The following is a 115,343-nucleotide window of genomic DNA, read 5'->3' on the forward strand; positions in this document are numbered from 1 at the left end:
CCTGAAACTTTAGAAATAAAAATTTGTGATAATGGACTAGGCTTTGATGATTTCAGATACAAAAAATTCTCAAACCTTTTTGATGTTGAAGAAAGTTCACATAAGGGACTAGGAAGACTTGTCTATCTTTGCTACTTTGATGAAATTCAAGTAAATAGCATCTATACACCAAATAAAGAAAGAGTTTTCACATTTTCCCAGCAATTTGAAGAAGAGAAATTCTCGATTAATAGTATTGACAAGGATTCAACAGGAACGACTTTATTAATGAAATCCTATACTCTCCAGAAAATTGCAAAATCTGAGTACTTACAACCTAAAGAGATTAAGAATAAAATACTTGAAGAGTTCTATTCTCGCCTTTTCCAATATAAACAACAAAATAAATTAGTCACTGTAAATATTAAATCAAAAATTGGTACTAGAGAATTTAAAGAAACATTATCTAATTCTGAAATTCCTAATTTATTATTCACTGAATTAGATAGTACACTAAATCTTTATGATAGCTTACATTTATATTACTCTATTGAACCTGTAGATGTTAATGATACTTCCTTAATTTCTGCTATTTCAGTGGATAATAGAACTTTTAAAGTGGAATTAATTGCCGATGAAAATATACCAACCGGCTATAAAATGATATTCCTGTTAATCTCTGATTATTTTACAGGAAAAGTTGATGCAGCAAGACAAAATTTGACATTAACAAAAACTGAATTAAGAGAAGTCCAGAAAATCTTCAGAAAAAAAGTCACATCACTAATTGAAGAGAAAATTCCAAAAATAAAAAATAACAATACTAAGATAAAAGAAGGATTAATTAATAGATACCCTCATCTTAATGGTTATTTTGATACAGACCATATTGGCTATCTTAAGAGGAATGATATTTTAAAAAATGCACAAGAAGAATTCTTTAAAGCCCAAAAGGAATTATTAGATGCTAATCATTTAACTAATGAACAGTTTGAAAAATCATTGGAAATATCTGCGAGGGCACTAACTGAATATATTCTATTTCGCCAACTTACTATAAAAACACTAAAAGAGTCAACATCTGAAAATTCGGAAGCAGAATTACATTCACTAATTGCAACAAAAGGAAAAGAAGGAAAATTTGAAAAATCTAACCTCATAAATGATATTTATAAAAATAACTCTTGGTTGCTTGATGATAAATTCATGACCTATGAGGTAACATTAAGTGATAGAGAAATGACTGAATTAGTTGAACACTTAGTTGAAGGAGAAGATATTGAAAAAGATATTGATAGACCTGATTTTGCATTTATTTTCTCTAATAATCCTAATGAAGAAAAACCTTTTGATGTTGTCATAGTAGAATTAAAGAAAAGAGGAGTCAATTTATATGAAAACTTAAAAACCGTAAATCAGCTCGAAACAAGAGCAAGGAATTTAATGAAATATTACAATAATAAGGTACAGAGAATATGGTATTATGGTATTATTGAATTTAATGACGAAGTTGAACTTGCTCTATCAAGTGATTTTACAGAATTATATTCCACAGGTAAGCTTTATTATAATGAAAAAGATGTTGCTATTTCGATAAAGCCCAAAAGAACTGTACCTGTAGGAATGTTTATCTGGGATATAGATGCTATTGTAGAAGATGCTAATGCCAGAAATAGTACATTTTTAAATTTTATCAAAAGTAAATTTTCAAGTCAATAAAAGCATTCAAATTTGAATGCTTTTTTTCATAAAGCTTGTAGCAAAATGTTACGAACTTTTTCATTTCTATCTTCTTTTGAATACCAGATTTTTATTACTCTATAATTACCTAAACTTAGCTTTAAGAAAGCAAATGCTTTTACAGCATCTTCATCTAAATCAGTATAATAATCATTATAATCTAGTATATCACCAATATCTAAATCTATATCATCAGATACTAAATGATTAAAATCAGAATCAACGGATTTACTTGTACATAACCACAATCTTGTTTTCATAGTTTTTATGATTGAATTTATTTTTTGAGATGAATTTATGAAAAGTAGCAATTAGTTATTAAATAATTTTCTCATTTTTGCAAAGTATAACTATTTAAACGGTTTAATTATTGATATAGAAAATTTATCTAAAATGCCATCGTGGTATTTTAGAAGACATCAACGATAAAAGTGAAAACTTTTTTTGCTAACGCTCAAGTAAACGGCTAATTTATTGAAAAGCACAGAAAGCAAAAACAAGTGAGCATCTTGCTATATGGCAGGTTGCTCCCTGTTTTTTGTGCTTAGGTTTTAGCCGACCTTCTTGACGAGAGCAGTGGAGTTTACCTGCTTTTTTTGTTGCCCAAAACCAAATAAAATTTATAAAAATATGAGCAACACAAATGACGGCGGATGCCTACCTGTATTAGCATTTATTCTTTATGCAGTCGTAATTATCGGTTCAGGAGTCCTTTCATGGAATTGGACTAAGCCAGAATCTTTTCTCGGAGCAATCGGATTTATGATTGTATGGGGAATTTTATCCTACATTGGTCACTTCATTCTGCTTGGAATCATAGCAGTAGTATCTGAAAAATAAGTACTATGAAAAAGGTCTACTTATTAATGATTTTTTGCACAATAGTTTGCTGTAAAAAAAGAGATACTTGGGATGATGTCTATACAAATACTGACTCCATTAATTTTGGCAACTCCTATCAAGACGTTATAAGCGATTATAATGATTCTACAAACAACATTCAGAATATTCCAGTAATCGAACCAATAAAGCCAAAATATGCTATTATCTGGGCTATTATAGCTCCTAATAGTGACTCTGTACTCACCAAAGAGAACATGTCTCGCTATCAAAGTATTGGAAGTGATGTTATTGAAATGACAGACATAAGCGAAGATGCTAAGTACAAAAAAATGGATGAGTTTGAGAATACACTTTACAAAGATGGAGCTATTCCTCCAGGAATGAATATCAGAAAAAGGAACATACTTGTTTTTGACAGCTATGTAGAAGCTTCTAAACAAAGGGAAGAATTTATTAAATAAAATATATCAATTATCATGAAACAACTAATTTTTACACTCGCTTTGGCATTGCCAACACTTTATTTTGCACAAGAAACACAGAAAGACAAAAAATGTGATCTTCCAGCAAATTACCAAGAGCCTACACCAGACAAGAAAATTCAATCTTTTTTGAAGAAGGTAGATGCAACTATAAATGATCTTAGAAAGCATATTGCTATTGATAATGATTGTGAAGAAAAAGACATTGTTTTCTTACGTATTTCTGAACAAAAAGGAAATGGGATTTACGACGTATGCGTGAAAGGTAAGTCTATGAAGTACAAACGCATGGGTTCAGTCTTTATGAAAAACTCAGAAAACCCTTTTGATACAGCAAAATGATTCTGCTAACGTCTAATAATTATTTCTGCGGAAATTATTTTTTTCCATTGAAAAAAGCTAACAATTGGGACTATGTTTTCATGGTCTCAATTGCTATTTTATATGTAGTTGGTGTATACTTCTCACTATACATATTGAAAATTATTACTGATAGAGTGAAACAATATTTCAGTAAAAGCAAAAATCTAAAGCGTTATCAATCTAATTGATTATCAGCCTATCGTAGTTCTACTACAATTTTTAAAATTTTATCCAAAATTCTACCTTTGGCATTATTTTTTATCTAACTTTAGTGATTTAATATCAGAAAACACACAAATCATCATGAAAAAAAATACATCAAATTCTGAGAAGATTTCTGAGAACCATATAGCAGGTATTAACCGTGTAGTAAAGCTCGATATTGTGATTGATGGAAAACCTCTCAGCCACTTTAAACACTTTCGCCTACAACAAAGCGCTAAAACACATCATTACTTTGAACTTACCTTAGCTCACGATTCATTAGGTAAAGCACAAAACCATAACTTAGAACAGGCAAAACAGTTTTTTGGGAAAAGATTGACCGTAACTTTCGGGTATAAAGATCCAGAAAACGAAAGTCCAGAACGGACATTTGTAGGAGTTATTATGAAGGTGGCATTTAGTCAGGAAAAGATGAGTCTGGGAAATATTGTTCTGAAAGGAAACAGCCCAACAATACTGATGGATTCAGCCCCGCATACTCAAAGTTTTGGAGGTAGCCAGCCAGCCAACACATCAATTATTGCCGATAGAATAATTAAAGAGTCATTGGGAACTAATGACTTTGATTTTAGAATAGATACCCAAAATAAGGGGTATATTAATTATAGCTCACAATACTGCGAAACCCATTATAATTACCTTACCAGAATTGCAGAAGCTTATGGAGAACAATTTTATTATGATGGTGAAGTGCTTCACTTCGGAAAGTTACCACCTCATGAAAAATCCATAAAGCTTATTGATGGCAGTAATGTCAGTGATGTGCAGATAGAGTTAAATGCCATTCATATCAAGCCTGAATATTTTGGCTACAATAGTAGTAATCATGCAAAGATGATCGGAGTTGATAATAAGATCAAACATCTTGGTGAACTATCATCGGAAACATACGAACTTAACAACAATATATTTAAAACCCGCTCACTGACTCCTGCTCCCGTTAATCCTAATATGTTTCTTGATATAGACGATTCTCAGAAAAGTGCAAGAGGTAGTAAGGCAGTGGATGTTTTTACTGTTTCAGGAAAAACAACTGTACCATTCTTATATACGGGCTGTGTCGCTGACTTAGCCATGAGAAAACCAGATAGTAATCAAACTGTACACTTCACTACATTGATGATGACTGAAGTAAATCATGAGGTTGATGCAAGAGGATATTACAGAGGAAGTTTCCAAGCAATAGCTGAAGGTACAGGCTTCATGCCTAAGCCTGATTTTATAATGCCAAAAGCTGAGCCACAAGTTGCAACTGTCATATCCAATGTTGACCCTTTGAATCAAGGAAGAATACAAGTGCAGTTTGATTGGCAACTGAATGACACAACCCATTTTATCAGAATGATGAGCCCTGATGCAGGTGGAACAGATATAATAAGCCAAAACAGAGGATTTGTTGCAGTTCCTGAAATCGGAGATCAGGTAATGGTAGGTTTTGAATATCACAACCCAGATTTTCCTTTTGCTATGGGGGGTATGTTTCATGGTGGCGTAGGTCTAGGAGGTGGAATGGACAACCGTGTAAAATCTTTACAGACTCGAAGTGGTCATAGATTAGTGTTCACAGAAGATGAGAGCATTTTACTAACAGATAAAAGTGGTAATGAGCTTAGATTTGACACAGAAGGAAGTAACATCAACATTACTGCACCTGAAACAATCACTATAAAATCTAAAAACCTGAAGTTTGATATTGAAGAGAACATCGAGACCAAGGCAGGAAAAAATATGGACACCAATGTTGGACAGAATATCAAAATTATTGCTAGACAGGAGATCAGCCAAGATAGTGGTAAGAAAACCATTATCAATGCTGGGACTAATACTGAAATATCAGCAAAAGCCCACCTAGACCTTTATGGTAAAGAGAAATTCATTGGGTATACAGATGGACAAACAGAATTCGGAGCCAAAGATAGAATGCATGTATATGGAGCAAACTCATTATTGACTGCTAAAGATAAGATTGAGTATAAAGCTCCACAAATGAATAAAGTTCCTCAAAATGGAGAATTTGATTACACCAAAGAAAAGCAAATAGCATCAATGTATTGGGCTTATGAGGAAGAAAACACCTCTTTAATGAATGATTCTAAGTTTTTTGTTGATATGAATCTCATTGTTCAGACAAGAAACTATGAGGAGGGAGAAAATATTGATGTTACTATAAAGTCAGATGATGGTGAACCACTAGCGGATGGGCTTAATGAGTTAACTTTATCAGGAACTGTTGATAAAGATGGAATGGTAATTTTTAAAGAGCCATTGAAAGCTTACACTCTTGAGCTTATGACGGAAGAAACAGAAAACACATAAATACACTATTATGAAAATTAATAATTTTATACCAACATTACTTGAACAACGAAGGGGTATCGTTGCAACAAGTGGAAATCAACAAACAAGACCAGTTCAGGTTTTAAGACCAAGTTGGAGAGATATGATTAAAAACTATCCTAATAGCTCCGTGGACGTAATTACATTGTATAATGAGATTGGGAATGGCTTGATTGGATATTATAATAAATCAGCAACTGATTGGGAGAATACTTGTGCTTTTAGAATGAGTAAAGGATTAAACTACAGTGGTTTCAAATTACCTTACGATAATTCTAAATATAAAGCAAAAGGAGCAAAAGGAGGAGTTCATAAAGGTGATGATAAGTTAAATTACTGGTACAGAGTTAAGGAATTGGGTAAATATTTGGAAGACCACTTAGGCAAACCTGAATTTGACGAGACATTAAAAAAAGCAGGATTAGGACAAGTAAAAGAGGGTTTGTCTAAAGAAAATTGGGATAAACTTCGTAAAATGAAAGGGATTATTATGTTTAAAGTATCTGGTTGGGGGAATGCCTCTGGGCATTTTACACTTTGGGATGGAAGTAATTTAATATATCCTGGAGATCCTCAGCATAACAATCCTAATAGTGAATATTATTACTTTAAAATGAAATATGAGCGATATGACTCTTCTAAAAGGACGAATATTGTTATACAAACAGACGAAATAAAGTTATGGGAATTAAAATAAAGAATTTTAAATACGCATTTGTGTTTTTAACTCTGTCTACTATTGAAGTTTTAGGACAGGATAAACTAACAGAAGTGAAAAAATATGCATTTGATAAATGCCTGAGTTATAATTATCAAAAAATAGATTCAAATTTTTATAATACATATAAAGATGCTTCAGGGGTTCAATTTTCCATAAATGGAAATTTTTTGGAGAATGATGAACTGAAAAACAAAATAATAGATTATACTATTAATGAAACGGGTCAATATTATTTAATAAAAAACAATCTACATTTTGAAACAGGAGATAAGAATATAATATTTTACAATTGTTTTGACTTCTATGAATCTAAGAAATTAGATAGTTATATAAGAAAGCTTATTGGACTGATACCAAAAAAGAAAACCTCAAAAAAAGGATAATATGCCCCAACATATTATAGATACAACCCAGTTAAAATGTGATAAAGGAACTTCACCAGCTCCTCTCACTGTAACAAGTCAATCATTTATGAGCATTGATGGAAAACTACAGGCTACGGAAGACGATAAACAACCTAATATTAATATTAAATCTTTTGGAATATGCAGTGTTTTAAGATCTTTCTGTACACCTTCTCCTGTTAAATGGGATAATACCTCTGATTTTGAAATTGAGGGTAAAAAAGAACTGTTAGATACCTCTACTTGCCAATGTTCTGTTGGCGGGAAAATATCTATTGTACAGTCTGCTCAAAATTTTGTGAAAGAATAAAATACTAATAATCATGGGTTACTATTTAATAAACAGAGATGATCCTGATAAACCATTCTCACAGTATGTAGAAAAAATTGAAGATTTAATCTATCATATCAAAGGTGATATAAATGATGCTATAATTGTATCTGGGAAAAAGAAATCTCAACCTTTTTTTCTGAGAGACTCCGAAGAATATAAAAATCTATGTAGCGAAAAACTACGGAATGGTATTTTAGCCCAAGAGATATTCAAAAAAGAAGCTATAAAAAGAAGCTTTATGATAGAAGATATACCTCAGGATCAAACAAGTTTTATAAACTATAATATCATAGATTCCTTTACAGTAAAAAGAGCTGACTTTGTTATTAAAAATTGTAAAGACATTGAAGTTGACGTTAAATGTCTTTCTACTTATACAACGAATAGTATACAGTATTTTTATATCAGATACCATGAAATAAAAAAGCTTGAACGCATGAATAGTCTGATTGATAAAAAAACTGTTTTAGCTATTTTCAAACAGCATTCAATTCAAGCTGACGAAGATTCTTTAAAAATGATAGAATTATCCACCATTCATAAGGAAAACAACAGATCAGTCATCTACGATAAGAATACTAAATGCTTTAAAATTCCTTTAGACTTAACAACACCTGGCTTTAAGTTATTAGAAGAACACAGGATCAATAGTGACCTATATTTTGGTAAAAATAAACTAAAATAGCTTAGTAAGACATACTCAACACCTTCTTAAAAGTCATAGATAAGGATTATCGAAAACTCATACAATAAAATTTTCAATCACACAACAATAACGCAAAAAAAACTAACATTAATAGGTAATTACTAACATATTGTTGTTTACTACCTTTTTTTTATTCTATCTTTGTGAGAGAAGGTTATGTGAGATGATAAAACGGTTTAATTTATCACACAGGCGGAAACGCTAAGCATGTAAACAAAACAACTCAGGGGGCAACCTGAGCTGTTTGGTCATTCTGTTTAACTTCAAAAATCCTGACTAATGGAAATTTTTGAAAAAGACGGTAAAACTTATAAAAAAGTATTTACCAGATCTATCAGAAAGAATGGTAAAGTGATCTACCATCCAAAAGGAGGCGTATTTGTTTTCATTATTGAAATAAAATAGCCAACTTTTTATCTAAGCTCCTTGTACAAACAAGGAGTTTTTTTATACAATATGTACATTTCTAAAAACCTGCTTGCAAATATGCGTGCTTTTATTTGCGTAAATGTACGAACATTTGTTCAAATTTGAACAAATTTTATGTGTAAAAAGTTTGCTATTCGCAAACTAATTATTTATACAACACGTACACAGAATACTGTTAATCATACATATATGATTAAGGATATGTACATATAAAGATATTTATATATTAATATATTTACTTACGGAAAGCCATAATCTTATTTACTTATTTTAAAGAAAGTACAAATTACTCTATAATCTTATATAGTTCTATTCAATCCTTGAAATTTTCTACGATTGTTTTAAATATCCAATTACATTAGTAAAATTGAAGTAGTACACAAAGAGCATAGTTGAAAAAATAGTATGAAGAAACATTTGGTAATAGTTCTGTAACTGACATAAATAATGCAATAACAGAGTTAAAAAAGATAAAAGCCGACGAAGATAACAATATTCAAAATAATGAAAATCAATAACTTGAATACTTAAATAAGCAAAACCTCAACCACTTAATTCATGTTGTATAATTGTAAATAATTTAAAATCAATTAAAATGAAATTACAAGTTAATTACAATGGAGCGATTTATGAAGCTCAAATAACAAAAGAAAAGTATTCTTACATTTTCAGATTGCAAAGGTGTGATGGGATTATTGATTATTATGAGCCTTATGGTTTTAGTAAATTTTCATGCTCATTGCAATGTAGGTTAAGGCATTACAAAGATTTTAAAGAGCGAATTTTCAACACTAACTTTACTCCAAGAATTTTTAAAGCAATTGTATAGAACAACTATGAAAATAAGACAAGAAACAGGCTCAAAATAAGCCTGTTTTTTATTTGAGATGAATATCCTTGAATATCCTAAAAAGTTACCTTAAAACCCGTTATAAGTGTACCATTCGGGATATAATTCTAATCGTTTTTTATAATCAATCTGAAAATCATGCTTTTTCCATTTTTCCTCTTCTATTTTAGCTATTAAGCCAGTGTATTCATATATGTATTGAGGTATTAAAGCCTTTAAAATCTCTGCGTAATTCTCTGTGGTAGAGATTGAGTCATGAATGGTAAATAATGGCATTTCTGGATACTCTTTTGCAATCTTTCTGGTCACGTAATCAATAATACACTCCGATTCAATATTCTGAAGGATTCTTGAAAAGTCAGCGTTATTTTTCATTTTAAATATATCCATGACCGCTACCAAATTTGGAAAAGCTTTTTTGAAAGTGTGATAATGCTTATCTTTTGTTTTTATCCCACAAAACAAAAGTGTGAAAAACACCCCTTTCATTGTATTTCGTGAACTATCATGTATTTCTCTAACTTTATACTTTAACCTTTCATTATATTTGTAGGTATAAAAGCTCCCTAAATGTTGATCGGGCGTAATTATCCCTGTCATATTCTCATAAATTCTACCATCAAGAACCCAGTTTTTAAAAACTGCATATTCTTCTCTGAAATCCTCTGTACAAAGGCGTTCCCAGAGTTTCTGCAACATAAAGGATTTAATTTCTTTTTTATTATATATTCTATCTAATATATTATTAATTATATCATTATTACTTATAATAGAATCTATTAAAAATATCAAGAAAAACGGTTGTGAATTTTTTAAATCATAACCTATGAGTTTCTGACCATTATAAGTAACAAAAGGTTTAAATATTTTCTTCAAGCTCGTTAAAACGGTATGTAAACGAAAATCACTTTCCTTGTTTCGGGTTGCATGAAAAACTTTATTGTGTAAAGCCGATATTTGATGCTTCCAATGAACTTTTCTATGAGTGAAATCAAAATACCCATTTTCATAAAATACCAAGTCCTGAATATAGTTTTTAGCACCTTCAAAATCTATTACCAATTTATCGTCAAACCATTTTAAAAGATGCTCATTTTCCTTATATACGGGTGATTGCTGAATGGATTTTGAAACGATGACAGTGTCGGATGCTAATGCTTCCATTTCTACTATTTCAGGGCTTGAATCGTCTTTTAGGGATGATAAAATAAAGTCTGAAAAGCAATATTTATTTGAAGAGTGTCCAGGCTCGTAATTTTCAGCCTTGAAAATAACTTCTTGTTCAATAAGCCAATCAATATATTCATTATAGTCTGACTTTATACCTTTTAAAATCGTTGCATTAAGTGCTACGGGAATATTCTCTAACGTTTTATTTTCGTAGGTATTTTGGCGTCTTATTATGGTTGTAATGATATAGTAGAAAAACTCAACTTTTAGTTTGTATTTGAAGGTCGGGCGATAAACTTTAACGAGCGTATCTATATAATTTTTGATTACGGAAGGGATTAACACCAGATTTGCAATTGTAATTCTATGTTTTTCGTTTTTGGTTAGTTTTCTTGCTGTTTTAGTTTTAGATAATATTTTTTGTGCCATGATATTACATTTTTTTAAAACAATGGAAGTTTTACACAAGTAAAAATAAACTTCCATTGCTGGTTAATATTTTATTGATGATCTTTCCATTGTTCAGAGTCATTACTTAGGCATGACTCACTGATTTCAAGCTTATCAAATTGTTCTCTAGTCCACTCATTGAATAAGAAATCACGGAGCTTCTTTTCAACTTTCTTAAATGTAACATTAGAATAAGGATTAATATTTATTGTAACATTAATTCTGTTTTCCCATTCTCCTTCATTATAAACATCGGCTACAATTTTAGAATCCTTATAAACCCATATTTGTTCTTCGCTGTCAGTTTCAAAATATAAGCCTTTAGCTTCGCTCCTTAGTCTTTTTTCTAATTCAAGCTGATAAGTGATTTCAGCAAGTATTAGCTCTCGCTTGAATTCCGCTTTACTAATTATTTTCATGTTTTCCTTGTTAATTTTTTTGTTTTTAATTTGGATGCTTTTGCTAAAATTCTTCATGATATATGTATTTTGTTTGTTAAAGTTTGGACATGACAATTCCTTCCGTAATATTTATTACAGATATGGTTGCATATTGAATTTTGTTATTTTTAAATTATACTAAGTTGAAATTTTATAAGTTTCCCGAGATTTTATTTATAAAACTTTATCTGATAAATATTATCATTTTTTTACACCTTGCTTACATGCTAAAACTTCTTCTTTGGCATAATAAACCCTGTGTCCGAATTTTCTAGGAACTAAAATCTTTTTCTTATTCCAGTTAAAAAGTGTGGAGTAGGTAACATCTAGCAGTTCCATCACTTCTTTTCTGGTGTAAAGTTCCTTTTCTTTTTCAGGTTGCCCACCGACTTTAAGGGCTTCCAATACTTTAATAACTACTTTTTCAATTTCTGTAATTAGTTCGTCTTTAGGTACATGTACCAGTTGCAATGTGCTCATATTTTTATTTTTTAATTAATATTATTTTATGTATAATAAATTTCTGGGTATAAAAAAAAGACCCCTTTCTTTAAAAGGTCTTTGATCTATCTTCAAATTTATATGTCTATTCTTTTTTCTGTTATTTAGTTTATTTTTAATTACAGGACATAATCCTCCTGTTAGACAGCAAAATTTCTTTTACTGCCTTTAAAGCAAAAAACCTATCAATGCTGATGTAACATTAATAGGTTTCTAAAATCTTGACTTGATAGCCAAAATTATTATCGAAAGCTTTTATATAAAATATTTTAACCTTCGTTAGTTAGTATATAACAAAAATCATGCCAAAATGGCATAAATAATTAATACCCCAAATTTTTAAAAAATTTTGCTGTAGATTTTGCCCTTTCAACATCTGTTTTATTAATATACCCTAGCAACTGCTTTTCCGTGGTGTGACCCGTAAAGTTCAATAAAAGTGCTGTAGGAATTATTTCATAAAAATTAGAAGCAAAACTCTTTCGTCCAATGTGAGATGTAACCAACTTATGTTTAGGAAATTTTGCAAAGACTTTTCTTGTAATATTCTTTTTACCTTCTCTTTTTATTACTTCAGTCCTTCCATTATATACAATCTCATTAATCCCAGCAATCTCACAAACTTGCTTTATATAGAGGTTAAGATTTACCTCTGATATTTTACGAGGAAACTCTCCCCCTCTCTTATTTAGAATCTCCAAAACCTTTTTCAATAAAGGAATTTTCATTTTAGCATTAGTTTTTCTCTGTGTAAATTCAATATACTTCTGACCTTCTGTATCTTCTACAATCATTGACGAGGCGAACCTCAAATAATCGCTAACACGTTGTGCCGTATAACAAGCTATCAAAAGCCAATCTCTTGCATTATCCAGATAGTCATGTGGCATTTTTGCACACTCAATCTTTTCAAGCTCTTCAAACGTCAAATAAATGGATTTAGGAATATGTTTTGTAGCCTTCTCTACTTCAAACCTCCAATTCATGACATGTTTATGAACAGCAATATCAAATGATTCTGCTACTTTGCAGACAGTCTTTAAAAATTTCAAATCCCTATAAGTAGTAGAAATACTGTATAATTCTTTTTTACAATAACTTTCAAAATCAGTTCTGAAATGATTATCTAAGTCTTTAAACTTTAAATTTGCAAACGTCTTTTTCTTCGCCTGTTTATACTCAATATACCTACTGAGCAAATTTTTCACAACATTAGTCTTCTTAATTGTGGAAAGAGAGGCGTTTTCATTTTTCTTTAAATCTATATACACCTCAAAGAAAGAAAGCACTTCATCAGAATATTTAGTTTCTTCATCAATTTTCATCTTTTGTGGCTCAATAACCGATTCCAACCATTCTTTAATATCAACCTCTGGATTATCTACCTTATACTTTGAAATAATATCTGCCTCCAATTTTGATAAACGTACATTAATTGTATCAACATCATTTTCAGTAACTTTTTTAGAAGCCATCTTACACTTTCCATCTTTCCAATCTTTAGGCTTACATGACAAATAAGGTATGGGAGCTTTTAAATCAATATCCTTATCTCTAAATCGTAGCCAAATTGTACATTCTTTGTCTAAAACTTTACTTCTCAAATAGTAACTAACTGATGCCATAATATATTGTTTATTTTAAAACTGTATCCGAAATTGTATCCGAAATTTTTAAATATCATTTAATCAAATTAAATCAAATTTTGATTAAATCACCTATAATAAAGGTTTTACAAAGAATACAAAAGTAAAGCCAAAACAAATTACATTCAAAAAAGTAGTCCCTCCAACTCCACTAAATGACTAGTCGTAAATAATCGTTACAGATTAATAAGATAAAAATACTAATATTTATGATATAGTTGTAGGGCTATCCTTACAACTATATTTGTTTTTATAGGTTCTTATTTTTACACTATTCTGTTTGTGCATTTGTTCAGGTGTTTTCATATAACACGACCAATGTGGTCTTTTAGTATTATAAATTGTGATGGCATCTTCTACTAATAGCTTCATTGTTTGTATATTAACATGATAGTCTTCCAATAGAAACTCTTGTTTAAGTATCCCATTTACCCTTTCTGCAATTGCATTTGCATAAGGATCGTAACTCTCGGTCATTGAAGGACTAATGTTTTTCTTTTTCAGTATTTTCTGATAATCCATACTACAATACTGAAAACCCCTGTCAGAATGATGAATTAAGCTTTCCTTATACATTCTCTGCTTTATAGCCATATTCAATGCACTAAGAGCCCCCTGAGCTGCCAGACTATTAGAAACATCATATCCCATTATCTTTTTAGAATAAGCATCAGTGACCAAAGACAGATAACAATTACGGTCTCTACCCCCAATATAAGTGATATCCGAAACCCATACCTGTTCAGGGTGTTCCAGCAGCATGTCTTCTATCAGATTTTTATGTTTTCTGAATCGATGATGGGAATCAGTGGTTATCCGGTAGTTTCTTTTAGGCTTTATAAGCATATCATTAGCTTTCAATATACGGAAAAGCTTATCTCTGCCTACATGTAAGGACTGTAACGAGGGTTCCAGCATATGATAGAGCTTTCTTGTGCCCAGACGAGGCATCATCACCCGTAAGCTATTGACAAGCTGAATCACCTGATCAGCTTTGGCTCTTTTGCTTTCTGTAATCCAGAAGCTTCGATAATAGCGCTGTCGGCTAATCCCGACCAATCCGCAAAGATAGCTTATCGCTTTTTTGTTTTCTTTGCTGATATATTGGATTGATCGGGAGAGAAGTTTTTTCTTACCTGAATCAGGTATTCTTCTTCGGCTAAATCAATCAGCTTATCCAGAATAGAAGCTTTATCTTCAGATTTTACTAAGCGGTTCTCTAAGAATCGATTCTGGTGCTCCAAACGTTTTAGCTTCTCTTCAAGTTCTCTGATTTTTTGTTCCGGGGTTTGCATAGCTTTACTTTGTGAACGGTTATCCAGATCAAAGTTACCATATTTTCTACGCCATTCGGTAATAGTACCATGTCCCTGGATACCATATTTGCGCATTGCTGCCCGATTTCCAATCGAACCACTTTCTACTTCACCCACTACGGCTAGTTTAAAGGATAAACTGTAATCTTTTTGACTACGCTTTACATACTGATTATTAAATTGTTCCATAACATTACTTTTTTAGTTGTAACGATATGTTAGGACGAGTCATTATGATAAAATATAAATATTAAAACTGAATTTTTAAAATTTCATCATCCAGTTATTGAGATCTTCATGTGAGGGAATATCCAATTGTTTCCTCAACCTGTTTTTCTTGGTTTCAATTCCCCGAATAGTCAGGTGATTATAATGAGCAATTTCTTTAGTAGAAAAATTAAGCCGGAGCAATGCACAAAATTTAAGCTGTCCTGAAGTGAGAAAAGGATACGTTTCTGAGAGTTTTTTATAAAATTCCGGATAAATCTCTTTAAATCTTAAAAGAAAAGCAGGATTATCTGATTTTGCTAATTGAACCATCTCTTCGAAAGCATCATTCATTTTATTTTCTAAATCAGAAATTACCACTTCCTTTTGTTTCTTCTCATTTCTTTCTTTTCGGTATCTTTTAAAATATCTTACTGCATAATATATCATGATCAATAAGACGCTTAAAGTAAAGCCTAAAATAAGATAAAATCTACCAGATTGCTTTTTGCTTTTTTCATTATCCCGTATTGACTCTTTATTTACAGCTATTTTTTCAACATTACGTAAACTGTCATCAAGTTTTTTATATTTATTTCTGTAAAACAAGGAATTTTTATAATCTTTTTGTTTTTCATAAACAAGAGCAAGGTTATCATAAACATCCTTCAATTGATAAGGTCTTGCACTGCGTTTTGTAATAGATAAAGCTTGTTTTAAATAATAAAAAGCACTATCCTGATCATTACTCTTATAATAAAAAGAACCTATATAACTGGAAATAATACCTAAATTCATTGTATCTCTTCTCAAAACAGAAAGCCTTAATGCCTTTCGGCTGTAATAAAATGCAGAATCAAGTTGATTTATTTCAGAAAAATACAGACCTATATTAGAATACATTGGAATTAAGGATATTTCTTTTTTATCTTTATTTTGCATTTTGTTGTACCATTTCAAACTCTCCTTAAGATAAACCAATGTACTATCATCACAAGACAGTCCCATTTCACTTCTGAGAATCACTAAATCACTAAACAATGACCCTTTTCCCGCATACATTTTATCCCCCTTTAGATTTGATGCTTTTTCAAGTGCTCCCTTAAACAAGCTTTCCGATTTATTATAGACTCCTAACTTCATATATGCCATTGCTCTCATACGAATGGCAACCATTTCGTAAAACGGATCGCCAACCTTATGAGCATAATCTTCAACCCTTACAGAATATTCTATCAGTTTTTCATATTCTCCCAGATCAAAATAAACAATTGTAGCATGATACATTGCAGAAATTTCTTCTTTCTCATATCCATTTTTAGCAGCAATGTCAACATATTTAAGAAGCAGTTTTAAAGCTTCCTTTTTATTTGCCATACTAAAAGTCGCTATTTTATCAAGACTATCTATTTCTTTTGAGGTATACTTTTGTCCTAAAAAATCTACAAAAATAAAAACTGTCAAAAGCATAAAAAGTATTTTTTTTAGCATAGTATTAACTCATTTTTTTTTATGATTTAGGTAAATTTAAAAAAAGTAAGTGAATAAAAAGGATAACCTATAAATATAACTACATTTGCCAATATATCTGCTGATTCTGAAATAACCGTTAGTTCCTTATCATTTATTCATTTTTTTAGTTAACCAGAAGATTATCCAGAAACAACAATATTGAATCATTGTTAGAGCTTTTCAGAGATTTATTTATTATGCTACCATTTTGCTAGCTTTACTATTAATTAAAATCAAAAGCCTTTTAGCCAAGTTCATTTTTTTGCAGTATGAATTTATGAAGAGATTTCTATCTGCATCTCAAACATTAACAGAAATCCTATATTCAAACTGAATCCACATTTGATATGGAGTTTATGCAAAATAAATATAATGAATGTTACTTATATAAAGAAGTAATAAAATATTGATAAAATAAAAATTCCTACAATGATCATCTTTTATTAGTTATTCTGAATCATATTCTTGTTTAGAATTTAAAATAGTGGCTGCAATAACAGCCACTACCCAAATACACATATGTAAAAAATGAAAAAAATTCAGAATTAGTGTACAACTTTTATGAAATCACCTGTTCTGTACAAAGCTCCCACTGGTAGGCCATATGCAACTGCTGCATTATTATCTGCCAAATCAGGACACCCTACGATAATTGCTGGTGTAAGATCAGCTGCTTGCTTTACAACATGTAACTGAGCAGCAGGAACATTCGTTCCGGCACCGATTCTTCCTTGAAAATAATTCTTTGTATCAGCACCTTGAGAATATAGATTATAAGCATTACTGGCAACATCACCTGTAAAACGATAACGACTTATAAAAAGACCGTATGAATTACTAATAGTTCTGCTTCCACTTCCAGACTCCGCTGCATCAACAAATACACCATATAGTTTGTTCACTGTATAAGTTCCTGTTGAGCCAAACCCTGTATAAGATCTTAATGCAGCAAAAGCATTAGAAATATTTAGGCTACCTCCTGCCATTGTAGTATTAAGTGATGCATTAACTCCATAAGCAGACGTAAGGTTTGATGAGCCACTTCCCTGCAGGCTTACTTCCATTTGTCCTCCGATTACCATGGGTGATGTAAATGCATGCCCACTTACCGTGTATGGTCTTGCAGATCCTTCGTATGCGCGTAGATTATTTACGCTAATATCTCCATTATTATAAACACTGGAAGCAGTATCTCCACCAGCATAAGATAAGTTACCAAAAACATTTCCGGATGTAAGAGTACCTGTTGAATATAGAAAAGCAGTATTGCTTGCACCTGTAATTGTTGTTGATGGATTGCTCTTTGAACCAATTAAATAATAAGCAAAAGACCCACTACTTCCACCTGACATAGTCATTGATTTGTCATTTACAGTACTTAATACACCGAGATTTACACTGGTACCGGATGTAGCAGTATCTTCAAGAAGGCCAAATATTGCACTTTTTGCCCCGGCCCATTACTATATTCTATACTTCCAAGGCCTGAAGAGTTTCCTGTAGTTCCATCTGTAATCCTATTCGTAATAGCAAATTTAACAGCAGAATTACCAATATCTTCTCCTATGGCCGCACTTCCAGCTCTCCAAATATTATCGGTGGTTGTTTTTGCAATAGTATTGGTAGTTCCTTTTTTATTCCAGACACCATTAGATGTAGTATTTAAAATCTGCCATATCGTACCATCAAAATAGTAATAACCAACAGAAGTGACATTGGCTGTCTTTGTTGTTGTATCAACAGGAAGTAATGCTTGGGTAACATAAATAATAGTTCCGATTTGTGGAACATCATACTTGCTATCTTTTGCTTTCAGTTCAGCTCCTGTTAATCTTGGAGCGATAAAACCATCAGTTTTTGTAGGATCTAAAGGTGAGGATACAACATCTAATGTTGCTTTAGGGATTGCAGTATTGATTCCGACCTGTCCATACGCAATAGATGAAACAGCAATAGTTGCTGCTAATAATAATTTCTTCGTCATAGTGTTTTAAATTAAAAGTTATTAACTAATTTTTTTGTTGAATAATTTTTCGCAAAGTAAATTTCAAATCCGGACAACATGCAAAAAAAGCACTACTTCAAATCTACGCCATATTTATAAACAACTGAAATTCAAATACATTAAACATCACACACTACACAACAACATTATTCAAAATGACAAAATTTTCTTTTTATTTTTAAAATTCAACTTTAAAAATCTAGAATATAAGTTTATTTTAGAAGCATATATTTTCATTAAAATGAATTGATCAAATTAAAAAACAAATTTAAAATACAGAGTAAGAAACAATAGGCCATTTTGAACAGTATATAGATTTTATGACAAACAATACAGTTTTTGTAATTGCAGAAATAATTTCAATTCGATAAAATGATAATAAACAAGGAAAATAAAAGCCTTGGAAATAGATGGCAATGTTTCAATCAATGACTTTTCAATTTCTTGCCAACAGACATTCTAGCATAACCTCCTGAAAACTAAAAGACTAAAATTAAGGGATCTAAAATAAAAGCTTCTGGTCGACAAAAAAGACTAAAAAAATGTTTTATCGTAAAGAATTTTATATATTTGCACCATCTAACAATTAAAAAAATAATTTACTATGTCAGACATTGCATCAAGAGTAAAAGCTATCATCGCTGATAAGCTTGACGTTGAAGAAACAGAAGTAACTCCTGAAGCTAGCTTCACTAACGATTTAGGAGCTGATTCACTAGATACAGTTGAGTTAATCATGGAATTTGAAAAAGAATTTAACATTCAGATCCCGGATGACCAAGCTGAAAAAATTACTACTGTAGGACACGCTATCGCTTACATCGAAGAAGTAGTAAATAAATAATATTCTTCAACAAAAAAGAAATTAAACAAAGTTTATGGAATTAAAAAGAGTAGTTGTAACCGGGTTTGGAGCAATAACACCAATAGGAAATAATGCAAAAGAATACTGGGAAAATCTTATTAAAGGTGAGAGCGGTGCCGCTCCGATTACTCTTTTTGATGCCACAAACTTTAAAACGAAGTTCGCTTGCGAAGTGAAAAATTTCGATCCTTTACAGCATTTCGATAAGAAAGAAGCTAAAAAAATGGACCGAAATACTCAATTGGGGCTTGTTGCTGCTAGAGAAGCAGTAGCACATTCTGGAATTATTGAAGACAATGTAGATAAAAACAGAGTTGGAGTAATCTGGGGTTCCGGAATCGGAGGATTAGAGACTTTTGAAACTGAAGTGTTAGGATGGGCCAATACGGAAATTCCGAGATTCAACCCGTTCTTTATTCCGAAAATGATTGCGGATATCACTCCAGGACATATCTCTATTGAGTATGGTTTCCACGGGCCTAATTACACTACCGTATCTGCATGTGCATCTTCAGCAAATGCTATAATTGATTCCAAAATGCTGATCCAGTTGGGAAAAGCAGACGTTATTGTGTGCGGAGGCTCTGAAGCAGCCGTTACAGCAAGTGGTGTCGGTGGATTTAATGCAATGATGGCACTTTCTACAAGAAATGATGACCCTAAAACAGCCTCAAGACCTTTTGACAAAGACAGAGATGGATTTGTATTAGGTGAAGGTGCGGGAACTATTATTCTTGAAGAATATGAGCACGCTGTAAAACGTGGCGCCACAATTTATGCAGAATTATTAGGAGGAGGTTTAAGTGCTGATGCACATCACATGACCGCTCCACACCCTGAAGGCCTTGGTGCTTATCTGGTAATGAAGAGTTGTCTGGAAGACGCTGGTTTAACTGCTGATGAAGTAGATCATATCAATATGCATGGTACTTCTACTCCATTAGGAGACATCGCAGAATCCAATGCCATCTCAAGATTATTAGGCGAGCACGCTTATGACATTCAGATTAATTCTACAAAATCAATGACTGGTCACCTTTTAGGAGCTGCTGGTGTCATTGAAGCTATTGCTGCATTAGGAACTATTATTCATGGTACTGTTCCTCCTACCATCAACCATTTTACTGATGATGAAAATATTGACAGCAGACTAAACTTTACGTTTAATACAGCTGTGAAGAAAGATGTAAAAGTAGCCATGAGCAATACTTTTGGATTTGGCGGGCATAACGCTTGCGTTCTATTTAAGAAAATCTAAATTCAATGAATGGAGTTACAGAAATACTTTTCTAAATTCCTTCTCAAAAAAAGAAAAAGACAACTAACGGAAAGAGAGTATTTCCTCAGTACCGAGCTTAAAAAAGTTTTGGGTACAGAGGTACAGAATATCGCTCTTTACCGCGAAGCTTTTTCTTTAAAAAACTCTTCTAAAAATCAAGACAGCAACTACGAAAGACTTGAATTTTTGGGAGATTCTGTTTTGGGTACAATTATTTCTTGTCATTTGTTCCAGACCTACCCTCAGGCCAATGAGGGATATCTGACACAAATGAAATCTAAGATTGTTAATAGGAAAAATCTCAATAAATTAGGAGAAGACCTCAAGCTTACAAGCCTTTTGCAAAAGCAAAACAGTTCTTCAGCTTTGGGTGAGAATATCTCCGGAAATTTATTCGAAGCCTTAATTGGTGCCGTTTATTTGGACTTCCATTATGATGCTTGCAAAAGGATTATTTTGGAAAAATTGCTGACCCCTTCCGAAATTAATAAGCTTGAAAATAAAATTGTAAGCTATAAAGGTCTCCTTCTCGAATGGAGCCAAAAGAAGAAAGTCAATATAAAATACGAAACCTGCGAGGAAATACAAGCCAATAAATCTGTAGTATTCAGGTGCCATGTATGGCTGGGAGATGAAAAAATTGCCAATGCAACAGAAACTTCCAAGAAGAAAGCAGAGGAAAAAGCAGCACAGAGGGCGTTTTATATTTTAAACAAAAAAGAAAATATACTTGGAAATCCAAAAACTTTATGATCTTGATGATATAGAATTTGAAGATATTGCCATAGGATTGGTAAGATTAGCCAAAGATATACCCGCTCATGAGTTTTTCTACAAAATAAATCAAACCAACAACCTAAGTTTTTCAAGAAAAAAAGATCTTGTCTTCCATGGGGGTATTATGATTATTTTTTCCCAAGATATGAGGCCTACCACAAGTTTACAAAGACTTGTTTTACCTTTATTTCCAATAAATCTTCTGAAAGTAAGCAAAAAAAAATTCAGACAGAACTCTTTACAGAAGAAGAAAACATTAAATTTTTATTAAATAATCAGGTAGATGTGGAATATATTCTGCATAGTTCGGAACAGTTTCCTGATTTTTCCGTAATTTTGCTCCCTGAAAATCTTGTGTTTCCAATTCAAGATTATACACTGAGTTCTGAAGAGGAACTTTATCAAATTATCCAGTATTATGAATAAGTATTTAAAGAAGACAAAAATTATCGCAACACTAGGGCCTGCTTCATCGTCGAAGGAGGTAATGTTAGATTTAATGAAAGCGGGTGTTGATATTTTCAGAATAAATTTTTCCCACGCAGATTACGACTTGGTTCGAAAAAATATTGAAATAATTAGAGAGCTCAACAGCGAGTATGGTTATTCAGTAGGAATCCTGGGTGATCTTCAAGGGCCTAAGCTGAGAGTGGGAGTTGTAAAGGAGGGGTCTTACCTGAACCCAGGTGATATTCTTACTTTCACCAATGAAAAGATGGAGGGAGATTCCACTAAGGTGTACATGACTTACCAACAGTTTCCACAAGACGTAAAAGTAGGAGAAAGAATCCTTATTGACGATGGGAAGCTCATGTTGGAGGTTATCGAAACTAATGAAAAAGATACTGTAAAAGCGAAAACCATTCAAGGAGGTCCGTTAAGTTCTAAAAAAGGAGTTAACCTGCCTAATACGAACGTTTCTCTTCCTGCATTGACGGAAAAAGATGTTCAGGATGCTAATTTCATGCTTGATATGGAAGTTGACTGGATTGCTCTTTCTTTCGTACGTCACGCACAGGACATCATTGACCTGAAAGAATTAATTGCAAACCATCCGAACGGTAAATTCAAGACTCCGATTATTGCGAAGATTGAAAAGCCTGAGGGCGTTAAAAATATCGAAGAAATTCTTCTTGAATGTGATGGATTAATGGTAGCCCGTGGAGACCTTGGAGTAGAAGTTCCAATGGAAGAAGTTCCTGCTATCCAGAAAAACCTGGTAGAGAAAGCAAGATTCTATTCCAAGCCGGTAATCATTGCTACTCAGATGATGGAAACGATGATCAACAGCTTAACACCAACAAGAGCGGAAGTAAATGACGTTGCTAACTCTGTATTGGACGGAGCTGATGCCGTAATGCTTTCCGGAGAAACTTCTGTAGGTAGATATCCGGTACAGGTTGTGGAAAACATGGCTAAAATTGTAAAGAATATTGAAACAACTCATTTTTACCAACACAAAAATGAGCCTATCGAGAAAGATTACAATTGTATTGACGAGAGATTCATTACGAACAGGGTGTGTCTTGCCGCAGTAAGGATTGCTAAAACAACCAACGTTTCTGCTATTGTAACTCTTACTCATTCTGGTTATACAGCTTTCCAGCTTGCAGCACACAGACCAAACTCTCACATCATTGTATACAGTGGTAACAGAAGAGTAATCGCTATGCTAAACCTTCTTTGGGGTGTTCACGCATATTATTATGATATGAAGAAATCTACTGATGAAACGATCATCCAGGTAAACATGTTAACGCATAACTACGGTTATATCGAATCAGGAGATTTTGTAATCAATATCAATGCTACTCCATCTTATGAAGGTGGAAAAACGAATACACTAAGATTGACTACAGTATAGCAATAAGCAATAAGCAATAAGCAATAAGCAATAAGCAATAAGCAAAATTACTTTTTGTCAAATCATAAAAAAACTCCCGGAAATGAATTTTCCGGGAGTTTTTATTTATAGCGTAAAGTTTACTGTTAACTTATAAACGTAATTTGTCATTCTGAACGAAACGGAGTGAAGTGAAGAATCCCTGAGATTCCTCGGTTCCTCGGAATGACATCCATACACCTATTTAATTACCAACAATGGTTTTAGCCGTCACAAATTCTTTTAAAGCTAATAAAGACAACTCTGTTCCATATCCAGAAGCCTTTGAGCCTCCGAATGGAAAACGTGGATCCGAGCTCGTCATACGGTTGATATTAACTGTCCCCGACTCAAGATTTTCGATGAAGAATAACTGGCGTTCTTTATTTTTAGTCCATACAGAATTAGAAAGTCCAAAAGGAATATCATTAGCCATCTGTAGAGCTTCTTCGTCATTTTTAGCAATCATAATCATACCAAGAGGACCGAAAAGCTCTTCTTTTAAAATCGGATTTCCTTCCTGAACCCTGATTAAACCTGGTTTAAATTCATTTTCAGAAACTCTTTCCAAAGGAATAATGATTTCCGCGCCACTTTCCAATGCTCTATTGAATTGTGCTTCCAGTTCATCAGCAAGATCCGGTCTTGCCATCCCTGCCAGTTTGGTTTCTTTATCTAAAGGATCTCCTATCTCATATTTTTTATATTCTTCAATAAATATAGGTAAAAACTGATCTTCAATTTTTTCATCAATGATAAATCTTTTTGCCGCTGTACAGGTTTGTCCGCAGTTTTGAAGTCTGGATTTCGCTCCGGCTTTTGCTGCCTCCTCAAGGTTTGCATCTTCGAAAATGATAAAAGCATCGCTTCCACCTAATTCAAGCAAAGATTTTTTGATATTTAAACCAGCAATTGAAGCTACTTCACCTCCAGCTTTTCCACTTCCTGTAAGGCTTACTCCTTTCACAGCATCATGCTCAAGGATTTCTTTTACAGCCTTATGCCCTACTTCAAGATTCTGAAAAACACCTTCCGGGAAACCTGCTTCCAAAAGAACCTGTTCAATGGCATTTCCACTTCCGAAACAAATTGAAGCATGTTTTAAAACGATTGTATTTCCAGCTAAAATTGCAGGAGTTGCAAATCTCAGCACCTGCCAAAAAGGAAAGTTCCAGGGCATTACACCTAAGATTACTCCTTTCGGAGCATAATGAACTTCAGAATAAGCAAATTCCGATTCTACTTTTTCGGGTTTTAAAATATTTTCAGCAGCGGCATAATAATTCATCATTAAAGCACACTTTTCCACTTCAGCAATAGATTCCGAAATGGGTTTATTCATCTCTGTTGTAATTATTTTTCCAAATTTCTCTGAATTATTCTTTAAAATTTCCGCTGCCTTTGCAATTAACTTCTGCCTTTCCTCAAACGGCACTTTTCTCCACACTGAAAACGCTTTATCTGCTTTAATAAGCTTGCTTTCAATTAATTGTTCCATAATATAAATTTCTGTTTTAAATTCAGCTAATGAATTTATGAGCGCTTTTATTTTAAAAGCACGGTGAAATCAGCAAATTCCATTCCTTAAGGGTTAATAAAATAATGATTTTCTCTATCGGAAGAATATAAATTTCTCTTACATCATTAGCCATTCATTTACAAGACATGCTGCCAGTCTTGCGGTTCTGTCCTGAATATCGAAAGAAGGGTTAACTTCCGCTACATCCAGCGCCACCAATTTTTTATTTTTTAAGATATGCCTGTAAAAATGCATAAACGCAGCATCTGCAAAGATACCATTATAAGCAGCAGCCGAAACTCCGGGAGCTATTGATGCATTAAAGACGTCCATACAAATGGTTAGATAGGCATAATCTACATTGTCAAGCAATTCATCAATACGCTGATAGATAGAGGTGAGATTTTCAAAAAATAATTCGTCTGCCAGGATATATTTCATCCCATACTGATGAGCTGTATCAAAAAGCTTCAACGTATTGGAGTTTCTCTGAATTCCGATATGCAAAGAATTAATGGGACCCTCCTGGGCAATCTGCCAGAATCCGGTTCCTGAGCTTGGCCCTACTCCTTTTTCCGGCTGTCGGTTATCAAAATGGGCATCAATATTAATAATTCCTATTTTTTGCTCCGGAAACGCTGTTTTAACGCCTAAATAATGAGCATAGGTAACTTCATGTCCTCCGCCCAAAACAAGAGATTTCCCTCCTTTTAAAAGGACTTTTGAGACATTTTTGGCAAGATTATTCTGAGTGTTTTCCAGGTTGCCGTCTTCACAGGTAACATTCCCAAAATCCAGCATTGAAAAATCCGGAAGAATCACCGGGAAATTAGACATGTTTTTCCTGATCACATCCGGGGCATCTTTTGCTCCCTGACGACCTTTATTTCTTCTTACGCCCTCATCCACAGCAAAACCATGCAACGCAAAATCTCCTGTAGAAATAGTGTCGTAATTATGTTCTTCTTTTACTCTTTGAAATAATCTGTGATAGAGAAGTTCTTCTCCGTCTAATCTGCCTTGCCAAATCATAATCTAAATTATTCTCTAAACCTTCCTCTGATGGTAGGTATAAATGTTCTGAAAAATAAAACAATAAACAGTAATAAAGCACCACCGAATTTAAATTGCATGCTTCTATTTTCTTTGCTAAAATAAAAAGTCACAACGCCTAAACCAACAATAGCGATTAAATAAAAGGTAGAATAAAGATATCCTCCTCTATTTTCATACTTAAATTCTCCTCCATTTGCAGCAAACATTTCATCCAGCATATTATTGGCTGTAGCTTTATCCACTTTTCTAATATCTGAAGTCAAATTCTTCATGATAAAGTCTTTTTTCGTGCCTGCTTTTACAGCATTTAATGCATAATCAACATTTTTTTCTGCAATACCAAGAGAGACATATTTATCTTTAATCTCTTCTAATTTAATTTTCATAGTTATGTTTTGTATTACTTTTTATTTCCGTCAATATAAATAGATTCCGCACTTAGGCTTCCCTGATTATACAGTACATTCTGGAAATTATTAGTTTTGAAAGTGACAAAATCTGCTTTTTTTCCGGCTTCCAATTGCCCTCTATCTTCAAAATTCAATGCATAAGCTGCACGGAAGGTCATTCCTGCCAATACCTCGGCTGTAGTAAGCTTCTGGAAAGTGGCTAAAATAGATGCCTGGGTAATTAAATTTCCCATGGGTGCAGAACCGGGATTCCAGTCACTTGCAATGGCTACAATAGCGCCTGCATCTAATAATTTTCTTGCCGGAGTAAATTTCTCACCCAATCCTAAACTTGCTCCCGGAAGTGCTGTTGCCACCGTATCGGATTCTGCCAGAAACTGAATATCCTCATCTATTGTCGCTTCCAAATGATCTGCAGACTTCGCTCCCACTTCCACTGCAATTCTTGAGCTTCCAGGCGTAAACTGATCTGCATGAACTGTGATCTCAAAACCTAAATCTTTCGCTTTAAGCAAAAATTCCTTACTTTCTTCAGGCTGAAATGCGGATTTTTCAATAAAAATATCTACTCTATTGGCCAATTCTTCTTCTTTTACTTTCGGTAAAATTTCTGTGATAATATATTCCAGATATTCGGGATTGCTTCCTTCAAAATCTCTTGGTTTTAAATGGGCTGAAAGACAGGTAGGAACTAAAGTTGCCTTAGTTTCGTTCTGTGCCTTTTTTATAATTCTAAGCATTTTCAGTTCATTTTCTACATCCAGACCGTAACCGCTTTTTACTTCAATGGTGGTAATTCCCAAATCAACCAAAAAGTTGATTCTTTCAACAAGAGTTTTCAATAACTCTTCTTCAGAAGCATTTCTTGTATGTTGTACGGAACTCCAGATTCCACCGCCGCTTTCTGCAATTTCCAGATAGGTTTTCCCCGCATTACGCATGGCAAAATCATTGGCACGGTTTCCTCCGAAGCAGATATGGGTATGTGAATCTATAAAAGCAGGAAGAACAATCTGTTCTCCTTCAATCTGTTCAATTTCTATGCTGGGATTTTCTGTTCTTAATGTTTCAAAATGTCCAACTTTCTGAATGGTATTCTGATCTACTACAATTCCTCCGTCTACAATAATTTCCAGTTGTTCATCGGAAAGTTTTCCTCTTAATGGTAAGTTAGCAAGCGTTACCACTTGCTTAAATGGTCCTATTAATTTCATTTATTTAAAGTTAGTCGTAATATTTAGATTCATGCTGATTGATTCTTCTTTCAACACTTGTTTTCTAAACATTCAAAATTTTATTAATTTTTATTAATAATTTCTCCTCTCAAAAATACTTAAAATATCCCAATTATTTAAATCTTAGCTGTTCTCATTTTCAACCTTGCCTTAAACCTCTGTATCAATCTTAACGTTTTCTCAATCTGCCCTTCAACCTTACTCGAAATTTGCTATCTTTGAAGTAAATGAAATGAATTAATGCCAGATTTTTTACATCCAGATAAGGAAAACTACTCACGAGAGGAGCTGATGCAGGAAGAACAGATCCGTCCCCAGAGCTTTAAAGATTTTGCGGGACAGAGAAAGACGCTGGAGAACCTTGAGGTTTTTGTTACCGCTGCTAAAAGACGTGGCGGAGCGCTAGATCATGTTTTATTACATGGTCCTCCGGGATTGGGTAAAACAACGTTAGCCAATATTATCGCGAATGAGCTTGGAGTAAACTGTAAGATTACTTCAGGTCCTGTACTGGACAAACCTGGAAGTTTAGCTGGTTTATTGACTAATCTGGAAGAAAATGACGTTCTTTTCATTGATGAAATTCACCGTCTTTCTCCTGTAGTAGAGGAATATCTGTATTCAGCGATGGAAGATTATAAGATTGATATTATGCTGGAGACAGGTCCCAATGCCAGAAGTGTACAAATTGGACTGAATCCTTTTACATTGGTAGGTGCTACTACAAGAAGTGGTATGCTTACAAAGCCAATGCTTGCACGATTTGGGATTCAAAGCAGGCTGGAATACTACTCTATTGAGCTTTTGTCAACAATTATTCAGAGAAGTGCAAGGGTTTTAGGAGTGGTTATTTATGAAGATGCTGCCATTGAAATTGCAAGAAGAAGCCGTGGAACGCCTAGGATTGCGAATGCATTATTAAGAAGAGTACGTGATTTCGCGGAGATCAAAGGGAATGGTGAAATTGAGATCAATATTACCAAATACGCATTAAATTCTCTGAATGTAGATGAATTCGGGCTGGATGAAATGGACAATAAGATCATGCGTGTCATGATTGAAAATTTTAAAGGAAAGCCGGTAGGTATTTCTGCTTTGGCAACTTCCATTGCCGAAAATCCGGAAACTCTGGAAGAAGTTTATGAACCCTTTTTGATCCAGGAAGGATTTATTATCAGAACTCCGAGAGGAAGAGAAGTTACCGACAAGGCTTACAAACATTTAAATATTACAAGACCTAAAAATCCGGGAGAGCTATTTTAATTCAAAGTTTTGAATTCTAGGTTTAAGGTTAATAAGAATTTATTTTAGTTTATATGTTTATACCGAAATTATACAGAAGTGAAGATTTTGATGTGATGAGAAATATCATCAAGGAAAATTCTTTTGCATTACTGATCTCTTCTGTTGATAAGATAAGAGCCACTCATTCTATGATGATGCTCAATGAAGATGATCCTGAAAATATTTATGTTGAAACTCATATTTCAAGGGCCAATCCGCAGGCTAAAACCTTAAAAAACGGTGATGAAGTTCTTTGTGATTTTTTAGGTGCTCATACTTATATATCCAGCAGCTGGTATGATCATATTAATGTTTCCACCTGGAATTATGAAGCGGTACAAATCCATGGAAAAGTTGAATTAATGAACCACGATGAACTGTATGCCCATTTGGATAAATTAACATCCAAATACGAAAGTTTTCAGCAATGCCCGATGATGGTAAAAGATATGGGAAAGGAATTTGTAGAAAAGGAAATGAAGGGAGCTTTTGGGATTAAAATCATTCCAACTGAAATATTCATCAAACAAAAACTTTCTCAGAACAGAAAAGAGCATGATTTCAACAATATCATTACTCAGCTTGAACAAGCTGATGATAACGCAAGAAAAATTGCAGAGAAAATGAAAGCAATAAAAAAATAATCAAAATAGACATATGAAGTTATATCCAATACAATGTGGAAAATTTAAACTGGACGGCGGTGCTATGTTCGGAGTCGTCCCAAAGAGTCTGTGGGAAAAAACGAACCCTGCAGACGAAAAAAACCTGATCGAGCTGGGAACCCGTTCCCTGCTTATTGAAGACGGAAAAAAACTGATCCTGGTAGACTGCGGTCTTGGTAACAAACAGGATGATAAATTTTTCGGACACTATTCTCTTTGGGGAGATGATACTCTTGATAAAAATCTTAAAAAATACGGTTTTATAAAGGAAGATATTACGGATGTATTCCTTACTCATCTTCACTTTGATCACTGTGGGGGTGCTATTGAATGGAATGACGACAGAACGGGGTACAGACCTGCCTTCAAAAATGCCAGCTTCTGGACTAATGAAAACCACTGGCAATGGGCAACAGAACCTAATGCAAGAGAAAAAGCAAGCTTCCTGAAGGAAAATATTATGCCGATGCAGGAAAGTGGCCAGCTTAACTTTTTACCTCTTCCGACAACCGGAAACTACGGTTTTGCTCCGGATCTGAAAATGGATGTGATCTTTGTAGACGGCCACACAGAAAAGCAGATGCTTCCGGTAATCCAATACCAGGAAAAAACTATTGTTTTTGCTGCGGATCTTATTCCTACGGCAGGACACATCAACCCGGTATATGTAATGGGATATGATACCAGACCTCTTTTAACAATGGAAGAGAAAGGAAAGTTCCTGAAGCAGTGTGTAGACAATGAATATTTACTGTTCTTTGAACATGATGCTCACAATGAACTGGCAAGTCTTAAAATGACCGAAAAAGGAGTAAGACTTGATGAGACGTTTAGCTTTAATGATGTTTTTGGATATTAATTTTAAATCATGGAAGAATTATATTCAGAAACACAACAGGCGGAACCGGAACCAGCACCCAAGATTATAGGCTTAACAGGCGGAATAGGCTCAGGAAAAACTACAGTAGCCCGTTTTATAGAGGAATTCGGTTTTCCGGTTTATTATTCCGATGACAGAGCTAAAGCAATCGTTAATGAAAGCGAAGAGCTGAAAATAAAAATCAAAGAACTTCTGGGTGAAGATTCTTATGATGAAAACGGATTGTATGACAGAAAATTTGTTGCCGATAAAGTTTTTAATAACAGAGATTTGCTTCAGCATTTAAATGAAATCATACATCCTGCGGTAAAGATTGATTTTGAAAATTGGGTAAAGAAACAAAGCAAATATTTAGTTTTTAAAGAAACAGCTTTATTGTTTGAACTCAAACTCAACAGACAATGTTATAAATCTCTTTTGGTGACAGCTGAGGACAATATCAGAATTAAAAGAGTAATGGACAGAGATAACAAAACCTACCGCGAGGTAGAGACTGTCATGGAAAAGCAAATGCCTGAAAGGGACAAAATTAAAATGGCAGACTGCATCATCTATAACAATACCAATCTGGAAGAATTAAAAGAACAGACTGAAAAAGTAATTTTCAGTATTGAATAAATAAAAACTCGTTAGAAACTTTTCTAACGAGTTTTTTTCGGCTAAAAAATAATTTCTGAGGATTATCTTTCCAAGGTATTATAAAAAAATAAGCCTCCAATGATGGAGGCTTATTCTATTTTGAAATTTAAACGTATCTATTCTTTGATAAATTTCTTCTGAACAGTGTTACCGTTATCTTCAATATCGATCACATAAATACCGTTGATCAATTTGCTTACATTGATCTGGTTGTTCAGTAAGATACCATTGGCGATTACCTGTCCTGCTGCATTGTAGATCGTATATTTAGCTCTCTTGCTGATATTCTTCACAAACAATACTGAACTTACAGGGTTAGGATAAATCATGATACTTGTCTGGTCAATCGGGTTAGCAGTGATTGGTTTAGAGATTCTTACCGTGTAATCCTCTACTTCTCCATTCTTGAAGTCAGCACAGTTTACAGGGATACCATCTCTTGACATTGCTACTCTCATTACTACATACTTATAGTCTGTCATACTTACAAAGGCATCTGCCGGTACATTGAACTTTCCTGATACAGGACTGTTTGAATTTGGTGAAGAAGTAAATACTCTTTCGTTGATATCAAATTCCCCGTTTCTGTTGAAGTCAATCCAAACAGCAATTCCTTCGTTGTAAGTAGTTCCTGTCCATTTCTTCTCAATGATAATCTCATTGTCTGTTGAACCCTGGATCATTTCGATGAATGTTTTAGGGACTCCTGTATAATCTGTATACGTAGAAGCGCCCGATTCATTCTCCATTGTTTTCTTACCAGTTGGCTTCACCGTAACTTTAGAAATATGCTCGCCTGTAGAATTTTCACCTTTCATCTTACAGTAGATTACTGTCGGTGTTGTGAAGTAATATGGAGGCGTATAATTTCCTGGGGTACCGTTACAGATATTTACTACCTGCATTTCATATTTTGTTAATTCAGTAAGACCTGTCAATACTAAGTTATTTACGATTGATGGTACTTCTGTCCAGCTTGGAATACCTACTTTTCTATATCTGAGAACGTAAGTTGCTCCCGGGAACGGATCCCACTGGATAGCCGCTGATGTAGGAAGCAATTGAGTAATTGTTAATCCCGGAGGCGGAATTTCGCATATTCTTTCTGTGGTAAATACTTTAGGGTTAGAATATGGATTCAATGTTGTTTCACCATTACACTGGTTAGCAATCTGAACTTCATACGTTGTATATGGCTCTAAAGCTGTTACACTTCCTAATACATAAGTGTTGGCAGGCGCTGCCGGTAAACTTATGATATTCCATGTGGTAGTTCCTACTTTTCTCCATCTCATTGTGTACGTAGAGCTTGCTGCAAGCGGTGCCCATGTAATCAGTGCGGTTGTTGGAGTAATATTACTTACCATCACATTTGGAGGGGTAGGATCACATCTTGTTGTGAATGTTTTAATTGGTGTTGCCGTTCCTACAATGTCACCACAAATAGCTGCTACTTCTACTTCATAAGTGGTAGCCGGGGTCAATCCATTAATTACCAATGGAAGGTTTCCTAGTAACGTAGAAGCATATACTTCCGTCCAAGCTGTTGTACCCTGAACTCTGTATCTCACCACATAGCTTACGCCTGCCCCTGTAATGGTTACAGTAGCTGATGTATGGGTAGTAGTAAATGTAGGGGCATTTGGTGTTGCATTACTACAAGGTCTTATTTTTACTCTGTAGTCTTCCACTTCTCCATCTACCGCATTCTGACACATAATCGGAGCACTTGTACGCTTCACTACAACTCTCATGGTAGTGGTTAATGGTCCTGTGTAAGCAGTTGAAGGAACAGCAAAAGTAGCAGTAACAGGAGTTGTGGTGTTCGCAGGAGAAATTAAAATTCTCTCAGCATCCGTAAACTGTCCGTTTCTGTCAAAGTCAATCCAGGCTGTTACAGCATCATTTCCTGTGGCTCCAGTCCAGCCTTTTGATACGGAGATTTTATTATTTTGAGAATTGACATCTAAAGTAATAAGTGTCTCAGGCGTAGTATAACTGATATAGTTAGTCTGTACTGAAGTATTATTCATTACCGGAACTCCAAGGTTCGAAGAGGTAACTGTCACATTCGAAATATGGTCATTGGTTCCGGAACCAGTCATTTGGCAGTAAGCCAATGGCGGTGTAGTAAATGCTACTGATGCTGAGTAAGCTCCCGTAGAACCTCCACATGTTGTAGAAACCTGAACTTCATAATTCGTCTGCTCTGTAAGACCTGTAATTCCATAGAAGTTCTGGCCTGCAGGAATTGTAGCAGTCTGCCAAGCTCCACTTGGTGCCACTCTCCATCTTACAGTATAAGTGGCTCCAACAGTAGAAATCCATGATACAGTTGCATTAGTTGCAGAGATATTATTTACGGTAATACCTGTTGGAGGAGCTGTAGAACAAGGCTGAGAATCTACAAATCTTACCGGATAATCTTCCACTTCACCTTGTGTAAATGTTCCACAAGGAGTATTTGTACTACTTGTACTCATTACCACACGCATACGTGTTGGCTGAGTTCCTGTATATACATTTCCACTTGCAATGGTAGGAACAGGGAAAGTAGCTGTTACAGGAGTAGTTGTACTCGCGGTAGTATTCAGAACTCTCTCACTGGTTTCAAATGTTCCGTTTCTGTTAAAGTCAATCCAAGCTGAGATTCCGTAAGAGCTGCTGGAACCTGGCCAGTATTTGTTTACAGAAATTTTATTGGTATTTCCTGAACCTCTTTCCAGGATAATCATTTTCGTAGGATCTGTTGTATAATCCTTGTAACCATCCGATCCCGAATTGTTAAACATGATAGGCGCATTCGTAGGAGTAACAGTTACATTATTAATATATCCGCTTGTTCCAGTATTCCCTGTAGGGTTAGCTGTACAGTAAGTTAATGGCGGAGTTGTAAATGTTACACTTGGTGAAAACGCTCCTGTAGTGCCTCCACAAATAGTAGCCATCTGAACTTCATAAGCTGTCTGATCTACTAAATTACTTAATAACTGGCTGCTTGTAAGCGGAGTTGTAATATTAATGGTAGTCCATGTAGCATCAGTTACTTTTTTGTATCTCAAAATATATGTTGCTCCTATTGCAGGAATCCATGATACAAGCGCTGTACTTGCTGTAAGGTTTGAAACCGCAATATTACTTGGCGGTGCAGCAGAACATGGCTGTAAAGCAATAACACTTAATGTAAAGTCCACATAGTTACCATAAGCAGCAGGCCCACATGGAGTAATGCTTCCTAACCAGGATGTTCCCATTCTTACTCTGTAATTACCAGGAGCCTGTCCTGCCGCGATTGGGATTGTTCCGGTAGCTGTTGCCGCATAAGTGGTGGTAGCAAGGATAGTTTCTCCAGGCCCGGTGAAACTCATATCATTATTCCAGTCAACCCAAATATAATGATAGTAAGTACTAGTTCCTGACGTAGCCAGATTAACAGTAACAGAAGTACTAGGAATTGCAGAAAACACAGTAGCTGAGTTATTTACATATGCCGCATAGCTGTTTGCTGTATAATTCAAGTTGGAAATACCTCCTGTTGTTGTAATATTATTCAGGTAATATGAAGTACTTGAAGTACCTCCTGTAGGTATACAATATCCTGTATAGAAAGAAAGAGGTCCTTTCCATGCACTTTGATCTGTTGCGCTACATCTTGCTCTTACCCATGCATAATATGTTGTGTTAGGAGTAAGTGGAGAAAGTGTTGCAGTAGTTCCGGATGGAACGTTTTGTGACGGTACAGTCGCTCCTGTTGGAGCTGTGTTACTTGTACTGTAATAAATATCATACCCTCCTGCAGGTACGTATCCAAAAGCCGTCCAGTTTAAGACTGCACTGGTAGGTGTTATTGTTCCTGTGGATAAAGTTCCCGTTGTAGGCATTGGCGGACAGGTTGGAGGTGTAGTAATAGTTACGGGTCCAGACCATGTACTTTGGTCTGTAGCACTACATTTTGCTCTCACCCACGCATAGTACGTAGTGTTAGGCACTAACGGTGAAAGAGTTGCTGTAGTTCCGGAAGGAACGTTTTGTGACGGTACCGTTGCTGCTGTTGGAGCAGTGTTTGTGGTACTGTAATAAATATCATATCCACCCGCAGGCACAGATGAATACGCTGTCCAGTTCAATACTGCACTCGTAGGTGTTATTGTTCCTGTGGATAAAGTTCCGCCTGGAGGCATTGGTAAACATGTAGGTGCTGTACCAAAAGTTAATCGAACATTAGGTCTGTTCGCACTTATTGTTCCATTCCCTGTAGGAGCAGTTGTGTCTGCTTCAAAATACATGTGACCTGCTGTTGCAGTACTATATTTAAAGCCTGCGCCAGCAGTTCCGGAACCTCCTCCGGATCCTCCATAATTGGTTTCAACTAAAACCATTAGGTTATCCGTTCCATTGTAGGTGTATGGAAGCTGTAATTGAAGTGTATTCCACCCTACTGCAAGGCTGGTTACATTCGCGCTATATACTAAAGTGGCTCCAGTAGTTACCGTATTCCAGCTTTGAGCCGTAATGGCTGTAGTAGTGGATGGCACGGATTTTAAATAAACTTTTACCGGGAAGGTAATATTCATGGTTGCGGTAGCCTCCCATCCTACGGATAAGATACTGCCTCCACCAGGAGTGTTTATTTCTGCAGCAGTATATAGCGATGCAGATCTCTGAAACCCATAATAGGGTGTCAAAGGATATCGCTGCGTACTGGTTCCTGTTCCAATGGTTACGACCTGGGCATGTAATGAGAGCCCAAAGATCAAACCGAGAAACAGAATTAAAGAAGTAAAGAGTTTCTTCATAATGTTTTGGTTAGATATATATGTTAATCTTTACAAAATTAATCATATTTTTATCAATAACCAATTAGATTAAGTAAATCATTATCATAAATGAATAAAAGAATAACTCAAATAAATTATCTCCATTTTAAAACCCCAATTTTATGGAATTTCTCAAAAAAAATCGGGTATTTTTACAAAAAATAAGCCTCCATTTCTGGAGGCTTATTCTATTTTGAAATTTAAACGTATCTATTCTTTGATAAATTTCTTCTGAACAGTGTTACCGTTATCTTCAATATCGATCACATAAATACCGTTGATCAATTTGCTTACATTGATCTGGTTGTTCAGTAAGATACCATTGGCGATTACCTGTCCTGCTGCATTGTAGATCGTATATTTAGCTCTCTTGCTGATATTCTTCACAAACAATACTGAACTTACAGGGTTAGGATAAATCATGATACTTGTCTGGTCAATCGGGTTAGCAGTGATTGGTTTAGAGATTCTTACCGTGTAATCCTCTACTTCTCCGTTCTTGAAGTCGGCACAGTTTACTGGAATTCCGTCTCTTGACATTGCTACTCTCATTACTACATACTTATAGTCTGTCATACTTACAAAGGCATCTGCCGGTACATTGAACTTTCCTGATACAGGACTGTTTGAATTTGGTGAAGAAGTAAATACTCTTTCGTTGATATCAAATTCCCCGTTTCTGTTGAAGTCAATCCAAACAGCAATTCCTTCGTTGTAAGTAGTTCCTGTCCATTTCTTCTCAATGATAATCTCATTGTCTGTTGAACCCTGGATCATTTCGATGAATGTTTTAGGGACTCCTGTATAATCTGTATACGTAGAAGCGCCCGATTCATTCTCCATTGTTTTCTTACCAGTTGGCTTCACCGTAACTTTAGAAATATGCTCGCCTGTAGAATTTTCACCTTTCATCTTACAGTAGATTACTGTCGGTGTTGTGAAGTAATATGGAGGCGTATAATTTCCTGGGGTACCGTTACAGATATTTACTACCTGCATTTCATATTTTGTTAATTCAGTAAGACCTGTCAATACTAAGTTATTTACGATTGATGGTACTTCTGTCCAGCTTGGAATACCTACTTTTCTATATCTGAGAACGTAAGTTGCTCCCGGGAACGGATCCCACTGGATAGCCGCTGATGTAGGAAGCAATTGAGTAATTGTTAATCCCGGAGGCGGAATTTCGCATATTCTTTCTGTGGTAAATACTTTAGGGTTAGAATATGGATTCAATGTTGTTTCACCATTACACTGGTTAGCAATCTGAACTTCATACGTTGTATATGGCTCTAAAGCTGTTACACTTCCTAATACATAAGTGTTGGCAGGCGCTGCCGGTAAACTTATGATATTCCATGTGGTAGTTCCTACTTTTCTCCATCTCATTGTGTACGTAGAGCTTGCTGCAAGCGGTGCCCATGTAATCAGTGCGGTTGTTGGAGTAATATTACTTACCATCACATTTGGAGGGGTAGGATCACATCTTGTTGTGAATGTTTTAATTGGTGTTGCCGTTCCTACAATGTCACCACAAATAGCTGCTACTTCTACTTCATAAGTGGTAGCCGGGGTCAATCCATTAATTACCAATGGAAGGTTTCCTAGTAACGTAGAAGCATATACTTCCGTCCAAGCTGTTGTACCCTGAACTCTGTATCTCACCACATAGCTTACGCCTGCCCCTGTAATGGTTACAGTAGCTGATGTATGGGTAGTAGTAAATGTAGGGGCATTTGGTGTTGCATTACTACAAGGTCTTATTTTTACTCTGTAGTCTTCTACCTCTCCGTCAATTGCATTCTGACAAATAACAGGAGCACTTGTACGCTTCACTACAACTCTCATGGTAGTGGTTAATGGTCCTGTGTAAGCAGTTGAAGGAACTGCAAAAGTAGCAGTAACTGGAGTTGTGGTGTTGGCAGGAGAAATTAAAATTCTCTCAGCATCCGTAAACTGTCCGTTTCTGTCAAAGTCAATCCAGGCTGTTACAGCATCATTTCCTGTGGCTCCAGTCCAGCCTTTTGATACGGAGATTTTATTATTTTGAGAATTGACATCTAAAGTAATAAGTGTCTCAGGCGTAGTATAACTGATATAGTTAGTCTGTACTGAAGTATTATTCATTACCGGAACTCCAAGGTTCGAAGAGGTAACTGTCACATTTGAAATATGGTCATTGGTTCCGGTACCTGTCATTGGACAATAAGACAATGGCGGTGTAGTAAATGCTACTGATGCTGAGTAAGCTCCCGTAGAACCTCCACATGTTGTAGAAACCTGAACTTCATAATTCGTCTGTTCTGTAAGACCTGTAATTCCATAGAAGTTCTGGCCTGCAGGAACTGTAGCAGTCTGCCAGGCTCCACTTGGTGCCACTCTCCATCTTACGGTATAAGTAGCTCCAACAGTAGAAACCCATGATACAGTAGCTGTAGTTGCAGCAACGTTGTTCACCACAATATTTGTTGGAGGAGCTGTAGAACAAGGCTGAGAATCTACAAATTTAACTGCATAATCCTCTACTTCTCCCTGTGTAAATGTTCCACACGCATTAGCATTGTCGTAATATCTCATTACTACACGCATACGTGTTGGAAGAGTTCCTGTATAAACATTTCCACTTGCCACTGTAGGTACAGCAAAAGTAGCTGTTACAGGAGTGGTTGTGCTATATGTGCTATTAAGAATTTTCTCGCTGGTTTCAAATGTTCCGTTTCTGTTAAAATCTACCCATGCCGAAACTCCATAAGATACAGGAGTACCTGACCAGTATTTGTTCACAGAAATTTTATTATTTGCAGAACCTCTTTCAAAGATAACTACTCTTGTAGGGTCTGGTGTATAATCTTTATAATTGTCTGACCCGGAATTACTCAACATAATAGGAGTATTTGTAGGCGTAACAGTTACATTATTAATATATCCGCTGGTAGCCGTATTGCTTGATGGACCTGCCGTACAATACGTAAGAGGCGGAGTTGAAAAGTTCACACTTGGTGAGAACGCTCCTGTAGTACCTCCGCAGACAGTAGCTACCTGAACCTCATAAGCAGTCTGTTCTAATAACCCTGTAAGTAATTGATTACTTACCAAAGGTGTATTTACAGTAATCTGCTGCCAGGTACCAGAAGGTGAAACTCTATATCTTACAATATAAGTAGCTCCTGTAGTTGACGTCCAAGTAACGTTAGCTGAAGAAGGAGTTACATTATTTACAGTAATGTTAGAAGGTGGAGCTGTAGTACATGCTGATAAATCTATAAGTTTTACCGCATAATCTTCAGTCTCTCCGTAAGAATAAGTACCACAAGCATTAATTGGGCTATACTCATTCATTACCACACGCATTTTGGTAGTCAGGTTTCCTGTATATACGTTTCCACTTGCTGTAGTAGGTACAGTAAATGTTGCTGTAACCGGAGTTGTTGTATTACTTGGTGACGTTAATACTCTTTCGGAAGCCTCGAAAACACCATTACGGTTATAATCAATCCAAACTCCTGTTAAGAAGCTATACTGATAATCCGGCCATACTTTTGATACAGAAACAGTAGCTGAACCACCTCTTACCAAAGTAACCAATCTTGTAGGATCTGTACTATAGTCTGTATAACCACTTTGACCAGAGTTACTCATCATGGAAGGCGCTCCCTGTGCATTCACTGCAACCTGGCCAATATATCCATCAATATAAGTACTTGTAGCGGCAGAAGCACAATAGCTTAATGCCGGAGTTGTAAAGTTCACACTCGGAGAGAAGGTTCCTGTAGAGCCTCCACAAACAGTAGCTACCTGAACTTCGTATGCCGTCTGCTCCGTTAATCCGTTAATAATCTGGTTTCCGACTAAAGGAGTTGTGACATTAATTGTTGTCCACGGTCCTCCGGATAAAAGTCTGTATCTTACAACATACGTAGCACCTGCAGACAGATACCAGCCTACATTAGCTGAAGTTGTTGTAAGGTTTGAAACTGTAATGTTAGTAGGAGGTGCTGCTGAACAAGCCGGCAGTGCATGACTTTCAAACTGTACACGAGGGATATCTGCAAGTCTGTCCTTTGCTGTTGGTGGTGCAGCCGGATCCGGATTTGTAGTATCTTCGTAATAAATCATACCTCTATTTGCTCCTGCATTATAAGATCCCCAAGCCGTACCTGGTGAAGATGCGTAGCCTGGAGTTTTTTCATTTACAGCAACCACAAGATTGTCTGTTCCATTCCATAAAAATGGCGTAGCCAATTGAAGAGTAACCCAGTTTCCATTGGTTAAAGTAGGCAAAGTCCCGGCATACACCTGAGTTAATGCACTTAATGGAATCCAGTTTGTAAGGGAGGCAAAGTTATTCTGGGTGGTGTTTCCCATGTATACTACCCAATCCTTATACACATCCTGAGAGGTTGCAACGGTGGTAGAATAAAACCTTATTGCCGTGATATAGGTCGACGTACCAATAGCCGTCGAAACTTCCGATGCAGTATAAATCTGCTGGGAATAACTATACCCATAATAGGAACGTATAGGGAGATACACTGAGGTACCCGTTCCGGTCCCGATCTGACCTGCCTGAGCCGAGACTTTGGATACAAAGCCTGTACAAATCAAACAGAGAAACAGAATTAAAGAGGTAAAGAGTTTCTTCATAATGTTTTTCATTATAATATTAATCAGACAAATCTAATCATTTTTTATTATTAATTTATAGGTACATTTAGGTTTTTTTTGAAAAAAAATGATATTTTATTCACTTATGCTTTAAATAAATAAATCCCCGGGGGCTTCCCGGGGATCTAATTATATTCAAAGGTTATCTTTATTTCTTGATGAATTTAGATTTGAATTGCTCAATTCCTTTATCATCTATTGTAATAACATAAGCTCCTTTAACTAATGATGAAACATTTATTTTTCCATCATTAATATTTCCTCTATCTACTAATTGTCCAGCAGCACTATAGATTTTATAAGTTGCTTTATTTGAAACTTTAGTAATATTCAGAACTTCAGTTGCAGGATTTGGGTAAATCTGAATTCCGTCATTTTTAACAGAAGTTTCAGAAGTAGCAAGGTTACTTGTAATAACTACGTTATAATCTTCAACCTCTCCATAGTAGAAATTGGTTCCACAAGCAAATGAAGCCGGGATCGGGAATCCTTCATTGTCTTCTCCTGCATAGAATACAAGAACTCTCATTCTTAATGGCTGATTTTCTACTGCACTTGTAGGAACTGTAAATGATCCATTATGAACAGCTGTTGATACAGATGTAGTTGGAACATTCAATACCACTTCACTGCTTTCAAAAACTCCATTTTTGTTAAAGTCGATATATACAGCAGCTACATCATAAGCATCTGGTTTTCCTACTGTAACAGATATAGGGTATGTAGAACCTTTAACAAGGTTAACCTGAAGAGCTGAGTTTGTAGTATAGTTTGTATACGTTGATGCTGCAGAAGTGTTGTTAATATTATTAAGAGTAACATTTGAGATATACTCTTCAGTCGTCAACAATGTTGATGCTGCACAATAAGTAATAGCAAGCGTAGTAAAGTTAACAGATGCAGAATAAGTACCTACTGTTGTACCACACACCAAAGCAACCTGTACTTCGAAGTTTGTACCTTCAGCTAAACCAGTTAAATTAACAGAAGGAACTGCAGAATCAACTTCACTCCATGTAGTTGTACCTACTTTTCTGTAACGTACTTTATATGTTGCTCCTGTATAAGCCATCCATGAAACGTTAGCCGAAGTATTACCGATATTGCTTACTACCACATTGGTAGGTGCAGCAGAGCTACAAGCAGAAAGTGGTCCTATTGTAACAGGTCCTACTGCATAGAAAACGTTTCCTATTGCAGAGACTCTTACTTTAATCATCTGTCCGTTTAAAGAAGAAGGGAATGTAAAGTTTTCAGTTCCATCATTTGGAGTTGAAGCTGCCAATACAGTCCAAGTTGTTCCATTATCTGTAGTATAATCAATCTTAACGTTTGTTACATTATATGGAGCAGCATTTGTACCAGCAACAAGCCATTGAATAGGTGTAGGCGTATTCACATCAGCATATTGGTTTGCTAATTTGAATGGCCCTGTATCTCCTACTACAATTGTTTGAGTTGCAAAATTAGTCTGCTGCTGTGCAACGTTTGGGTTGTTATCTCTTACGGTAACTGCAAAATTTGTAGTTCTTGCGAATGCAGAAACTGATTCCCAGGTATTACTTGCATTATTTAATACACCATTCATTACAGATGTAAAGCTTGGGAAATATCTTGTTGGGCTTGTTCCTGTAGACTTCGATCTGAATGTTGCACCAGTAGTTGTATTACCTATATTATTCTTATTAATAACAACAGAAGCATTATCAATTTCTTCCCATACATAAGTAAGCGGATCATTTTCCGCATCTGTAGCAGAAGCTGTAAGTACAAAGGCTGTACCTTTAGGAATATTATATGTTGGTAACGCTGTAATAACTGGTGGGTTATTAGCAATCGGAGTTTCGATATCACAAGTTTTCTCAATCAGGTTATCCTGAACCTGATCAATACTTGCAATATGGAAGTAAGGATCTGAATGCGGCTGTACATCATAATTAGCTCCTGTAATACCAGCATATCCCATAATTGTAGATCCTGAACCCGGTTCCATGTTTACTCCGGATCCTTCAAGGCTATGAGAGAATGTATGGTTTGCTCCCAGCTGGTGTCCCATTTCATGAGCCACATAGTCGATATCAAAATTATCTCCGGATGGTGGATATGTTGCAGATGGATTCACACTTCCTGTAGCAGGAGAGGTAATTCCCGATCCTTTTCCTTCTGGCTCATCAGTAGTAGGGCTTATACAAACGCAACCAATACAACCTGCATTTCCACCACCACCTGAAGCACCAAATAAGTGACCAATATCATAATTTGTCTCACCAACAACTGTTGTCAATTGGTTTTGTAATTCAGTATTCCATGTACCTGGAGGCGCTGTTGCGCTGGTAACAGTAGCATATGGGTCTGTAGCAGGATTATCAAAGATAAGAGCTGGATAATTTAGTACATTTAAGTGTAATGCAAAATCTTTTTCAAATACTCCGTTTACTCTTGACATGGTGTTGTTTACCTGTGCCCATGCACCAGCAACACCTCCAAAAAACTGAGTATATTCACCTGTAACAGACATTGCCAATCTCATTGTTCTGTATTTCTTATCAGAATTCTTAGCAAAGCTTGTTGGTTGGTTAGCAATAGATTTTCCTTTTTTTAATAAAGCATCTATTTGTTTTTTTGAAGTTGGGCTTTCTTCAGTAGAGCATATAAATCCGTTTGGATTTTTCATCGTTTTAGGATGTACCGCATATACGCTCTTATCTGTAGCTAAAGGTTCAATGAACTCATATTTGTCTCCATCTATAATCATAGACTGAAGTTCGTTTGGAGAAACACTGAATCTTAAATATTTACTTGGGTCTTCAACACTTGTCCCCACATAAGAACCTAGCTCATACTTATCAGCAATTTCTTTTGCCAGAACAGGAAAGCTAAATACTTTGAATCTTTCTATCCTCCCATCTACAGTGGGAAGAGAAATAATAACCGGAGCTGCGTTTGGCCCCATCTCCTGAGCATTCTTCAATTGAGATCTCAGCGAAGCCAAGTCTAATTTATAATACCCATTCTCTCTTACGTTAGATTTCTCTACTGTAAAAGCTCCTCTTTTTTTGGTGTCTACTTTATTAAATGAAGTGGGAGTCCATTGTCCGAACACCGTTCCACCTATTAAAGTACATACCAAGGCAGTAAATACTCTTTTCATAAATTAAATAACAATTATAATTTCCGCCAAATATAACTATTTTACAACTCACACAAGTAAAATAAATTAATATTTTTTAATATTATACACCAAATACAACTATTCATTAAAAAAAACACAAACTTTATAGAAATATAAAGTTTGTGTTTTGTATATTGTAAAAGTAAATAATCCTTATTTCTAAAACTTATAGGCAATATTCCATGCAAATCCCATATTGAATTTTGAAGAACTTCTTCCAAATCCAGGAACGATCATTGGAGAGATATCATCCTGTTTAGAAGTGTATACCATATATCTTGGCTGAAGATTCACATCAATATAAAAGTTGGAGCTGAATAACTGTACTCTGCCACCAATGGTTCCTTCCAGCCAAAAAGAAGACTGTGAGGATGAAGGAAAAGCCTCAGAAGAGTTACTCCCACCAAATCCACGTACCGGGACAGCCATATACTCCTGGTTATAGAATGATCCGGCAACTTTTCCTCCGGCATAAAATCCGTTAAATTCATTTTCGGAATCCTTTGCCAGCATATAGAATGCTCCTAACTTAACGAAAGGACCACTTGCCTTGGCATCATAACCATTTTTCTGATATACGTTCTTCTCAAAACCGGCTTCCGCAATAGCATGAACGTTTCCTCTTAGCTTAGAAGAAATAAATCCCTGATAGAGTTTTCTGTCTGAAAAGAAACCTGCTCCGGTATTCAATACATCAAGGCCAACCATAAAATTGGATACATATTTTTCATGAACCTTCTTTTCTGCTTCCTTTTTCTTGTCCTGTGCCCAGCTTATTACTCCGAATAAACTAAAAAGAAAGGTAAAGATTAGTCTTGTCTTCATTCTCTATTTGATTTTGTCCGGCATCCACTTTCTGAACAGGATTCGGAGTTACTAATTCTGAATTTAAATTCTCATAATATTTTTTGATTCCACATCCGGGAGATACATAGGTTGACTTGGTACTATAATTGACCCTTACCTTAGATTCTGCTCCTTTATCAGATAATCTGAAATAAATATCTGTGTAAGGTGATGTATCTACTCGTAAAGGAATTAATCTTGAATCAATGTTCGTAAGTTTTCCCAGCTGCACTTTTCCCGCACCATAATCTACTGCTACATACAGTGAATCCAATGTAATTTCTTTTCCGTTTGACAAGGATCTGAAAGCTACCTTCATTCTGGGAGTTCCTTCTCCACTTTCGCAAATATCATCATCCCCGCCGCAGGAAAAAAGCATTCCTAAAAAGCAGATTGCTATGAGAAATTTAAAATACTTCATCTGTACATTTTATTTTATTGAGTCAGATGGAACTGACACTTCCTATTACAATTTGAAATTCAAATTTAAATAAATTTATTTTTTAATCAACAACGCAATGTTCTCAACATGATGGGTCTGCGGGAACATATCTACCGGTAAGATCTTCACTAAAGTATAATGTTCTTTCATCAAAGCAAGGTCTCTAGCCTGAGTAGCAGAATTACAGCTTACATAAACTACTTTCTCCGGTGAAAGCTTTAAGATCTGTTCTACCACCTTTTGGTGCATTCCGTCTCTTGGCGGATCTGTGATTAAAACATCAGCTTTAGGATGATTTGCCATGAACTCATCATTGAAAATATCTTTCATATCTCCACAGTAGAATGTTGTGTTTGTAAGCCCATTCAATGCTGCATGTTCTATAGCCGCATCAATTGCTTCCTGCACAGATTCTATCCCGATAACTTGTTTTGCATTTCTTGCTACGTACTGAGCGATAGTTCCTGTTCCTGTATAAAGGTCATACACCACTTCATCTCCTTTAAGATCTGCAAACTCAAGGGTTTTTCTGTATAACTCCAATGCCTGTTTGTAGTTGGTCTGAAAGAAAGATTTTGGTCCGATCTTAAATTTCAGTCCGTCCATTTCTTCCATCAGATAACCTTCTCCGAAATATATATTAATATTCAAATCATAGATAGAGTCATTCTGCTTGGGATTAATAGCATATACTAATGTTTTAATCTGCGGGAATTTTTCTAACAGGAATTCAAAAAGCTTTTCTCTGTTTTCTTTTTCTTCTCTATAAAGCTGGAAAAGAACCATCCATTCTCCTTTTGAGTTTTGTCTCATCATTAAGGTTCTTAAAAAACCTTCCTGGTTTCTTACATCAAAGAAGTCCAGACCCGTATTGACACCATACTCTTTTACAGCAAGTCTGATTGCATTAGAAGGATCTTCCTGAAGGAAGCACTCTTTCAAATCAAGGATTTTGCTCCACATTCCAGGAATATGAAAACCTAGAGCATCTTTACTTCCGAAATTTTCTTCAGAACTGATTTCATATTGGGTAAGCCATCTCGCATTAGAGAAAGAAAACTCCATTTTATTTCTGTAAAAATACTGTTCTTCAGCTCCCAGAATGGAAACGGTCTCGAAGTTATCAATTCCTCCGATTCTTTTGATGTTATTATATACTTCTTCCTGTTTAAAATCAAGCTGTTTTTCATAGCTCATATTCTGCCATTTGCAGCCGCCGCAGGTTCCGAAGTGGATACATTTAGGTTCTACTCTGTAAGGTGATTTTTCAAGCACTTCTACGGCTTCGCCTTCATAATATTTAGACTTGGCTTTTTTTACTCTTACATTTACTATATCACCAGGAATAGCGCCTGTTACCATTACCGCTTTTCCTTCTTCTGTCTTTCCTATTGCTACGCCTTTTGCTCCAGCGGTCAACAGCTTTATATTTTCAAGAACTAAATCTCTTTTTTTCTTCCTACTCATTCTAAAATTTTCTATTTTCCTAATTGAAACTTTTACGCTTCAGTTTGCAAAAATACAATAAAAAAAACCTTATCCGAAGATAAGGTTTCTATACTGTGTTAAAGTTTATTATTTTGTAGGAGCCGGCTGAGGATTTGCCGGTTGTGGAGCTTGCTGCATTGCAGATGGATCAAGCTGTAACTGTGGCTGCATTTGAGCATTCGGCTCTACTTTTGGAGCTGAAAGACCTGTCTGCTTGTCAAGAATTGTTACTAATTCCTGTTCACCAAGGTTTACGAATGATCTGCTGGCAATTTTACCATCTTTATCAATGATTACAAAGCAAGGTAACTTGAATCCGTATACACCATATTTCTTAGCGATATCAGAGTTAAGACCTCCCTCACCGTAAACATTCACTCCCTGAATTCCTTTTAGAAGAGAATTACTTGTTTTAATGAACTGATCTTTTGTATCATCTACGTTCACAAATACAAAATTCATTTTAGATTTATAGAAGTTTACCACTTCTTTCAATACAGGTACTGTAGCTTCGCTGATGTAAGGATTCCATGAAGCGTAAAAGAATAACATATAAGGTTTTCCTTTGTTTTCAGAAAGGTTATAAGATTTTCCGTCCTGTTTTGCTAAAGCTGCTTCAGGAGCGGTATCTCCGATTTTAAGTCCTGTAATTGCTACCTGCATTTTTAAAAGATCACTTTTAATAGTAGCATCCTTAATATCTGAATCAATAATTTTTTTGATTTTATCAATATTTGCAGGTGTTGTTGTAGGATGAATATCAGCCTGGGCCATTACGAAAGCTAAAAGATAATCTTTTGCTGTCTGAGATAAATCTTTCTTTGTTTTCAGGTACTGAGCAAACATCTCAGAAGTTGTAATTCCTGTTTTTCCTTTGCTGTTTGCTTCTGCATACTTCTGGAAATCCGGAGTCATTTTTACCAAAAGATATTGTCTGTAAAGAGGGATTGTTTTCACCATCGCATCTTTATCTGTCTCTAATTGGGTTTCATAATCTTTGAAAGCTTTAGATGCTTTGTAAGATGGGTTCCCAGACATTGGTCCGTGAGACATTTCATAGTTTGCAAGCAAGTTAAGAATGGTCACTTTGATGTCGTTTTTCTTCCATTCAAGAAGTCCTTTGCTTGGGTTGTTTTTCTTTGCTAAGTCGTCTACATTTTTATTAATATCAGCTTCTACTTTATGCATTCCTTTCAAAAATGCAGCTTCGTCTCCGCCCATTAATCCTGCCAAGTTAACTTTGCTGCCGTAGTCTGCCAGGAACTTCATACTTGCCGTAAGGAAGTCGTTATTCTTTTTAGCATCTCCGGTAATTATATATTCATTAGGGAAAGTAGTTCCGTTTCCTGAAATATTTACTTTTTGTCCTCCTTCAAGATAAATCAGGTTTTGTCTTCCTGCGTAGTTGATCACGTACATTCCGTCTTTAGGTGCGTCAAAGCTACCTGAAAAATTTCCGTCTTTATCTAAACCAATATTAATCAAAGGCAGGGTTCCTACTCCTGAAGCTTCTACAAATTCAATTCTTTCTAATGATGAGCTTCCAGTAATTTTTCCTTTTACTTCTACTTTTTTTGAACAAGACATCACAAAGAATGTGATGATAAACAATAAAAGATATTTTTTCATTTCAATTTTTAATATTACACAAAAATACGCTTTTTAGGGCTTGCTAATTCACACTAATTATTTTTTTTGAAAATTTTATTATTGCCTTTCAAGAGGGACATTTGAATTATTTTAATAGTCTCTTTTCGAAGGGCATGCTGTATTTGAGAGTTTTGAAAAAACAATTCAACTACCCTTCAAATATATACTTATTAAATAAAGAATACCTAAAACCCATTAATAAGTTAACAAACTTTAACAGGGCTTTACATTTCATAAAAAAATCGCCTCCAGAAATGAAGGCGATTTTTTATGTATTTGAATCAATTCTATCCTTGATCTACTAGAGCAGCCATGTATTCTCTGTTCATTCTTGCAATGTTTTCAAGAGAAATACCTTTTGGACATTCTACTTCACATGCTCCGGTGTTTGAACAGTTTCCAAATCCTTCTTCATCCATAGCTTTCACCATGTTCAGAACTCTTCTCTTAGCTTCTACTCTACCTTGTGGAAGTAATGCATACTGAGAAACTTTCGCTCCAACGAACAGCATTGCAGATCCGTTTTTACAGGTAGCCACACAAGCTCCACATCCGATACAAGCTGCTGCATCCATTGCTTTGTCTGCATCTTCTTTCGGAACCGGAATTGCGTTAGCATCCAATGTATTACCTGATGTATTCACAGAAATGAAACCTCCTGCTGCCATTACTCTGTCGAAAGCACTTCTGTCTACCATCAAATCTTTGATAACAGGGAAAGCGGCACTTCTCCAAGGTTCAATAACGATAGTCTCTCCATCTTTGAACATTCTCATGTGAAGCTGGCAGGTAGTAATTCCTGTATCCGGCCCATGAGCTCTACCATTGATGTAAAGTGAACACATCCCGCAGATTCCTTCACGACAGTCGTGGTCGAAAGCGATAGGTTCTTTACCTTCGTTAATTAAGTTTTCGTTCAGAATATCCAGCATCTCCAGGAATGAAGAGTCTGTAGATACATCTGATATTTTATAGGTCTCAAACTGACCTTTAGTTTTACTATTTTTTTGTCTCCAAATTTTCAGCGTAAGATGTAAGCCTTTTTTTGCACTCATAATGTTATATTTTAGGTTGGAGATTATTTATAACTTCTAGTTTTAACCTCGATGTTGTCATATATCAGTTCTTCTTTATGCAACACTTCCGCGTTGATATTATCACCCTGATATTCCCAAGCTCCGACGTATTTGTAGTTTACGTCATCTCTTTCCGCTTCACCATCCGGAGTGGAGTGGTCTTCACGGAAATGTCCACCACAAGATTCGTTTCTGTGTAGTGCATCGATAGCCATTAATTGTCCAAGCTCAAGGAAGTCTGCTACTCTGAATGCTTTTTCAAGCTCAGTGTTCATTCCTTCACCTTCTCCCGGTACTTTTACGTTTTTCCAGAAATCGTTTCTTACTTCTTCAATTTCTTTAATTGCTTCTCTTAATCCTTCAGGAGTTCTTCCCATTCCTACTTTATTCCACATAATGTTTCCTAATTGCTTGTGGAAGTAGTCTACAGAATGAGTTCCTTTATTATTTAAGAAGAAATCAATTTTCTCTTTAATTCCTTTTTCAGCTTCGTCAAACGCTGCTGAATTCGTAGGAATTGTTCCTGTTCTGATATCTGCAGAAAGATAATCTGCAATGGTGTAAGGAAGTACGAAATATCCGTCAGCAAGACCCTGCATTAATGCTGAAGCACCAAGTCTGTTAGCTCCGTGGTCAGAGAAGTTAGCTTCACCAATTACGAAACATCCAGGGATTGTAGACTGAAGGTTATAATCTACCCATACACCACCCATTGTATAGTGAACGGCAGGATAGATCTTCATTGGAGTTTTGTAAGGATCATCTGCTGTAATTTTTTCGTACATTACGAATAAGTTACCGTATTTCTCCTCTACCCAGCTCTTACCTAAATCATAGATCTGCTGATCTGTTGGATTATGAATATGTTTTTCGATAGCGGATTCTTTACCTTTTTTCATGATCTCTGTAGAGAAATCAAGGTAAACTCCTTCCTGAGTATCATTATTTTCGATTCCGAATCCAGCGTCACATCTTTCCTTAGCTGCTCTTGAAGCAACGTCTCTAGGTACAAGGTTACCAAATGCAGGATATCTTCTTTCTAAATAGTAATCTCTATCTTCTTCTTTAATATTTTCCGGTCTTAATTTACCTTCTCTGATAGCTACTGAATCTTCAATCTTTTTAGGAACCCAGATTCTTCCTGAGTTTCTTAATGATTCAGACATCAAAGTCAGTTTAGACTGCTGTGTTCCGTGAACAGGAATACAAGTCGGGTGAATCTGCACATAGCAAGGGTTTGCAAAGTAGGCTCCTTTCTTGTGAATTTTCCATGCTGCAGAAACATTTGATCCCATAGCGTTGGTAGAAAGGAAATATACGTTTCCGTATCCTCCTGAAGCAATGACTACAGCGTGAGCAGAATGTCTTTCGATCTCACCTGTAACAAGGTTTCTAGCAATGATTCCTCTTGCTTTTCCGTCTACAATTACAAGGTCAAGCATTTCATGACGGTTGTACATCTTGATTCTTCCTTTACCAATCTGACGGCTCATTGAAGAATATGCTCCCAATAATAACTGCTGTCCTGTTTGCCCTTTTGCGTAGAAAGTTCTTTTTACCTGAACCCCACCAAATGAACGGTTATCCAGCTGACCGCCGTAATCTCTACCGAAAGGAACCCCTTGGGAAACACACTGGTCAATAATATTCGCAGAAACTTCAGCTAATCTGTAAACGTTGGCCTCTCTCGCTCTATAGTCACCACCTTTAATGGTATCATAGAATAATCTGTAAGTAGAGTCACCGTCTCCCTGATAGTTTTTAGCTGCGTTGATCCCCCCTTGAGCTGCAATAGAGTGCGCTCTTCTTGGTGAATCCTGGTAACAGAATGCTTTTACATTATATCCCTGCTCAGCTAATGTAGCTGCTGCAGAACCTCCTGCCAAACCTGTACCTACAACAATAATATCAATCTTATCTCTGTTGTTTGGTGCAACAAGGTTCATATGGTCTTTATGATTTTTCCACTTGTCTTTAAGAGGACCCGCTGGAATTCTTGAATCTAATTTACTCATACTAGTATATTGATATTATTGAGTTATAAAATGGAAAACTGCTACGATGATGAATCCTGCAGGAATAAGGATTGAATACCATGTTCCGAAAGCTTTGATCACCGGCGTATATTTTGGATGTCTTGCTCCGATAGACTGGAATGAAGACTGGAATCCGTGTGCTAAGTGTAATCCTAGTAGAACGAAAGAGATTACATACAAAGCCACTCTCCAAAGATCAGCAAACTTCTCATGAAGTTCCGGCCAGAAACGTTCTGCATCAGGAGTTAACCTTTCCACATACTTGTAATTAATTTCATGCAACCAGAAATCATATAAGTGAAGTGCCAAGAAAGCTAAAATAACAGCTCCGGAAATAATCATATTTCTGGACATCCATGAAGAATTCACAGACGCGTTGTTAGCTGCATACTTTACCGGACGCGCTTTATTATTCTTGATCTCAAGCACAAATCCCATAATGAAATGGAAAATTACTGCAAAACCAAGAATAGGCTGCATTAAGAACTGCACAAAAGGATTATAGCCCATGAAGTCTGATGCGGTGTTGAATGCATCCTTGTTCAGAACTGATAACAAATTGGTCGTCAAATGCAGTATAAGAAAAATCAGCAAAAATAGAGCTGATAATGCCATAGCATATTTTCTACCTATCGTAGAACTCGTTAAACCTGCCATATAAGTTTAAATTTGAATTTCTACAAAATTAAGAAAGTTTAACAATATCGAAAAGTGAGAAATCTCACAATTAGGCAGTTTGTAATGTTTCTAAATAAGAATTTTATACATTATAAATACAGGAAAACACATAAATTATAAATCCCTATTTGAGATTATAAATCTGGTCTCTGAAAACCACTTTTTGGATAGATGAAGGAAAGGTTTTTATTTCAAAATGATCTACTCTTCTTGCAGCGCAATAGGGATTCACAACATACTTTAAAATTTTAGTTTTACTTTCCCTGTCCGAAACCCAAAAACGGACATTCCCACCACTTTTTACAGAAAAAACGCGGCCTTTACCAAAGTCATGAACCAGAATCTCTTCTTTCTGATTTTCAAAGACATTGCTTCCGGTTCTTATCATCAAAAATACAACGAAAGCCATCGTTAACCTCATCGAATTTTTAAAATCAAATTTTAAAATAACAGGTCTTAATAAATAGACAGCCGCAGAAATAGAAAGCACTTCCAATCCGTTCATGGGAATATTTTCAAAGAATAAAAAATCTACCTCCGCAAACCAATGAATTATTTTTAATAGAATCTGAATGACAAAATCATACACTTTATTCATCAGATCAAAATCAATTTCAAATGCAATAAAGCCTGTCATGATAAATGAGAATACGATAATTATTTCGGAAAAAGGGACAATAACAAAATTGGCAATGATAGAAATGAATGAAAACTGATGAAAATAATACAACACCAAAGGAAGTGTAGCCAGCTGTGCTGATAAAGAAATCGTGATGGTATTAAACAATAATTTTTTAAAATAATGATCCTGTTTTGGGAAATATTTCAACAACGGCTGATTCAGCCAATAGATTCCTAAAACGGCTAAAAAACTAAGCTGGAATCCTACATCAAAAATCTGCTGGGTATCTCCAATCAAAATAATAAAAGCGGACAAAGCCAATGAATGAAGCAAATCCGGTTTTCGCTGAAGCAGCACAAAAATAAAATAGACACTCAGCATGATACATGACCGCAGAACAGAGTTTCCAAACCCAATAAAAGCAGCAAACAACCAGATAAAAAACAAACTTAGTACAATTGCATATTTTCTAAATTGTAAGGGAATAAACCGAATCAGAAAAAAGTAAAACATACCAAAAATAACCACAATATGAGTTCCGGAAATCGCTAAAAAATGAACCAGCCCTGACTTATTGAAATCCTGAACCGTTCCTGCATCAATCTCTGTTCGGTCGGCCAGAATAATTCCTTTTAGAAATTCTTTTGTTTTTCCTGAAATTTTTATCTGATCAATTTTCTGAAGAACCGAATATCTGTACTGCCGTAACTGATCTGCCAGCTTCACGTCGTTCCGTTCTGCAGATGTTATTTCTTTTGAAATATAAATCTGGTAATTAATGTATTTTCTCTGCAAATATTGAACATAGTTAAACTGAAAATCATATTGAGGAAGTTTAGGTTTTATCACATACGCCTCAGCTTTGTAATAATGAATAAAATCCAACTCCTTATTGTCTCTTGGAACATACAAAATAGAATTGAAATTTGCCTTTCCTATCTGTACTTCTCCTTCATATTTTTTATATTTTTCGGTAGAGTTTAATTTCTGAGAGATTTTAAATGTAACAGTTTCTTTTTTATTGGGAAATGAATAAATATTGTCTACAGAAGTATTATAATGATGGAGAATAATCCCGGCTCCAAAGAATAAAAGCGCCAGCAGAATAACTTTTATTTTATGCAAAAAATATGAATGAAAACAAATTGCAGTAAGTAAGGCCAAACACAATACAATTACTGAATAAAATACAGTTCCAGCCAAATCCATCTTATCCTGAAAAAGAATTCCAAGAATAAAAAATATTACCAGAATAAGAAGTGGCTGCTTTTGCAATTTCAATTAATTATCAAAGAAAAATAAGTAATTAATCAATAAAGTACACCCTCTCAAATAACTAAAAAAATACCCCGGTATGCATCAAAGACATCAACGGGGCACTTAATTTTTTTATGGTAAATTGAGGATTGAAAGTATACTATTTCTTTTTCAGAAATTTATCCGTCAAACGCTTCGTTTCCTTGATATAAAATAAAGGATCTTTCCCATAATCTTCATATTTGAAATCATCTGCTTTTTTAGGGATGGCGGGTTCTATCTGTGTTCCTTCATGCCATTCATTGAATGATGTGATTCCGATAAAATCCGGATTTACTTTAATAGCGGCGTCAAACATCTTTTCGTAATACTTTCCATTTTCTCTGCTTTTGAAATTAGCTTCGTTCCATGGGCGTATTCTTGTATCAGAATAGCCTGGTCCTACGCAAGGAATAAAAATCAGATTGTGATCTTTAGCATAGTTGGCCATAAAATCCCAATTAGCAGTTGTACTTCCGTATACAAAACCTTCGCTTGCAAAATAGGTATAAAAACCATCAAAACCTGCTGTATCAAAAAACTTAGCATCATCTTTTTCAACCCAAAGGCCAATATAAAGAGCATCTAAATCTGTATTTCTTACTGTTTTTTCTCCACTTTTGGACAACATTTTTGTCCATTCTTCTTTAGGAATTTTATAGCTGTCATACACATAAAATAACGGTTTTCCGTCTTTTTTGTAGAATGCATGATGATGGGAATACGTTTTTATTAGATAAGAGAGCTGCTCCTTTAATTCTGTGGTATTTTTATAGAACGGTTCAATGTGGAATGCAATTTTTAAATCAAAACGCTCTGCAATATCCAGATATCTGGTGAGACTTTTATCCGTGAATGAATCCTTTCCGAGCCAGCTTACCACCACTACTCCTACTCCGGAGTCTTTGATCATTTTCATATGCTGTTCAATGATCTTTAGGTCATTGGAGCTGTAGTTTCCAAGTGCAGGATAAAAATTAGCCCCAATATCGTCTCCTCCTTGGTGATGCCCCAGATTATTCCATTTCGGATTACTCCAATGCGGAAGGATTTCATGGTTCCAATGCTGATAACTTCCGTCTGTTGCTGGATTTGCGTACCAACCGTAATAAAATATCTGAACTTTATCTCTTGAATTGCCCTGTTGAGCAGAACAGTTTGAAAAAAACAACGTAAATGTCAGTAATAACAAAAAACGGATATAGTAATTCATAGTTAAAAAATAGATTAAATTCTTAAAAGCACCGGTAAAAATTATACTTTCAATATTACCTCAGCAGCATGGTCACTGGCTCCTTTTCCGCCAAGCTTTTCTCTCAGAAGTTCGTAATCATTCAGAACCTGTACTCTTTTTTCACCTGATAAAATTTTATTGAGCTCTTCCACCAGATTTTTAGTGTTCAGATCATTCTGAATAAGCTCTTTTACCACTTCCCTGTCCATGATCAGGTTAACCAGAGAAATATAATTGATATTTTTCACTAATCTTTTAGCAATAGCATAAGAAATTTTGCTTCCTCGGTAACAAACCACTTCAGGGACATTCAGCAAAGCGGTTTCCAGTGTAGCTGTTCCGGAGGTTACTAAAGCTGCTTTGGAACATCTTAATAAATCATACGTTCTGTTGGATACAAAATGAACATTATCATCCACATATTTCTGATAAAATTCTTTAGGAAGGCTTGGTGCTCCGGCAATCACAAACTGATAATTTTTAAAATGCGGTCTTACGGAAAGCATTATTTCAAGCATCTTTTCAACTTCCTGCTCTCTGGAACCCGGCAGCAATGCAATAATCTCTTTTTCGTTCAAACCATTTTCAGATTTGAAATTTTCAATGCTGATTTCCTGAAGATCCGAAATAGCATCCAGCAAAGGATGTCCTACAAAATGAGAATGAACCCCGTGTTTTCTATAAAAATCTTCTTCGAAAGGAAGGATGACCATCATTTCATCCACATATTTTTTAATGATCTCTACACGTCCCTCTTTCCAGGCCCAAAGCTGCGGAGAAATATAATAAACAACTTTTATCCCCAGTTCTTTCGCGAATCTGGCAATTCTCAGGTTAAAGCCCGGATAATCTACTAAAATCAATACATCTGGTCTGTTCTTCTGAATATCTTCTTTGCAGAATTTAATATTATTCAGAATGGTTCTGAGATTCATTACCACCTCCAGAAAACCCATAAAAGCCAGATCACGATAATGTTTTACCAATGTTCCGCCCTGAGCTTTCATCAGATCACCGCCCCAAAATCTGAACTCTGCATTAGGATCTTTTTGCTTCAAGGCTTTCATCAGGTTACTTCCGTGCAAATCACCTGAAGCTTCTCCTGCAATAATGTAATACTTCATTTCTATAGTAAGGATAGAGAACAAATTAAAATAGATATGATCTTAATTCGTAAATTTGTTCAAAGATAATGATAAAAAATGTCAGAAGAATTTGAAATCCGGAATAAAGTTGCCGAAAGCGGCCTTATCAATTTTGACCTTGCCACTTTACTGCCAAAAGGAGAAAGAAAAGGGATTGACCTGAAAGATTTTCTTTTCCAGGAAATGATCCTGAAAGAGAAAGATTTTCGTGAAAAGGTAGAAGCCATTGATGCGGAAGAATATAGAGACTCATATATATATATCTATAATTCTGTAGATACAATTATTCCTCTTTGGGCCTATTTCGTATTGACGGCGAAACTTACAGATGCTGCCAAAAAAATTGTCTTCGGGAACCGTGAGGATCTTGAGGTTATTTTGATGCACAATGCTATCCAAACGCATGATTTTGAGGAAATGAGAGGAAAGAGAGTTCTTGTAAAAGGCTGTTCCGACAAAGAAATTCCGGAGAACGCCTATATAGAACTTGTAGAACAGTTAAAACCCATTGTAAAATCTCTGATGTTTGGAGAGGCATGCTCTAATGTGCCTATCATAAAGAACTAATATGAACAGATATTTATCAGCCTTATTTTTGTTCATTATTTTTCTTGCGGTTTACTATTTCGGAAGTTTTTCAAAAATTCCATTTGCTGATTGTGTAGGATTTGTGCTGAGTGCAGAAACAGGAGTATGGGAAACCACTGCTACAGCAACCAGTCATTTTTTATATATCAACACGGTTATTTCTATTAAAAACCTTTTGGATATTAATGCCATTGAAGCCAGCAGGTTTTTGGTTGTCTTTTCCGGCGCAGCAACGGTTTCCGCTGTTTATCTTACGGTAAAAAGTATTTCAAAAACGGAATGGGCTTCTCTTACAGCGGCTTTTGTTTTCGGCTTCAGTTTTTCATTTTGGAGAAATGCTGAAATAGTGGAAGTATATACTTATAATTCCCTATGGATAAGCCTTTTCTTCTTTTCGGTTATCAAAAGTTTTACTGAAAAGAAAAGAATGTATATCCTGTTGAGCAGTCTGTTTTTGGGAATCAGTTTATGGGTTCACATTCAAAACATTTTGCTTATACCCGCTTTATTGGTTTTCTTATTTTATTTCAGAAACGAAAAAAAATATGCAGCGGCTTCACTATTGATTTTTGCTGTATTATTCTGTTCTTTATTTATTCTGAATATTTCTCAGGGGCTTCCTTTTAAATCTCCTTATAGTTCTGATCAGGGAACATGGGTAGAGGATTCTTTGAAAAAAAGTGCTATTCAGTATGTGAAAGATTTTTTCCAGTCTTTTGCCTATCTGATCTATAACTTCAACATCTTTACCTATTTCGGAATCGCTGGAATTCTCTTGTTGTATAAAGCCAATAGAAAAATGTTTTTTGTTTTTGCAACAGGTGCGGTATGTGTATACGGATTTGCGACCTTTTATGCAGTATCAGACAATTATGTTTTCTTTTTACCTTTCAATATCATTTTTGCGTTGTCTATCGGATATGGACTTTCTGCAGCAAAGTATGCACGCCTGAGAAAATTTTCATGGGTCTGCTTATTGATTCCTGTGGGATACTTTGTCCTTTATAAAGCTATATTCCTAACAGAAAAAGGAAAAGAATTTCATGCATTTAAAGAGTACAAAGGCGGTCTAGATTATTATGTACTGCCATGGATGAATAACAATGCAGGAATTCTGGAATTCACTATTGATAAAAAACAAGCTCCTGAACCTATTGAATGGATGACCATCAGTGCAATAGAATATATAAAACTTTTAAAGAGCAAAGGGTATACTGAAGAACAGATCAGAAAACTTTAACAATAATTATGAAAGCCTGTCATTTTGTGAGGCATATTTTTTATAACTTTGGCTTACTTAATACTTAACAAACACAAAAAATGAGTTTAATTGACCTACTTACAGGGAACACCGGCAACCAGGTTGCTGAACAGGCTGAAAACAAATTCGGGATCAGCAAAAACCAGGTAATCGCTTTATTAGCTGTTGCTACACCTCTTATTATTTCTTATCTTAGAAATAAATCTCAGGACTCCAAAGAAGCAGAAGCTTTAAACAATGCTTTAGATAAAGACCACAACGGAAGTATTTTAAATGATGCTTCTCAGATTGAATCAAGACAAGCTGAAGGCGGATCTATTCTTGGTCATATTTTCGGTGATCAGAAAAGCAATGTTGAAAACCAGTTATCACAGAATACAGGAATTTCAATAGACAAAATAGGACCTGTTCTTGCTATGCTTGCACCCGTTGTAATGGGTTACATTGGACAGCAGAAACAGCAGAGCAATGTAGGAGCTGGTGGTTTAGGAGATCTTTTAGGAGGAATTCTTGGGAATGCTTCTAATCAAGCACAAGCTCAGCAGTCCAGTCCTTTAAATGACATCCTTGGAAGTGTTTTAGGAGGAGGCGGACAGTCTCAATCATCAGGAAACCCTCTGAACGATATACTTGGAAGTGTATTGGGCGGTGGTGGAAACCAACAACAAAGCGGCGGCGGTTTAGGCAGCATCCTTGGGAATATTCTTGGAGGTAAATAATTAATTTAATTTCATAAAAAAAGACCGGAGATATGATCTTCGGTCTTTTTTATTTGGATTACTTTTTAGATTTTTCTTCAGAAGCGGCAAAAGATTTCGAGGCTTTTTTAGGTCTTCTTTTTCCATAACTTCCGGAATTAATCTTTCCTCTTCTTGATTTTTTGTCTCCTTTTCCCATAGTATTATGTATTTGTTGTTATCACGAAATTAAAAAATGTAAGCTTAAAATCCAATCGATGAAGCTGTTAAAATTTTATAAATTAAAGATGGAGGATGGAAGTTACCAGCAGGTTACTATTTTAAATTATCTGTCTCAAGCTCAGAAACACTGTTTATAACGACTATTTTAGATATATCAGACCGGCATTACTTCCCTCTTCAAGCTTCCATCACCCATCCCTTCTACACTTTAATCGTTTTCCATTTTCCTTTTTTGAATAAGATAAAAGCAACAATGGTAATCAAAGTTTCAGCAGCAGGAATTGAAATAAAAACTCCTTTTGGACCCATGTCAAGATATTTTGACAGAAAATACGCCAGAGGAATCTGAAACAGCCAGAATCCAAAAAGATTAACCCAGGTAGGAGTCCAGGTATCTCCTGCCCCATTGAATGCATTGATCATCACCATCCCGATTCCATAAAAAATAAATCCTACACTCATAATCTGAAGGGCATTTTTCGCAAAATCTTTAATGGCGGTTTCCTGAGTGAAAAAGCTTACTAAAAAGTTCCCCATAAAAAGGAAGATCAAGCTTACAATCAACATAAAGATGACATTATATTTCACTGTTTTCATCACCGACTGTTCTGCTCTCAGCATTTCATTGGCTCCCATGTTCTGTCCTACAAGCGTAGACGCGGCATTACTCAGTCCCCAAGCCGGAAGCATAAAGAACATCATGAGCCTTAATGCTGTTTGATAACCTGCTGATGCATTTTCACCTCCTGTTGTGGCCACCAACTCCGCAAGGAAAATCCAGCTGCATGAAGCTATCACAAACTGAAAAATTCCGGGTGTTGCAATTTTTATAATGGATTTGATTAACTCGTAACCCGGTTTAAAATAAGAAAGTTTAATCCTTATTTGAGTATCAGCTACTAAAAGATGATACAACTGATAAATCACCCCGATACTACGTCCTATGGTTGTAGCAAGAGCTGCACCCGTTAATCCCAAAGCTGGAACAGGTCCTAATCCTTTTATCAGAATCGGGCAGAGAATAATATTGGCAATATTGGCTATCCATAAACTTTTCATGGCAATCATCGCATTTCCTGCCCCTCTAAAAATTCCGTTGATTAAGAACAAAAGCATGATAATGGTACTGCTCCCCATCATAATTCTGGTAAAATCCTTTCCATAGGTGGCGGCTTCAGGCTTTGAACCCATTAAAATCAGAATTTCTTCAGCAAAAATTACTCCCAATAAACTTAAAACAAAAGTAATGGCAAAAGAAACAAGCAATACCTGTGCAGCACTTCTGGAAGCCTGTTCAGGATTTTTCTCACCAATTCTTCTCGCTACCAATGCTGTGGCCGCCATACTCATTCCAATCGCGATAGAGTACATTATCGAAAGAACTGATTCGGTAAGCCCTACGGTCTGAATAGCAAAACCACTTTCTTTCAGATGACCGACAAAATAGAGGTCAACAAGGGCAAATACAGACTCCATAGCCATTTCCAGCATCATAGGAATCGCTAAAAGCAGTACGGCGCTTCTGATATTTACTTTGGTAAAATCAGTCTCCTCACCGCTGAATGCTTTTTTCAAAAACTCAACATATTTTGTCATTTTGTAATCAATAATTTAGATAATCCCAAAAATACAAATCCAATTATTAGAAAAACTTAGCAATTGGTAATAAAATTTAATTTAGATTTGTATATTCTTAAAAATTATCCTTATGAAAAAAATAATCTCTACTACTTTTCTATTTGGAATGTTACTGTCTGGCAGTATATTATCTGCCCAGAAGATGAGTCAGGAAAAGATGAAAGCCATTTATTCTGATGATATAGCCACTTTTAAAAAACAGTTTACACCGGGAGATTACAACAAATGTTTCCTTGTGGGAGATATCCTTTACTCACCCCTTGGTTTCAGTGTAATGTCTGACAGAAGGAATATTATCAACTTTCTTTTAGACAGCAAGGCGAGTGTGAATAAAAAATGTCAGAATAAAACACCTCTTGAAGTAGCTGATGAAACAAAAGGCAGCGAAGAAGTGAAGAGAATTCTGATCGCAAAAGGCGGTAATAGAGATTAAAAAACCTAAAAACAATATATGAAACTTCCGAAAGGAAGTTTTTTTTTATTTATAAAACCTGCAAAAATCTTATCTTTGCCAACGAAAAATTCAGGGTTCGGAATTGAACCTTAAACATTGAACTTTAAACAAATAATTATGTTTCGATCACACACCAACGGAGAACTATCTCTGAAAAATCTGAATGAAGAAGTTACACTATCAGGATGGGTACAGACTATCCGTGATAAAGGATTTATGGTTTGGGTAGATCTTCGAGATCGTTACGGAATTACCCAGCTGGTTTTTGATCAAGACCGCTCTTCTACTCAATTGATGGAAGAAGCTAAAAAACTGGGCCGTGAATTTGTGATTCAGGCTACCGGAAGAGTGATTGAAAGAGTAAGCAAAAATCCTAATATTCCAACAGGAGAAATTGAAATTCTGGTAGAAAAACTGACTATCCTGAACGATTCTCAGCTTCCGCCTTTTACTATTGAGGATGAAACAGACGGTGGTGAAGAATTGAGAATGAAATATCGCTACCTGGATATCAGAAGAAATCCGGTAAAAGATAAACTGATCTTCCGTCACAAGATGGCGCAAAAAGTAAGAAATTATTTATCTGAGGAAGGTTTCATTGAAGTGGAAACTCCTGTTTTAATCAAATCTACTCCAGAAGGCGCAAGAGACTTTGTGGTACCGAGCAGAATGAATCCGGGACAGTTTTATGCATTGCCACAGTCTCCACAGACTTTCAAACAGCTTTTGATGGTAGGTGGAATGGATAAATATTTCCAGATTGTAAAATGTTTCCGTGATGAGGATTTAAGAGCAGACAGACAGCCGGAATTTACACAAATCGACTGTGAGATGGCTTTTGTAGAGCAGGAAGATGTTATGAACGTATTCGAAGGAATGACCAAAACTCTGATAAAAGATATTACAGGTCAGGAATTCGGAGATTTCCCAAGAATGACGTTTGCAGATGCAATGAAAACATACGGGAATGACAAACCGGATATCCGTTTCGGAATGAAGTTCGTAGAACTGAATGAACTGGTAAAAGGAAAAGACTTTAAGATATTTGATGAAGCAGAATTAGTAGTCGGAATCAATGTAGAAGGATGTGCGGAATATACGAGAAAACAAATCGACGAGCTTGTTGACTGGGTAAAACGCCCTCAGATTGGAGCTTCAGGAATGGTTTGGGCGAAATTCCAGAATGATGGAGTAAAAACCTCATCTGTAAACAAATTCTACAACGAAGAAGATTTAGCGAAAATCATTGAAAAATTCGGTGCAAAAGAAGGAGACTTAATGTTGATTCTTTCCGGAAACGAAAATAAAGTAAGAGCTCAGCTTTCAGCCTTGAGAATGGAACTTGGAAACCGTTTAGGATTAAGAAAAGGAAACGAATTTGCACCCCTTTGGGTAGTTGATTTCCCTCTATTGGAGTTTGACGAAGAAAGTGGACGTTATCATGCGATGCACCACCCTTTCACCTCTCCAAAGCCGGAAGATATCCACTTACTGGAAACAGATCCTGGAAAAGCGAGAGCCAATGCTTATGATATGGTTCTGAACGGAAACGAAATCGGAGGAGGATCGATCAGAATTTTTGACAGAGATCTTCAGTCTAAAATGTTTGATTTATTAGGATTTACCAGAGAAGAGGCAGAAGCTCAGTTTGGATTCCTGATGAATGCATTTAAATATGGTGCTCCGCCACACGGAGGTCTGGCATTCGGGTTTGACCGTTTGGTAGCTATTCTTGACGGAAACGAAGTAATCAGAGATTATATCGCTTTCCCTAAGAACAATTCAGGACGAGATGTAATGATTGACGCACCTGCTTCCATTGCCGATGCACAGCTCGACGAATTAGAATTACAATTGAATTTAAAAGCATAAATTTAGCGGGGTATTTGCCCCGCTTTTTTTATATTCAAATTTCAGCAACCTTTAAATACCAACACTTTATAATGGCAATATTGTTTAGAAACAATATTCATAAAACAATATCGTTTAAAGCTCGCACCATTATAAATATCAGCATTTTTTATTAATTCATCAACAAAAAAAAAGACTTTAATACAATATAATGTACAATTCTATTTACTATATCAAATATTCGTGAAATAATTAAATTTGAAATTTAATAGTAAAAAATAAAACATAATAAATTAATTAACGAAATCAATACAAAAATCAAGAAAAACGACAATAAAATACTCATTATATTATGTTGTATTTAAATGTAATTTATTATCAATATATTTACATTACACGGCTGAGTTATAATGATGACTTAATCAAAATTAAGAATTAACTTATTTTGTAATCTTTTGCGTAGGATAATACGATAGCTGTTCATATTTACAACCTGATCACCAAACCAAAATTAAATAATATGAAAAGTAAACTATTACTATTATCAGGATGCCTTGTTCTGGCACTGAATTCATGCAGCTCGGATCTTGAAAATACACAGACCGAATCAATAGAGCCCGCCACAGAGAGCTTAGCCAATGTAAAGATTCACAAATTATTAATTGACGGAAAATACACCTATGTCAATGAAATCAATGGAGAATATTTTTATGCAGAAGATATTACCATTAGCCCGGAACAGTTCGAAGTATTACAAAAGCAGGCCAATCCTGAAACATCTACAGCCGGAAAAAGCACCATTGTAAGCTCTTTTATTAAGACATGGCCAAATGCAACAGTTTATTATACATTACCAAGCCAGGGAAGCCTGAGTACTCAGAACTACAATACGTTCCTCACCAATATCAACAAAGCGTTCGATATGATCTCTTCTCAAACCAGTATGCAGTTTATTGAACGTACCAACCAAACAGAATATATCACTTTTACGTATACTACAACCAACAGTTCTCCTCTTGGATGGCAAAAAAATAGGGTTAACGGTATTAAAATTTATAACACCACGTATCCTGCAATTATTGCTCACGAAATCATGCACTCTATGGGAATTATGCATGAGCAATGCCGCCCAGATAGAGATCAGTATATTATTGTAGATGTAAACAAAGCTGTAGAAGGAAGCCGTCATAACTTCAATCTTTACAATGATTATGCAGGACATGGCGCTTTTGATTTCGGGTCTGTGATGATGTATCAGTCTACAGACTTTGCTATCAATGCAAGCCAGCCTGTAATGACTAAGCTGGACGGATCTACTTTTACCAAGCAACGAACAGGATTGTCTGCCGGTGATTATGCCGGGATAAATCATTTATACGGACCGGTTAATTCCTCTTCTGCAATCAACGGAACTTATACTATGACCACCGCTTTAGCGAGTGATAAAAATTTAGATATTTCCGGAAGTTCTACTACTGATGGTACCAGCATCATCCTGTACTCAGCTTCTACAGGGAATAACCAGAGATTCACATTTACAAAATCAGATCATGGTTATTATACCATCAAATCTATATTGGATCCTACAAAGGTATTAACCGTAAAAAGTAATGGAACAACGAACGGAACAGCTGTTGAATTAAGAACCAACTCTAATACAGATGCTCAGAAATGGCTATTATTCAATTTAGGAAATAACGGATTTGGATTTGCTCCTAAGAATGCACCAGCCCTGAGACTGGAGGTAAAAAATGGTACTACAACCAATCTTACTCCTATTGTAATTGGTACTACGGATCAAACTGTTCAACCTTCTACAAAGCAACGTTTTATACTTACAAAAGTTAACTAAACTTTTTTTATACAAAAAGAGGTTAGGAAGTTTATTTCCTAACCTCTTTCTATTTTGTACTTATTTACCAATTAGTTTCAACATTTCATTTCTTCCCGGTCCTGTTGAAAGATAAGCTACCGGAATTCCTAATTCAGCTTCTAAGAATGACAGAAAGTCAATGACTTCTTTTGGGAGTTCTGAAGGGCTTTTCATACTAGAAAAATCAGCATTCCATCCATTCATCCATTTTAGGATTGGCTTTCCGTTTTCCGGAAGTAATCCTGAAACATTTACTATCTCACCATTTTCCAGCTCATAATGGGTACAGACTGCTACGGATTTCAAGCCGCTTAACACATCTGCTTTCGTCAAAACCAGCTGAGTCACTCCATTGATCATTACAGCATATTTCAAAGCAGGCAAATCAAGCCAGCCTGTTCTTCTGGGACGTCCGGTATTGGAACCAAACTCATTTCCTTTTGTTCTGATTTCCTCACCTATTTCATCAAACAGTTCTGTTGGGAAAACTCCGTTTCCTACTCTTGTACAGTATGCTTTAGCAATCCCAAATATTTCACCGATCTTTTTCGGTGAAACTCCTAATCCACTGCTAGCTCCTGAGGCTGTGGTTGAAGAAGAAGTCACATAAGGATACGTTCCGTGGTCAATATCAAGCATGGCAGCCTGAGATCCTTCTGCCAATATTGTCTTTCCTTCGGCCAAAGCACTATTCAGATAGATTTCCGTCTCTGTACATTTGAATCTCTTCAGAAAATCAACAGCTTCAAAAAATTCAATGCTGATTTCATCCAGAGAAGGTAATTCCATATTTCCTTCCGCAAGCATTTTGTAATCTCTTTCTAAAATATGCTGTACTCTGCTTTTGAAGTCCGAAGCAAACATATCTCCTATTCTTACATTCTGCCTTAGAATCTTATTGGAATAAGCTTGCGCAATCCCGTTTTTGGTAGTTCCGATGGTGGTATAATCAAAACTTTCTTCCATAAAAACATCCAAAAGTTTATGAGTAGGCAGTACAAAGTGAGCTTTCAGCGAAATAATAATATTATTTTCCGGCTGAACCGTTTCATCGAATGTCTGAAGATTCAAAATTTCTTTTTTAAAACTTACAGGATCCAGAACTGTTCCTGTACCAATCACATTCTGCACACCTTTCATAAAGATTCCCGAAGGAATCATTTTAAGTGTAATTCTGCGCCCGTTTATCTCTATGCTATGTCCAGCGTTAGATCCGCCATTAAAACGTGCTGTAATGTCATAATTTTCACTGATCAGATCAATGAACTTTCCTTTTCCTTCATCACCCCATTGCAATCCTAATACAATATCCATATTCGTACTTTAAATTTTATGGAGCAAAGCTATGACAGTCAGGGAGAAAGACCATTGCCATTTGGCAAAAAGAAAACTCAATTGTAAAATGTATAATGTAAAAATTAGTAATGACTAGAAGCTATCATTGATCGATTATCAATTATCATTTATAATTCTAGACTATACTTCTTCTGATCCTACTCAATGAAGAAGGCGTAACTCCAAGATAAGACGCCAACATAGACTGTGGAACCCTGTTGGCAAGTCCAGGATAGTGATTTAAAAAATGAATATAACGGGATTTCGCATCCTGATTCAGCATGATACTGGCGACCTTCAGTTTATTTTCAACCACAAAGGCATGAATTCTGGCAAATAAAACCGGCCAGACTGCAATTTTCTCTTCCAGAACTTTAAAATACTTAAGATCTATCACCAGCAATACCGCATCAGTAATAGCTTCAATATCTTCATGGGCAGGCAACTGATCAGTAAAGCCCTGAAAATCCCCTATAAATCTGCCTTCATAGATAAAATAGCGGGTAAAATCATCTCCTTGTTTATTATAATACAAAGACCGGAAAACTCCTTCTTTCACAAAAGCAATTCTTTGGCTCACCTTTCCAGCCTCTACAAAAGGTTCTCCTTTTTTTACAGTGATTTCCTGAATGCCTTCAGCAATCAGAAGTTCATCCTGAGGATTCAGTGTCCCGAATTTTTTGATATAAGTAAAAAGCTCTTCCATATTTCTTCTGTAACCACGGATTGCGGAAATATAAAGATATAAAAGTCAAGACTAAAAACAATTGCCATTTGGCAATAAACAAGATTAAAGATACCACACAGGCTTGCGGCGGCATGTTAATTGCTTGATTTTTAAAAACGTAAGACAATGAAAGCAATTTGGAACGGCGCCATTGGATTCGGTTTAGTAAACATTCCCGTAAAAATTTACTCGGCAACAGAAACCACAAAACTGGATCTTGACATGCTTGATAAATCTGATTTTTCAAACATCAAATTTAAGAGGGTAAACGAAAATACGGGAAAAGAAGTAAAATGGGAAAATATCGTTAAAGGTTATCTCATGGATGACAAATATATCGTTCTGGATGAGGAAGATTACGAAGCTGCAAGCCCTGAAAAAACAAAAATACTCTCTATAGACCAGTTTGTAAAAGAAGCGGAAGTAGACAGTGTATATTTTGAAACGCCTTATTATCTGGAGCCCCAGAAAAATGGGGAAAATGCCTACAGGCTTCTACTGAAAGCGCTTGAAAAAACATCTATGGTAGGCATTGGAACTTTTGTGCTTCGTGATAATGAAGCTATCGGAATGATCCGTCCGTATAATGATGAAATTCTGGTTCTGAACCGGCTGAGGTTTGATGAAGAGATCAGAGATTATAAAGATCTTAAAATCCCGGCTCAAAAAGCTCCGAAACCAGCAGAACTTAAAATGGCCGTCAGCCTTATAGAACAGCTTTCCCAGGAATTCGATCCTGAAATGTATAAAGACAGCTACTCTGATGAACTGATGAAGATCATTAAACAGAAAGCTAAAGGTAAAAATGTAAAAGCTCAAAAAGCACAGCCTGCAAAAGAAGGTAAAGTGATTGACCTAATGGCCCAATTAAAGGCCAGTTTAAACAGTTCTAAATCCAAATCCGCATCATAATGGCTTTAAAAGATTATCAGCAAAAAAGAAAGTTCGATGAAACCAGCGAGCCGAAAGGGAAAACAAAAAAGAGTAAAAATCAACTGATTTTTGTAATCCAGAGACATGCAGCAAGCAGGCTTCATTATGATTTCAGGCTTGAAATGGAAGGAGTGCTGAAAAGCTGGGCCGTTCCGAAAGGACCGTCATTAGATCCCAAAGACAAACGTCTTGCGATGATGGTAGAAGATCATCCTTACGATTACAAAGACTTCGAAGGAAATATCCCGGAAGGAAATTATGGTGCCGGACAAGTGGAAGTATGGGACAGCGGCACTTATGAACCATTGGAAAAAAACACTAAACTTTCTGACGAAAAAGAGCTTCTGAAGGAATTGCATGCGGGTTCTTTAAAATTCATTCTACATGGCCAAAAACTGAAAGGTGAATTTGCTTTAGTTAAAATGAAAAACAGTGAAGACAACGCATGGCTGCTCATTAAACATAAAGATGAATTTGCAGAAAGTCCTTATGATGCTGAAGAAAATACCTCAGCAAAATCTCTTGTTACAAAATTCTTAGAGGAAAAAAAAAGCCTAAAAACAAAGGAAAAAAAGAAGTCATAACTTCTGAAAAATCATTCAGAAATTTCAATTCTTTAACGAATGAAAGAAAACTAAAATCTTTTATCAAACCTATGCTGGCCAAACTTTCCGAAGAAGCTTTCAATGATAAAGACTGGCTTTTTGAAATAAAATGGGATGGCTACAGGGCAATAGCTGATCTCCGAAAAGATTCCCCGCTCTTCTACTCCCGCAACGGAATTTCTTTTTTATCTAAATTCGACAAAATTGCTCAGGATTTCGGGCAGCAGAAACATCATATGATCCTGGACGGAGAAGTTATAGCTTATGATGAACAGGGTAAGCCCAATTTCCAGCTTTTACAACAAATCGGGGATAATCCCAGTGCAGCAATTGCTTATCAGGTTTTTGACCTTCTCTGGCTAAATAGACATTCTACAGAAGATCTTCCTCTTATCCAGCGAAAGGAACTTTTAAAAGATGCGCTGACAGAGACCGACCAAATAAGGTACTGTGATCATATTCCTGAGAAGGGTATTGAGTTTTTTAATCAAATGAAAAAAATGAAGCTGGAGGGGATGATTGCAAAACGCGCGGACAGTTTATATATTGAAAACAGCAGGAGCAGTGACTGGCTTAAAATCAAATTTTCTAAAACAGAGGAAGTAATTATTTGTGGTTTTACAGAACCCAGAGGATCAAGGGAAAACTTTGGTGCATTGATTTTAGGAAAATATCATAACGGAAAGCTTATCTACTGTGGCCATACAGGTACGGGATTTAATACGGTTTCTTTAAAAAAAGTATACCGGCAACTTCAAAAATTAATTGTAAAATCATCCCCGTTCGAAACAGCTCCCAAAACCAATATGCCTGTAACCTGGGTAAAACCTGAACTGGTATGCGAAATCAAATATTCTGAAATAACAAAGGATGGGATCTTCAGACATCCTGTTTTTATAACCATCAGAGAAGACAAAAGTCCGGAAGACCTCAAAAATCCATCCTTCACCGAAAAACCTAAAGAAATGAATTTGAAAGCAACATCAAAAAAAACTGAAGCTTCTGAGAAAGAAAAAGAAATTACTCTGGACAAACATTTTGTAAAGCTTACGAACCAGGATAAAATCTATTTTCCCAAAGACGGTATCACCAAAGGAGATGTTATTAACTATTATCAATCAGTTGCCAGATATATTCTGCCTTACTTGAAAAACCGGCCGCTTTCTCTCAATCGTTTTCCCAATGGAATTGAGGAACAGGGTTTTTATCAGAAAGATGCCGGAGACCACATTCCGGACTGGATAAAAACTACTCAGGTATTTTCTGAATCCAATGATAAAAACATCGATTATATTTACTGTAATGATAAAGCAACATTAGCTTATCTGAATAATCTGGGGTGTATTGACCTCAACCCCTGGAACAGTTCTTTGCCGGATCTTGAACATCCTGATTACCTTGTTTTAGATCTTGATCCTTCTTCAAAGAACACCTTTGATGATGTGATTGAAACTGCACTTCAGGTAAATGAAGTTTTAAAAGCCATTAAAATAAAAGGGTACTGCAAGACCTCAGGAAGTACGGGAATCCATATTTATATTCCGATGGGAGCCCAATATGATGTCGACCAGGTAAAAGATTTTGCCCATATTCTTATGAAAAAGGTAAATGAAAAACTGCCTAAGCTTACCACTTTAGAAAGAAGCCTTCAAAAAAGAGATCACAAAAAAATCTATCTTGACTATCTGCAAAACAGAACTGGGCAAACATTGGCCAGTGTCTACAGCTTAAGACCCAAACAGGGCGCTTCGGTTTCTATGCCCCTGGAATGGGATGAATTAAAACCCGGATTGAAACCAAGTGATTTTACGATCAATAATGCTCTGGACAGAATCAAAGAAAAAGGTGATTTGTTCAAACCGGTTCTGGGTAAAGGAATTGATATGATGAAGGCTCTGGAGCTGCTACAGAATATGGATTAAATTAAAAACTCCCACATTATTATAATGCAGGAGTTTCTTAAAAAATTAAATATAATTATTGATTATAAACATGAATATCTCTTTGCGGAAAAGGAATTCCAATTCCCGCTTTATCGAGAGCTTCTTTACAACCGATGATTAATTCTTCATTCATAGTCCAGAAGTTTTCTGTAGCAGTACTTACTCTTACTGATACATTCACGGCACTTTCACCCAACTCCGTCACTACTACCTGTGGAGCAGGCGTAGCAAGAGCATATTGATTACTTCTGATAACACTCATCAAAATATCTTTTGTCCGCCTAAGATCTGCATCATAAGCAATTCCAATATCCAATGCTGTTCTTCTTGTTCCCAATTGGGTAAAATTCGTAATACTATTATTTGAAACCACTCCGTTCGGAATAACGATCAATTGGTTTTGTGGAGTGATCAATTTCGTATGAAAGATATCTATAGCATCTACAGTTCCTGAAACTCCGGAATTAGTGGAAATAAAATCGCCTATTTTAAAAGGTTTTAATAATAAGATTAATATTCCTCCTGCAAAATTGGTCAACGATCCCTGTAATGCTAAACCTACAGCCAAACCCGCAGCACCAATCATGGCTACAAAAGCCGAAGTTTGTACTCCCAGCTGCGTTACAACAACGATAAACAACAGAATATTAAGTCCCCAATTGATTATATTTAAAAGAAAATGCTGAAGGGAAGCTTCCATATTACGTTTTTTGAACGCTTTTGCCACCAGCTTTTTGATCATTCTTATCATCCAAGATCCAATCAGATAAATTAATAATGCGGAAATAATTGCAGTAAAAATTCTTGGTGCCCATGAAATTACTGAAGAAATTAATGTGTCCCAGTGCTGTTGAATCTTGTTCAGTTCTAAATCGTTCATTTTGTCGTGTATTTTATAGTTAATATCAATGGAGTATTGACATCTTCTGCAAGATTTTAAAAAGGAAAATAACCCTTCCCTACTTGAGCAAAGGCAATTCATATTTATCCTTAAAACAGATTGACAGCAGAACAGAATGGTTCAGCTTACTCAATAATCATTCAGAAATCGAATCTTACAGGAAGAAATAATTTTTCGGTCATAGAATTACAAAAACGGTACCGAAATCTATAATTCAAAAATTAATTTTATGTAAACTTTTATTGAGTAACGAAATACCAAACGGGTTAAGGTAATTTTGCGGCCAGGCTTTCCGGAAGCATCTTTAAAATAAAGTAAATGATCTTCCATTTGTAATTCGGAACAATAGTGAAGGAGTTTCCTGCATTCACAATACATCTTGCCACATAATCCGGCTCCATGATCAATGACTCATTCAATTCCAACCCTTCATTGATTTTTGTTCTGATATAACCAATGACTAAAGCATTCACAATGATTTTACGGGAAGCAAGCTCCTGTCTTAATCCGGCAAGAAACTGGGTAAATGCCGCTTTGGTACTTCCGTAGACAAAATTGCTTTTTCTCCCTCTTACCCCAGACAGGGAGGATAGACCGATGATTCTTTCAAGATTTTTGTTGCTTTTATCCATCGCAATAATGCTCAGTATAGAAACACCACCCATATAATTGACCTCCATCATTTGTTTAGCACCTTTGAAATCTGCCAAAGCATTTTGATTGTCGACTAAAAATCCTGCCGCATATACCACGATATGAGGTTTTGTGGAAAGATCAGAATAGAATTTCTGATGAGAATCAAAATCCGCTGCATCAAAAGACAAAACAGAAACTTTTGAGCGGTCAAGATGATTGAAATGAATAAAATCTTCCAAAGATGCGGTATTTCTGGAAGCTGCAATTACCACAAATCCTTTTTCTACATATTGCTTAATGCATTGCTTTGCCACATCTGAATTGGCGCCCAGAATAAGAACTGTTTTGTTTGTGTTTTGATTCATGGGGCAAAGATAATTTTTTATTAAATATTAATTTTACAAATGAGCACAAAGGCTCTTAATCTATGATATAAAAAAGCTACGGCGGGTGAACTTCGTTCACCCGCCGCAGCTAAATATTTTCAGACTGAATTATTTCTTTTCTTCAGTTACTGTATCTTTTTTGTCATCTGCTTTATCCGCAGATTTTGCTTTATCTCCAAAACGGGATTCTGTCATTTCTCTGGAAACCGCTGCTTTTTCAAACTTGAGTTTTCCTGATAATGTTTCAATCACAAAACCGTCATCCTGAACCTGAGCAATTCTTCCGTGAAGCCCTGATGTAAGTACTACTCTAGTCCCTACTTTAAGGTTTTCCTGAAAATTTTTCTCCTGTTTTTGTTTTTTCATCTGAGGTCTGATCATCAGGAAATAAAATCCTACAAACATTACCCCCATCATGATCAGCATCATAGGAGAAGAACCTCCTGCTGCCTGTAAAAATAGTGTCAACATATTCTAAATATTATGGTTGAATGTTCGCAGTGAACGTTAATCTGATTGGAGCTTTCTCTACGTTTGCAAAAACATCTGCATACTTCTGAACGTTTCCGTCAAAGCTTGAAGAGTCAAAATGCAAAGTAATTTTTCCTTTTTTACCAGGCATGATTGGTTCTTTTGTAAAGTCAGGAGCAGTACATCCGCATCCAGGCTTCACTTCAGAAATGATCAATGGATTTTTCCCGGTATTGGTAATTTCGTATACGTGCTCTACTTTATCTCCTTTTTTGATTTTTCCAAAATCGAAGCTGTTTTCAGATAAAGCAACAGAAGTAGATGGTTCGTTAGAAACCGGAGCAGGTGTTTCACCAGTTCCAGGTACTGCAGTAGAACCAGTAGTTACCGGAGCCGCAACAGCTGTAGAATCAGTAGTTGCAGTTTCAGTACTTTGAGTTTCTTTGTTTTCTTTTTTACATGAAACTAACCCAAAGCCTATAATAGACAAGGCGATAATTGATAACGTCTTTTTCATTTTATATTCTATTTTGATCTTTACAATATTTATCTAAAATACCATTGATGAAGATATTGGAACGGTCTGTAGCAAATACTTTTGCAATTTCAATATATTCGTTAATAATCACTCTTGAAGGCGTGAAAGCAAAGTTATCCAGCTCTGCAATTGCTGTAGACAAAATGACTTTGTCCATTAGAGAAACTCTTTCCAGATCCCAGTTTTCCAGTCTTTCTTCAAGTTTCTTTTCGTTGTTTTCCCAGTTGTTCAGGGTATCTCTCAACAATTTTGCAGCGAATGTTTTATCTTCTTCATCTTTAATCATTTTGATCAAAGTTCTGCTTTCTTCATCTTCTCTCAGGAAACCGATTGTTTTTTGTACCATTGAATTGGCAATATGGATATCATCATACCATGAAAGTTCCTTATCTCCTAAGTAATCGTGAAAATCTTCATTTTCAGCAATATATCTTAAGAATAATTTACCGATAAATTTTTGATCATCTTCAAAAGAGTATCCTTCTTCTTTCATGAAATCCTGATAACGTTTTCCAGCCGTAATTCTCTGGAAAGTCTTCACCAATAAGTCATCATGCATGTCCCATTTCAATTGCTTGTGCTGACCTGTAAAGAATAATCTTTCAGGATTTTCTTCCAGCTTAAGCAATACCTGGTTGTTGATGAATTTTTGGTTAGGATTAATATCAGCATCAGTTTTAAGATATTTATTCTTACCAATTTCGATCTGATTCTCTGCCAAATCTTTCAGACCCACCAAAAAGTTGAGCTGATAGATGTATAGATAATAGATTTTCTCTATCCCGGCAAACATGTTTTTCTCTAAAACATCAAATTTTACAGGATTTTGGTAGTAAGAATACACGGTCTGTACTACTTTTTCACGGATTTGTCGTCTTCCTAACATTCAAAGAGCTTTTTTATGGCTGCAAAGATACAAAATTTAAAATTGATGAAATTCGTAGTGTGATGACATTTTTGTAATTTTGTGCAACTATATGAAAGCGCTTAAAACCTTAAACCCTTATTTTTGGAAACACAAACTCTTGCTGTTTTGGGGGTACTATTTATCATTGCCAGTAATTTCTTCAATATATATAAGGTACAGTTCGTAGGAAAATCTGTGGATGAACTTACAAAAAGTGGAAATCTTGGCTTTAACAATCAGGTTCTTATTTATGTTGGAATTATTGTAGGATGTTCTCTTCTGACCGGAATTTTCACCTTCATGATGAGACAGACCATCATTGTTGCTTCCAGAAGAATAGAATATGAACTTAAGAATAAAATCTACAGACATTACCAGGATTTATCTTTAACGGATTATAAGCAGACAACTATTGGGGATTTAATGAACAGATTGAGCGAAGACGTTGTTGCCGTAAGAATGTATCTTGGTCCGGGTGTCATGTATGTGGCTAACCTTATTGTTCTTGTAGTCATCACAGCTATTTATATGGTGAAAACGGATGCTTCCATGACAATGTGGACGCTTCTTCCGCTTCCCATTTTGTCTTTTGCTATTTATAAGGTAAGCTCCATCATCAATAAAAAGTCGAAAATCATGCAGAAAAGCCAGTCTGCCATTTCAACTTTTGTCCAGGACAGCTTTTCCGGAATCCGTGTGGTAAAATTCTTTGCAAGGGAAAAATATATTGAAAAAAACTACGGAATTAAAGTAACGGATTATCAGAATAAAGCTTTGGATCTAGCCAAGACTGAAGCTTATTTCTTTACGATTATTCTTTTTGTCATCGGATTGCTGAATGTAGCTATTATCTGGATTGGAGGAACCAAATACATTGCCGGAGAATTGAGCATCGGTAAAATTGCAGATTTCTTCATGTATATCAACACTTTGATTTTCCCTTTCTCTATGGTAGGATGGGTAACTTCTGTAAACCAGAGAGCTGAAGCCTCTATGCAGAGGATCAATGAATTCATGGATAAAAAATCTGAGATCATTAATACCAATTTTGAAAACTATCCTATTCAAGGAGATATCGAATTCAGAAACGTTTCTTATGTATATCCGAATACGGGAATCAAAGCACTGGAAAACTTAAGCTTTAAAGTTAAAGCCGGAGAATCTTTAGCCATTATGGGTAAAACCGGAAGTGGAAAATCAACGATAGCTTTACTGCTTTGTCGTTTAATAGATCCCACAGAAGGCGAAATTTTAATTGACGGTAAAAATCTTAAAGATCATAATCTGAATAACTACAGAGACTATATCGGATATATTCCTCAGGAGAGCTATTTATTCTCTGATTCTATAGAAAATAACATTGGTTTTGCCATTGATCATCCGTCGCATGAGAAAGTGGTAGAATATGCCAATATTGCGGATGTTCATAAAAATATTATAGAGTTTAAAGAGCAATATAAAACACTTGTTGGTGAACGCGGGGTAATGCTTTCGGGGGGACAAAAGCAAAGAATATGCATTGCAAGAGCCTTGATTAAAGACCCGAATATCATCATTTTTGACGATTCTTTATCTGCTTTAGACACCGAAACAGAGCAAAATATCCTGGAGAATATTGACAAAAAAATAAGTAATGCCACTTCCATAATCATCACACACAGAGAGTCTAGCGCTCAAAAAGCGGATCAAATTCTCAACCTTACGGAAATTACCAATTCTGTAACTGCTTAGCCATTTCGTTCTCAATTGTTAAATAAATCATAAAAAAAATTTTGTGATTAAAAGAATTCTTTTATATTTGTTCTTAACAAGATTAAAAAATATCTAACAATGAGTGAATACAAGGAACGCCATGAAAATGAAATTTTCACTAAGGTGTTAAAAGCAGGGAGAAGAACTTATTTCTTTGATGTGCGCGAGACGAAAGCAGGAGATTATTATCTTACAATCACTGAGAGTAAGAAGAATTTCGGAGAGAATGGGGAAGCTACATTCGAGAAGCATAAAATTTACCTTTATAAGGAAGATTTTAAAAGTTTCCAGGAGATGTTTAATGAGTCCACAGATTTCATCATTAATGAAAAGGGTGAGGATGTAATTTCAGAAAAACATGACAAAGACTTTAAGAGCAGATCTTTCACTATTGATTCTGACGACGAAGTTTAAAAAAGAATATTTAAAAACACAAGCATCTGAAAAAGATGCTTTTTTTATGCCTTATAGTCAAAACATAAAAAAACGGGCCAAAGCCCGTTTCTATTGAATATTATAATTTCTTATTTTACAGATACTATTTCTTTAGATTCCTCTTTATTTAATGATGAAGATTTCAGGAAACTGAATAAGACTTCCGGCAACTCATTTCTACAAGGATCTGCAGTTCTGTTATTCAAGTTAATCACACTATTTGTAACATTTGCAGCAGAAAACATTACAATACCTCCATCTTTTCTAAGTGTAGCTAATTCTTCATTTTTAGTGCTTGCATCAAAATTTCCAAAACACATTACATTATTTTTGGTTTGTAAAACAGGGAACTTTTCAGCAGTAATACCCGATAAGACATTTCCGTTTAATTTAAATAGCTTATAATCCCCGTCAAAGTTTCTGTGAGCAATAATTTCAGCAGCACCATCAGCATCAATATCTCCCACAGCCAACCCTTTCCAGTCTGAAGCTGAACCCCAGTTTGTAAATTCAGTAATTTTTGTAAGAACACCACTATCACTAACACGATAAACATGGATACCATTATAGATAGCGTTATTATCATCAGCATCCACAAGCAGTACTAATTCATCTTTACCATCTTTATCAAGATCACCCGATGCCACTGCTTTGATTTTAGAACTTGCAGGCAGATTAAGGGTATTTAAATACACTGACTGCATATCTGTTCCAACAAATTTGCTCACTCTAGCCTCTTTATTAAAGTTTCTTACGGTAATAACATCATCTTTTCCGCCACTGATAAAGTTTCCAGCAACAACACCTGCCCACTCTGACTGAGCTCCCCATCCTGTATATCTGGTATGCTCCACAATGTTTCCGTTTTCAATTTTCAAAACGTAAATACCATTTTCAGATGCATCTGCATGATCATTTAAAGCTATAATTTCACTTTTACTATCTCCAAAGAAATCACCTGCGGCCAATCCTTTCCAGTTGTTTGAACCCCCGTATACTTTGGCAGTAGTAACTTGTTGAAAACCTCTGTCATGCGGTTCCAGAATCTGCATCAACCCATCAAAATTTCTTATTACCACAAATTCTTCGTCGCTATCTCCATCAAAATTACCGTTTGCAATACCTCTCCAATCAGAATCTTCTCCATACTCATGATCTGTATTGACAGGTACAACTAAGTTTTCAAAATTTGATAAAAGCGCCCATGTGATAGAAGAATCAAATACCGTTATGTTACTATAATAATTTTTGGCAGCCTGTAAATCAGAAACGATCTGATATAATGTTTTATCATCGTATTGAGATAAATACAGCCATAAATAAGCTGTATAAGTTCCGTATCTTGGAGTCACAGTAGGATCAGAAGTATTAACATTATACTTGATATTCCAATTCTCACCATTATAATTAACCCCATTTTTTATATGTAAAGGAGAGATATAAATATCTTTTGTCAACGTTTTGGTATATGCATTTATATCCGTAGTGGTATAAATAAGGCTTCCATTGATTGAAATACCATACTTATTACATTCATAAGGAAAAGCTGCTGTCAAGTCTGCATGGGAAATATCTTCACGTAAATCATCGTGTTTCCAATAGGTCCAGACATTTGACCCCAAAGTAGAATTAAGCTGAGTATTTGATTTTATAAAATTAGCAATTTTATTGAGCTGGGTAAGATAATTATTGTCACTCGTTGCTCTATACATCTGTACCAGCACTCTTCCTACTGAACTTTGCATATTAAATGGCAAAATTTCTCCTGGATAAGCTATTGGCGGATTATTATCATTTCGTTCTTTATAATACCCTATAGTAGTAGATCCTGGTTCTGTATACCACTGGTCTGCATGATAAGCAAGTGTTTCTTTTATTTTCTGGATAAGGTCATTAGCAATTGTAATATAGTTTTGACCTGCATAACGACCTGTTGGTGAATCATATGTTAAATTTTGAATAGCAGTATTATTTTTAACTATTGCGGCAAACTTAGCCATAGGATAGGTAATATTAGCACTATGCACCAAATGAGAATAAGGTAAACCTGTTGTATCCGTTGATGCATTGTAATGATTAGTAGACCAGGCAGCCCCAGAAACATGGCGGTAATCATAAATTATCGGATATCCCAGCGTCGGATTTCTCAGGTCATCTCTTCTGTCAATAGTATTTCCGATGCACTTAATTAAAGTTTCTGCATACTTCTTTTCAAGTGTTTTTTCATACATTAAAACCAATGCTTCCATATGAGCAGGTACACCCCAGGCAAACTCAAGCTGATCGGGGCTTGTTGAATTACCATCCCATTGGTCAAGGCCTCTGGTATCAAAAAGACGTTTATAATAAGATTGGGAACCTGATTGTGAATAGGATTTTATTGCCAAAAAGGCAATAAGAATGGTAAAGAGTTTTTTCATGTTAATAGCTTTGATTAAGATAATTTTGATGAGATTTTTTCTCACGATACTGGTTAAACAAATATAAAAGTTTTAATCACCAAACATAGAATTTATTTAAAGATCTTTTAAATTACACTTTGTAAGCTGAGGGAAGAGTTTATAAATACAGGAATGGAAAACATAAAAAAGCCTTTCAAATTTTGAAAGGCTAACAATACGGTAACATATATCCGTAACTTATTTCTTTATAAATTTTTCTGTAATAATTTTATTTTCCGTCACTACATTGAGAATATATGTCCCTGGCAGGAATACTGAAATCTCAACCTTCGATTCTTTAGTGCTTTTTATAAGTTGTCCGGATATATTAAAGACTTCAGCCTTCAAAATTTTATCATTGGTCTGTATATTCAAAACATCTTTAGCTGGATTAGGATAAATTCTAAACTGGTCAATTTTTAATTCTTTAATACCCAGATTACCCATCAATTCATAGGCTCCTACGTCAGGATTACCCAAGCGAGTCATTCCTGTTATATCATCGGTTGGTGCATCCGTCAATTGTCCGTAATTGATGGCGACACTATTGGGCAATAATGACAATCCATCATCTGAAGTTCTTAAAATACCGTCTGCCCCAAAAACATTGGCTGCATCTTTAAAGCCCGGATTAGTCTGGAATATATTATTTGGATAGCCATACAAAGAATTTTGGTTTGCTGAGGTATAAAAACCGGAGGGTAATTGGAATATATTGTTGTAGAAATAATTCTCAGCCGGCCAGTCATCATGATTTTTATAATCTGCTCCGGGCTGGCTATCTGTGCCATTAATATTGCCCCAAAATATATTATTTTTCACGAAATTGTTTCCTAAATAAGTAAAAAATCCACCTCCTCTCGTTCCTGTGTTTTTGTAAATGGTATTATTAATGACTTTATTTTGTCCATAATAAAGAAAAATCCCTCCTCCCATATAGTTTGAAGTATTTTCGTAAAGCACATTATTCAAAATGATATTTGAACCTTTCTCCGTATAAATTCCACCACCACCGTAATAATAAGTATCAATCTGGCTAATTCCTCCTTTATTTTTATCGATAATATTTTTACTGATAATATTGTCTACTCCCAAAACGGCATATATACCTCCCCCGTCGCCAGTAGCAATGTTATCATGAATATAGTTATTGGTAATGGTATTTGTTCCCTTAAAGACACTCACGCCTCCTCCATCATAATGCGCTTTATTATTATAGATTTCATTGTCAGAAATAATATTATTGCCAGTTGAAGTATAGATCCCTCCGCCTGAATAGCCACTGTTCATATAAATCTTATTATTGGAAATAATATTGTTCCCATTAATAAAATAAATTGCCGGGCCTGCCAGCCTTGAAGCAACATTTCCGTTTACATTGTTATTGACAGTACCCATTGCAAAACCATTGGCAATAGAAAAACCATCTAATTTTACACCAATTGCACTGGTACTGTTTCCGGAAAACAGTACAACATGATAACAATTATCATTGACTGTTCCTAAAACACCTAAATCACCACTCAGGAGCGTTATATTACTGCTTGTGTCTCGGTCCGTTAATGATGTTTCTGTTCCACTGAAACCACCATATACAGAAATACCATCTTTCAGATAAAATGTTTTATCCCGACTATCTGAAGGAAAAGTATTTCCAAAAGGATCTCTGGTAGGAAAATAAGTTCCACTGGCTACCCAAATTTCATCTCCAATCTGGCTGCTGTTTATTACTGCCTGTAAATCATTACTTGCAGTAGACCATGAAGTATAAGGTGCACTACCACTGTTAGAATTAGCATTTACATACCTTACCGCTGAAGAAACTACTATAGAATTAAATAAAAAAAGTAAAAAGTATATATTTTTCATTCCCTGATTATGTTCATAATTATCATGCAAATATACTTTTTCTAGGACAGTATAAAAAAAATAGCACACTAAAAAGTGGCATATTAATTTAATTGGGTTCTTTTGGGAACAAAAAAAAACACATTTTCAAAAAGAAAATGTGTTAATTTAGGGTGAATGAGGGGTCTCGAACCCCCGACCTTCGGAACCACAATCCGACGCTCTAACCAACTGAGCTACAATCACCGTTTTGTGAGTGCAAATATAGAACATTTTCCTCAACTACCAAACAATTCCATCAAAATTTTTCAAAGAAATTAACTTTTCAGACGTAAATCCCTCAGCGTAAGTAACTCCCGATAATCTCCCTAAATCTTGAGCACGGTACGTTAAGCTCTCGTAAAAGTCTTTTGTCGTAATCGGAGTTTCAGGTTCCTTAGAAGTAGGGTCATAAAACTGGGTCTTATAAGCCATACAAGCCTCAAGTTTTGTATTAAGATGCTCCGAGATATCAATTACAAATTCCGGTTTGATATCTTTCCATTGAATATAATGGAAAACGTGCTTCGGTCTCCATACTTCCTGGGTCTCTCCTTCCAATACGGTCTCAATTTTTCTTAACCCGGACAAAAAGCATGCATCAGACACTAATTTCGCTCCTTTTGCATGATCCGGATGTCTATCATCAATTGCATTGGCTAAGACGATTTCCGGGCGGTATTTGCGAATCATTTTTACGATCCTCAATTGGTATTCTTCGGAATTCACAAGAAAGCCATCTTTCATTCCCAGGTTTTCTCTTGCGGAGAGTCCTAAAATTTTAGCTGCGTCTGCAGCTTCAGCTTTTCTGGTTTCATCTGTACCTCTTGTTCCGAGTTCTCCTCTTGTAAGATCTACCACTACACATTTTTTACCCTCTGAAACCATTTTAGCAATAGTTCCTCCACAACCCAGCTCTACATCATCCGGGTGTGCTCCAAAAGCAAGTATATCAGTTTTCATATAATCAAAGATAAGTGTAAAATAAAAACTTCCCAAACATTACGAATGGGAAGTTTTAATATCTATAATTTAAATTTTAAATTATTTATTGATCTCTGCGTTTAATTTTACAGCGTCCTGATAAGTAGGATCCAACTGTAAAGATTTAGCTACATAATCCTTTGCTTTAGCTGCATCAGAATCTTTGCTCATATAAGCAACTGCAAAGTAAGCATAGGCAAGAGTCTGTTTGTTAGCTTCCTGATCAGCAGGTTTTACTGTACTGATGAACTTCTCATAAGCAATTTTTGCTGCATCATTATTTCCTGCCTGTTGGTAAGAATACCCCTGGCTGTAATACGCCGGAGCCCAATCAGGAAGTAATGTTGACATTTTTTGCCATGTAAGAATAGCTCCGTTCCAGTTTTTAATATCCTGGTAAGCCGTAGCTAATTTAAATAATGAATCAGAATCCTGGCTGTTAGCCGCAACTTTCTGTTTTAATGCTTCAATGGTAGGGTTAGTAGGTCCTTTGTCAACTTCTGACTGAGATACTCCACCACCTCCAGCGATGTTAGCTAATTCAAGATCCCACTTCATAGTCTCATCTTTAGCAGCTTTTGCAATACCTACTTTTTGCTGAGCTTCAGCCATTAAAGCAGACTTTTTAGCAGCATCTTTTTCATCTTTAGCTAAACCAGCAGCAATAAGTCCCTGTAAACCTTGGTCAGCAGGTAATACTCTTGTTTTCTCAGCCTGAGAAACGAAAGTATCCATATTTTGCTTAGCATCAGCATAATTTTTATCTGCATATGCGTTATAAGCTCTTAATTTGAACTTAATAGGATCATCAATTTTATCAAAGATTTTATCTAATACTGCTTTAGAGTTTACATAATCTTCGTTAGTGAAGTATAATTTTGCAATTTCTAACTGAGTGTACGGATCCTCATCAGCATATTTTGTATAGTTGATAAGGTCTTGAGTTGCTTTTGCATTCTGCTGATATCTAATATCATAACCAGCCAATGCTTTATATGCAGGGGCATAAGTAGTATCTACACCAATAGCTTTATCAATGTTTTGCTTAGCTTGCTGCCACTGTTGTGCTGCCATCCATAAAGTTGCCATTCTTGTGTAAACGGAAGCTTTATTTTTAGCAGTAGGTAATGCTTTATCATAAGCAGACATAGCCTCTCCCGGCATTCTTTTTAATCTGTAAGCATCTCCTAATGTATAATAGTAATGTGCAGGAACACCTTTTTTCTCAGCTTTCTCAATAGCTTTAGTCAAAAACTGGATCGCAAGATCTGGTGAACTGTTTTTTTCAAATAAAGTTAAAGCTTCTGCAGCTCTGAACAGAACTTCAGCATCTTTTTCTTTGGAATCAGTTACTACTTTCTGGATTTCAGCGACAGCATTTTTATCACCTTTACCTAATTTAACAGCAGCTAAACCGATTTTGTTAAGATAGCTTTTTGCATCAGCAGCTAATCCTTTGTTGAAACTTTCTGTAGCCTTAGCATAATCTGGTTCTCCTTGTTTTAAGAAAGTATTTCCTAAATAGAAGTAGTTGTCAGCAGTAGGCTCTTTAGCGATCATTGCAGTGAAATTCGTTTTTGCCTGAGCAAATTTATCACTATCTATACTGTTAATACCATCCTGCAGTGTTTGTGCAGAGGCAAAACCGGTAAAAAATACCACGGCTGCTCCAAAAGCAATCTTCTTTACATTCATATTCATTATATCTTTCATTTTATATTTTCTAATAATTGAGTTTTATTCTACACAATTTTCAGACCAAATCAAAATTTTTAATAAGGATAAATTGTGAATTTAATATTTTTTAACGCATCTGCACCTCTCTCTTGTAAATGTTATAAGGTTGCAGCCCCTCTTTCTGCACAATTTTCTGTCCCAAATGAGTACATGAAAATCTTATAAATCCATTGGCAATATTAAAATTACCTTCGTTAATAAGAAAATAAAGTACTCTTGTAAATGGATATTCCATTGTGCGAAGCCCCTCAAAATCCGGATTGTACAATTTCCCTTTATTTACAACAGGGAGAACTTTAACCATATCTCTTAATTTCTCTGAAGTTTTATCATAAGGACGGCTAAAAGTATTGAGCCCTACAACCCCTATTTTATTGGGATATTTCCCTAATTCCTCTATGATCTTCTGATTTCCCGGAATAATGGAAAACTGAAGGTCTTTTGGTTGTTTTTTAAATTTTTCAGCAACAAAATTCAGATTACTAGAGTTGGTACCGTCAAAAATAAATTCTTTTTTATCAGACATCAGTCCAGCATTGATCTCTTCCATGGAAATGCTTTCTTTAGGAGAGTCCTTAGGCACTACAAAAACTACTGCATCTGCAGCAAATTTAGAAGGAAGAAACTTTAAATCTGTTCTTTCCTCATATGTTTTTATTTCTTCAGGAGTAAGATTTCTGGACATTACCACTGCTTTAGCGCTTCCTTTAAGAAGATCCAGAAGTCCTAAGTCTTCTTTTTGGGTTTGTACTTTAATGTGGGTGTCAGGGTAATTGATCATATAGCCGTCAGCTAATGCTTCTGTAACGCTTTGGAAGGACTCGTCAGTAAAAATGGTAAGATCACCTTTGTGATATGAAGGAGCGTTTTTCTCCTTTTTGCAGCCTGCAAGCATTATACTCAAAACAAAAATTACTGCAAGCTTAAAACTATTCTTCATTTCTCGATTTTTTGATTCTGGAGATTGCCCTGTAAATTCTGAAAATACCATAAATAATCAATACCACACCCAGTGCATAGGCAATAGCAGGTTCTAAAATAGTAAAGAAGAATTTGTAGACAATCACTACAATTCCTAAAACGATATAAAACAATCCCGTAACCAGGGATAACCAATTGAACATCATGTAACAAAAATACCAAAAAAAATAAAAAGAGAAGCATATGCTTCTCTTTTTATTTATATTTTGAACAAATAAATCTTATTCAAAGTTCATCGTAAATGGAACACTATAGTAAGATCTAACGCTCTCCCCGTTTCTTTTCGCAGGAGTCCATTTTTTAAGTTTCTTAACTACACGTATAGCTTCATTGTTGAAGTCGCCATTTGGAGATTTCTCCTCAATAGTAACTGCAGAAACTGTTCCGTCTTTTTCTACAACGAACTTAAGCTTAGCTTTAAGTGTACCTTCACCTCCTTCCATTAGAGAAGTATCGAAGTTATCTCCCAAGAACTTTCTTAATGCCCCCATACCTCCAGGATATTCTGCAGACTGGTCAACATCTTTATAGATCTCGTTCGGGTTATTCGCTTTTACTTCTACAGTACTAGCTTTAGTACCTGTAGATGGTGGTGGTGGCGGTGGCGTATAAGCCGGAGCCTTTACCCCCTCCTGATTCTGCAAACCAGTTGTGGTTTCCAACTGCTTAGAAATTGGTGGTGGTGGAGTTTCAATTTTCGGAGCTTTTACAGGCTCAGGAACTACGTTCTGAATCACCTCAATTTTTTCCTCCTCTTTTGGTGGTGGCGGTGGTGGCGGTGGTTCTTCTTCTTTAGGCTGCTCGATAATCGGATCTTCTTCGATAATATCTACTAGATCAGCCTTTACTTCTTGCTTAGGCGGAGCTGTAAGATTTTTAATCGTAAGATAGATGAACGGAGACAAAGCTGCCAAAAGGAATAAAGCTGTTCCGATGATAAAAGACTTTGTTAAAAGTCTCGGATACTGATGTCTAAGATCATAGGCACCATATTCCTTGTTTCTATTTTCAAATACGATCTCATCTAAAGTAAGATTCTGACCGTATACATTTTCATCTGCCATAGATTAGATATAACAATTTTATGGTTAAATTACTTTGTAGCAGCCGGTGCAGCAGCACCTCCTACTTTTTTCTCATAAACAGCTTTTTCCCAAGGCTTAACGTCAGTAACACCGTACTGCTCACTTTTGGTAATTGCCATTTCATCAAGAATATCAACAAAGTTCTTATATACAGCATCATCAGTTGGCTTAATAATCACAGTAAATTTACTTTGATCTGCAGCTCTAGATTTTGCCTGCTGAATTACTTTTCTAATTCCTTCTCTATCAAGGGTAGTTTCCATAAGAGTTTGGTCATTCAATGATGTAGCATCTTGTTGGTGCCAAAAAACTCTATTGTTTTTTCCTAATAAGATAGAAATTGAGTTTGAAAGTTTAATTTCTGTTGGAGGTGGTTTTTTTGTTTCATCTTTCGGTTTAGCCGGAAGACCCAAATCCATAACATTCGGTTTACTAAATGTAGTTGTGAACATAAAGAAGGTAATCAATAGAAAACCCAAGTCCACCATCGGAGTCATATCGACTCTGGTGTTCTGCTTCTTGGAACGGACCTTGCCGCCCTTGCCGCCTTTTTCTTGTACTTGTACTTCTGCCATTTCTATCGATATTATTCGTTAGGTTTACCTTCTTGTGATGTAATCAACCAAAATTTAAGAAAATCAATATCTCTTAAACCTTCAAATAGGCTTTTAACTTTAGGGTACTGAGTTGTAACGTCACCTTTGATGGCTAACTTGTAGTCAGGGTTAACGCTTAAACTTTCTTTTACCCAGTCAATTAATTGCTTATTTGTACTGTCCATAGGAATACCTGTAGGACTCTTATAATTTTTCTGCTCATCTGCAGGCATATCCAAATAACCTTTAAGCTGGTTCATTGGAACTCCAATTGCCTGAACTTTCTGGAAAGCAGCTTTTTGGTTGTTGTCAAAAGTAATACCATACTTTTGTCCCATTTTATCCAAAAGAGCTATTCTTTCTGATGCATTTTCTACCGGCTGGAAATAGAATTTTCCGTCCGGAGTAGCGTTGATAGTCATTAAACTAGCATCAGGAAGTAATTTTTCCGAAATTGAAGATGGCGGTTTAATCTGCTCCACATCAGGTTTTTTAAACTGAGTGGTCAAGATAAAGAACGTAAGAAGTAGGAACGCAACGTCACACATTGCGGTCATGTCCGTTACGACTCCATGTCTTTTAGGTTTGACTCTCGCCATTATTATAAAATATTTTTAATTAAACTTCTTTTAATTGCTAATGCAAATATCTTGCTAATTCTTAGTTGAATTCAGCGAAAGATTGTTGGATACTCATAGAGATCTCGTCGATCTTGTAAGTTAATCCATCAATTTTAGATGTAAAGAAGTTATAAAGGATAATAGCGATTGCTGAAGTACCAATACCTAATGCCGTGTTGATCAAGGCTTCAGAGATACCTGTAGATAGAGCAGCAGCATCTGGAGTACCACCTCCTGAACCTAATGCGAAGAATGCCTTGATCATCCCGATTACTGTTCCAAGTAGTGCGATTAGCGTTGCAACTGTACCTAGAGTAGAAAGGATCATCATGTTTTTCTCAAGCATTGGCATCTCAAGAGTAGTAGCTTCTTCGATAGCTTTGTTAAGCGCTACCATTTTCTGCTCCTTATTTAGTGTGTTATCGTGAGAAAGTGCTTTGTAAGTAGTAAGACCTTCTTTCACTACATTACCTACAGAACCTTGTTGTCTGTCACACTCTTCGATAGCTTCGTCAATTTTGTTTTGGTTAAGTAAGCTTCTTACCTGTACAACGAAGTTGTCTAAGTTTCCTTTTCCAGCTGCTTTACCAAGAACGAAATATCTTTCAAAAGAGAAAACGATTACAGTAATCATGAAAGTAATCAAGATTGGTACGATAACCCCTCCTTTGTAGATAATACCTAAGAACGATTCTGGGTGAATGTCTTTTCCTTCAACACTTGAAAAAGCTACAGAACCACTTCCTAGTTTGTCTGCATCTTTAAAGTTTCCTGGGCTACCAAGAACGAATAAATAAATACATACTCCTATAATAAATAGAATAGGAATAATAACAGCTGGATTTAAACCTCCTGCCTTTCTAGCAACTACTTGCTCATCATTTTTTGAAACATTCATTTCCATATTTAACTAAATTATATTGTTTTAAAATTTTACAGGGTGTAAATTAAAGGCAAAATTAATTAAAATGCAAGAGTCTTAATTAAACATTTTGCTTTTTTTTGATAAAGAAATTTTAATACGATTTCGAAATAATAATTATTTTAAATTATTTTATTTATTTTTTCCAAATTTAACATTTCAGTTAAAAAATCAAAAAAATAAGACACCCATTTTTTTTAATTTCCCAATGTTAATTTTTTTTTAAATTACGATATTCACAATACGGTGAGGGACTACAATGATTTTTTTAGGGGTTTTACCTTCCAAAATCTGTTGCATTTTCTCGTTAGAAATCACCAAATCTTCTACTTCCTTAGCAGATAATTGAGCAGAAAGTGAAATTTTGAACTTCATTCTACCATTTACGCTTACCGGATACTCAATTTCGTCTTCTACCAGATAATCTTCATTCAGTTCCGGGAATTTTTCAAATTCGATAGATGTACCGTGTCCCAGTAAATTCCACAGTTCTTCACAGATGTGAGGAGCATACGGAGAGATGATAACGGCAAGCGGTTCTAAAATATTGCGTTTGTTGCATTTTATTTTCTGCAGCTCATTCACCGCAATCATAAATGATGATACGGAGGTATTGAAAGAGAAATTTTCAATATCATATACTACCTTCTTTATTAAGGTATGTAAAACTTTGTATTCTGCTTTTGTAGGTTCTTCCTCCGAAACTTCAAATACGTCTCCGTTGAAATACAGATTCCAGAATTTTTTAAGGAAACCATATACTCCGCTTAGTCCTTGGGTATTCCAAGGCTTGGATTGTTCTAACGGCCCTAAGAACATTTCATATAATCTTAATCCGTCTGCTCCGTACTCTTCGCAGATGTCATCAGGATTTACTACGTTATATTTTGACTTGGACATTTTTTCTACTTCACGGTCTGTGATGTATTTTCCGTCTTCCAGAATAAATTCTGCCTCTGCATAATCCGGTCTCCACGCTTTGAAGGCTTCTGTATCCAATTCATCAGACGTTCCTTTTAATAAGGATACATCTACGTGGATCTGCTGAGTCTGGTAATCTTTAGCTAAGTTTTTAGATACATATTGATTAGTACCGTCAATTCTGTATACAAATGCACTCATCCCTAAGATCATCCCCTGGTTGATCAATTTCTGGAACGGTTCATCATGACTGATATATCCTCTGTCTTTTAAGAACATGTTCCAGAAACGGGAATACAATAAGTGACCGGTTGCGTGTTCGCTTCCTCCTATATATAGGTCTACCTGTCCCCAGTAATCTGCCAAATCTTTTTTAACAAAAGTTTCTTCATCATTAGGATCCATATATCTAAGGAAGTACCATGAGCTTCCTGCCCAACCCGGCATTGTAGATAATTCTAACGGGAAAATTGTTTTATCATCAATAAGGTCTGTAGCTACTACTTTCTGGTTAGCTTCATCCCAAGCAAATTCTCTTGCGTTTCCTAAAGGTGGATCTCCGTCTTCTGTTGGTAAATATTTTTCAACTTCAGGAAGTTCCAAAGGTAAAGCAGAAGTCGGCAATGTGTAAGGCATTCCATCCTTATAATATATAGGAACGGGTTCTCCCCAATAACGCTGTCTTGAGAAAATAGCATCACGCTGTCTGTAGTTGGTAGTTCCATGACCGATACCTTTAGTTTCGATCTCTGAAATCATTTTTGCTTTCGCTTCATTATAATGTAATCCGTTTAGGAAATCTGAGTTTACACAAACGGAATCTTTAGAATCAAAAGATTTTTCCTGAACGTCTTCTTCAGTTTCTACCACTTTTTTGATTTCAAGATTAAATTTCTTCGCAAATCTGTGGTCACGCTCATCGTGTGCCGGAACTGCCATTACAGCCCCTGTTCCATATCCCATCAATACATAGTCTGAAATATAGATCGGCATTTTTTCATTGCTGAAAGGATTAACTGCATAACTTCCGGTGAAAGCTCCGCTCACGTTCTTCACGTCAGACATTCTGTCTCTCTCCGTTTTTTTGGAAGTTTCTTCAATATAAGTATCTACTTCTGCTTTTTGAGCATCTGTAGTAATAGTTTCCACTAATGGATTTTCCGGAGCCAGTACCATAAAAGTAGCTCCAAAGATGGTATCAGGTCTTGTGGTGAATACCTCAACGGTTTCATCATGCCCTTCTACTTTAAACTGAACCTGTGCTCCCTGAGATTTCCCGATCCAGTATTCCTGGGAATCTTTCAACGGCTGCGGCCAGTCTAAAGTATTTAATCCCTGTAATAATCTTTCAGAGTAGGCAGAAATTCTCATGCTCCACTGCATCATTTTCTTTTGGAATACAGGGAACCCTCCTCTTTCGGATTTTCCATCCTTCACCTCATCATTAGCCAATACGGTTCCTAATGCCGGACACCAGTTTACGGTTGTTTCTGCTCTGTAAGCAAGACGGTAATTTAAAAGGATGTCTTCTTTATCGAGATCGGAAGCAACTTTCCATTCTTCTGCTGTGAAATTTAATTCGTCATTTTGATTGGCATTTAATCCTTCTGTCCCTTTTTCTTCAAAATGCTGGATTAATGAATCAATAGATTCTGCCTTGTCGGTATTTTTATTATACCAGGAGTGGTACAACTGGATAAAAATCCATTGCGTCCATTTATAATAGGAAGCGTCTGAAGTTCTTACTTCTCTGCTCCAGTCGAATGAAAATCCGATTTTTTTCAGCTGCTCTTCGTATCTGTTGATATTCTGTTCTGTAGTAACGGCTGGATGCTGCCCTGTCTGGATCGCATATTGCTCAGCAGGAAGTCCAAAGCTGTCATATCCTACCGGGTGGAGTACATTAAACCCCTGGTGTCTTTTGTATCTCGCATAGATATCTGACGCAATATATCCCAGCGGGTGACCTACGTGAAGTCCTGCTCCTGATGGATACGGAAACATATCGAGTACATAAAACTTAGGTTTGTCTGTGTTATTAGAGGTTTTATAGGTTTGATTTTCCTCCCAGTATTTCTGCCACTTTTTTTCTATCTGCTGATGATCGTAAAACACTTTATATATCTGTTATATGTTAGACTGAATTATTTATCTTTTTGACAAGATTCACAAAATTAATGATTTTAAAGTAAATAGAAATTTAATTTATGATGAATTGCCATTCTCCTCAACAAAAAAATCTCATCCGGGGATGAGATCTATTTTTATGTCCTGAAGTATATTATTATTGCGGAACTCTTTTGAAAGTATAAGTTCTTGTCTGGAATATAGTAGGATCCTGAGTCTCTTCCCTTACTGCAAGGTTGAGCGTTGTATTATCCAGCGTAATCACCTTTGCATTCTGAGGTTCTACTACTCCCTGAATTTTCATCTGAACGGATTTTGCATCCTTATCATAGGTATAATTGAATTTTATATCAGAAAGAATAGCACACTGTCCAGGTGTAGCAGTATCTCCCCAGTTCGTTTTTCCACCTTTGGAATCAACGCTGAACCACCATCTGGTCTGCTTCTGACAGTCCGTATAGGTAATCGTGTTAGAAACCGGATCTTCACCAGTCTCAACAGTAGTAACCACTTCTTTCAATGGTTGCCAGGTCCCAACTAGAGGAGCTTCAAGAACAGTATCATTGCTATCACTACATCCTGTAGCGGCAAACAATGACAAACCTGCAAATAGTAATGCTAATTTCTTCATAGATCAATTTTTTCAAGCGCTAAAATTATAATTTTTTTGATTTATATTACTATTTTTTATGAAAAATTATTTCATCTTCCTTTATTTCTATATATTTAAAAACTTGAAGACCTCATTTTCCCTTTATTTAACAAATAATGAAACTATGAGCACTGAACATTCTATTAAAAAAGTTATTTTTGCAGGAAACAAAATACAAATGCAGGATATAACGAAAAACAATTTTGACTTTATACGTGTTCTCCTCGCCTTTATTGTCTTTCTGGGACATCTTGGCACCCTCAGCGCTTCTCCTGATCTCAAGATTTTTGAGCACAGCCCTATAGAAATTGCTGTTTTTGGGTTCTTTGCAGTGAGCGGATTTCTTATTGCAAGGAGTTATGACAGGTCTTCAAGCCTGAAAAGTTATTTAAAAAAGAGAATCAAAAGAATTGTTCCCGCTTACTTATTGGTTATTTTTTTATGTGCTATTTTACTAAGTTTGGTAAGTACATATTCTTTCGCCGAATATTTCAGCAATACACAGGTTTATAATTACCTTTTCTGGAATTCATTATTTTTAAATTTTAAAGCCCCCTGGCTTCCCGGAGTTTTTGGAAATCAGGCTGTGAATGGAGCCCTATGGACGCTGAAAATAGAAATGTGCTACTATTTCTCTGTTCCTTTGCTGTTTTTGCTTTTCGGAAAGAATAATAAGTACAGAAATATAAGCTTAATTATTTTATACTTCCTATCCCTTATTTATCTCAATTATTTTGAATCTTTAAATAAAATTTCCATTGCTAAACAGCTTCCCGGAACTTTATCCTATTTTATCCCCGGAATGCTGATTTACTTTAATTTCGATAAATTCATCCAACATAAAAATATAATTTTCATCATTGCGCTTGCTACTGTCTGGATTGATCTGTTTTTAAATATTCAGCTTTTTTCTCCAATGATGATCGGGGTTATTGTAATGTACATTGCCTATTCATTCAAATTCTTAAATAATTTCGGAAAATACGGGGATTTCACCTACGGAATCTACATTTTTCATTTCCCGATTATCAGAACCTTCCAAACCTTAGGGTTGTTTGAGGATTACAATCCGTTTGTAATGGCCTTGGTATGCATGTTAGTGGTTATTGCTGTAGGAATAAGCTCGTGGCATCTTTATGAAAAAAGATTTTTATAATTTTGCAGTTTAGAAAACATAAATGAAAGATCTTGTCTCCATTATAACACCTTGCTACAATTCCGCAGAATTTATCGAGGAAACCATACAGTCTGTCCTGAACCAAACCCATGAAAACTGGGAATGGCTGATTACTGATGATCTCTCCAAAGACAATACCGTGGAAATCATTAAGAAATATAATGATCCCAGAATAAAATTACAGGTATTAGAAAAAAACGGAGGTGCCGGAAATGCAAGAAACAACAGCCTTGAAAGAGCTCAGGGAAGATATATTGCTTTTCTGGATTCTGACGACTATTGGTATCCTGAATATCTGGAAACAATGACGGATTATATGCAGGATCATAACGTAGAACTGGTGTACTGCAACTATTCAAGATGTAATGAACAGCTTGAACCTATCCTAAAAGATTTTCTGGCAGATAAGGTAGTTACATTTTCCAATCTGTTGAAAACATGCCGTCTGGCACCGGTTTCTACAATGTATGATACTAAAAGAGTAGGAAAGTTTTTGTTCCCTGTAAAAAGCAAGCGTGAAGATCACGTGATGTGGCTGAATCTTTTAAAAGTAATTCCTGAAGGGATTCCCGTAAAAAAAACAATGGCAAAATACAGAATGCGTGAAAACAGTGTTTCCAGAAACAAAAAAAACATCATCAAAGATCAATATCTGGTCTATAAAGATTTCATGGGATTCTCCACAATAAAATCGTTGTATTATACAGCGAACTGGGCGTTAAACGGATTCCTGAAATATTCGAAAATTTTTAATTAATGGAATATTCTAAAGAGTTCAAAGCGGCTCTGAGTGCTTTTTCCGGTGCCGATAAAGACAAACTTATTTTCAGACTCCTGAGAAAGGATAAATTATTGTCAAAAAAGCTCTACTTTGAACTCATTGATCCGGAAACTACGGATGACAAAAGAAATGCCATGGAAGAACATGTGGAGGAACAGATGATTCTGGCTTCAAAATATGTAGGAAATGCTAAATATTTCATGTCTGCCGTCCGAAAGATAAGTGCTGAAATTACGGAGCATGTCAAAATCACTACTGATAAATTCGGAGAGGTTTCATTGAATCTTCTTCTTGTCAACAAAGTGTTGGAAAATAATGGAGACCTTAGCAGACAAAGGTTTGACAATGTTTATAAGCTTTATATTTACATCATCAATAAAATCTTTAAATCATTAATTCTGGTGAAAAAACTGGATGAGGATTACTGGATAGAAATTGATGAATATTTTCGTGATACCCAAAAGAAAATCTCAGAGAACCATTATCTTCAAAAGCTTTGTATTAATAATGGTCTCGACTTCAATTGGCTGGAATGTGAAAAAATTCCTGAAAACATTGATCAGATCATGAAAGAAATTAAAAGCCAGGGATTCTTAAGATAATATCTTCTGAAGAATCGTTTTAGTAGAATCAGGTTTTTCATCTACGAATTTTCCGGCGTTTTGAGACATTTCTTCAAGTTCTTCTTTATTCTCTTCATTCAGAAGAAATAACACGAATTCTGAAGCCGTATACTCATCAGAGAAAGACTTTCCGCCGTTGGCCGAGATAAGATCATCAGCTTCCGGGTTCTTTTTATAATGATTTCCAAAGATCACAGGAACTCTAAAGGTGGCGGCTTCCAGAATATTGTGAAGCCCTGCATCATGAAATCCTCCTCCTACAACAGCTACATCCGCATAAGAATATAGTTTTGACAGCAAGCCAATACTGTCTATAATCAGAATCTGAGAATTGAAAGTTGATGATTGAGAGCTTTGAATCTGGCTGTATAATAATGCCTCCGGAAATATATTTTTCAAATGTTCTACCCTTTTCAGATCATGGGGAGCAATGATAAGTTTTACTGTATTGTTTTTGCGGGAAACCACTTCTGCTATTTTTTCTTCCGCCTGCCATGAACTCCCAAAAACGACTGTTTTATTTTCTCTCATAAAGTCAGCAATGAAGTCCACATGGTTGTCCCGTTCGCGGAGCTGTTTTACTCTGTCAAATCTTGTATCTCCCGTTACAGAAGACTTTATTAATCCTACACTTTTTGCCAATGCCAATGAAAACTGAGTCTGATGAAAAAACCAATCTACATTTTTCTGAAGCTGTTTTACAAACCATTTTCCATAGGAAGTAAAGAAAGACTGTCTTTCGTAAAAAAGCGCGGAAATTACATAGATCTTTGTTCCCTGATTTTTTAATTCTGCAAGGAGATTGTACCAGTAATCATATTTAACCGTAAAAAATAGTTCAGTATTAAATTGAGATATAAATTCTTTTACTGTGCTTTTCTTATCGAATGGCAGATAACAGATTACATCTGCAATATGTTTCTTTTTAATTACATTTTCATAACCAGAGGGCGAGAAGAATGTCACCAGTATTTTATGCTTAGGAAAATTCTCTTTAAGCTTTTCCAACACAGGTAATCCCTGCTCATATTCACCTAGGCTTGCAGCATGCATCCAGATTACTTTATCCGTTTTTGAAAAAGCAGACCTTACTTTATCCAAAGATTGTTTTCTCCCTTCAACGCCTTTTTTAGTTTTATCATTAAATAACGCGAAAACCTTCATTCCGAAAGTAAGAAGACTGATAAATATATTGTAGACGAAAGCCATTTTAATTATTCTTTTATTTCAATTCTGTCATGATCCGTAGAAGGATTGGATATGACTAAAAACTCAATTTCTTCTGCAGATTCATTGGTGATAAAGTGTCTTGATCCGGGCTCTATAGAAATAGATTCTCCTTGGTTAACAAAAAATTTCTCTTCATTGATGTAAAATACAGCTTCTCCTTTCAGCATATAAAAAAACTGTTCTGCCACTTTATGATAGTGAAGTTTTTCTGAAATTCCCGCAGGCATCTTCTCCTGTTTTATGGATAAGCCTTGCGTATTTTTAAGGATCCAGCTGTCACATTGGCTTCCCCAGGTATAATGTTCTGAATTTTCTTTAGAATGTATCATTTAAATAGATAGGCAATAAAAACTAACGCAGGAGTAAATAATACGACTGATAAAAAGATAGTGGCGAATGAAATCCTCGGTTTTGCCTTATCATCTGCAGCATATCTAAACATATAGTCCTGAATATTCGTAAAAATGACTGCCAGTATCACAAAAAGAATTCTCAACCCTATTTTCATAACCAAAAACTGAGCATTCATATTCTGTTCTGTAATTTCTACGGGAAAATTAGTATCTTCAGGATGCCTCATCCCATAAACAAACAGGGCATATAATCCCAAAGCTAATATAGGCATCAGAAAGGCATACATTCTTCCACCAAATCCATCAGCTTTCCCTTCCATATCAAAATGCACAGGAATTCTCTCTGGCAGAGTGCTATAATTTTTTAAAGTAAACCACCATAGAAAAGCGACCCATCCAAAATTAAAAATATCAAAAATCGTAAAGAGAATATTTTCCATTTCAGATAAGATTTAATGTGAATTAAATTACACTTTTAAGCACTCTCAGTTTATGAGTATGCTTATTCATTTCTTTATTAAAAATTCCTGTAGAATCCAGCGTGTCAATTCTTACTTTTCCGGAAGCATGGATGATCTTTTGATTTTCCAGCATTATTCCCACGTGAATAATTTTTCCGTCAGCATTTTCGAAAAAAGCAAGGTCTCCGGGCTGTGTTTCTTCTACAAAAGTAAGTGCTTCTCCTACCTCTGCCTGCTGTGATGCATCTCTGGGTATTTTGATATTGTGAATCTTATAAACCAATTGAGTAAATCCGGAGCAGTCTACTGCAAAAAAGCTTTTACCACCCCACAGATAAGGTACGTTAAGAAATTCTTTTGCCGTCAGTGCGATACTTTCCCGTACATCATGGCTTCTTCTTGATGCAACTACGGGAAACTCTACTTCTGAACCCATAGACAGTAAAGTTTTGCCATCATTCATGAGTACAGAAGAAAAATCTTCGGTAACAACAGTAACTTTTCTTTTGGCCAGCTCCTCATCTGTCACTGGTTTCAGCTGTTTGGTGTCCATCCATCCTTCATAGCCATCGTAATGCATTTTTATTTTGGTCCAGTTTTTATCTACTTCCAAAATATCTGCACTTTCTCCAAACAATATTTCCGTAACAATTTCAGCTCTGTCAGAATTTTCTGCACGAACCGGCGCTACTGTAACAATACAAATTCCTTTATTCATTAACTCTCAATTTAAAGATTGAATAATTTAAAGAAAAAATACGAATTGTACACCCTTTAAATCTTATAATCTTTGGATATTTTAATTACTTTCTGCGAAGAAAGTTAACTCCATCACGCAAAGGTAGAATAAGATTTTCAAAATCTTCATCTTTTGCCGCCAAATCATTTAATTCCTGAATAGACTGTGTAGATTTCAGCTTTGGATTTTCTTCCAACACTTTTCCGTACCACAAAACGTTATCAAACAGGATTACGGTTCCGGATTTTGTATGGGGTTTAATCAGTCTGAAATATTCTGCGTAGTTTTCTTTATCTGCATCTACAAAAATCAGATCATAAAACTCATCTGTCTCTTTTAAATATTCTTTAGCATCCTGAAGCTTAAAATCGATCTGACTGGAATATTCGCTTGACTCAAAATATTTTTTCGGAAGATAGGCAAGATCTTCATTAATGTCAAGAGTCGTAATTTTTCCGTCTTTTGCCAATCCTGACGCAAGACATAAGGTAGCATATCCTGTAAATGTTCCTATTTCAAGAATACTTTTCGGCTGCAGCATCTGGGAAATAATAGTCAATAGTCTTCCCTGCTGATAACCGGAAATCATATGAGGCTGTGTCGTCTTCTGGTACGTCTCTCTTCTCAGTTTTTTCAGCATTTCGGATTCTGAAGAAGCGTGTGCTTCCAAATATCTGTCCATTTCAGGATTCTTTTCTTCAAAAAAACTCATACCATTTTAATTTAAGCAAATTTAAGGATTTTAAAGCTACTTTTTAAATTCAAAAGAAGATACAAAAAAGAGAGAAATTAATCTCTCTTCCATATGTGTGTATTGGCTCTAAAAAATTATTATACGGCTATACAATATTGTCTTATACCAGCACAAACCCATCCTGGGCAACACTTTGTTTGTGGGCTAGTACAAAATATCTGTGGATTACACCCATTAATAGCACCTTGTACAGTTTTCATTGCTTCTCTTGAAAGTTTTTTTAAATTTTTCATAATAATTTTAGTTTAGTATTAATTTCCTACTCTTTAGATTTTCGGATATCTCTTTTTATTTATTTCCTTTTATAGAGATTTAAATATACATATTCTTTTATTAATCAAAGAATTATGACTAAATATCTTATTTGAAAAATAGAAAAGTCAAAACATACAGTGAAAACCCCATATAAAATACCGTGAAAATACGGGTGGTATTGTAATGGTATTAATGATAAGTTTGCAATAAGAATAAGGGGTAAAAACACTAAGAGAAACAAGATGATTGCAGGAGAGACACAAACTAACCATGAGAATCGCAAGACAGTCATACCGAGAGGTAGAGCTGATGCTTCTGCAGCAAAAACTAAGAAAGAAATATCCACTTCATTTTTGCAACGAATTATTTCGCTCCTGAAAAAGGAAGAATTAATTTGATTAAAAAATAAATCCCGGCCACCTTCGGGATTTATTTTTGCTTTAAACCCAATCACTACATTCCATTCCTGAATTATCAATTTAAAACATTCATTCTACAAGCCTTTATCTAAATTCATAATTTAAGCAATTCACCATCGCTTAAAATTACTATGAACAGGCATTCTATCCGGGAAATCTTTACTTCAACCTCATTTCCAAAAGTCAAAATCCTCACAAAAAACAGGAAAAACACTTATGTATATCCATTCTTGTGCTCCTACCTTTGATATAAGTTTTTCAACCATGAAACATTCAAATCAAGGAGGAACCCGAAAATCCTAAACAGAGTAGGGATATTTTAAAAACATCCACATGAAAACAAAGACTTTATTATTAATTGGAGCTATAGTGGGACTTGTTATGATTTTTTCCCAACTAAAGCCTCAGGAGATGTCTTTTTATAAAGAAAAAGGCAATTACATTGTAGACAACAATTACATTCTGAAAGATGTGAAAAAAATTTCTGATGAAGACATGAAAAGTTTATTAAGCTTACAGAAACTTCACCAGAGCAGTTTGGGTACCCATTTTATTATTTACAAAATCAACAGACAGTATGTTATTCGCGGATGTCTGATGAAAGCTAACATCGACTGGAAAAAATACGGTGATCTGAGACTAAAAGTTGATGAAATACTGAAAAAATATGGGGCTAAACAGCTGGGAGCAGATTATTATGCGATTCAAAACAACCAGGTAGCCACAAATGCAGCATTATTAAGCCAGAAGGACATAGCCTCTTTAAGTAAATTAACGGTAAGAGGTGCTGAAGAATACACCATCTGCCCGCCAACTATGGGAAGAAAAAATCTTACCAATGTGATCATAAAATCGTATAAAGTCAATACAGCCATTGATCCCAGAATCAATGTAAAACTGAACAGTGTATTGATGAATTACAAATAACCTCAAAAGGCTGTTTTTAGTCCGAAGACAGCCTTTTCTTAAATCTTTTGCCATGAAAAGAAAGCTTCAGTTATCCGGAATTTTCATGATCCTGCTGGTGGTATTCACTATTGGCCTGAAGGGAACATTTGACGGCTATTATGGTTTCTATTATGAAAACAAAGACTATAAAAAGCCATTGGCTTATACTATTTCAGAGAATATTGCCCAGTCAAAACCCATCAATATATTTACTTCTTATACGGGTTTTGATACAGGATATGGTTTCTACGCACCGAATGTTGCCAGCGACTTTGTTATGAGTTTTGAATTAAAAGATCAGAACGGAAATATACTGGAGCAGAAAAACCTGCCTTATTTTAAAAATAAAGAAAGCAGAGTGAGATATACCACTGTATTTAATATGTTTCTGGATAAGATTTCTGACAAGAATAAATACGACAAAAAGTATTATCAGTATCTGGATATTATTATCAGACAGATTGCAGCACACGTTATGAAAGAAAATCCGAAAGCGGTCAGTATTACCACCAAACTTTATTTATACGACTACCCTACGATTGCCAATTTCAAACAGGAAAAAACGAATGAAAATCTTATTCTCATTGATGAATTTAAATAATAAAGCGATGAAAAAGCTGAATACATTCTACACCAAAATTGAAAATTTCTTTTTCAAACAGGATAACCAAAAGGAATTCTTAAGCTTTTTCCGGGTTGCTATAGGAATTGTAATCCTTTTACAGTTTACTGCAGTATTGCCGGATTTTGATAAATTATTTTCAAGCAGCAGTATCATTCCACAGGACATCATGAGTGTTTTCACTCCCGACTGGCTGATAACGTTCTCAAAAATTGTCAGTTTCTTACAAACTTTCGGAATTGAAGAAAACACAACCATTCTCATTACCCAAGTATTATTTATTGTACTGTGTATATTGATCATCACCGGATTTTATTCCAGAATTTCTGCATTGTTGTTGCTTATCCTTCAGATTGCATTGCTTAAGGGAAGTTCTTTCTTTGCTTATGGTGCAGATTTTTTTACGAGTATGTCTTTATTTTATCTGATGTTTTTTCCCTCTGATCAGCATTTTTCATTAAGAAATTTTATTTTCAGCAGAAAACCGGGAGAAATTAATATCACTCCGGTGAAAAGGTTATTCCAGATTCATATTTCTATTGCGTATTTCTTTTCCGGACTGGACAAAGCATTAGGATTTAATTGGTGGAATGGTGAATCTATCTGGAAAGCCATTCATCTGCCCTATTCTAACAGAGATTTAAATATTGATTTCAGCTGGCTGACAGAACACTCTTACATTTTAAGCTTTATAGGATGGAGTACCATTATCATTGAAATGTGTTATCCAATCTTCATTTGGTATAAACCGACACAGAAAACATGGCTTTTCCTCACAATCTCTATGCATATTGGAATTGCGCTCGTTCTTAATCTATATTATTTTTCAGCCATTATGATTGTATGGAATATTACTAATTTCTATTTTGAACAGCCCGTTAGAAAGGTTGCCACCTCATCAAAGAAAAAACTATCTGCCCGCTATATCCCAAAGCAGATTGGTTCATAAAAAACAAATCCCGAATTGCTTCGGGATTTATTATCATGTATGTTTTAGAGATTATTTCTTAGGAGCAATATCCATCAGTTTCATAAACTCATCCAGTTTAGGCATAATGATGATTTCTGTTCTTCTGTTTTCTCCTCTACCTGAAACGCTCATGTTAGTCGCTTTAGGGTTGTATTCAGAACGTCCACCAGCTGTAATTCTTGCCGGATCTACTCCAAACTGAGTCTGAAGAACTTTAGCAACAGAAGTACCTCTTAATGCAGAAAGATCCCAGTTATCTCTTGGAAGATTTGGAGAATTCAAAGGAGCATTATCGGTGTTACCTTCAATTAATACTGAATATTTGTCGTAATCATTGATTACTTTCGCTACTTTACCTAACACCTCCTGAGCTGCAGGCAAAATGTTGTAGTCACCTGTTTTGTATAACATTTTATCAGAAAGAGAGATCATTACCACTCCTTTCAATACTTTTACCTGTACATCTTCATCAGAAACATTATCCAAAGATCTCTTCAATTTGTTAGACAATGCAAGGTTTAAGCTGTCATTCTTAGCATTACTGGAGATCAATTGCTTGATATAAGAATTGGAAGCATTGATTTCTCCTACCAGTTTATCAATGTTAGCAGAACTTTTTCCTGTATTGGAAAGACATGCATCAAGGGATGATTTTAAAGCATCATGCTGACTTTTCAGCAAGTTGTTTTCACCTGTCAATGCAGAGTTCTGAGATTTCAAATCCTGAATTTCTCTCTGTCTTTCTCCAATGTTTTCAATACACTGCTTATAGTTGGAACTCAAAGCATCATACTGCTTTTTGCTGACACAAGATGTCATTCCCAGCGCCATTGCAGAAACTGCTAAAATTTTTAAAATCTTCATAAATAATCATTTTTAGACTACTCAAAGTTAGGGAAATTCAATTGAATTATATCGGTTATCTTTGCATAAAAGAAATTCTCAACATATATGTTGAAAAAATTAACCTTTATCAATCAATTAAAAAATCTCGTTCACGAGCCGGAAAATCACACCTATCTTCTGGCGGTAAGCGGAGGTGCTGACTCTATGGTTTTAGCCTCTTTGTTCAGGGATTTCGGGCATGAAATTAAGGATTCAAAGTTCCGGTTTCAGGTAGCTCATATCAATTATAAACTTCGTGGAAATGATTCGGAGCTGGATCAGAAAACAGTACAGGATTTTTGTGAGAAAAATCATATAAAATTTCATCTGTATGAAGTTTCGGAAAAAGATCAGAAACCGGAAAACTCTATCCAGCTCTGGGCAAGAGAACTTCGCTATGCCTTTTTTAAAAAAATTCAGGAAAAAGAAAAACTTGAATTCCTTGTTACAGCACATCATCTGAATGATCAACTGGAGACTTTTATCATCAATCTTTCCAAAGCGGCAGGTATCAATGGACTCAGCGGAATTCCGGCGAATGATAATCATATCCTTCGCCCCCTTTTAGATTTTTCAAAAAAAGAAATTTACGCGTTTGCGGAGCAGAATAATATTGAATTCCGGGAAGACCTTTCTAACCAAAAGAATGATTATCTAAGGAATAAGATTAGAAATGAGGTGGTTCCGATCTTAATGGAAACCAATGATCATTTTCTGGAAAACTTCAGAAAGAGTTCTTTATTAATGAATCAAACCAAAGACTTTGTCCAGAAACAGATTCAGGAAATAGAAAATTATCTTACAGTATTTAACAAAGACTATAAAATTTTATCAAAGGAAAAGCTGGATCAGGAAAGCGGTTTCGTAAAATTTGAAATCTTAAAAAAATACGGATTCAATCAGGAGGAAGAAATCCCCAAAATTTTTAAAGCAGAAAACAACAGTTCTTTTTTCTCAAAAGAATATCAGTTAATTGTCAATCGTGATGAATTAATTTTTATTGATAAAAATGACAAAAAGAAAGCTCAAGAAGAAGTATTACTGATTGAACATTATGATTTTTCACAAAACCAGATCAGTATCAATCTCGTAGATAGTATTGAAAACATTGATGGAATCAACAAAAGATTTGAATGGGATTTCGATGCTGAAAAGCTTCAGTTCCCTCTCCTTTTAAGAAGACAACAGGATGGAGATGAATTTTATCCGACAGGGTTTTCAGGGAAAAAGAAAGTTTCTAAATTTTTTAGGGACGAAAAATTATCTGCTTTGGCCAGGGAAAAAATCTGGTTACTATGTGACTCCGGAAATCATATTTTGGGAATCATCCCTTTTAGACAGGATCGCAGGTATCAGGCAGACAGAACTACTCAAAAAAAGATAACTGTAAAGTGGACAGAAAAACAACTAATTCGTTAGCTGTTGATGATTTTAAGAAAGACAGCAATATAGCTTTTGGGATTTTATACCAACAGTATTTCGGTTATACCAAAAAATTCGTTCTTAATAATAAAGGGAATCTGGAAGATGCGGAAGATATTTTTCAGGATGCACTGCTGATTCTTTATGAAAAACTGAATGCTGATGAATTTAAAGTTCAGACCTGTCTCGGAAATTATATTATTGGAATTGTTAAAAATCTGTGGTTTAAAAAATTAAAGCATAAGCATTTTTATATAGAATCTCCTGAGGACTATTTCACAGAACATCAGCAGGAAATAACTGCTGCTATTGAGAACGAAAGATATTACTGGGAAAAGCTGCTGGGTTATATTAAATCTATTTCTTCACATTGCCAGAATCTGATCCATGATATTTTTATTGAAAATAAAAGTATAGAAGAAATTCAGGACAAATATCATTATTCCAGCAGGCATAATGCGCAGAATCAAAAGTATAAATGTGTAGAGCAGATCAAAAAGATTAAAAACAAAAGCATTTTTTTAACCTGAAAATCAAACAATTACTCGAAACCATATAATTTATGGGTGATTTTTTTCTTTTTCAGGGAACCTAATAAGAAAAGAAATATATGTTCAAAAAAATGATATTGAGTTTTCTTATAGGAATAGGAATTTCAATGAATGCGCAAAGCAAAGGTATCAATTTTCAAAAAATTGATCTGGAAGCTGCGAAAAAAATCGCAGCAAAAGAAAACAAACTGATCTTCATTGATCTGTACACCACGTGGTGCGGACCGTGTAAGCTCATGACAAAAAACACGTTTACCGATCCTCAGATTGGAGAAATGTTCAACAAGAGTTTTGTAAATCTTGCCATCGATGCTGAAAAAGAAGGACTGAGCCTGGCCAAAGAATTTAAAGTGGTCAACTACCCTTCTTTCCTGTTTCTGGATCCAAAAGGGAAACTTGTTCAGTATGATTTCGGATATTATAATCCTGAACAGTTTTTAGGAGTAGGAGCATCTGTTCTGAAGAAAAAAACGTCTCAATCCGGTAAAACCTTAGATCAGGTAAAAGGAAGAATGATAGGTGATAAAATTGATAATTTCACAGCGAAAGATCACTTGGGCAACACATTTTCTTCATCAAAAGAAAACAAAAAACTTGTTATAGTTTTTATTCGTGGGCAATGGTGTCCTTACTGTAACAAATACATTCAAACCTTACAGGATCTGTCACCGGAACTGCAATCTAAAAATGCACAGCTCGTTATTATTTCTCCGGAAAAGCCGGAATTTATAGAAAAGACAATTAATAAAACAAAGACAGATTATACCGTTTTATACGATGAGGGATATAAAATTGCTGAGGCATTCGATGTCCTTTATACGCCTGACAGTGAAACTCTTAATTTTTATAACTCAAAATTAAAGGAGGATTTTGCAGACAGCAGATCAGATCATTCAGGAAGACTCCCTGTATCAGCCACTTTCATCCTTAATGAGTACAAAGAGATTAAATGGAGACATTTTGATATCGATTATAAAAATAGAGCATCTGTAGAAGATATTATAAAAAATCTGAATTGATTTGGATGAAAATTTCTGTCTCGTTAAGAATGTAAGTCACCAAAATTGACAAAATCAATAATCATTTTTAAGGACAGAATAGGTTATGCTTCTCCTGCTGCTAAAGCAAAAGACGGAATATTTTAAACATAAGGCTTAAAAAAAGAAAGTTTCTAAGTTTTTTAGGGACGAAAAATTATCTATTTTAGCGAGGCAAAAATCCGGATACTGTCTGACAGCAATGATTCTTCAGGCAGAAGGGAAGATACACAAAAGATGAGAAGACAAAACGAAGTCTCAAAATTTAATGAAAGGAACAATGAAATTTAGAAATTGGTTTGTATTAATTCTGTTATTGTTAGCAACAGGAATTAATGCGCAGATAAAAAATCCTGTAAAATTTAAATTTACCATCAACGATCTTGGAAACAATCAGTACGAAGCGGTATTGAATGCTACAATGGAAAGCGGATGGCACATTTACTCAAAAGATTTACCGGAAGATACCGGAATTCCTACTGAGTATAAAGTAACAGGAAAAAATATTGAGCTGGTAGGAAAATTTACCGAAGTAGGTAAAAAGCATGAAGAATTTTCTGAAGCATTTGGAGGAACAATTGTGTTCTACTCCAATTCTGCCGGATTTAAGCAAAAATTTAAATTAAAAGATCCTACAAAACCTGCGGAGGTTACTTCTGAGATTACGTATCAGACTTGTGACGACAGGGTTTGTCTGGCTCCCAATACCTTAGAATTTAATCAAAAAGTTACGCCAAAAGGGGTAACGGAAGAGGCTGCCACTGAGGAAACAGCAGCTCCTGTAAAAGACTCTGCAAAAATAACTGACACGGTTACCGAAAATCCTGCAAAAACTGAAGCAACGATCACGGAAACTTCAAAACTGGATCCTAAGAAGCTGAAAATTGAAACGATTGATTTCAAAAACCCATTGACAGACTGTGGTACAGCCTCTACGAAAGTGGATGAAAATTACTGGACATATTTATTCTTAGGGTTTATCGGAGGATTAATCGCTTTGCTTACGCCTTGTGTTTTCCCAATGATTCCATTAACGGTTTCATTCTTTACCAAAGGAAGTAAAAATAAAGCAAAAGGGAAAAGAGATGCTCTTATTTATGGGTTTTTCATTCTTCTTATTTTTGTTTTATTAAGTGTTCCTTTCCATATTATTGACGGAATTGCAGGAAATATCTTCAACGAAATTTCCACCAGCGTATGGCTGAATATTGCCTTCTTTATTATATTCATTTTCTTTGCCGGAAGTTTCTTCGGGTATTATGATATTACGTTGCCAAGTTCAATCGCCAACAAATCTTCAAAAGCTGAAGAAGCAGGAGGAATTATCGGTATTTTCTTCATGGCATTGACATTGGTAATTGTTTCTTTCTCTTGTACAGGGCCTATTTTGGGAAGTTTACTGGGAAGTGCGGTAACAGGTTCTACAAACGTTCCTATGCTGTTGACCTTTGCGTTGGCAGGATTTGGTTTGGCATGGGCTATTATTTTCGGATTGCTGGCATTATTCCCACAGGCATTACAGAGTCTTCCAAAATCCGGAGGATGGATGAATACGGTAAAAGTGGTTTTAGGTTTCGTAGAACTGGCATTGGCATTGAAATTCCTGTCTAAAGCCGATCTTGTATCTAAAACATTCTTCCTGAAAAGAGAACTTTTCATTGCAATCTGGATTATTATCGCCTTAGGATTAGCAATATATTTATTAGGATTGATCAGATTCCCGCATGATGATAAAAAGCCAAAAATCTCTCTCTCAAGAAAAATATTAGGGGTATTGGGAATTGGTTTTGTAGTTTACTTAGTTCAGGGTTTAATCCCATCAGACCGTCCTAAGCTTCAGTTATTAAGTGGAATTTTACCTCCGCTGAATGTAAGTTATTTCCATGATGAAAAAGACGGAATTCTTGGTATGCATCCGGAACATGACTTCTTCAAAGCAGTAGAACTGGCTAAAAAAGAAGATAAACCAATCCTGATCGATTTCACCGGATACGGATGTGAAAACTGTAGAAAAATGGAGGAATTTGTATGGAGTGAACCAGACATCTTACCTATCTTACAGAATGATGTGGTATTAGCTTCTCTATACGTAGATGACAAAGAAGAGCTTCCTGAGGATCAAAAAACTAAAATTGACCTTGGTGACGGACAGATCAAAAAAGTAAAAACAATTGGTGACAGATGGAGTTTATTCCAACAGGTTAACTTTAATAATAACTCTCAGCCTCACTATGTATTAATCACTCCGGACGGAAAAGTAATCAACACTCCTGTTTCAGGATATATGCCAAAAGAGGATTTCAAAAAATTCCTCGAATGCGGTGTTAATTTCTACAAGAAGAATAAATAATTCTTTACACAAATATTAAAAAAACTCACACTTTACCGTGTGAGTTTTTTTATTTAAATCTTTAAATCAATTACATCATAGTGATCAGTTTTTAAAAAAAATTAAAAAGACATGGGAATATCTAAAATTTATTATAAAAACAATCAATAGATTCATGAATCTATTGATTATACCGCAAACAAGGCACATGTTTTGTAAGATTTTTTTCAACAAACACCGTTTAACATTTAAAAATTTTTAATCATGGCAGAAGTAATTGCACAAGAGAAACAAGGCGGCAAACAAAAGAAAAAAATGATCCGGGTAGACATGACTCCAATGGTAGATCTGGGATTCTTACTCATTACATTTTTTATGTTCACCACCAATTTTACAAAACCTAATGTAATGGATCTGGGACTACCGGCAAAAGATCCTAATCATCTTCCAACTGATAATGTAATCGGAGATCAAAATCAGATTACCTTTATCCTTGGAAAAGACAATCGTGTATTCTATCATCAGAGCAATCAAAAAGATCTGAATGCAGGAAACCTTAAGGAAACGGATTTCAGTGGAATAAAGATTTCGAAAATCATTGCAGAAGCTTATAAAAAGGCTCCGGCTCCGGATAAATTTACAGTTATCGTAAAACCGACGGATGACGCCAATTATAAGAATTTTGTAGACATGCTGGATAACCTTGCTATCTCTAAAAAAGAAAGATATGGTGTAACAGATATCAAGCCCTGGGAAACAAAGATTTACAAGGAATTAACTCAATAAAAGGCAAAGAGCATTTTAAAAATGCTCTTTTTTGTTTACATTTGAAAGGAGAAACGGATCTGCAGTGCATAACCGGCTGCATTATTTTTAACCTTCTATAATTTTGGAATCATGCTGAACTTTGAAAGAAAAGGAAACGGAAAAGAAACTTTGGTACTTCTTCACGGATTTATGGAAAATCTATCTATCTGGAGTGATATGGAACCTCATCTTTCCAAAGATTTTTCACTGCTCAAAATTGATCTTCCCGGCCATGGGCAGTCTGAAATTCTGGCTGAAGTTCACACCATGGAACTGATGGCTGAAGAAATAAAAAAAGTCTTAGATCATCAGAATTTAGAAAAAGTACATCTGCTGGGGCATTCAATGGGCGGATATACTTCATTGGCTTTTGCTGAAAAATATCCTGATTCTTTAAAAAGCCTTACTTTATTTTTCTCTACCTATTTTCCGGATGACGAAGAGAAAAAACAGCAGCGAATCAAGAGTTACCGAATCATAAAAGATGCTTTTGCACATTACGCAAGAGTTGGTGTTCCCAATTTATTCAATCCAAATGAAAGAGATATTTTGGAAGGTAAAATAGAAACGGCACTTGAAACGGCACTTTCCACCAATAATCTGGGCGCATTAGCCTGTGTAAAAGGAATGGTAGAAAGAACCGACAAAAAGCATATTATGGACAACCTGGAAGCTAAAATTTTAGTATTGGCCGGAAAACATGACAATGCCGTAAAAACGGATATGATGATTAAACATCTTCCGGACAGAACAAATATTAAATCTTATATCCTGGATTGCGGACATAACGGCCATTGGGAAAAGCCCGGCATCTGCGCTGAAATTATCAATACGGAACTTCTTCACAATCTTCCTAAAAAACTGGTTTTATAAGACTGTTTTCATAGCAGATTAAAGCCGTGTTTAATAAAAAATCCTGTATATTAGTAGAGGATAATTTTGGTAATGGCTTTATTTTCATTCAAAAAAAAGAAATCACCGGCACCACCGGTTATCGGACTTACACTTTCAGGCGGAGGAATGCGTGGGATTGCCCATATTGCTGTACTAAAAGCTTTGGAAGAATATAATCTGAAACCGCATATTATCTCGGGAACCAGTGCAGGGTCTATTATTGGCGCTTTTTATTCTTTCGGAAAAACACCGGATGAAATGATGGAAATTGTAAGACAGACCTCTTTTTTTTCCAGATCATCTTTAAAATTATCAAAAAATGGAATTTTCAGCTCTAATTTTATTTTAAAACTGTTCAAAGATTATTTCCCGGAAGACAATTTCAGGATTTTAGAAATACCGGTTTACGTGGCTGCTACAGAAATGACTCATGGTATTGTAGATTTTTTTTCGGAAGGAGAACTTTTCGGGCCGTTGCTGGCCTCTTCCAGTGTTCCTTTTATTCTTCCTCCGGTAAGGATTGGTGAGAAAATTTATGTGGATGGCGGCGTTCTGGACAACCTTCCGATTGAACCCATTATGGACAAGTGCAATTTCCTTATTGCTTCCCATGTAAATTCAATCAGTTATGATGAGCTAAAGAAAATGAGCCTGATGAAAGAATTCGACCGAATTCTCCACCTCGCCATCGCAAAATCTGTGTACTCTAAGGCGAAATACTGCAATATATTTCTAGATCCGCCCAAAATGACAAAATACAGTCTTTTCAACAAACGGTATATGGATGAGATGTTTCAGCAAGTATACGATTACACCTGTCAGGAACTTGAAGAAAAAGGCTTTCGTAAAAGTATTTAGAATTTGAATGTACAGGCTATTTTCCTTCTTATAACCCTTCTTCTTTTACTTTCTCTTTAAAGTTGATAATTGTCCCGGCTAAAGAGTCTAAAGATTTTCCTCCGGCTGCGTTAATATGCCCGCCTCCGTTGAAATATTTTCTTGAGAATTGATTCACATCCACATCATCTTTACTTCTGAAAGAAATCTTAACGAAGTCTTCATACAGATCTTCCATAAAGAATGCAGACATTTTTACTCCGGCAATGCTCAGTCCATAATTTACAAAGCCTTCTGTATCTCCTTTCTGGAAACCAAGTTCTTTCAGTTCATTTCTGGTAAGACTTAAAACAGCCACAGTTCCGTCATTTACTACTTCTATTCTTCCCAAAACCAAGGCAAGCAAATGCAGGCGGGAAACGGTGTTGGTATCCCATGTATTGGAGGTAATCATGGCAGGATCTGCACCATGTTCTATAAGGTTTGCGATAATTCTGTGTGTAGTGGCACTGGTAGAACGAAAACGGAAACCACCGGTGTCTGTCATAATTCCGGTATAAAGGCATTCCGCCATATCCTGATTCACCAAATTTTCATCATTCATCGCTTCAATGAAATGATAGATCATCTGTGAAGTAGCAGGAATTACCGTATCAGAATATACAAAGTCAAATTGTTCAGGCTGCTGGTGGTGGTCAATAAGAATTTTCTTTCCCGGAGCTTTTACCAGCCAATCTCCCAACAATCCGATTCTTGACGGAGAATTAAAATCCAGACAGAAAATAACATCTGCTCCTGCAATCATATCAGCGGCTAGTTTTCTCTTATATTCTGCAATAATAACTTTTTTAGCCTCCGGCATCCATTTCAGAAATTTCGGAAAATCATTAGGTACAATAACCTCTGCCAAAATTCCTTTTGCTTTCAGATAATGCTTCAATCCCAGGCTTGATCCAATAGCATCTCCATCCGGATTATAATGGGTAAGGATCACTATTTTGCTATCCTGGGTAAGTAATGTATTAATATCTAAAAGTTCTGCTGGTGTAAACATCCGGTGTTTATTTTTCGTTAAAATTAAAGTTTTCAAAGATAGAGCTTTTATATAAATCATTTAAATATTATTTTTGCACCGGAAAATGGTTTTCCTATCTGGGTTTATAAAATGCCTGACCGAAAAACATTACATTTAATTTTAAAAAAAGATAATTAAAATTTGCAACTTATAAAATTTTACATATCTTTGCAACCTGAAAATTAATAGATTAATTACGATTTAAACATATAGTAATGAGTAAAAGAACATTCCAGCCATCAGAAAGAAAAAGAAGAAACAAACACGGTTTCAGAGAAAGAATGTCTACGCCAAATGGAAGAAGAGTTTTGGCTGCGAGAAGAGCTAAAGGCAGAAAGAGTTTAACTGTAAGTGCTGCACGCGCTAAGAGATAATCTTTTTATTATCATATACAAATCATGCTTGAGAAGTCCCTTTTCAAGCATTTTTTGTTGTTAAAATTTACTAAAATTTAGGCTAGATCAACATCTTTTTTCTATTTTTAAAAGCTGAAATATTTTTGTTAGAAACAGTCTTTAAAATTAAATTATGCCACATACACATATCTCCGGAGACAACATTATAAGTTTACAAAACGCAAAGATTGCGCAAAAAAACTTCACTGTACTTTCTGATGTAAATCTTAACATTAAAAAAGGTAGATTCTGCTATCTTATCGGAAAAACAGGTTCCGGAAAAAGTTCCCTTCTGAAAACGCTTTACGGACACATTCCATTGGCATCAGGACACGGAGCTGTTGTAGGATTTGACCTGGCAAAGCTAAAACCGTCTGACATTCCTAATCTAAGAAGAAAACTAGGAATTGTATTCCAGGATTTCCAGTTGCTTTCAGACAGAACCGTTGAGAAAAACTTAAAGTTCGTTCTTGAAGCTACAGGATGGAATGATAAAGTGAAAATGGAAGACCGAATTAATGAGGTTTTAGGAAGTGTGAACATGAAGAGCAAGAAGCATAAAATGCCTCACGAACTTTCCGGAGGTGAGCAACAGCGTATCGCTATCGCCAGAGCCCTTCTTAACCACCCGGATCTTATATTAGCGGATGAGCCTACAGGAAACCTTGACCCTGAAACTTCCAACGAAATTATGACGCTGCTAAAGCAGGTTGCCCTTGAAAACGGCGCTGCGGTAGTAATGGCAACACACGATTATCATATGATTCAAAACTTCCCTGGTGAAGCCATCAGATGTGAAGACGGAAAAGTTTCTGTATTGGATACTTCAGAATTATTTGAATAAGAATGTAAAGATGAAGAAAAGTTGGAATTAACTAAAATCTAATCTCTAACTTCTTTACTTAAAAACATGAAACTCTTTGGTGAGTTCAAGATATTGGTCCGAGTATTTTCTCGGACTTTTTTCTATAATAAAGTCAGATTCGTTGATTTCTTTTTCTTTCGAGGAAAATTCCAGAACTAATCTTTTAGTCTTCGAGTTTTCAATTCCTTTGATATTGATTCTACGGTTCAGAAACAGACCATTTTCTTTTCCAACAGAAATAAAAACATCTCCTGCTTCAACAGGAATAATTACCGAAAAAATGCCGTCTTGGGATAAAAGCAGTGATGCTTTAGAAATTAATTGTATAAAGTTCAATTCCACCGTCTGGCGCGCAATTTTATCTTTATCTGATCCCGATTCTTCAAAGTAAGGAGGATTGGAAACAATCAGGTCAAAACGTTCTTTCGTTTCTAAAGTTTTAAAATCCTGAAACTTATTTTTAAGTCTTGTATGAAAAGGAGAATTTTCAAAATTAAGCTCAGTAACAGCAACCGCCTCTTCATTAATATCCAATCCTAAAAAAAGAGCTTTCTCATTTCTTTGTGCCAGCATCAAAGAGATCAATCCCGTACCTGTACCTACTTCCAATACATTGGAAGCATGCTCAACATCTGCCAAAGCACCAAGCAGAACACCATCTGTTCCCACACGAAAGACGTCCTTAGACTGCTGAATCTGAAATTGTTTGAATGTAAAAGGTTTCACTATAAATTGGTAGGCAGTGTAATAATGAATGTAGATCCCTTCCCTACTTCTGATTTCACAGAGATCTCCCCTTTATAATCTTCGATCATTTTTCTCACCATAGACAAGCCAAGCCCCATTCCACTGCTTTTAGAAGTGAAATTCGGTTCAAAAATTCTCTCATACATATTCTCAGGAATCCCGACCCCGTTATCCTGAACAGAGATAATTACTCTTCTCTGATGCTGTTCCACATCTACATTGATGATGAGTTTTCTTTCGTCACTTTCTGCCTGTTTTGCATTGGTAACAAGGTTGGTTATAATCCTGGAAAGATAAATCCTATCCATGTTGATCATAATATTACTCTTATTGGCATGCATGAAAATGCTGTCATCATTGAATACGCGGAGAATATCTTCAACTTCTGTATTCAGGTTGATCACTTCATTATTTTTTTCGGGCAGCTTTGCAAATTCAGAGAAAGCTGAAGCTACTGTCGCAATCAGGTCTATCTGATCCACAATCGTTTTACTCATCTGTTTTACTCTCTCTTTGATATTCGGATCTTCCGGATCAAATTTTCTTTCAAAATTCTGAATGGTCAATTTCATAGGAGTCAATGGGTTTTTCACCTCATGTGCCACCTGCTTTGCCATTTCCCTCCATGCTTCTTCAGATGCTTTAAACCTCAGCCTTTCTTTCTGATCCTGAATCTGGAGAATCATTCTGTTATAAGCTCTTGCCAAAGCATTAAGCTCATCATTTTTATAATATCTGATAGGACGCATTTCATTTTCAAACAATGTAATACGGGTAATCATATCAGAGAATTTCGTAATGGTCTTTGCCAGACTGTTAGAGGTTACCCAACTGATCCAGATGCTGAATAAAATAAGGAAAATATCAACTAAAAGAATATATTTTACATACTGGTGAAGAACATCCAGATAGGCAGATTCATTATGATATAAAGGAATATAAACAATCCCTACCGGCTCAAGCTCATTGTTTTTCAGCAAAAGATAGGAAGAGGTAAGTTTAGCATCTTTAGCTGTATCATACCTTACCATATCTACTCTTGCATCGGTCGCCAGAATTCTATTGACAATCTCGATAGGAATGGTTTTCTGATCTATTAAAGCTTCATCTTTATTGGAAAGCAGATAATCTCCTTTCAGATCATAGATAACAATATCATGCTGATTGATATCCGCAATTTCAAAAATTTTGTTTCCTAAAACTTTCGGAAGGTCCTGCGTTTCTACAAGTGTCTGGCTTACGGCATAATCCAGATACCGCATTACAGCATTGGTTTTCTCCTGCATGTCAATATTACTTTGCTGCATAGAGTTATTTCTCAGTACAAAGTATGGAACAAGTGAAGTAGCCACTACACTTAAAAAACATACCAGGAGGAAACCAAAAAACACACGGTTCCTTAAGCTATATCCTTTATATTTATTAATTGACATTCTACTTTTTAATTAACCTAGCAATATACTTACCAATGATATCAAATTCCAGGTTTACTTTGTCACCAATTTTCAAATGTTTCATATTGGTAAATTCCCATGTGTAAGGAATAATGGCTACAGAGAACTGGGCATCCTCACTTTTAGCCACGGTAAGACTGATTCCGTTTACCGTAATAGAACCCTGTGGTACAGTTACAAAACTTCCGTCATTCTCATATTTCATCGTAATAAAATAACTTCCGTCTTTATTTTCAATTCCCACTACTTCACCGGTTTTATCCACATGCCCCTGAACAATGTGACCATCCAATCTTCCATCCATCTTCATGCAACGCTCAAGATTTACAACGGTACCCAATTCCCATTTTCCAAGGTTTGTTTTTTCCAGAGTTTCGTTAATAGCGGTTACTACATATTGGTTGTCTTTTATCTCAACAACAGTAAGGCAGCAGCCGTTATGCGCAAGACTCTGATCAATTTTTAATTCGTTTGTGAAAGGGCATGTCAAGGTAAAATCTATATTGCTTCCTTTTTCTTCAATCTTCTCAATAACACCAACTGCTTCAATAATTCCTGTGAACATATTATTTTTTGCTAAATTTGTAAATTATAATCTTCAAAGATAATCAAAATGAGCCCAAAAAACCATAAAGTACGAGTAGGAATTTCAATAGGTGATTTCAACGGCATCGGCCCGGAGATCATCATGAAGTCTCTGAATGACAAAACCATTACAGATTTTTTCACTCCTGTAATTTTTGGTTCGGGAAAATTATTCACCTATCAGAAAAATATTTTTAAGCTAAATCTTAATTTCAACTACATTAACGAAGCTTCACAGGCTCAGGCAGGAAAACTGAATATGGTGAACCTTACCAAAGAAAACGTAAATGTAGAATTGGGAGTTCCTACGGAAGAATCTACGAAAATGGCGATAGATTCTCTGGAAGCAGCTACTGAAGCTTTAATGAAAGGAGAGATTGATGTTCTGGTAACTGCTCCTATCAACAAGGATGAAATGGTGAAAATGGGCTTCAAACATGCCGGACACACTGGATATTTTGAGGAGAAATTCAACAAAAAGGGACTGATGTTCCTTGTGACTGAAGATCTTAAAGTAGCCGTTTCTACGCACCATATCCCTATTGCACAGATTGCTGAAAATATTTCCAAGGAAAAAATAAAGAAGCAGATTAAAGTATTAAACCAAACATTGATAGAAGATTTCTATATTCAAAAGCCTAAAATTGCGGTGTTGGGATTAAATCCTCACGCAGGAGATGGCGGAGTTATCGGAAATGAAGAA

The 115,343-nt window shown here is 35.5% G+C and carries 103 protein-coding genes, 1 tRNA gene and 2 pseudogenes (2 of these 106 only partly in view); 46 read left to right on the forward strand and 60 right to left on the reverse strand.

Annotated elements, in window-relative coordinates; translation table 11 throughout:
* A protein-coding gene (locus CLU97_RS18565; protein WP_121489246.1) for an ATP-binding protein crosses the window boundary here: on the forward strand, nucleotides 1-1,698 show its 3' portion. Its footprint begins 144 nt before the window's first position; only the last 1,698 of its 1,842 coding nucleotides appear in the window; the start codon falls outside the window, past its left edge; its stop codon occupies nucleotides 1,696-1,698.
* 26 nt (nucleotides 1,699-1,724) lie between these two features.
* Here the strand turns inward: CLU97_RS18565 and CLU97_RS18570 are convergent, their stop codons facing one another.
* On the reverse strand, nucleotides 1,725-1,979 hold the full coding sequence (locus CLU97_RS18570; protein ID WP_147436520.1) for a hypothetical protein: 255 nt from the start codon (nucleotides 1,977-1,979) through the stop codon (nucleotides 1,725-1,727).
* A gap of 370 nt (nucleotides 1,980-2,349) precedes the next feature.
* Between CLU97_RS18570 and CLU97_RS18575 the strand changes: the two genes are divergently transcribed.
* The 9 genes from CLU97_RS18575 to CLU97_RS24245 all read left to right on the forward strand — a co-directional run bounded on the left by CLU97_RS18575 (nucleotide 2,350) and on the right by CLU97_RS24245 (nucleotide 8,539).
* Nucleotides 2,350-2,559 carry a hypothetical protein gene (locus CLU97_RS18575; RefSeq protein WP_121489248.1) on the forward strand — a complete coding sequence of 70 codons (210 nt, stop codon included), beginning with the start codon at nucleotides 2,350-2,352 and terminating at the stop codon, nucleotides 2,557-2,559.
* Nucleotides 2,560-2,564: 5 nt separating this feature from the next.
* Nucleotides 2,565-3,023, forward strand: coding sequence for a hypothetical protein (locus tag CLU97_RS18580; RefSeq protein ID WP_147436521.1), 459 nt, complete (start codon nucleotides 2,565-2,567; stop codon nucleotides 3,021-3,023).
* Between the two features lie 15 nt (nucleotides 3,024-3,038).
* On the forward strand, nucleotides 3,039-3,386 hold the full coding sequence (locus CLU97_RS18585; protein WP_121489250.1) for a hypothetical protein: 348 nt from the start codon (nucleotides 3,039-3,041) through the stop codon (nucleotides 3,384-3,386).
* Between the two features lie 324 nt (nucleotides 3,387-3,710).
* Entirely contained in the window at nucleotides 3,711-5,948 is a 2,238-nt protein-coding gene (locus CLU97_RS18590) for a type VI secretion system Vgr family protein (RefSeq protein ID WP_121489251.1), read from the forward strand.
* Between the two features lie 10 nt (nucleotides 5,949-5,958).
* On the forward strand, nucleotides 5,959-6,666 hold the full coding sequence (locus CLU97_RS18595; RefSeq protein ID WP_115973718.1) for a type VI secretion system amidase effector protein Tae4: 708 nt from the start codon (nucleotides 5,959-5,961) through the stop codon (nucleotides 6,664-6,666).
* Nucleotides 6,651-7,073, forward strand: a complete 423-nt coding sequence (locus CLU97_RS18600) for a hypothetical protein (protein WP_121489252.1) — start codon at nucleotides 6,651-6,653, stop codon at nucleotides 7,071-7,073. Before CLU97_RS18595 ends, CLU97_RS18600 begins: the two co-directional genes overlap by 16 nt.
* Before the next feature lies 1 nt (nucleotide 7,074).
* Entirely contained in the window at nucleotides 7,075-7,404 is a 330-nt protein-coding gene (locus tag CLU97_RS18605) for a DUF4280 domain-containing protein (protein ID WP_121489253.1), read from the forward strand.
* 13 nt (nucleotides 7,405-7,417) lie between these two features.
* Nucleotides 7,418-8,113: a hypothetical protein gene (locus CLU97_RS18610; protein ID WP_121489254.1), complete on the forward strand. Its 696-nt coding sequence runs from the start codon at nucleotides 7,418-7,420 to the stop codon at nucleotides 8,111-8,113.
* Nucleotides 8,114-8,413: 300 nt separating this feature from the next.
* Nucleotides 8,414-8,539 (forward strand): hypothetical protein, encoded by a 126-nt coding sequence (locus tag CLU97_RS24245; RefSeq protein WP_262690507.1) that lies wholly within the window; start codon nucleotides 8,414-8,416, stop codon nucleotides 8,537-8,539.
* Between the two features lie 943 nt (nucleotides 8,540-9,482).
* Here the strand turns inward: CLU97_RS24245 and CLU97_RS18615 are convergent.
* The 9 genes from CLU97_RS18615 to CLU97_RS18650 all read right to left on the reverse strand — a co-directional run bounded on the left by CLU97_RS18615 (nucleotide 9,483) and on the right by CLU97_RS18650 (nucleotide 18,639).
* A complete protein-coding gene (locus CLU97_RS18615; protein WP_121489255.1) occupies nucleotides 9,483-11,012 on the reverse strand; it encodes a hypothetical protein in 1,530 nt (509 codons plus the stop codon).
* 71 nt (nucleotides 11,013-11,083) lie between these two features.
* On the reverse strand, nucleotides 11,084-11,509 hold the full coding sequence (locus CLU97_RS18620) for a hypothetical protein (protein ID WP_121489256.1): 426 nt from the start codon (nucleotides 11,507-11,509) through the stop codon (nucleotides 11,084-11,086).
* Nucleotides 11,510-11,674: 165 nt separating this feature from the next.
* The gene (locus CLU97_RS18625; protein ID WP_121489257.1) at nucleotides 11,675-11,953 is read right to left on the reverse strand and encodes a helix-turn-helix domain-containing protein; all 279 of its coding nucleotides are present in this window, start codon (nucleotides 11,951-11,953) and stop codon (nucleotides 11,675-11,677) included.
* Nucleotides 11,954-12,297: 344 nt separating this feature from the next.
* Nucleotides 12,298-13,599 carry a phage integrase SAM-like domain-containing protein gene (locus CLU97_RS18630; protein WP_121489258.1) on the reverse strand — a complete coding sequence of 434 codons (1,302 nt, stop codon included), beginning with the start codon at nucleotides 13,597-13,599 and terminating at the stop codon, nucleotides 12,298-12,300.
* A 228-nt stretch (nucleotides 13,600-13,827) separates the two neighbouring features.
* A complete protein-coding gene (locus CLU97_RS18635) occupies nucleotides 13,828-14,679 on the reverse strand; it encodes an IS3 family transposase (protein ID WP_262690511.1) in 852 nt (283 codons plus the stop codon).
* Nucleotides 14,680-14,693: 14 nt separating this feature from the next.
* Nucleotides 14,694-15,125, reverse strand: a complete 432-nt coding sequence (locus tag CLU97_RS24105; protein WP_228437552.1) for a hypothetical protein — start codon at nucleotides 15,123-15,125, stop codon at nucleotides 14,694-14,696.
* Nucleotides 15,126-15,200: 75 nt separating this feature from the next.
* Complete coding sequence (locus tag CLU97_RS18640) at nucleotides 15,201-16,634, reverse strand: hypothetical protein (protein WP_121489259.1); 1,434 nt, start codon at nucleotides 16,632-16,634, stop codon at nucleotides 15,201-15,203.
* A gap of 566 nt (nucleotides 16,635-17,200) precedes the next feature.
* The gene (locus tag CLU97_RS18645) at nucleotides 17,201-18,007 is read right to left on the reverse strand and encodes a hypothetical protein (RefSeq protein WP_121489260.1); all 807 of its coding nucleotides are present in this window, start codon (nucleotides 18,005-18,007) and stop codon (nucleotides 17,201-17,203) included.
* Between the two features lie 41 nt (nucleotides 18,008-18,048).
* Nucleotides 18,049-18,639, reverse strand: a complete 591-nt coding sequence (locus CLU97_RS18650; protein WP_121489261.1) for a hypothetical protein — start codon at nucleotides 18,637-18,639, stop codon at nucleotides 18,049-18,051.
* 625 nt (nucleotides 18,640-19,264) lie between these two features.
* Here CLU97_RS18650 and CLU97_RS18655 point away from each other — a divergent pair.
* From CLU97_RS18655 to pyk, 5 genes and pseudogenes are all read left to right on the forward strand, one after another.
* The gene (locus CLU97_RS18655) at nucleotides 19,265-19,504 is read left to right on the forward strand and encodes an acyl carrier protein (protein WP_002976354.1); all 240 of its coding nucleotides are present in this window, start codon (nucleotides 19,265-19,267) and stop codon (nucleotides 19,502-19,504) included.
* Nucleotides 19,505-19,538: 34 nt separating this feature from the next.
* Nucleotides 19,539-20,783: a beta-ketoacyl-ACP synthase II gene (gene fabF / locus CLU97_RS18660; protein ID WP_121489262.1), complete on the forward strand. Its 1,245-nt coding sequence runs from the start codon at nucleotides 19,539-19,541 to the stop codon at nucleotides 20,781-20,783.
* 9 nt (nucleotides 20,784-20,792) lie between these two features.
* Nucleotides 20,793-21,557 carry a ribonuclease III gene (gene rnc, locus CLU97_RS18665; protein ID WP_121489263.1) on the forward strand — a complete coding sequence of 255 codons (765 nt, stop codon included), beginning with the start codon at nucleotides 20,793-20,795 and terminating at the stop codon, nucleotides 21,555-21,557.
* 171 nt (nucleotides 21,558-21,728) lie between these two features.
* Nucleotides 21,729-22,007, forward strand: a pseudogene (locus CLU97_RS24110) (IPExxxVDY family protein); the annotation flags it as partial.
* The gene (pyk, locus tag CLU97_RS18675; RefSeq protein WP_121489264.1) at nucleotides 22,000-23,445 is read left to right on the forward strand and encodes a pyruvate kinase; all 1,446 of its coding nucleotides are present in this window, start codon (nucleotides 22,000-22,002) and stop codon (nucleotides 23,443-23,445) included. The pseudogene CLU97_RS24110 and the gene pyk, both read left to right, overlap by 8 nt.
* 223 nt (nucleotides 23,446-23,668) lie before the next feature.
* On the opposite strand, the gene CLU97_RS18680 is transcribed toward pyk, so the two are convergent.
* The 4 genes from CLU97_RS18680 to hutI all read right to left on the reverse strand — a co-directional run bounded on the left by CLU97_RS18680 (nucleotide 23,669) and on the right by hutI (nucleotide 27,662).
* A complete protein-coding gene (locus CLU97_RS18680; protein ID WP_121489265.1) occupies nucleotides 23,669-24,961 on the reverse strand; it encodes an aldehyde dehydrogenase family protein in 1,293 nt (430 codons plus the stop codon).
* 138 nt (nucleotides 24,962-25,099) lie between these two features.
* Nucleotides 25,100-26,014 carry a formimidoylglutamase gene (gene hutG / locus CLU97_RS18685; RefSeq protein WP_121489266.1) on the reverse strand — a complete coding sequence of 305 codons (915 nt, stop codon included), beginning with the start codon at nucleotides 26,012-26,014 and terminating at the stop codon, nucleotides 25,100-25,102.
* Between the two features lie 8 nt (nucleotides 26,015-26,022).
* A complete protein-coding gene (locus CLU97_RS18690) occupies nucleotides 26,023-26,424 on the reverse strand; it encodes a hypothetical protein (protein ID WP_121489267.1) in 402 nt (133 codons plus the stop codon).
* Between the two features lie 14 nt (nucleotides 26,425-26,438).
* Nucleotides 26,439-27,662: an imidazolonepropionase gene (gene hutI, locus CLU97_RS18695; RefSeq protein WP_121489268.1), complete on the reverse strand. Its 1,224-nt coding sequence runs from the start codon at nucleotides 27,660-27,662 to the stop codon at nucleotides 26,439-26,441.
* Nucleotides 27,663-27,923: 261 nt separating this feature from the next.
* Between hutI and ruvB the strand changes: the two genes are divergently transcribed.
* The 4 genes from ruvB to coaE are packed head-to-tail and all read left to right on the forward strand — an operon-like array spanning nucleotide 27,924 to nucleotide 31,130.
* Complete coding sequence (ruvB, locus tag CLU97_RS18700; protein ID WP_047425136.1) at nucleotides 27,924-28,946, forward strand: Holliday junction branch migration DNA helicase RuvB; 1,023 nt, start codon at nucleotides 27,924-27,926, stop codon at nucleotides 28,944-28,946.
* A gap of 53 nt (nucleotides 28,947-28,999) precedes the next feature.
* The gene (locus tag CLU97_RS18705; protein ID WP_121489269.1) at nucleotides 29,000-29,611 is read left to right on the forward strand and encodes an FMN-binding negative transcriptional regulator; all 612 of its coding nucleotides are present in this window, start codon (nucleotides 29,000-29,002) and stop codon (nucleotides 29,609-29,611) included.
* Nucleotides 29,612-29,624: 13 nt separating this feature from the next.
* A complete protein-coding gene (locus CLU97_RS18710; protein WP_121489270.1) occupies nucleotides 29,625-30,491 on the forward strand; it encodes an MBL fold metallo-hydrolase in 867 nt (288 codons plus the stop codon).
* Between the two features lie 9 nt (nucleotides 30,492-30,500).
* The gene (gene coaE, locus CLU97_RS18715) at nucleotides 30,501-31,130 is read left to right on the forward strand and encodes a dephospho-CoA kinase (protein ID WP_121489271.1); all 630 of its coding nucleotides are present in this window, start codon (nucleotides 30,501-30,503) and stop codon (nucleotides 31,128-31,130) included.
* Between the two features lie 137 nt (nucleotides 31,131-31,267).
* On the opposite strand, the gene CLU97_RS18720 is transcribed toward coaE, so the two are convergent.
* The 13 genes from CLU97_RS18720 to lpxB form a co-directional block, all read right to left on the reverse strand.
* Nucleotides 31,268-35,947, reverse strand: a complete 4,680-nt coding sequence (locus CLU97_RS18720) for a GEVED domain-containing protein (protein ID WP_121489272.1) — start codon at nucleotides 35,945-35,947, stop codon at nucleotides 31,268-31,270.
* Between the two features lie 231 nt (nucleotides 35,948-36,178).
* Nucleotides 36,179-40,612 (reverse strand): GEVED domain-containing protein, encoded by a 4,434-nt coding sequence (locus tag CLU97_RS18725; protein WP_183084613.1) that lies wholly within the window; start codon nucleotides 40,610-40,612, stop codon nucleotides 36,179-36,181.
* A 169-nt stretch (nucleotides 40,613-40,781) separates the two neighbouring features.
* Nucleotides 40,782-43,784 (reverse strand): reprolysin-like metallopeptidase, encoded by a 3,003-nt coding sequence (locus CLU97_RS18730; protein WP_121489274.1) that lies wholly within the window; start codon nucleotides 43,782-43,784, stop codon nucleotides 40,782-40,784.
* A gap of 180 nt (nucleotides 43,785-43,964) precedes the next feature.
* On the reverse strand, nucleotides 43,965-44,630 hold the full coding sequence (locus CLU97_RS18735) for a DUF6048 family protein (protein ID WP_121489275.1): 666 nt from the start codon (nucleotides 44,628-44,630) through the stop codon (nucleotides 43,965-43,967).
* Nucleotides 44,596-45,072 (reverse strand): DUF6452 family protein, encoded by a 477-nt coding sequence (locus CLU97_RS18740; RefSeq protein ID WP_121489276.1) that lies wholly within the window; start codon nucleotides 45,070-45,072, stop codon nucleotides 44,596-44,598. Before CLU97_RS18740 ends, CLU97_RS18735 begins: the two co-directional genes overlap by 35 nt.
* Before the next feature lie 75 nt (nucleotides 45,073-45,147).
* Nucleotides 45,148-46,560, reverse strand: coding sequence for a 23S rRNA (uracil(1939)-C(5))-methyltransferase RlmD (gene rlmD / locus CLU97_RS18745; RefSeq protein WP_121489277.1), 1,413 nt, complete (start codon nucleotides 46,558-46,560; stop codon nucleotides 45,148-45,150).
* Nucleotides 46,561-46,668: 108 nt separating this feature from the next.
* Nucleotides 46,669-48,210 carry a TlpA family protein disulfide reductase gene (locus CLU97_RS18750; protein ID WP_121489278.1) on the reverse strand — a complete coding sequence of 514 codons (1,542 nt, stop codon included), beginning with the start codon at nucleotides 48,208-48,210 and terminating at the stop codon, nucleotides 46,669-46,671.
* A 308-nt stretch (nucleotides 48,211-48,518) separates the two neighbouring features.
* Nucleotides 48,519-49,286, reverse strand: coding sequence for a succinate dehydrogenase/fumarate reductase iron-sulfur subunit (locus tag CLU97_RS18755; RefSeq protein ID WP_062675785.1), 768 nt, complete (start codon nucleotides 49,284-49,286; stop codon nucleotides 48,519-48,521).
* A gap of 23 nt (nucleotides 49,287-49,309) precedes the next feature.
* On the reverse strand, nucleotides 49,310-51,322 hold the full coding sequence (locus tag CLU97_RS18760; RefSeq protein ID WP_121489279.1) for a fumarate reductase/succinate dehydrogenase flavoprotein subunit: 2,013 nt from the start codon (nucleotides 51,320-51,322) through the stop codon (nucleotides 49,310-49,312).
* 15 nt (nucleotides 51,323-51,337) lie between these two features.
* Nucleotides 51,338-52,000: a succinate dehydrogenase cytochrome b subunit gene (locus CLU97_RS18765; protein ID WP_121489280.1), complete on the reverse strand. Its 663-nt coding sequence runs from the start codon at nucleotides 51,998-52,000 to the stop codon at nucleotides 51,338-51,340.
* A 145-nt stretch (nucleotides 52,001-52,145) separates the two neighbouring features.
* On the reverse strand, nucleotides 52,146-53,924 hold the full coding sequence (locus tag CLU97_RS18770) for a ComEC/Rec2 family competence protein (RefSeq protein ID WP_121489281.1): 1,779 nt from the start codon (nucleotides 53,922-53,924) through the stop codon (nucleotides 52,146-52,148).
* A 136-nt stretch (nucleotides 53,925-54,060) separates the two neighbouring features.
* Nucleotides 54,061-55,152 (reverse strand): glycoside hydrolase family 99 protein, encoded by a 1,092-nt coding sequence (locus CLU97_RS18775; RefSeq protein WP_121489282.1) that lies wholly within the window; start codon nucleotides 55,150-55,152, stop codon nucleotides 54,061-54,063.
* Between the two features lie 41 nt (nucleotides 55,153-55,193).
* Nucleotides 55,194-56,297, reverse strand: coding sequence for a lipid-A-disaccharide synthase (gene lpxB / locus CLU97_RS18780; protein ID WP_121489283.1), 1,104 nt, complete (start codon nucleotides 56,295-56,297; stop codon nucleotides 55,194-55,196).
* A 78-nt stretch (nucleotides 56,298-56,375) separates the two neighbouring features.
* Between lpxB and CLU97_RS18785 the strand changes: the two genes are divergently transcribed.
* The 3 genes from CLU97_RS18785 to CLU97_RS18795 all read left to right on the forward strand — a co-directional run bounded on the left by CLU97_RS18785 (nucleotide 56,376) and on the right by CLU97_RS18795 (nucleotide 58,886).
* Complete coding sequence (locus CLU97_RS18785) at nucleotides 56,376-56,885, forward strand: DUF2480 family protein (protein ID WP_121489284.1); 510 nt, start codon at nucleotides 56,376-56,378, stop codon at nucleotides 56,883-56,885.
* A gap of 1 nt (nucleotide 56,886) precedes the next feature.
* A complete protein-coding gene (locus CLU97_RS18790) occupies nucleotides 56,887-58,146 on the forward strand; it encodes a protein O-mannosyl-transferase family (protein ID WP_121489285.1) in 1,260 nt (419 codons plus the stop codon).
* Nucleotides 58,147-58,226: 80 nt separating this feature from the next.
* The gene (locus tag CLU97_RS18795; RefSeq protein WP_121489286.1) at nucleotides 58,227-58,886 is read left to right on the forward strand and encodes a DUF937 domain-containing protein; all 660 of its coding nucleotides are present in this window, start codon (nucleotides 58,227-58,229) and stop codon (nucleotides 58,884-58,886) included.
* Between the two features lie 58 nt (nucleotides 58,887-58,944).
* Here CLU97_RS18795 and CLU97_RS18800 read toward each other — a convergent pair whose 3' ends face one another.
* A complete protein-coding gene (locus CLU97_RS18800; RefSeq protein WP_065119703.1) occupies nucleotides 58,945-59,064 on the reverse strand; it encodes a 30S ribosomal protein THX in 120 nt (39 codons plus the stop codon).
* 224 nt (nucleotides 59,065-59,288) lie between these two features.
* Nucleotides 59,289-60,683: an MATE family efflux transporter gene (locus tag CLU97_RS18805; protein WP_121489287.1), complete on the reverse strand. Its 1,395-nt coding sequence runs from the start codon at nucleotides 60,681-60,683 to the stop codon at nucleotides 59,289-59,291.
* Between the two features lie 112 nt (nucleotides 60,684-60,795).
* Between CLU97_RS18805 and CLU97_RS18810 the strand changes: the two genes are divergently transcribed.
* The 3 genes from CLU97_RS18810 (at nucleotide 60,796) to CLU97_RS18820 (ending at nucleotide 64,882) form a co-directional block, all read left to right on the forward strand.
* Entirely contained in the window at nucleotides 60,796-61,158 is a 363-nt protein-coding gene (locus CLU97_RS18810) for an ankyrin repeat domain-containing protein (protein ID WP_121489288.1), read from the forward strand.
* A gap of 138 nt (nucleotides 61,159-61,296) precedes the next feature.
* Nucleotides 61,297-63,051, forward strand: a complete 1,755-nt coding sequence (gene aspS / locus CLU97_RS18815) for an aspartate--tRNA ligase (protein ID WP_121489289.1) — start codon at nucleotides 61,297-61,299, stop codon at nucleotides 63,049-63,051.
* Between the two features lie 499 nt (nucleotides 63,052-63,550).
* Nucleotides 63,551-64,882 carry a M12 family metallopeptidase gene (locus CLU97_RS18820; RefSeq protein ID WP_121489290.1) on the forward strand — a complete coding sequence of 444 codons (1,332 nt, stop codon included), beginning with the start codon at nucleotides 63,551-63,553 and terminating at the stop codon, nucleotides 64,880-64,882.
* 60 nt (nucleotides 64,883-64,942) lie between these two features.
* Here the strand turns inward: CLU97_RS18820 and CLU97_RS18825 are convergent, their stop codons facing one another.
* Both CLU97_RS18825 and CLU97_RS18830 read right to left on the reverse strand, forming a co-directional pair.
* On the reverse strand, nucleotides 64,943-66,217 hold the full coding sequence (locus CLU97_RS18825; RefSeq protein ID WP_121489291.1) for an adenylosuccinate synthase: 1,275 nt from the start codon (nucleotides 66,215-66,217) through the stop codon (nucleotides 64,943-64,945).
* A gap of 157 nt (nucleotides 66,218-66,374) precedes the next feature.
* Nucleotides 66,375-66,944 (reverse strand): Crp/Fnr family transcriptional regulator, encoded by a 570-nt coding sequence (locus tag CLU97_RS18830; RefSeq protein ID WP_121489292.1) that lies wholly within the window; start codon nucleotides 66,942-66,944, stop codon nucleotides 66,375-66,377.
* A 147-nt stretch (nucleotides 66,945-67,091) separates the two neighbouring features.
* Here CLU97_RS18830 and CLU97_RS18835 point away from each other — a divergent pair, with 147 nt between their 5' ends.
* The 3 genes from CLU97_RS18835 to ligD all read left to right on the forward strand — a co-directional run bounded on the left by CLU97_RS18835 (nucleotide 67,092) and on the right by ligD (nucleotide 70,425).
* Nucleotides 67,092-67,877 (forward strand): Ku protein, encoded by a 786-nt coding sequence (locus CLU97_RS18835; protein WP_121489293.1) that lies wholly within the window; start codon nucleotides 67,092-67,094, stop codon nucleotides 67,875-67,877.
* A complete protein-coding gene (locus CLU97_RS18840; protein ID WP_121489294.1) occupies nucleotides 67,877-68,482 on the forward strand; it encodes a DNA polymerase ligase N-terminal domain-containing protein in 606 nt (201 codons plus the stop codon). The genes CLU97_RS18835 and CLU97_RS18840 overlap by 1 nt, the downstream gene beginning before the upstream one ends.
* 71 nt (nucleotides 68,483-68,553) lie before the next feature.
* Entirely contained in the window at nucleotides 68,554-70,425 is a 1,872-nt protein-coding gene (ligD, locus tag CLU97_RS18845; protein WP_121489295.1) for a DNA ligase D, read from the forward strand.
* A 55-nt stretch (nucleotides 70,426-70,480) separates the two neighbouring features.
* Here the strand turns inward: ligD and CLU97_RS18850 are convergent, their stop codons facing one another.
* The 5 genes from CLU97_RS18850 to CLU97_RS18870 all read right to left on the reverse strand — a co-directional run bounded on the left by CLU97_RS18850 (nucleotide 70,481) and on the right by CLU97_RS18870 (nucleotide 74,264).
* Nucleotides 70,481-71,326, reverse strand: coding sequence for a mechanosensitive ion channel family protein (locus tag CLU97_RS18850; RefSeq protein WP_121489296.1), 846 nt, complete (start codon nucleotides 71,324-71,326; stop codon nucleotides 70,481-70,483).
* A 287-nt stretch (nucleotides 71,327-71,613) separates the two neighbouring features.
* Nucleotides 71,614-72,348 (reverse strand): SDR family NAD(P)-dependent oxidoreductase, encoded by a 735-nt coding sequence (locus CLU97_RS18855; protein WP_121489297.1) that lies wholly within the window; start codon nucleotides 72,346-72,348, stop codon nucleotides 71,614-71,616.
* Nucleotides 72,349-72,477: 129 nt separating this feature from the next.
* Nucleotides 72,478-72,840: a preprotein translocase subunit YajC gene (gene yajC / locus CLU97_RS18860; RefSeq protein WP_121489298.1), complete on the reverse strand. Its 363-nt coding sequence runs from the start codon at nucleotides 72,838-72,840 to the stop codon at nucleotides 72,478-72,480.
* A gap of 10 nt (nucleotides 72,841-72,850) precedes the next feature.
* A complete protein-coding gene (locus CLU97_RS18865; protein WP_121489299.1) occupies nucleotides 72,851-73,357 on the reverse strand; it encodes a DUF1573 domain-containing protein in 507 nt (168 codons plus the stop codon).
* A gap of 1 nt (nucleotide 73,358) precedes the next feature.
* A complete protein-coding gene (locus CLU97_RS18870) occupies nucleotides 73,359-74,264 on the reverse strand; it encodes a transcription antitermination protein NusB (RefSeq protein WP_121489300.1) in 906 nt (301 codons plus the stop codon).
* 91 nt (nucleotides 74,265-74,355) lie between these two features.
* On the opposite strand from CLU97_RS18870, the pseudogene CLU97_RS18875 reads away from it, so the two are divergent.
* Together CLU97_RS18875 and CLU97_RS18880 are read left to right on the forward strand one after the other, a co-directional pair.
* A pseudogene (locus tag CLU97_RS18875) lies at nucleotides 74,356-76,016 on the forward strand (ABC transporter ATP-binding protein).
* A 99-nt stretch (nucleotides 76,017-76,115) separates the two neighbouring features.
* Entirely contained in the window at nucleotides 76,116-76,451 is a 336-nt protein-coding gene (locus tag CLU97_RS18880; RefSeq protein WP_027375472.1) for a DUF3276 family protein, read from the forward strand.
* Nucleotides 76,452-76,561: 110 nt separating this feature from the next.
* On the opposite strand, the gene CLU97_RS18885 is transcribed toward CLU97_RS18880, so the two are convergent.
* From CLU97_RS18885 to CLU97_RS18945, 13 genes are all read right to left on the reverse strand, one after another.
* Entirely contained in the window at nucleotides 76,562-78,892 is a 2,331-nt protein-coding gene (locus CLU97_RS18885) for an FG-GAP repeat domain-containing protein (protein ID WP_147436523.1), read from the reverse strand.
* Nucleotides 78,893-79,111: 219 nt separating this feature from the next.
* Nucleotides 79,112-80,782, reverse strand: a complete 1,671-nt coding sequence (locus CLU97_RS18890) for a right-handed parallel beta-helix repeat-containing protein (protein WP_121489302.1) — start codon at nucleotides 80,780-80,782, stop codon at nucleotides 79,112-79,114.
* Nucleotides 80,783-80,932: 150 nt separating this feature from the next.
* A tRNA-His gene (locus CLU97_RS18895) sits at nucleotides 80,933-81,008 on the reverse strand.
* A gap of 35 nt (nucleotides 81,009-81,043) precedes the next feature.
* Nucleotides 81,044-81,763 carry a bacillithiol biosynthesis deacetylase BshB1 gene (gene bshB1 / locus CLU97_RS18900; protein ID WP_121489303.1) on the reverse strand — a complete coding sequence of 240 codons (720 nt, stop codon included), beginning with the start codon at nucleotides 81,761-81,763 and terminating at the stop codon, nucleotides 81,044-81,046.
* 81 nt (nucleotides 81,764-81,844) lie between these two features.
* Nucleotides 81,845-83,497, reverse strand: a complete 1,653-nt coding sequence (locus CLU97_RS18905; RefSeq protein WP_121489304.1) for a tetratricopeptide repeat protein — start codon at nucleotides 83,495-83,497, stop codon at nucleotides 81,845-81,847.
* A 91-nt stretch (nucleotides 83,498-83,588) separates the two neighbouring features.
* On the reverse strand, nucleotides 83,589-84,461 hold the full coding sequence (locus CLU97_RS18910) for a PstS family phosphate ABC transporter substrate-binding protein (protein WP_121489305.1): 873 nt from the start codon (nucleotides 84,459-84,461) through the stop codon (nucleotides 83,589-83,591).
* Nucleotides 84,451-84,648, reverse strand: a complete 198-nt coding sequence (locus CLU97_RS18915) for a DUF308 domain-containing protein (protein ID WP_183084614.1) — start codon at nucleotides 84,646-84,648, stop codon at nucleotides 84,451-84,453. Before CLU97_RS18915 ends, CLU97_RS18910 begins: the two co-directional genes overlap by 11 nt.
* 75 nt (nucleotides 84,649-84,723) lie before the next feature.
* Entirely contained in the window at nucleotides 84,724-85,566 is an 843-nt protein-coding gene (locus CLU97_RS18920) for an energy transducer TonB (RefSeq protein ID WP_121489306.1), read from the reverse strand.
* 29 nt (nucleotides 85,567-85,595) lie between these two features.
* Nucleotides 85,596-86,162, reverse strand: a complete 567-nt coding sequence (locus CLU97_RS18925) for an ExbD/TolR family protein (RefSeq protein ID WP_121489307.1) — start codon at nucleotides 86,160-86,162, stop codon at nucleotides 85,596-85,598.
* Between the two features lie 11 nt (nucleotides 86,163-86,173).
* Nucleotides 86,174-86,782: an ExbD/TolR family protein gene (locus tag CLU97_RS18930; protein WP_121489308.1), complete on the reverse strand. Its 609-nt coding sequence runs from the start codon at nucleotides 86,780-86,782 to the stop codon at nucleotides 86,174-86,176.
* A 61-nt stretch (nucleotides 86,783-86,843) separates the two neighbouring features.
* The gene (locus tag CLU97_RS18935; RefSeq protein ID WP_121489309.1) at nucleotides 86,844-87,707 is read right to left on the reverse strand and encodes a MotA/TolQ/ExbB proton channel family protein; all 864 of its coding nucleotides are present in this window, start codon (nucleotides 87,705-87,707) and stop codon (nucleotides 86,844-86,846) included.
* A gap of 240 nt (nucleotides 87,708-87,947) precedes the next feature.
* Nucleotides 87,948-90,761 (reverse strand): leucine--tRNA ligase, encoded by a 2,814-nt coding sequence (gene leuS / locus CLU97_RS18940; RefSeq protein ID WP_121489310.1) that lies wholly within the window; start codon nucleotides 90,759-90,761, stop codon nucleotides 87,948-87,950.
* A 169-nt stretch (nucleotides 90,762-90,930) separates the two neighbouring features.
* Nucleotides 90,931-91,404: a lipocalin family protein gene (locus tag CLU97_RS18945; RefSeq protein WP_121489311.1), complete on the reverse strand. Its 474-nt coding sequence runs from the start codon at nucleotides 91,402-91,404 to the stop codon at nucleotides 90,931-90,933.
* Nucleotides 91,405-91,549: 145 nt separating this feature from the next.
* Here CLU97_RS18945 and CLU97_RS18950 point away from each other — a divergent pair, with 145 nt between their 5' ends.
* From CLU97_RS18950 to CLU97_RS18960, 3 genes are read left to right on the forward strand one after another with little or no spacing between them, the layout of a single operon-like run.
* The gene (locus CLU97_RS18950) at nucleotides 91,550-92,581 is read left to right on the forward strand and encodes an acyltransferase family protein (protein ID WP_183084615.1); all 1,032 of its coding nucleotides are present in this window, start codon (nucleotides 91,550-91,552) and stop codon (nucleotides 92,579-92,581) included.
* Nucleotides 92,582-92,603: 22 nt separating this feature from the next.
* The gene (locus CLU97_RS18955) at nucleotides 92,604-93,359 is read left to right on the forward strand and encodes a glycosyltransferase family 2 protein (RefSeq protein ID WP_121489313.1); all 756 of its coding nucleotides are present in this window, start codon (nucleotides 92,604-92,606) and stop codon (nucleotides 93,357-93,359) included.
* A complete protein-coding gene (locus tag CLU97_RS18960) occupies nucleotides 93,359-93,985 on the forward strand; it encodes a deoxyuridine 5'-triphosphate nucleotidohydrolase (RefSeq protein WP_121489314.1) in 627 nt (208 codons plus the stop codon). Before CLU97_RS18955 ends, CLU97_RS18960 begins: the two co-directional genes overlap by 1 nt.
* Here CLU97_RS18960 and CLU97_RS18965 read toward each other — a convergent pair.
* From CLU97_RS18965 to CLU97_RS24420, 6 genes are all read right to left on the reverse strand, one after another.
* On the reverse strand, nucleotides 93,977-95,215 hold the full coding sequence (locus CLU97_RS18965) for a 3-deoxy-D-manno-octulosonic acid transferase (protein ID WP_121489315.1): 1,239 nt from the start codon (nucleotides 95,213-95,215) through the stop codon (nucleotides 93,977-93,979). The genes CLU97_RS18960 and CLU97_RS18965 overlap by 9 nt on opposite strands.
* Before the next feature lie 5 nt (nucleotides 95,216-95,220).
* Nucleotides 95,221-95,565: a cupin domain-containing protein gene (locus tag CLU97_RS18970; protein WP_121489316.1), complete on the reverse strand. Its 345-nt coding sequence runs from the start codon at nucleotides 95,563-95,565 to the stop codon at nucleotides 95,221-95,223.
* Nucleotides 95,562-96,029: a DUF1648 domain-containing protein gene (locus CLU97_RS18975; protein WP_121489317.1), complete on the reverse strand. Its 468-nt coding sequence runs from the start codon at nucleotides 96,027-96,029 to the stop codon at nucleotides 95,562-95,564. The genes CLU97_RS18970 and CLU97_RS18975 overlap by 4 nt, the downstream gene beginning before the upstream one ends.
* Nucleotides 96,030-96,051: 22 nt before the next feature.
* Nucleotides 96,052-96,768 carry a C40 family peptidase gene (locus tag CLU97_RS18980; RefSeq protein ID WP_121489318.1) on the reverse strand — a complete coding sequence of 239 codons (717 nt, stop codon included), beginning with the start codon at nucleotides 96,766-96,768 and terminating at the stop codon, nucleotides 96,052-96,054.
* A gap of 85 nt (nucleotides 96,769-96,853) precedes the next feature.
* A complete protein-coding gene (locus tag CLU97_RS18985; RefSeq protein ID WP_121489319.1) occupies nucleotides 96,854-97,501 on the reverse strand; it encodes an O-methyltransferase in 648 nt (215 codons plus the stop codon).
* Between the two features lie 119 nt (nucleotides 97,502-97,620).
* Nucleotides 97,621-97,776 carry a CCPGW family putative bacteriocin gene (locus tag CLU97_RS24420; RefSeq protein ID WP_410493401.1) on the reverse strand — a complete coding sequence of 52 codons (156 nt, stop codon included), beginning with the start codon at nucleotides 97,774-97,776 and terminating at the stop codon, nucleotides 97,621-97,623.
* Between the two features lie 774 nt (nucleotides 97,777-98,550).
* On the opposite strand from CLU97_RS24420, the gene CLU97_RS18995 reads away from it, so the two are divergent.
* The 3 genes from CLU97_RS18995 to CLU97_RS19005 are packed head-to-tail and all read left to right on the forward strand — an operon-like array spanning nucleotide 98,551 to nucleotide 100,736.
* Entirely contained in the window at nucleotides 98,551-99,144 is a 594-nt protein-coding gene (locus tag CLU97_RS18995; protein ID WP_121489321.1) for a hypothetical protein, read from the forward strand.
* Between the two features lie 52 nt (nucleotides 99,145-99,196).
* Nucleotides 99,197-99,766 carry a hypothetical protein gene (locus CLU97_RS19000; protein ID WP_121489322.1) on the forward strand — a complete coding sequence of 190 codons (570 nt, stop codon included), beginning with the start codon at nucleotides 99,197-99,199 and terminating at the stop codon, nucleotides 99,764-99,766.
* On the forward strand, nucleotides 99,732-100,736 hold the full coding sequence (locus tag CLU97_RS19005) for an HTTM domain-containing protein (RefSeq protein ID WP_228437803.1): 1,005 nt from the start codon (nucleotides 99,732-99,734) through the stop codon (nucleotides 100,734-100,736). The genes CLU97_RS19000 and CLU97_RS19005 overlap by 35 nt, the downstream gene beginning before the upstream one ends.
* Before the next feature lie 51 nt (nucleotides 100,737-100,787).
* On the opposite strand, the gene CLU97_RS19010 is transcribed toward CLU97_RS19005, so the two are convergent.
* Nucleotides 100,788-101,621 carry an OmpA family protein gene (locus CLU97_RS19010; RefSeq protein ID WP_121489323.1) on the reverse strand — a complete coding sequence of 278 codons (834 nt, stop codon included), beginning with the start codon at nucleotides 101,619-101,621 and terminating at the stop codon, nucleotides 100,788-100,790.
* Nucleotides 101,622-101,708: 87 nt separating this feature from the next.
* Here CLU97_RS19010 and tilS point away from each other — a divergent pair, with 87 nt between their 5' ends.
* From tilS to CLU97_RS19045, 7 genes are all read left to right on the forward strand, one after another.
* On the forward strand, nucleotides 101,709-103,061 hold the full coding sequence (tilS, locus tag CLU97_RS19015; protein WP_121489324.1) for a tRNA lysidine(34) synthetase TilS: 1,353 nt from the start codon (nucleotides 101,709-101,711) through the stop codon (nucleotides 103,059-103,061).
* A complete protein-coding gene (locus CLU97_RS19020; RefSeq protein ID WP_121489325.1) occupies nucleotides 103,034-103,594 on the forward strand; it encodes an RNA polymerase sigma factor in 561 nt (186 codons plus the stop codon). The genes tilS and CLU97_RS19020 overlap by 28 nt, the downstream gene beginning before the upstream one ends.
* A 98-nt stretch (nucleotides 103,595-103,692) precedes the next feature.
* Nucleotides 103,693-104,634, forward strand: coding sequence for a redoxin domain-containing protein (locus CLU97_RS19025; protein ID WP_183084616.1), 942 nt, complete (start codon nucleotides 103,693-103,695; stop codon nucleotides 104,632-104,634).
* A gap of 298 nt (nucleotides 104,635-104,932) precedes the next feature.
* Nucleotides 104,933-107,002: a protein-disulfide reductase DsbD family protein gene (locus CLU97_RS19030; protein ID WP_121489327.1), complete on the forward strand. Its 2,070-nt coding sequence runs from the start codon at nucleotides 104,933-104,935 to the stop codon at nucleotides 107,000-107,002.
* Between the two features lie 243 nt (nucleotides 107,003-107,245).
* The gene (locus tag CLU97_RS19035) at nucleotides 107,246-107,767 is read left to right on the forward strand and encodes a biopolymer transporter ExbD (RefSeq protein ID WP_121489328.1); all 522 of its coding nucleotides are present in this window, start codon (nucleotides 107,246-107,248) and stop codon (nucleotides 107,765-107,767) included.
* 111 nt (nucleotides 107,768-107,878) lie between these two features.
* Nucleotides 107,879-108,661 carry an alpha/beta fold hydrolase gene (locus CLU97_RS19040; protein ID WP_121489329.1) on the forward strand — a complete coding sequence of 261 codons (783 nt, stop codon included), beginning with the start codon at nucleotides 107,879-107,881 and terminating at the stop codon, nucleotides 108,659-108,661.
* 72 nt (nucleotides 108,662-108,733) lie between these two features.
* Complete coding sequence (locus tag CLU97_RS19045; protein WP_121489330.1) at nucleotides 108,734-109,540, forward strand: patatin-like phospholipase family protein; 807 nt, start codon at nucleotides 108,734-108,736, stop codon at nucleotides 109,538-109,540.
* 28 nt (nucleotides 109,541-109,568) lie between these two features.
* Here CLU97_RS19045 and CLU97_RS19050 read toward each other — a convergent pair whose 3' ends face one another.
* Nucleotides 109,569-110,573: a DHH family phosphoesterase gene (locus CLU97_RS19050; RefSeq protein ID WP_121489331.1), complete on the reverse strand. Its 1,005-nt coding sequence runs from the start codon at nucleotides 110,571-110,573 to the stop codon at nucleotides 109,569-109,571.
* 236 nt (nucleotides 110,574-110,809) lie between these two features.
* Between CLU97_RS19050 and rpmH the strand changes: the two genes are divergently transcribed.
* Both rpmH and CLU97_RS19060 read left to right on the forward strand, forming a co-directional pair.
* The gene (rpmH, locus tag CLU97_RS19055; RefSeq protein WP_039365072.1) at nucleotides 110,810-110,968 is read left to right on the forward strand and encodes a 50S ribosomal protein L34; all 159 of its coding nucleotides are present in this window, start codon (nucleotides 110,810-110,812) and stop codon (nucleotides 110,966-110,968) included.
* A gap of 154 nt (nucleotides 110,969-111,122) precedes the next feature.
* A complete protein-coding gene (locus CLU97_RS19060) occupies nucleotides 111,123-111,833 on the forward strand; it encodes a cell division ATP-binding protein FtsE (protein ID WP_089689521.1) in 711 nt (236 codons plus the stop codon).
* Between the two features lie 54 nt (nucleotides 111,834-111,887).
* On the opposite strand, the gene CLU97_RS19065 is transcribed toward CLU97_RS19060, so the two are convergent.
* Genes CLU97_RS19065 through CLU97_RS19075 form a run of 3 tightly spaced genes read right to left on the reverse strand, consistent with a single transcriptional unit; the run spans nucleotide 111,888 to nucleotide 114,620 of the window.
* Entirely contained in the window at nucleotides 111,888-112,580 is a 693-nt protein-coding gene (locus CLU97_RS19065; RefSeq protein WP_121489332.1) for a tRNA1(Val) (adenine(37)-N6)-methyltransferase, read from the reverse strand.
* Nucleotides 112,580-114,034, reverse strand: coding sequence for a sensor histidine kinase (locus tag CLU97_RS19070; protein WP_121489333.1), 1,455 nt, complete (start codon nucleotides 114,032-114,034; stop codon nucleotides 112,580-112,582). The genes CLU97_RS19065 and CLU97_RS19070 overlap by 1 nt, the downstream gene beginning before the upstream one ends.
* Nucleotide 114,035: 1 nt before the next feature.
* Nucleotides 114,036-114,620 carry a riboflavin synthase gene (locus CLU97_RS19075; protein ID WP_121489334.1) on the reverse strand — a complete coding sequence of 195 codons (585 nt, stop codon included), beginning with the start codon at nucleotides 114,618-114,620 and terminating at the stop codon, nucleotides 114,036-114,038.
* A 48-nt stretch (nucleotides 114,621-114,668) separates the two neighbouring features.
* Between CLU97_RS19075 and pdxA the strand changes: the two genes are divergently transcribed.
* Nucleotides 114,669-115,343, forward strand: partial view of a 4-hydroxythreonine-4-phosphate dehydrogenase PdxA gene (gene pdxA / locus CLU97_RS19080; RefSeq protein ID WP_121489335.1) — the 5' portion only. The gene runs 417 nt beyond the window's last position; 675 of the gene's 1,092 nt are visible here — the first part of the coding sequence; its start codon is at nucleotides 114,669-114,671; the stop codon falls past the right edge of the window.

Origin of the sequence: Chryseobacterium sp. 7 (assembly GCF_003663845.1) — a bacterium.
In the GTDB taxonomy this organism is placed as follows: Bacteria; Bacteroidota; Bacteroidia; order Flavobacteriales; family Weeksellaceae; genus Chryseobacterium.

What these genes read in the sequence shown, in the direction of transcription:
- CLU97_RS18870 (WP_121489300.1), bottom strand. Translation starts at nt 74,264, where the DNA reads ATGTTAGGAAGACGACAAATCCGTGAAAAAGTAGTACAGACCGTGTAT.
- CLU97_RS24420 (WP_410493401.1), bottom strand. Translation starts at nt 97,776, where the DNA reads ATGAAAAATTTAAAAAAACTTTCAAGAGAAGCAATGAAAACTGTACAA.
- CLU97_RS18740 (WP_121489276.1), bottom strand. Translation starts at nt 45,072, where the DNA reads ATGAAGTATTTTAAATTTCTCATAGCAATCTGCTTTTTAGGAATGCTT.
- CLU97_RS18775 (WP_121489282.1), bottom strand. Translation starts at nt 55,152, where the DNA reads ATGAATTACTATATCCGTTTTTTGTTATTACTGACATTTACGTTGTTT.
- CLU97_RS18735 (WP_121489275.1), bottom strand. Translation starts at nt 44,630, where the DNA reads ATGAAGACAAGACTAATCTTTACCTTTCTTTTTAGTTTATTCGGAGTA.
- fabF (WP_121489262.1), top strand. Translation starts at nt 19,539, where the DNA reads ATGGAATTAAAAAGAGTAGTTGTAACCGGGTTTGGAGCAATAACACCA.
- CLU97_RS18750 (WP_121489278.1), bottom strand. Translation starts at nt 48,210, where the DNA reads ATGAAAAAATATCTTTTATTGTTTATCATCACATTCTTTGTGATGTCT.
- CLU97_RS18655 (WP_002976354.1), top strand. Translation starts at nt 19,265, where the DNA reads ATGTCAGACATTGCATCAAGAGTAAAAGCTATCATCGCTGATAAGCTT.
- rnc (WP_121489263.1), top strand. Translation starts at nt 20,793, where the DNA reads ATGGAGTTACAGAAATACTTTTCTAAATTCCTTCTCAAAAAAAGAAAA.
- CLU97_RS18610 (WP_121489254.1), top strand. Translation starts at nt 7,418, where the DNA reads ATGGGTTACTATTTAATAAACAGAGATGATCCTGATAAACCATTCTCA.
- CLU97_RS18995 (WP_121489321.1), top strand. Translation starts at nt 98,551, where the DNA reads ATGAAAACAAAGACTTTATTATTAATTGGAGCTATAGTGGGACTTGTT.
- rlmD (WP_121489277.1), bottom strand. Translation starts at nt 46,560, where the DNA reads ATGAGTAGGAAGAAAAAAAGAGATTTAGTTCTTGAAAATATAAAGCTG.
- tilS (WP_121489324.1), top strand. Translation starts at nt 101,709, where the DNA reads ATGTTGAAAAAATTAACCTTTATCAATCAATTAAAAAATCTCGTTCAC.
- CLU97_RS18590 (WP_121489251.1), top strand. Translation starts at nt 3,711, where the DNA reads ATGAAAAAAAATACATCAAATTCTGAGAAGATTTCTGAGAACCATATA.
- CLU97_RS18585 (WP_121489250.1), top strand. Translation starts at nt 3,039, where the DNA reads ATGAAACAACTAATTTTTACACTCGCTTTGGCATTGCCAACACTTTAT.
- CLU97_RS18825 (WP_121489291.1), bottom strand. Translation starts at nt 66,217, where the DNA reads ATGGATATTGTATTAGGATTGCAATGGGGTGATGAAGGAAAAGGAAAG.
- CLU97_RS18970 (WP_121489316.1), bottom strand. Translation starts at nt 95,565, where the DNA reads ATGATACATTCTAAAGAAAATTCAGAACATTATACCTGGGGAAGCCAA.
- CLU97_RS18820 (WP_121489290.1), top strand. Translation starts at nt 63,551, where the DNA reads ATGAAAAGTAAACTATTACTATTATCAGGATGCCTTGTTCTGGCACTG.
- CLU97_RS18600 (WP_121489252.1), top strand. Translation starts at nt 6,651, where the DNA reads ATGGGAATTAAAATAAAGAATTTTAAATACGCATTTGTGTTTTTAACT.
- CLU97_RS18855 (WP_121489297.1), bottom strand. Translation starts at nt 72,348, where the DNA reads ATGAATCAAAACACAAACAAAACAGTTCTTATTCTGGGCGCCAATTCA.
- CLU97_RS18880 (WP_027375472.1), top strand. Translation starts at nt 76,116, where the DNA reads ATGAGTGAATACAAGGAACGCCATGAAAATGAAATTTTCACTAAGGTG.
- CLU97_RS18580 (WP_147436521.1), top strand. Translation starts at nt 2,565, where the DNA reads ATGAAAAAGGTCTACTTATTAATGATTTTTTGCACAATAGTTTGCTGT.
- CLU97_RS18690 (WP_121489267.1), bottom strand. Translation starts at nt 26,424, where the DNA reads ATGAAAATTAAATTAGAAGAGATTAAAGATAAATATGTCTCTCTTGGT.
- CLU97_RS18785 (WP_121489284.1), top strand. Translation starts at nt 56,376, where the DNA reads ATGTCAGAAGAATTTGAAATCCGGAATAAAGTTGCCGAAAGCGGCCTT.
- aspS (WP_121489289.1), top strand. Translation starts at nt 61,297, where the DNA reads ATGTTTCGATCACACACCAACGGAGAACTATCTCTGAAAAATCTGAAT.
- CLU97_RS18720 (WP_121489272.1), bottom strand. Translation starts at nt 35,947, where the DNA reads ATGAAGAAACTCTTTACTTCTTTAATTCTGTTTCTCGGTTTGATCTTT.
- ruvB (WP_047425136.1), top strand. Translation starts at nt 27,924, where the DNA reads ATGCCAGATTTTTTACATCCAGATAAGGAAAACTACTCACGAGAGGAG.
- CLU97_RS18760 (WP_121489279.1), bottom strand. Translation starts at nt 51,322, where the DNA reads ATGAGTAAATTAGATTCAAGAATTCCAGCGGGTCCTCTTAAAGACAAG.
- pyk (WP_121489264.1), top strand. Translation starts at nt 22,000, where the DNA reads ATGAATAAGTATTTAAAGAAGACAAAAATTATCGCAACACTAGGGCCT.
- CLU97_RS19035 (WP_121489328.1), top strand. Translation starts at nt 107,246, where the DNA reads ATGGCAGAAGTAATTGCACAAGAGAAACAAGGCGGCAAACAAAAGAAA.
- CLU97_RS18915 (WP_183084614.1), bottom strand. Translation starts at nt 84,648, where the DNA reads ATGATGTTCAATTGGTTATCCCTGGTTACGGGATTGTTTTATATCGTT.
- CLU97_RS18890 (WP_121489302.1), bottom strand. Translation starts at nt 80,782, where the DNA reads ATGAAAAATATATACTTTTTACTTTTTTTATTTAATTCTATAGTAGTT.
- CLU97_RS18620 (WP_121489256.1), bottom strand. Translation starts at nt 11,509, where the DNA reads ATGAAGAATTTTAGCAAAAGCATCCAAATTAAAAACAAAAAAATTAAC.
- CLU97_RS19040 (WP_121489329.1), top strand. Translation starts at nt 107,879, where the DNA reads ATGCTGAACTTTGAAAGAAAAGGAAACGGAAAAGAAACTTTGGTACTT.
- CLU97_RS18920 (WP_121489306.1), bottom strand. Translation starts at nt 85,566, where the DNA reads ATGGCAGATGAAAATGTATACGGTCAGAATCTTACTTTAGATGAGATC.
- CLU97_RS18595 (WP_115973718.1), top strand. Translation starts at nt 5,959, where the DNA reads ATGAAAATTAATAATTTTATACCAACATTACTTGAACAACGAAGGGGT.
- CLU97_RS19010 (WP_121489323.1), bottom strand. Translation starts at nt 101,621, where the DNA reads ATGAAGATTTTAAAAATTTTAGCAGTTTCTGCAATGGCGCTGGGAATG.
- CLU97_RS19070 (WP_121489333.1), bottom strand. Translation starts at nt 114,034, where the DNA reads ATGTCAATTAATAAATATAAAGGATATAGCTTAAGGAACCGTGTGTTT.
- CLU97_RS18935 (WP_121489309.1), bottom strand. Translation starts at nt 87,707, where the DNA reads ATGGAAATGAATGTTTCAAAAAATGATGAGCAAGTAGTTGCTAGAAAG.
- CLU97_RS19030 (WP_121489327.1), top strand. Translation starts at nt 104,933, where the DNA reads ATGAAATTTAGAAATTGGTTTGTATTAATTCTGTTATTGTTAGCAACA.
- CLU97_RS18950 (WP_183084615.1), top strand. Translation starts at nt 91,550, where the DNA reads ATGAGCACTGAACATTCTATTAAAAAAGTTATTTTTGCAGGAAACAAA.
- CLU97_RS18930 (WP_121489308.1), bottom strand. Translation starts at nt 86,782, where the DNA reads ATGGCGAGAGTCAAACCTAAAAGACATGGAGTCGTAACGGACATGACC.
- CLU97_RS18680 (WP_121489265.1), bottom strand. Translation starts at nt 24,961, where the DNA reads ATGGAACAATTAATTGAAAGCAAGCTTATTAAAGCAGATAAAGCGTTT.
- CLU97_RS18755 (WP_062675785.1), bottom strand. Translation starts at nt 49,286, where the DNA reads ATGAGTGCAAAAAAAGGCTTACATCTTACGCTGAAAATTTGGAGACAA.
- CLU97_RS24245 (WP_262690507.1), top strand. Translation starts at nt 8,414, where the DNA reads ATGGAAATTTTTGAAAAAGACGGTAAAACTTATAAAAAAGTATTTACC.
- CLU97_RS18985 (WP_121489319.1), bottom strand. Translation starts at nt 97,501, where the DNA reads ATGAGTTTTTTTGAAGAAAAGAATCCTGAAATGGACAGATATTTGGAA.
- CLU97_RS18865 (WP_121489299.1), bottom strand. Translation starts at nt 73,357, where the DNA reads ATGAAAAAGACGTTATCAATTATCGCCTTGTCTATTATAGGCTTTGGG.
- CLU97_RS18640 (WP_121489259.1), bottom strand. Translation starts at nt 16,634, where the DNA reads ATGCTAAAAAAAATACTTTTTATGCTTTTGACAGTTTTTATTTTTGTA.
- CLU97_RS18645 (WP_121489260.1), bottom strand. Translation starts at nt 18,007, where the DNA reads ATGTCAGGTGGAAGTAGTGGGTCTTTTGCTTATTATTTAATTGGTTCA.
- CLU97_RS18630 (WP_121489258.1), bottom strand. Translation starts at nt 13,599, where the DNA reads ATGGCATCAGTTAGTTACTATTTGAGAAGTAAAGTTTTAGACAAAGAA.
- CLU97_RS18925 (WP_121489307.1), bottom strand. Translation starts at nt 86,162, where the DNA reads ATGGCAGAAGTACAAGTACAAGAAAAAGGCGGCAAGGGCGGCAAGGTC.
- CLU97_RS18965 (WP_121489315.1), bottom strand. Translation starts at nt 95,215, where the DNA reads ATGGCTTTCGTCTACAATATATTTATCAGTCTTCTTACTTTCGGAATG.
- CLU97_RS18850 (WP_121489296.1), bottom strand. Translation starts at nt 71,326, where the DNA reads ATGAACGATTTAGAACTGAACAAGATTCAACAGCACTGGGACACATTA.
- CLU97_RS18905 (WP_121489304.1), bottom strand. Translation starts at nt 83,497, where the DNA reads ATGAAAGATATAATGAATATGAATGTAAAGAAGATTGCTTTTGGAGCA.
- hutG (WP_121489266.1), bottom strand. Translation starts at nt 26,014, where the DNA reads ATGATTTGGCAAGGCAGATTAGACGGAGAAGAACTTCTCTATCACAGA.
- CLU97_RS18910 (WP_121489305.1), bottom strand. Translation starts at nt 84,461, where the DNA reads ATGAAGAATAGTTTTAAGCTTGCAGTAATTTTTGTTTTGAGTATAATG.
- CLU97_RS18800 (WP_065119703.1), bottom strand. Translation starts at nt 59,064, where the DNA reads ATGGGAAAAGGAGACAAAAAATCAAGAAGAGGAAAGATTAATTCCGGA.
- CLU97_RS18615 (WP_121489255.1), bottom strand. Translation starts at nt 11,012, where the DNA reads ATGGCACAAAAAATATTATCTAAAACTAAAACAGCAAGAAAACTAACC.
- CLU97_RS18810 (WP_121489288.1), top strand. Translation starts at nt 60,796, where the DNA reads ATGAAAAAAATAATCTCTACTACTTTTCTATTTGGAATGTTACTGTCT.
- CLU97_RS19075 (WP_121489334.1), bottom strand. Translation starts at nt 114,620, where the DNA reads ATGTTCACAGGAATTATTGAAGCAGTTGGTGTTATTGAGAAGATTGAA.
- CLU97_RS18730 (WP_121489274.1), bottom strand. Translation starts at nt 43,784, where the DNA reads ATGAAAAGAGTATTTACTGCCTTGGTATGTACTTTAATAGGTGGAACG.
- CLU97_RS18790 (WP_121489285.1), top strand. Translation starts at nt 56,887, where the DNA reads ATGAACAGATATTTATCAGCCTTATTTTTGTTCATTATTTTTCTTGCG.
- CLU97_RS18835 (WP_121489293.1), top strand. Translation starts at nt 67,092, where the DNA reads ATGAAAGCAATTTGGAACGGCGCCATTGGATTCGGTTTAGTAAACATT.
- CLU97_RS18650 (WP_121489261.1), bottom strand. Translation starts at nt 18,639, where the DNA reads ATGACGAAGAAATTATTATTAGCAGCAACTATTGCTGTTTCATCTATT.
- bshB1 (WP_121489303.1), bottom strand. Translation starts at nt 81,763, where the DNA reads ATGAAAACTGATATACTTGCTTTTGGAGCACACCCGGATGATGTAGAG.
- CLU97_RS18625 (WP_121489257.1), bottom strand. Translation starts at nt 11,953, where the DNA reads ATGAGCACATTGCAACTGGTACATGTACCTAAAGACGAACTAATTACA.
- CLU97_RS19005 (WP_228437803.1), top strand. Translation starts at nt 99,732, where the DNA reads ATGAAAATCTTATTCTCATTGATGAATTTAAATAATAAAGCGATGAAA.
- yajC (WP_121489298.1), bottom strand. Translation starts at nt 72,840, where the DNA reads ATGTTGACACTATTTTTACAGGCAGCAGGAGGTTCTTCTCCTATGATG.
- CLU97_RS18885 (WP_147436523.1), bottom strand. Translation starts at nt 78,892, where the DNA reads ATGAAAAAACTCTTTACCATTCTTATTGCCTTTTTGGCAATAAAATCC.
- CLU97_RS18975 (WP_121489317.1), bottom strand. Translation starts at nt 96,029, where the DNA reads ATGGAAAATATTCTCTTTACGATTTTTGATATTTTTAATTTTGGATGG.
- CLU97_RS18710 (WP_121489270.1), top strand. Translation starts at nt 29,625, where the DNA reads ATGAAGTTATATCCAATACAATGTGGAAAATTTAAACTGGACGGCGGT.
- CLU97_RS19000 (WP_121489322.1), top strand. Translation starts at nt 99,197, where the DNA reads ATGAAAAGAAAGCTTCAGTTATCCGGAATTTTCATGATCCTGCTGGTG.
- ligD (WP_121489295.1), top strand. Translation starts at nt 68,554, where the DNA reads ATGCTGGCCAAACTTTCCGAAGAAGCTTTCAATGATAAAGACTGGCTT.
- CLU97_RS18955 (WP_121489313.1), top strand. Translation starts at nt 92,604, where the DNA reads ATGAAAGATCTTGTCTCCATTATAACACCTTGCTACAATTCCGCAGAA.
- CLU97_RS18570 (WP_147436520.1), bottom strand. Translation starts at nt 1,979, where the DNA reads ATGAAAACAAGATTGTGGTTATGTACAAGTAAATCCGTTGATTCTGAT.
- CLU97_RS18765 (WP_121489280.1), bottom strand. Translation starts at nt 52,000, where the DNA reads ATGGCAGGTTTAACGAGTTCTACGATAGGTAGAAAATATGCTATGGCA.
- CLU97_RS18575 (WP_121489248.1), top strand. Translation starts at nt 2,350, where the DNA reads ATGAGCAACACAAATGACGGCGGATGCCTACCTGTATTAGCATTTATT.
- CLU97_RS18980 (WP_121489318.1), bottom strand. Translation starts at nt 96,768, where the DNA reads ATGAATAAAGGAATTTGTATTGTTACAGTAGCGCCGGTTCGTGCAGAA.
- CLU97_RS19045 (WP_121489330.1), top strand. Translation starts at nt 108,734, where the DNA reads ATGGCTTTATTTTCATTCAAAAAAAAGAAATCACCGGCACCACCGGTT.
- CLU97_RS18840 (WP_121489294.1), top strand. Translation starts at nt 67,877, where the DNA reads ATGGCTTTAAAAGATTATCAGCAAAAAAGAAAGTTCGATGAAACCAGC.
- CLU97_RS19060 (WP_089689521.1), top strand. Translation starts at nt 111,123, where the DNA reads ATGCCACATACACATATCTCCGGAGACAACATTATAAGTTTACAAAAC.
- CLU97_RS18960 (WP_121489314.1), top strand. Translation starts at nt 93,359, where the DNA reads ATGGAATATTCTAAAGAGTTCAAAGCGGCTCTGAGTGCTTTTTCCGGT.
- rpmH (WP_039365072.1), top strand. Translation starts at nt 110,810, where the DNA reads ATGAGTAAAAGAACATTCCAGCCATCAGAAAGAAAAAGAAGAAACAAA.
- CLU97_RS18805 (WP_121489287.1), bottom strand. Translation starts at nt 60,683, where the DNA reads ATGACAAAATATGTTGAGTTTTTGAAAAAAGCATTCAGCGGTGAGGAG.
- CLU97_RS18795 (WP_121489286.1), top strand. Translation starts at nt 58,227, where the DNA reads ATGAGTTTAATTGACCTACTTACAGGGAACACCGGCAACCAGGTTGCT.
- CLU97_RS18605 (WP_121489253.1), top strand. Translation starts at nt 7,075, where the DNA reads ATGCCCCAACATATTATAGATACAACCCAGTTAAAATGTGATAAAGGA.
- CLU97_RS18830 (WP_121489292.1), bottom strand. Translation starts at nt 66,944, where the DNA reads ATGGAAGAGCTTTTTACTTATATCAAAAAATTCGGGACACTGAATCCT.
- CLU97_RS18705 (WP_121489269.1), top strand. Translation starts at nt 29,000, where the DNA reads ATGTTTATACCGAAATTATACAGAAGTGAAGATTTTGATGTGATGAGA.
- CLU97_RS18945 (WP_121489311.1), bottom strand. Translation starts at nt 91,404, where the DNA reads ATGAAGAAATTAGCATTACTATTTGCAGGTTTGTCATTGTTTGCCGCT.
- coaE (WP_121489271.1), top strand. Translation starts at nt 30,501, where the DNA reads ATGGAAGAATTATATTCAGAAACACAACAGGCGGAACCGGAACCAGCA.
- CLU97_RS18725 (WP_183084613.1), bottom strand. Translation starts at nt 40,612, where the DNA reads ATGAAGAAACTCTTTACCTCTTTAATTCTGTTTCTCTGTTTGATTTGT.
- CLU97_RS19050 (WP_121489331.1), bottom strand. Translation starts at nt 110,573, where the DNA reads ATGTTTACACCAGCAGAACTTTTAGATATTAATACATTACTTACCCAG.
- CLU97_RS24105 (WP_228437552.1), bottom strand. Translation starts at nt 15,125, where the DNA reads ATGGAACAATTTAATAATCAGTATGTAAAGCGTAGTCAAAAAGATTAC.
- lpxB (WP_121489283.1), bottom strand. Translation starts at nt 56,297, where the DNA reads ATGAAGTATTACATTATTGCAGGAGAAGCTTCAGGTGATTTGCACGGA.
- hutI (WP_121489268.1), bottom strand. Translation starts at nt 27,662, where the DNA reads ATGAAATTAATAGGACCATTTAAGCAAGTGGTAACGCTTGCTAACTTA.